The following is a 115343-nucleotide window of genomic DNA, read 5'->3' as shown; positions in this document are numbered from 1 at the left end:
TCGTACGATTCGGCTAACTGCAGGTTCAGCCACAGCCATTGCAATTCCTTGTGAGCCAAGCGGAGGATGGAGCGCAGCAGCTTCTAAAAATATAAGTGTCTATTTGAACAGCGGAACAACCACTTTGCTTTGGGATAATACCAATTCATGGGCTCCTAATCTAGATAAATTTATTTTAACACCTTTGGCGGCAGGAACTAACCAAACCATCGCTTTTGGGAATAACAATAGTATTGTTTATAATTTAACGAATAAAACATATAGTATAAAGTTTAATGGTGCAACTGTAATTAGTAATGCGTCTGCTTATGCAAACAGTGATCAGCAATATGTGAGTAATAATTTTGCTTCGGCTGTTTATAGTTCAGAACCATTTACAGATAATGTAGGAACAGGAACTAAACACATTTTTAGCTTAAGTGGAAATTATACTTTAGGCATGCAGCAAATTTTTTATACTTATACAAATAAGAATTATTTGGCTGTACAAGTGGTCTTGACAGGAAATGGATCAAACTGTTATAAAATGTCTCCTTTAACGAGTAATCAGGTAACACCAAATTTTGGAACGGGAGATACTAGAGCCGTATTTGTCCCTTATGATAATGATGCCTGGATTCGATACAATGCTTATACTTTAAATTCAGCTGACTTTACAGCATCAGAAGTAACTAATATTTATAATAATACCAATCGTAAAGGTTTAGTAATTGGTTCTTTGGAACATACAAAATGGAAAACGGGTGTTACAGTAAGCGGAGGCGGTTCTTCATCAGCTTACGTTTCGGTTGTTGCGGGTTGGACAAAACAAGATGTGACAAGAGACGCAAGAGGCCATGGCTGGGTAAATGTAGGCCAAACAAGCTGTCCTTCTCCAAAAGTAATGATCAATGCTACAGACGATTGGAGAACAGGATTCGAAGAATTTGCACAAGCGAATGCCGCAATGCAGCCAAAATATATTTTTGACTGGACAGCGCCAAAACCAATGGGATGGAACAGCTGGGGAGCTATGCAGACCAATGTTAACTTAACGAAAGCAAAAGCAGTTGTAGATTTTTTTCATAATGATTGTCCTGCATTCAAAACAGAGGATAATACTTTGTTTATTGATCTTGATTCTTATTGGGATAATATGAGCGATGCTGAACTGGCACAATTTGTTACGTATGCAAAAAGTAAAGGTTTTAAGGCTGGAATCTATTGGGCTCCTTTTGTAGATTGGGGAAAATACAATCGTCAGGTTGAAGGCAGTTCATATAATTATAATCAATGTTGGACTATGGTTAACGGAAATCCTTTAGAATTGGATGGAGCTTATGCAATGGATCCAACAAGTCCAGGTACTAAGGCGAGAATTCATTATTTTATAAATCGTTTTAAAACCGCAGGATTCGAAATGATAAAAATTGACTTTTTAACACATGCGAGTATTGAAGCTGACAGTTTTGCAAATAATCAGCTTCATACAGGTATGGAAGCATATCAAGAAGGAATGAAATACTTGATTGATGAAATTGGAGGAACAATGTTGATTCAAGCTGCAATATCTCCTAATTTGGCAACTGGTCCTTTTGCGCACGTAAGACGCATAGCTTGCGATGCTTACACAAACATAAATGAAACAGATTATACTTTAAATAGTACAACTTACGGCTGGTGGCAAAATCAAATCTACGATTATATAGATGCAGATCACGTTGTTTTTGGGAATGCTTCAATCGGACAAAATCGTGCGAGATTATTAAGCAGCGTAGTCACAGGAACGGTAATTGCTGGCGATGATTTTTCTGTTGCTGGTCAATGGAAAACAACTGCACAGAATCTTTTGCAAAATATCGATGTGATGGATGTTGCTCGTAACGAAATGCATTTCCTTCCTGCTGATGGAAATACAGGTTATAATGCAGCCAATATTTTTTCTGCAACACACAACGATGTTACTTATGTAGCTGTTTTTAACTACGGAAATACTTCAACAACAAATAATATCAGTTTAAGTCGTCTTGGCCTTGGATCTGGAAATTATACAGTTAAAGAACTTTATTCGGGAGCCACAACTACAGCTCAAAGTATATTAAGCGTTCAATTGCCACAAGCAGATGCGGCTATTTATGCTATTTACAGCTCAGGAACATTAAGTGCTCCAAGTTATAATTGGCCTACAGCTTCTACTAATTATGTTTTTCCTAATCCAGTATCTAGCAGTTTTAGAATTAAGTTCGATCAGGTAATTAGTGGTCCTGCCGCAATTTCAGTATATGATATAACTGGAAAAGAAGTTTGGAAAACCTCTATGGCTACTGAAGGCACGATTAGCTCAGAAATACCAGTAAACGGACTTTCAAAAGGTGTTTATATGGTAAAAGTAAAAGCAACTGAGTATCCTGTTCAACATTTTAAGTTTGTTAAGAATTAAATAGATTTATAGAAGTTTTTAAAAATCCCGATTTTCACTTTAGGTGAGAATCGGGATTTTTTATTTGATTACTTTAGAATATCAAAACAATAATTTTTGAATTATATTCTTTTTTGAGAGACATATTTTTAGTTGGTTTTTTGAGATTACCCTATAAATATTGTCAAAATGACTATTTTAAGTGGAAAAAATATGACTCTTTTTTAAGTGTTTAATTTGTTGATATACAGATTTTTGAATTTCAATAAGAGAAAAAAGTAACCACTAATTTCTGCATTGTTCTTGCGGGATTAATTTTAATTCGTATCATTGTAGTATAGAATAGTATAATAACCAAAAATAGATTTAATGAAACCACACTATTTTTTAGTAAAAAAACTGTTTTTGCCTGTTATAATGATACTTTTTTTTAGTCATTCAACACAGGGACAAAAAACAATCAAAATGACTTTTGGCAAAAATGGCATTATTACCTATGATGCTAAACAAAAAACAATTGAGGTAAATCAGTTTGGGAAAAAGATTTTTTCTGGAGCCAAAGCTTCTATTGTTGTTAATGGCAAAACAATTTCTCTTAATGATTATGCAGAAGCTGTTTTATCAAAAGAAACTTTCACTGATAATTTAGGAAAAGGAACAAAATATGTTTTTACGTATACCGATAAAAATAATCCAACCCTAGTTCAAAATTTCTTCACATATAATAATCAATCTTATTTTATAACTCAAATTGAAATTCTAGCCAACAAACAATTAATAGAAACCAATTACATTGCACCGCTAGATTTAGGAAAAATTACTTTTGATAAAATAGAAAACCTTCATACAGTTTTTGTTCCTTATGACAATGATGCTTGGATTAGTTATAATTCTAAAAAATTGGATACAATTTCAAATAATACAAGTGCAGAAGTTGGAATAGTATTCAATAATGCCTCTAGAAATGGTTTTATAGTTGGTTCTTTGGAACATACTGTTTGGAAAAGTGCTGTAAAATCAATTAATAAAGATAAAGAGCCTTTATTTTCAGCTTGGTCAGGTTTTTCCGAAAAAGAAATTACACGAGACAGTATTGCACACGGTTTGGTAAAAGGCAATAAAGTATTTTCTCCAAAATTCTTTGTTGGTTATTATTCAGATTGGAGAAATGGAATGGAAGAATACGCCAAAACCAATCGCATTGTAGAAAAACCGTATGTTTTTGAATGGGATAAACCAACTCCAGTTGGATGGAACAGTTGGGGTGTTTTGATGGAAAAAATTAATTACGAAAACACTACTAAAGTTGTAGATTTTTTTTCGAACCAAGTTCCGCAATTTCGAGTAGGAAATACTGCTTATATAGATCTTGATTCTTTTTGGGATAATATGGTCAAAGGTGGTTTTACAGGAGATTTTAGTAAAGTAAAAGAGTTTGCAGATTATTGTAAAAATAAAGGATTAGAACCGGGAGTATATTGGGCGCCTTTTACAGATTGGGGATGGAAAGATGGACCAAACCGTAAAGCAGAAGGAAGTGATTATACTTTTGGCGAAATGTGGACAAAAACCGGAAATACCTATTTTGATTTTGATGGCGCACGCGCAATTGATCCAACACATCCTGGTACGCTGAAACGTGTTGATTATGTAATTAATAAACTCAAAGCGTGCGGCTTCAAAATGATTAAAATTGATTTTCTGGGACACGCAGCAGCCGAATCTTCTTCTTTTTATGATAAAAATATCACAACAGGAATGCAGGCTTACAAAGTTGGAATGGAACATTTGGTAAATGCATTAGATGGACAAATGCTAATTTATGCCGCAATTTCTCCAAGTATGGCAACCTCTCGTTACGTGCATGTGAGACGTATAGCGTGCGATGCATGGAAAACCATCGAACAGACTCAATATACTTTGAATAGTGTCAACTACGGCTGGTGGCAGACCTATTCGTATGATTATATTGATGCAGATCATGTTGTTTTTGCTGATGTCACAGAGGGCGAAAATCGTGCAAGATTAATTTCGTCTGTAATTACAGGAACATTAATCACTGGTGATGATTACAGTAAAGAAGGAATCTGGAGCAAGCGCGCCAAAGAATGGCTTCAAAATAAGGAATTGCTTAAAATTATTTCAAATGGAGTAGCTTTCCGTCCTGTTGAAGGAAATACGGGAAAACAAACGACTGAAGTTTTCGAACAAAAAATAGGCAACGATTGGTATGTGGCGGTTTTAAATTATGGAAATGAAGCAAAAAGTTACGCATTACCATTTGAGAGATTAGATATTCAAAAAGGTAAGTATGAAATGGAAGATATTTTGACTTCTCAAAAGAATGAAATAATAAACAACAGCTTAAATGTGAAGCTGGAGGCCAAAGATGCTCATTTATACAAAATCGTAAAACGCTAATAGATTAAGCATGAAAAAGTATCTTTTAAATAATGTACTATTGGCCGTAATATGTCTAGTTTCGACAATAGCAAATGCAACAGTTTCACTGCCATCTTTTTTTACTGATAATATGGTGCTGCAGCAAAAAAGTGCTGTTCGGTTTTGGGGAGAAAGCAATAAACAATCAGTATCCGTTACAACTTCTTGGGATAAAAAAGTATATAAAACAAATGTTGTAAATGGTAAGTGGGATGTAGTTTTAAAAACTCTTGCTTACGGCGGACCTTTTGCAATTACAATAAATGATGGAGATTTAAAAACATTGCAAAATGTTTTAATTGGAGAAGTTTGGCTTTGTTCAGGACAAAGTAATATGGAAATGCCTTTGGAAGGTTGGGGGAAAATCAATAATTACAAAGAAGAAATCGCAAATGCTGATTATCCGCAAATACGATTATTGCAAGCCGAACATGTTGAAAGCACTTTACCATTAAACACACTAAAAGTACAGCACGACGGATGGAATGTCTGCAACCCTAAAACTATTGCTGATTTTAGTGCGACGGCTTATTTTTTTGCCAGAAAGATTTACGAAGAAAAAAAGATTCCGATAGGGTTGATTCATTCTTCTTGGGGAGGAACTCTTGTAGAAGCTTGGACAAGTTCTGGAGCGTTAAGCACCATTCATGATTTTGATACCGAAATTGAAGCTATGAAATCTGAAACAAGCAGACAAGCTTTGCAACAGAAATATGATGAAGAGCTTGCGGTTTGGGAAAAACATCTTACTAATGCAGATAAAGGATTTGAAGATGGAAAAGCAGTTTGGGCAACGTCTAAAGTTGATGATAGTTCATGGAAAATAATGAAGGTGCCTTCTTTTTTTGACAGCAACGGATTAGGAAATTTTGATGGTATAGTTTGGTTTAGAAAAAAAGTCAATATTTCAGATACTAGTAAAGATTTTACTCTGAGTTATTTTGCTGATGATGACGATCTAATTTGGGTTAACGGAAATTATATTGGAGAAACTAAAGGTTACAATGTAGAACGCCATTATACTATTCCAGCCCAATATTTAAAAAAGGGAGAAAATGTAATTGCGATAAGAGTATTTGATGGCGCAGGGAATGGAGGAATTTACGGGGAAGAAAATATCGCTTTAAAATCAGAAAAAGAAACTATTTCATTAGCAGGAGACTGGAAATACAGTATTGGCGCAGACAGTAAAGATTTACCTGTAAAACCGTATTTAGCTCAAGGTCAAAACCGACCAAGTGCGATATACAACGCCATGATTGCACCTCTGTTAGATTATAAAATAAAGGGAGTAATCTGGTATCAAGGGGAGAGTAATGCTGAAAGAGCACATCAATATCAAAAATTATTTCCGCTTTTGATAAATGATTGGCGGGAAAAATTTAAAGACAAAAATCTTCCGTTTTTCTTTGTGCAGTTAGCCAATTACAAGCAGCAGAAAGAGCAGCCAGGAGATTCTGATTGGGCCGAATTAAGAGAGGCGCAATTTCTGACATTAAAACTTCCAAACACAGAAATGGCAGTTACAACCGATATTGGAAACGGAGAAGATATCCATCCAAAAAACAAACAAGATGTAGGTGGCCGTCTTGCTAACATTGCTTTGGCAAAATTGTATAATATGAAAATTGAGTATTCGGGACCAATTTATAAATCGTATAAAATTGAAAACAATATGATTGTACTAGATTTTGATTTTAATACAGATATTAAATCTAAAGAAGGTATACTGAAAGGATTTTCTATTGCAGGATCAGACCAGAAATTTTATTGGGCAGAAGCCAAAATAGTAAACGGAAAAGTAGTAGTATATGCGCAGAACGTTACAAATCCTGCAGCGGTTCGATACAATTGGGCAGATAATCCAAATGGAAATTTGACCAATGTATCAGGTCTTCCTGCATCGTCATTTAGAACAGATGTTTGGAAAGGAATTACACAAGAAAAAAAATAAAAAAATAACACATAATAAAATGAAAAAACAAAGTATCAATTTAAGGCAGTCTTTTGCGATAGCATTTTTTATTCTCACGAGTTATTGCAGTTCAGTAACAGCACAACAGATCATTGCTGTAAAAACAAAATCTAATGCATTGGTTTTACAGATAAATTCAGGAAAAGAAGTAAGCACTATTTATTTAGGAGAAAAATTGGCAAACGATTCAGATTATGCCAAAATACAAGGTCAGTTTCGTCAGGGAACCGATTATTCAGGTATTTACAATGCTGCTTATACCGCTTCTGGATCTAAAAATTTATTGGAACCAGCCATTGCTGTAACCCATGCTGACGGAAACACTTCGTTAGATTTGTTGTATGTAAGCCACAAAAGCAATACCGTGACTACAGGAGTTTCTCAGACGGAAATTACATTAAAAGATCCTGTTTATCCTGTTGAAGTCCATTTGTTTATTCAAGCGTATTACGATACAGATGTTATAGAACAATGGTCAACTATTCAGCATACCGAAAAAGGAAGTATTACTTTAAACAAATACGCTTCGGCTAATTTGTATTTAAAAGGATATAATAGTTTCTGGCTAAATCAATATCATGGAGAATGGGCAAAAGAAATGCAATCGGAGGAAGCTAAACTTACTCACGGAATCAAAACTTTAGATACTAAATTAGGCTCACGTACCAATTTATTTCAGCCGTCGGTATTTATGGTTTCCTTAGATAAACCAGCATCAGAAGACGAAGGAAAAGTTTTGTTTGCAGGTCTAGAATGGTCAGGAAATTTTAGAACCGATTTAGAATTAGATCCGTTAAATAATCTTCGTGTAATTTCAGGAATTAATAATGCTGCTGCGGCTTATAAATTAGCTAAAAGCGAAGTTTTTACAACACCTAAATTTTGGTACACTTTATCAGCTAAAGGAAAAGGGCATGCAAGCCGTAACCTGCACGACTGGTCTAGAAATTATAAAATCTTAGACGGAAAAGGAGATCGTTTGACATTATTAAACAACTGGGAAGCAACCTATTTTAATTTTGATGAAGATAAATTGAAAGTCCTAATTGCCGATAGTAAAAAATTGGGTGTAGATATATTCTTGTTAGATGACGGATGGTTTGGAAATACATATCCGCGTAACAATGACGATGCGGCTTTAGGAGATTGGGATGTCAATAAAAAGAAATTGCCAAACGGTATTGGAGCTTTAGTAAAAACAGCCAAAGACAACCAGGTAAAATTCGGAATCTGGATTGAGCCAGAAATGGTAAGTCCAGCGAGTGATTTGTACAAAAAACATCCAGAATGGATTGTAAAACAGCCAGGAAGAACAGAACACTATTTCCGCAATCAGTTGGTTTTAGATTTATCTAATCCAAAAGTTCAAGATTTTGTTTATGGGGTTGTGGATAATCTTTTTACTGAAAATCCAGAATTGGCTTATATTAAATGGGATTGCAATGCCGTAATTTACAATGCATATTCTAATTATTTAAAAGACAAACAAAACAACTTTTACACCGATTATGTAACTGGGCTTTATAAAGTATTAGAACGTATTCGTGCAAAATATCCAACGGTACCAATGATGCTTTGCTCTGGTGGAGGAGGAAGAGTTGATTACGGAGCTTTGAAATACTTTACAGAATTTTGGCCAAGTGATAACACAGATCCTTTAGAGCGTGTATATATGCAATATGAATACTCGTATTTTTATCCAGCATTAACTATTGCGGCACACGTTACAGATTGGGGTAAACAGCCTTTAAAATATCGTACAGATGTTGCCATGATGGGAAGATTAGGTTTTGATATTGTAGTAAAAGATCTAAATGAGAAAGATTTGGCTTTTACACAGAAAGCAATAAAAAACTATAACGAGTTGAGCAATACAATTTGGCAGGGAGATCAGTATCGTTTGCAAAATCCGTGGGGTAATGATGCGGCTTCTGTAATGTTTGTCAATAAAAATGGAAATGAAGGAGTGGTTTTTAGCTATTCTGTTAATTCTAGATATGAGGCTGGAACACATCTTCCAATAAAATTAAAAGGATTGCAAGCAGGTCAAAATTATAAAATAGAGGAGATTAACGTATATCCAGATAAAAAACCAGTGGTAGAAACAGCTGTTTATTCGGGCGATTTCTTAATGCAGGTTGGAATTAATCCGAATGTTACAGCATCAAACAGCAGTGTTGTTTTAAAAATTACTAAGGCCTAAAATAAATTATAAACATTAGTATATATTTGTAATACTATATTTTCTAAATAAATACCTATTAAAACGTTTTATGAAGCAAATTATTCAACAGATCAAAAATCTAGAATCTATAAATTCTTTATCTAAACATGAGCAATTGGTTCAGGGAATAATTAATGCCATTGATGAAAAGGTTGTCACAAAAGGCGATTTACTTCCATCTGTTAACACTTTTATAAGCGAATTGGGTTTTGCGAGAGAAACTATTGCCAAAGCATACAAAGAACTCGTACACAGAGGAATTATCGAATCCAAAAATAGATTGGGTTACTTTGTTGCCACCAATGATGTGAAACAGGAATTGAAAGTGGCATTATTGATTTTTGCATTTGATATTTTTCAGGAAACGTTTTATGAGAATTTTAGAAAAGGTCTTGGAAAGAATGTGCAATTGGATATTTTCTTCCATCACAATAATTTTGTCACATTCGAAAACATTGTTCAGAGTATAAAAGGAAAATACGGAATGTTTGTTATAGCTCCGATTCCTAATAAAAAAACACCTGATATCTTAAAACAATTGCCAACAAATAGAGTGTTGTTGGTAGACCGTTTTATAGAAACAGATGAAGATTACAATTATGTTGCACAAGAGTTTGGAGATTCGTCTTACAATGCTTTTGTGCAGCTTAAAGATAAAATTAAAAAATACGATGAGTTGATTTTCTTCTTTAAACCATCTTCTGCAGAACCTAATGAAATTCTAAATTCCTTTAAACGATTCATGAAAGATTATGATATCAAAGGAGTTATAAAAGAAGAATATACAGCGGGTTCTCTTGAAAAAGGGAAAGTCTATTTTACTATTCATAATCTTGAACTTTGGGAAATGCTAAAAGACTCCAAAATTAAAGGTTTGAAAATTGGTAAAGACATTGGTTTTATCTCACACAATGATGATATCGTAAAAGAGATCATTTTTGATGGTGTAACCACATTTTCTACAGATTTCGCAGAAATGGGAAAAAGAGCAGCCGATTTTGTTTTAAACAGAAAAAAAACGCAGGAGATTATTCCAACAGTTCTTATAGATAGAAATTCGTTGTAATTTATGAATGTTTTATCCATTGTTAGTTTTTTACTAATAACAGGTTTGGTTGCCGTTATTTCGGCCATAAAAACTCGAAAGAAAAAGGTACAGACAACAGAAGGACTTTTTTTTGCGGACCGTAACAATAATTTTTTCATTGTTGGAGGAGCCTTACTGCTAAGTAATATTAGTGCCAATCAGTTTATAGGCGAGAACGAATCCATTTATACCAATAATATGAGCGTGATAGCATGGGGCGTAAGTTCTGTGCTAGCCATGCTTTTGGTTGCTGAATTTTTCCTTCCAATTTATTTCCGTACTGGAGCCATGACTATTCCAGATTATCTTGGAAAGCGTTACGATCATTCTACTAAAAGATTGGTTTCGATTATCTTTTTGTGCAGTTACGTTGTCAATTTACTTCCAGCCGTTTTATATGGTGGCGCGGTTGCTCTTACTGGCATGTTTAATTTTCTAGAGCCTTTACAATTAACCTATTGGCAAAACATTTGGTTTATGGTTTGGGTAATCGGACTTACAGGCTGTGCTTATTCTGTTTTAGGCGGTCTGCGTGCGATATCAATTAGCGATACCGTTTTAAGCATCGGATTGTTGACTATTGGAATCGCTTTTCCTTATTTTGGTTTCAAATTTTTAGGAAATGGAGACTGGTTCGAAGGTCTTCATATTTTACTTTCACAACACAAAGAACATTTAAACGCTATTGGAGGACCACACGACGAGATTCCTTTAAGTACCATTTTTACAGGAATGTTTATTATGAACCTGTATTATTGGGGAATGGAGCAGTTTATTGTACAGCAAGCACTTTCGGCTAAAAGTTTGTCACACAGCCAGAAAGGTATGGGGCTAGCTTGTCTAGGAAAGTTACTTTGTCCTTTTATTATTAATATTCCTGGATTAGTTGGAGTGCATCTTTATGATAAACTTGAAAATACAGCAGAAGTTTTTCCGCTTGTTGTAAGAGACACATTGCCAGGAGTTATGATCGGATTAACATCTGCAGTTGTTCTTGGAGCAGCGATTAGCACCTTTAATGCAGGACTTAATAGCAGTAGTACATTGTTTGTTTTAAATCTGTACAAACCATGGTTGGAGAAAAGAAATAAAGAAGTGACCGAAAAACATCTGGTGTATACCGGAAGAAAGTTTGAGATTATTGTCTCGGCCTTAGCGATGTTTTCAGCTCCATTTATAATATTTAGTAAAGCAGGTTTTTATACCTATTTACAGCAATTGGGAGGTATGTTTTGCGTGCCCATTTTCACTATTATTTTAGTTGGTTTTGTATTTAAAAAAGTGCCGCCTCAAGCAGCAAAAATTGGAATGATATTTTTTATTCTGAGTTATATCATTTGTAACTACGTTCTGGATATTCACTTACACTATCTGCATATGTTGGCCATGCTTTTTGTTCTTACTTCTGTGTGCATGTTGCTAGTCTCAAGATTTTATCCTACGTATAGTTATGCTGAAATTAAACTAGAATCTGTGGAATTGACTCCTTGGAAAAACCGATACTGGTATTTTGCCCTTTTATTAATTGGTATGGTGAGTATCTTTATATTGTTTTCAAAGTGGGGTGTAGCTTAGTTTAGAATATAAGTTGCTGAGTTGCTAAGATTCTGAGATTTAAAGTCTTTTGAAGTAGACGCACTTTTGTGCGTCTTTTTTGTTTCAATAGAGGAGTAAAATTTTCCTTTTTTTTTGAGAAATTATAATTATGCTACAAAGTGTCGGATTCATACGGTTTTCCTTGTTTTAAGCAAAATCCTCTTCTTGTTTTGTCTGATATTTCTTTAAATTAAAACATTGTTTATTCTCTTTTTCGTTTTTATTAGTATGTATTAGTAATAAAGACGAAATAAATCACAGAAAAAAATAGCAAATTCTTAAACATAAATTTGGATGTAATAAAAATATTTGTATGTTTGTAATGTTGTAGTATAGTATAGTATAAGTCAATTCGTTTTCTCCTATATGCTCAATAAACAAATAAAAAAACTAACTCTCTAATTTATTAACTAAAAACCAAATTATTATGAGAATTGCAATAAGATACTTATGCTTCTTAGTAGTTATGCTGTGTGCCGGTACACTTTACTCCCAAACCATAACCGGTAAAGTTACAGATAATCTAAATTTACCTTTGCCTGGAGCAACCATTCTGGTAAAAGGTACTCAGAATTCTACAGTAACAGACATTGATGGTAGTTACAAATTATTAAACGTAAAATCTGGCTCCACACTAGAATTTAGTTTTATAGGATTTGATTCGAAGACTGCGGTTGCTAATAAATCTGAAATTAATATTTCTTTAATTCCAAGTACTCAGGAACTGAATGAAGTTGTGATAGTTGGAGCTTCAATAAAAAAAGGAGATTTAACGGGAGCTGTAAGCAGTGTTTCTGGCGACAAGCTTAGAGAAGTTCCTACTCCAAACGTAGTGCAGGCACTGCAAGGACGCGCCTCTGGTGTATATGTACAACAGAATGCTGTACCAGGTCAAACAGGAACAATAAGAATTAGAGGGAACAATTCGCTAAACTTTGGCGGTAACCCAATATTTGTAATCGATGGTTTGGTTACCGATGGCAATTTTGAAAACATTAATCCAGATGATGTTGCGAGCATGGAAGTGCTTAAAGATGCTTCTGCTACGGCATTATATGGTTCAAGAGCTGCAAATGGAGTAATCGTAATTACAACAAAAAAAGGTTCAAGATCGGGAGAAGCAAAAATACAGTATGATACATGGACAGGAGTATCTGAATTTGCGAGAACTCTTCCGTTAATGAATGGCCAGCAGTTATTTGATTTAAGAGTTGATGCCTATGCAAATCGCTATATGGACGAAAATCCTGGAGCTGATCGTGCAGCTTACATTAATCAAATTAAATCAGATGGTTCTACTGTATTCGCACCTTACGAATTGGAGTCTTACAGAACGGGTAAAAGTTACAATTGGTTAGATCAGGTAACACGTTCAGGTTTTCAAACCAATCATAATTTAAGTTTTAGCGGAGGAGGAGAAAAAGGAACTTATTTCGTAAGTTTTAATTATGTTGATCAAAAAGGACTTCTTAAAAACTCTGATTTTAAAAGATATAACGGAAAAATTAACCTAACGCAGGATTTAAAATCATGGTTGCAGTTTGGTACCAATACTACTTTTTCTAGAAGCGAGACTAATTATCAGGAAGGAAGTGCCTTTGGTGTGGCATTGGGAGCAAACCCGTTATTGCCTATAGACCCAAAAGCTACTTATTTGAGATATGGTGAAGTATTTGACCAAAATCTTTACAATCCGATAGTAAGTCTTGATATTATAAATTCAAGCGCACGCAATAGACTTACAAGTAGTAACTTTTTAAGTGCAAAACCAGTAAAGGGACTTGATATCAGAACAAACTTATCTGTAGATATTACAGATCAAGCAAATTTTGATTATGTGCCAAGTTACACAGGACAATCACTTAGAAATTCTATGGATGGGGAAGCGCATCATTATAGATATTCACAATTGAATTATCAGTGGGATAACACTGTAAGTTATAGTAAAGTTTTTGCTGAAAAGCATGACGTAAGTATAATGGGAGGGTTTTCTGTGTTGAGTAATTCTGGTAATACTACAGAGGTTAGAGCCCGCGGATTTGTTAGTGATGATTTGACCTATATGGCATTATCAGGAGCATATCAAAAGGAAAATGCCCAGTTAGACTCGAAGTTTACCGATTATACAAACCAATCTTATTTTGCTAGAGCAAATTATACTTTTGATGGGAAGTATAATATTACCGGTACAATAAGAAGAGATGGTTCTTCTAAATTTGGTCCTAATAACAAATGGGGAACTTTTCCTTCTATAGCAGGAAGCTGGGATATTGTTAAAGAAAATTTCCTTTCAGGATTTGAAAAATTAAGTCAGCTTAAGTTTCGTGTAGGTTATGGTATGGTAGGAAATCAGAATGTAGATGCTTACAGATACTTTGCATTATATAACGCGCAAGTGAGTAATAATTCTGGAACTTACGTATCTGATAATTACATCGATAATTTTGATTTGAAATGGGAAAAACAAAAACAGTTTAATATCGGACTAGATGCTGGTTTCTTCCAAAACAGATTGACTGCAAGCGCGAATTATTTTCATATAAATAATGATGATCTTTTGATGCTGCGTAATATGCCAGTTTCATCAGGATATAAATATAAATTGGATAATATTGGTGCTACAACTAATGAAGGATTTGAATTAGAACTTAGCGGAGACATTATTAAAAACAAAGATCTTAAATGGAATGTTTCTGCCAATATATCATCAGCAAAAAATAAGGTTACAAAACTTTATGGAGATGCCACAGAGATATACAAATTAGGAGGTTATAGTAACAATGAAATCCAACGTACTGGGAACTTTTTCTTAGGAAAATCAGTAAACACAGTTTATGTATTTCAATATGATGGTATAGCGCAACAAGGAGAAGACCTTAGTGGAGTAAATTATGGTAGCCGAACTGTTCAGGCAGGAGATATTAAAATTAAAGACCGTAATGGAGATGGCGTAATAAACGATCAAGACAGATATGTGGTTGGCGATTTGAATCCTGATTATTATGGTGGTTTTTCTACAGATCTTAATTATAAAGGTTTTGGATTAAATGCAGTATTTGCATATTCAATAGGAGGTAAGAGACCAAGTGGTACCTACGAAAGCTATATGAACTCAGGAGGAATGAGTGCAGCACATACAGATCTTTTGGATCGTTGGACTCCAACTAACACGAATACAGATATACCAAGAGCTTATTATGGAGGAGGAAGATATACTTTAGGAGAAACAGATAAGGCAATACAAGATGCTTCTTTCCTAAGATTAAATGCACTTACATTATCGTATACATTACAGGACAAAGTTGCAGAAAGTGTTTTTCTTAAAAATTGCAGGTTTTATGTAACGGGATCTAATCTATTTATTATAACTAAATACAAAGGTTATGACCCTGAAGGAGGAGATTCTTATCCTTTATCTAGAATGGTAGTTCTAGGATTAAATGTATCTCTTTAATCAAATTAATTATAAAAATTATTTTTATGAAAGCAAAAATTATAGCCTTTATGGCCCTAACAATATTATCAGCTTCCTGTTCTTCAGATTTTTTAGATCAAGAGCCTAAAAGTTCACTTACTGCTGAACAGGCTTACGGTAGTTTAGGTAAAATAGAACCAGTTCTTTTGGGAGCTATAACCAATTGGAGAAATATGCAAAAAGACCGTGCGGGGCTTTATACTTCTCTTGGTACAGACGAAGCACAACAAGGAGCTTTGCAGGTAACTGGAGATGCAAACCAGGCGGGACTTGATTTGTACAATGGTTTTCTAAGTCAGGAGAATCAAGCAATTGGACAATTATGGAATGACAGATGGCCGGTAATTGAAGTAGCGGCACAATCTATTAGAGCATTAGGAACAAATACTGAAGACGATAGCGCAAAACGTGATCTTTTAATGGGTGAAGCCAGTTTTTTAAGAGCAACGTTAATGTTTGAGCTTACACAATATTGGGGAGAAATACCGATTAATGATAAAGCAAAATCGGCAGAATATGGGCTAAAACGCCAACCTTTGCCATTGGTTTATTCTTATATAGTTGCCGATTTAGAAAGAGCAGTAGAAAAACTTCCTGTAACACAAAGCAATCCTGCATTTCCTGCAAAAGGAGTAGCTCAGGCACTTTTAGGAAAAGTATATCTATATGCTCCAGAAGCATCAGGATACCGTGATTATAATAAAGCAAAACAATGGTTTGAAGAAGTTATTAAATCTGGAAAGTACAGTTTATTGCCTAATTACGCAGACGTTTTTAGTCCAGATCATGCTAATTCTTCAGAATCTTTGTACGAATGGCAGTATAATAATAACTGGCCAGACAACAACCAGATACAATGGCAGACAGGTTCAAGAGTTTTAGCAAACATAAACCAATATGCTTATTTTGGAGGTTATGATCTTATACTTCCTACTCAATATTGTTATAAAGATAAGACAGATGGAGGAATTTGGGAACCAGGAGATGTACGTAAAGACGCAAGTATTCGTTACGATTTTACTTATAAAGGAGTTAAACCTACGCTTCCTGCTGGGTTTGGAGGCGATGAGTTGGATCCACACATTAAAAAATATGAAGATATTCGTGTAGAAGGGAAACAATCATTCTGGAATTCAGGTAAAAATAAAGCTTATATCAGATACTCAGATGTATTGCTTAACTACGCAGAATGTTTAAATGAATTAGGAAGCACAACAGAAGCTGAAAGTTATGTGAATCAGGTTCGTACAAGAGCTTTTGGAGGAACATTGCCAGCAGGAATGGCTTGGAGCGGACTTTCTCAAACGCAGTTTAGAGATCAGATTCTGGATGAACGTATGCGCGAATTAGCTTTTGAAGGCTGGAGAAGAATGGATCTTATTCGTACAGGAAAATTGGTAGAATTAGTAGGCGCTCGCAACAAATGGGCAAAACAAAATGGTACCATTGCAGCATTTCATAACCTTTATCCTATTCCAATTGGAGAGATCAAGCTTAATGATGAGATTGGTCCAGAGAATCAGAATCCTGGTTATTAATGTTTTTTGAAGAAACTTTAATGTAATTTTTTATTTTTTTGGTTCATGTGGTTCGGTTAATGCCACAGTTTTGATTTGTAATGCCATTTTGGGTATAGGTAGTAACAGTACTGAGATCTTCTGTTCGAAAAAAACTTATTCCAAAATGGCATTCTTATTTCTTATAATTTTCAACATTTTTTAATCATTCAAATAACAATATGAAATTCTATACCTATCAGGTTTATATCTATTTATTTGTTTTAAATGCCATATCATTTAATTTTTATTCTCAGAATAAAGTAAGCCTAAACTCTACTGATATTGTTTGGAAACTCAAACCGCAAGCAGAAATAGGAAAAGACAGCCTTAAAATGTTTACTCCTAATTATGCCGATGCCGACTGGGTAAAAGCAGTAGTTCCCGGTACAATTTTTAATTCTTATGTCGTAAGCGGATTAGAGAAAGATCCCAATTTTGGCGACAATATTTATCAGGTCGATAAATCAAAATACGATCGCAGTTTTTGGTACCGTTCGGAATTTACTATTCCAGAAAATTTTACCAAAGAAATTATCTGGCTTAACTTTGAAGGAATAAATCGTGAAGGAGAAATTTACCTTAACGGAAAAAAAATAGCTGTTTTAAGCGGAATGATGCAGCGCGGTAAATTTGATATTACAAAGCTTGTAAACCGTAAAGCAAAAAATGTCTTAAATATTTTAGTAAGCATTCCGAAACAGCCATTAAATAACTTCGGAAGCCCAACTTATATTTCAAGCGCCGGCTGGGACTGGATGCCTTATGTTCCAGGATTAAATTCTGGAATTACTGACGATGTTTTTTTGACAAACACAGACAAAGTCACCATTGCAGATCCTTGGATTCATACCAATCTGCCAACCAATGCACGCGCAGATTTGGAAGTAAAAGTAGAACTTAAAAACTCATCTTCGCAAAATCAGGAAGGAGTTCTAACGGGTGTAATAATGCCAGGAAATATCACTTTTTCTAAAAAAATAAATCTGGATGCTGACGGAATTACAAATGTAAAACTGACCAAAGAACAGTTTCCTGAACTTTCTATCCAGAATCCTAAATTATGGTGGCCAAATGGTTATGGAGATCCTAATTTATATACTTGTCAGTTTACTTTCAAAATTGGAAATGTAGTTTCAGATAGTCAAAAGATAACTTTCGGAATAAAAAAATATACTTACGATACAGAAGGTGGTGTTTTGCATATTGCTATAAACGGAAAACGTGTTTTCTTAAAAGGAGGAAACTGGGGAATGAGCGAGTATATGCTTCGCTGTAGAGGTGAAGAATACGATTTGAAGGTCAAACTTCACAAAGAAATGAATTACAATATTATTCGCAACTGGCTAGGCTCAACTACAGACGAAGAGTTTTACGAAGCCTGCGATAAATATGGTATTATGGTTTGGGATGATTTTTGGCTCAATGCCAATCCGAATCTGCCATTAGACATTCATGTTTTTAATAACAATGTAATTGAGAAAATAAAACGCGTTAGAAATCACGCCAGTATTGCAATTTGGTGTGGTAATAATGAAGGTCTTCCGCAGCCTCCGCTCAACGGATGGATTGCTGAAAACATCAAAACTTTTGACAACAACGACCGTTATTACCAGCCATGTTCCAACACAGGAAATTTAAGCGGTAGCGGACTTTGGGGCAATAAAGATCCGAGGTTTTATTTTACAAAATACCCAGAACCTTATGCAGGAACTGGCGATGGTCCAAGCTGGGGATTAAGATCTGAAATTGGTACAGCAGTTTTTCCTAATATCGAAAGCTTTAAAAAGTTTATTCCAGAAAAAGACTGGTGGCCAAGAAACGACATGTGGGACAAACATTTCTTTGGACAAAAAGCCTTTAATGCAACTCCCGATTATTATGATAAAAGTATAACAGAACGTTACGGAAAGCCAAATAATCTGGAAGAATATGCTACAAAAGCACAGCTATTAAATATAGAAACCAACAAAGCTATGTATGAAGGATGGCTGGATCATATGTGGGAAGATGCTTCTGGAATTATGATCTGGATGAGTCAGTCTTCCTATCCAAGTATGGTTTGGCAGACTTACGATTATTATTATGATTTAACAGGAGCGTATTGGGGTGTAAAATCGGCTTGTGAGCCTATGCACATTCAATGGAGTCCTGTAGATAATTCGGTTAAAGTAATCAACACAACAGGAACCGATTTTAAAAACTTGAAAGCCGAGGCTGTTATTTATAATTTAGATGGAAAACCGGTAGCGAAGTACAAACAAAATGCGATGGTAGATTCTTATTCTAATACAGCAGTAGAAAGTTTTGTGATTCCGTTTTACGCTAATCAGAAAGATTTGGCTTTTCAAAAAAATGTTACCGCATCCTCTACCGATGGAGGAAATACCAGAGATGTTGCAGACGGAGATTCAAACACGCGATGGGCAAGTAATTCGACAGATAATGAGTGGATTTATGTAGATCTTGAAAAAGATTTTATTATCAATCGTGTCGTTTTAAATTGGGAAAATGCTTATGGTAAAGAATACAAAATCCAAATCAGTGACGACGCTAAAAACTGGACAGATGCAAGCGTGATTAAAGATGGAAAACAAGGACTTCAAACTATTTCATTTGATGAAACAAAAGGGCGTTATGTTAGAATGTTAGGAATAAAACGTGGTTCTGGTTGGGGATATTCTCTATACGATTTCAAAATTTTCGGAGCAGAAACCAATGTTGATACTTCCGATTTAAGTCCAGTGCATTTTATTCGATTAAAATTAAAAGATGCTTCAGATAAATTAATCAGTGAGAATTTTTACTGGAGAGGCACCAATATGAAAGATTTTACAGCAATAAATAAACTGCCAAAAGCAAACGTAAATGTTTCCAGTAAAGTCATAAAACAAAACGGAAAATACATTATAAAATCTAAAGTTTCAAGTCAGTCGGGAATAGCTTTTGGAATTCAGATTCAGGCCTTAGATGAGAAATCGGGAACTCAAATATTACCGGCAATTGTAAGCGACAGTTATTTCACTTTACTAAAAGGAGAAAGCAAAGAAGTGACAATCGAATTTGATGAAGCACTTTTAAAAAATGGAGAAAAGCCAGTTGTAAAGGCGATTCCTTATAATAAATAACAAATTATTCTCAATGTAAACCAGATTTAATACACATCGCAAATCGATTAAATAAATTTACCACAGATAGAAAATTATTCCAATCCCTTTAATCAGTGGCTATAAAAATAACAATATGAACATCAAGAAATACAAAGCATTACTTTTTGTACTATTACCTTTCTTAGGCTATTCGCAAAGTAATTCCTTGGAATTATGGTACACAAAACCAGCTTCTCAATGGGAACAAACGCTTCCATTAGGAAATGGACGTTTAGGAATTATGCCTGATGGCGGAATTGAAACCGAAAAATTAGTTTTAAACGATATTACCTTATGGAGTGGATCTCCACAGGATGCCAATAATTATAAAGCATTTTCTTTTCTACCACAGATACGAGAATTATTATTGGCAAATAAAAACAGTGATGCCGAGAAATTAATCAATGAAAATTTTGTTTGTACTGGCCCAGGCTCAGGAAGCGGGGATGGAGCAAATGTGCAATTTGGATGTTATCAAGTTTTGGGAGATATGACTTTGAAATTTGACTATAAAACCAAATCAAAGGCTATAAATTACAATAGAAACTTAAATATTCAAACGGCGCTTGCGTCTACTCAATTTACAATTGACGGTGTAACTTATAAACGAGAATATTTTGCAGGTTTTGGAGATGATGTTCTTTTTGTAAAATTGACTTCAAGCAAAAAGGGAAAATTGAACTTTACAGTTCAGTTAGACCGACCAGAACATTTTAAAACTGAAATCGGAAATGACAATTCTCTTGTAATGACAGGACAAGTGAACAACGGAATTGACGGAAAAGGAATGAAATACAAAGCTAAAGTTAAAGCTCATGTAAAAGATGGTAATATTTTGTATTTAAATAACTTGATGGAAGTAAAAAATGCAACTGAAGTCATTTTGTATATTTCAGCAGGAACAGATTTTAAAGATAAAAGTTTTGAGTCTTCTGTAGATAAAATTCTAGATGCCGCAATGCAGAAAAAATATGATGATCAGAAGAAAACGCACATTCAAAACTATCAGAAATTGTTTAATCGTGTGGCTTTAAATTTTGGAAAGCCAGTTCAAAAAACACGACCAACAAACGAACGTTTGGATGCGTTTTTAAAAGAACCTGATTCAGATACCCAACTTCCAGTTTTGTTTTACCAATATGGCCGTTACTTAAGCATCAGCAGCACGAGAGTCGGATTACTACCTCCAAATTTACAGGGATTATGGGCGCACCAGGTTCAAACCCCATGGAATGGCGATTATCATCTGGATGTAAATGTTCAGATGAATCACTGGGCATTAGAAACAGGAAATTTATCTGAATTGAATCTTCCTTTAAAAGATTTGGTAAAAGGGATGGTTCCTTATGGAGAAAAAACAGCAAAAGCCTATTACAATGCTGATGGATGGGTGGCACATGTAATTACAAATGTTTGGGGATTTACAGAACCAGGCGAAAGTGCTTCATGGGGAATTGCAAAAGCAGGTTCAGGCTGGTTATGCAACAATTTATGGAATCATTATTTGTATACAAACGATAAGGATTATTTAGCAGAAATCTATCCAATTATAAAAGGTGCCGCTCAGTTTTATAATAGCATGCTGGTAAAAGATCCAGAAACAGGCTGGTTGGTAACTTCACCTTCAGTCTCTCCTGAAAATTCATTTTTCCTGCCCAATGGACAAGATGCTCATGTGTGTATGGGACCAACAATTGACAATCAAATTGTTCGTGAATTATTTAATGATGTAATTACAGCATCTCAAAAATTGGGAATCGATAAAGATTTGAGCAATGATCTGGAACAAAGATTAAAATTATTGCCACCACCGGGAGTTATTAGTCCAGACGGTAGAATTCAGGAATGGTTAAAACCTTATAAAGAACCAGATGCACAACATCGTCACATTTCTCATTTATACGGATTATATCCAGCCTCTTTAATAACTCCTGAAAGCACTCCTGACTTGGCAGAAGCTGCAAAGAAAACTTTAGAGGTTAGAGGAGATGATGGTCCAAGTTGGTCAATTGCTTATAAAATGTTGTTTTGGTCTCGATTAAAAGACGGAAATAGAGCTTATAAATTATTAAAAACCATTTTGAGACCAACATTAGCTACCAATATTAATTACGGAGCAGGTGGAGGAGTTTATCCGAATTTGCTTTCTGCTGGTCCGCCTTTTCAAATTGATGGAAATTTTGGAGCTACAGCAGCAATTGGAGAAATGCTCATACAGAGCCATGCAGGGTTTATCGAATTATTGCCGGCAATGCCGGATGCTTGGTTAAAAGAAGGCGAAGTAAAAGGGATTAAAGCAGAAGGAAATTTTACTATAAACATCAAATGGAAAGATGGAAAAGTAATTCAGTACGAAATAAAATCTCCAGCTCCTAGTAAAGTGAAGATCAAAGTAAGTGGAGAATTAAAAGAAATTACTTCATCTAAATTATAAGTTGGAGTAGTAATCCTGCAAGGTTTTCAAAACCTTGTAGGTTTAATTTTTTATCTCATTTCTAAATATAACACCTACAAGGTTTTGAAAACCTTGAAGGTGTAAAACAGCAATTGAATTGCCTCCAGCTTTAGCTGAAGGTTTATAAGAATCTATTAAACAAAGGGCTTTAGCCAAAATCGTAGTGTTTTGTCTAAAGCCTTATTTGAATCTAATTTGATTAACCTCCAGTAAAAGTTGGGGACAATTCAAAAAAAAAAAAGAATTCATATTTCAAAATCTTTACAAAATGAATCTCAATAAAATAATACTTTGTGGTGCTATATTAAGTTCCATAATTCTTGGAGCACAAACCAAAGAAAAAATCACTTCACATGTAAATCCGTTTATTGGAACAGGCGCAGCACACGGTTCACCGCTTTCTGGAAATAATTACCCTGGAGCGACAGTTCCGTTTGGAATGGTACAGCTAAGTCCAGACACCCGAAACACACCAGATTGGAGTGTTGCGTGTGGTTACAATTATAACGATACCAGTATTGCAGGTTTCAGTCACACACATTTAAGTGGAACCGGAGTAGCCGAATTATTTGATGTTATGCTAATGCCTTTCAGCGGTGCTATTGTAAAAGAAGAAACAGGGCAGAATGCTTATCAATCTAAGTTTACGCATGATAAGGAATCTGCAAAACCGGGCTATTACAGCGTAGAACTTTTAGATTATCAAATAAAAGCAGAATTAACAGCAACAACTCATGCGGGTTTTCACAAATACAGTTTTCCTAAAAATAAAGAAGCGCACATCATTGTTGATTTAGATCATTCGATGAAAAAATCGGATTGGAATACTCGAATTATTGCGTCTCAATTATCATTTCCAAATGATCATACTATTGAAGGATTTCGAATTATTACGGGTTGGGCACCTATGCGAAAAGTATATTTTCATGCCGAATTTTCACAGCCAATAATTCGCAATTATATTACTGACGGAAGTAATGTTTACAATAACGCAAAAGTTGTTAATGGCAATGCAATTAGGGCAATATTAGATTTTGATACGTCAAAACAGCAAGAAGTTTTGGTAAAAGTGGGAATTTCTGCCACAAGTATCGAAAATGCACGTTTGAATGTACAAACCGAAATTCCAGCTTGGGATTTTGACGGCACAATAAATAATGCTAATGCAGTTTGGGAAAAAGAATTAAGCAAGATAAAAATTGACGGGACAGAAGAACAAAAGCAGATTTTTTATACGGCTTTGTACCATACATTTATTCAGCCGAATACATTATCAGATGTGAGCGGAGATTATCCAGCAGCCGATTTTACAGTTAGAAATTCATCCAAGCCTTATTATACGACATTTTCTTTGTGGGATACTTATCGTGGTGCACATCCCTTGTATACTTTGATTCAGCCCGAAAGAACAGCTGATTTTGTAAACAGTATGCTGGCGTATTACAAAGTTTTTGGCTATTTACCAATTTGGCAGTTATGGGGACAGGAAAATTACTGTATGATTGGTAATCACGCTATTCCGGTTATTGTGGATGCTGTACTGAAAAAAATCCCAGGAATCGATGCCGAAGAAGCCTTTGAAGCCGTAAAGAATTCATCGTTACGAGAACATCCTGGATCGCCATTTGGCATTTGGGAAAAGTACGGATACATTCCAGAAAATTTAAAATCACAGTCGGTTTCATTGACTTTAGAAATGGCTTATGACGATTGGTGTGTAGCCGAATTGGCCAAGAAACTAGTTAAAATCGATGATTATAATCATTTTGCAAAACGTTCTCAGTTTTATAAAAATCTGTACGATAAAGAAATAAGTTTTTTCAGAGCAAAAGATGATAAAGGTAATTGGATTGGTCCTTTTGATCCGCTGAAATATGGAGCCAACGGCGGTTATCCGTTTACTGAAGGAAATGGCTGGCAGTACTTTTGGTATGTTCCTCAAGACATAAAAGAACTTATAAATTTGGTTGGAGGTGATAATGCCTTTACCAAAAAACTAGATACTTTTTTCACGCTAGAAGATAAACCAGAAGAAGTAAATGATAATGCTTCGGGTTTTATTGGCCAATATGCACACGGAAACGAGCCAAGTCATCATATTGCTTATTTATACAATTATGCTGGTCAGCCTTGGAAAACTCAAAAATACACTGCAGAAATACTAAAGAAAATGTACAATACAACTTCTTCAGGCTATTCGGGTAATGATGATTGCGGCGAACTTTCGGCTTGGTATATTTTTAGCGCCATGGGATTTTATCCTGTTAACCCAGCAAGCAGTACTTACATCATAGGTTCTCCGCTATTGAAAGAAGCTTCTATTGAATTGAAAAACGGAAAGATTTTTAAAGTTACTGCTAAAAATGTTTCAGATGAAAACATTTATATTCAAAGTGCTACATTGAATGGTAAAACCTATACAAAGACTTTTATTCACCAATCTGACATTGATAATGGTGGTGTTTTAGAATTTGTAATGGGATCAAAATCAAATAAAAATTGGGGAGTTAAAAGAGACGACAGACCGATTCATTAATTTTTTATTTCGGCTTTCCTGAAAGGTTTTCAAAACCTTGTAGGAATACTAAAAACAAGACCCGACAGGTTTTAAAAACCTGTCGGGTCTACTTGCTTAGAATAAAAATACTTACTTAAACTGAAACAGATTCCTCATTTTTTAGTAATGAAAGATGTATCGTCACGCCTGAATGGCTTTTCTCCTCAGACAGAACACTATTAAAAGTCTGTTCAGCTTCGGCTTTTTTATCAAGACCTAGAAGACCTAATCCTTTCATGTATAAGCAGTGAATTTTGTTTCGTTTGTCTAGATCATCTTCCCAAATCATAAGATCCGGAAGTGAAACTGCAAAATAATCAATCGTAACATGATCGTTTACATGTTTTTCGGCGTAAGCAACGAACTTTTCAAAACGTTTATTGGCTTCTGAAGCATTGTTTAATTTTAAGAAAGCCAAACCTTGATAGAAAATTTTATCTGGCTGCTGATCATTGTAGAAAATTGCCGCTGTAGGTTCTTCTAGACCTTGCGTTGCTTTCTGCCACCAGTTTTGAGCTTCTTCCAGATTGTCTTTCTTTTCGTAAGCAACTCCAAGCCAATAATGAATATCATTTTCCTGTGCGCCTGGCAGTTTTCCTTCACCTAAATTATCAGGATAAATTTGTGCCTGTTCCAAAAATGCTATAGCTTTATCATGGTTTCCTTGTGCAATTTCCTGTTTGGCAATTTCAGTCAAAGAAATCAGATATTGTCCGCTTACTTTTCCTTCTCCGCCTTCCCAAGGATGAAAAATTCTATTTTGTAATAATGTTAAGGCTTTATCATGTTTTCCTAGTAAATTGTATAAAGTGACTCTTTCTAAATACACATCATCTCTTTGAATAACCAATTCTAAATGTCTTTCTAAGAAAGCCAGTCTAAAAACCAAATCTCTGTTCAAGCGTTTGTACAACTGATCTAATTCCATTAAAATTCTAGAATCTTCTACATCTAAAGAAAATGCTTTCTCTAAACTAGCCAGTGCTTTTTGTTCATCATTTAATTTATTGTAATAAGCCAATGACAAGTTACGATGCACAGTAGGGAAAGTGTCATCAATAGCAACCGATTTTTCCCAGCAGGAAACAGCTTCATCATAAAATTTCGACGCGTACCAGAAGTTTCCTAAATAATACAAAGCTTTCGCGTCATTAGTTTGTTTTTGAATTACTTGAGAAAGCACTAGAGCAGCTTCAATCTGATTTGGAAAACAATAATCTGGTTTTGCCTGAGAAGCCATTTTGAAGCATTTTTCGGCTTGATCGAAATCATTTAATTTTTCATAAAATGAACCTGCAAAATACCACGCCATCGGATAGGTGTTTTCATCTTTCAGACCTTCATTTAGTAAACTGGCAGCTTCTTCATACAAACCAGCCGCATTGTAATCTAAAGCATATTCAATATAAGTATGAATATTGTTTCGGATTAATACATTTAGGTACGCTAGCTCTTTTTTATCTGTACTTAAAAGATACTTTTCATACAATAACCCAAAATTAAATGAGTCGTTTTGTAAATAAAGGTCTGCAAGCTGAAGCGCTTTTTCTTTTTGATTTAATTTTCTAAGAAAAGCTACTTGCAAATGCAGTGCTTTATGATCTTCGGTATTTTTAGAAATGGCTTTTTGAATGTGTTCTAGAGCCAATTCAAAATCACCATTTAAAGCATCAAGCTGTGCTACATAAAAATAACCTTGATTTTGCCAAGCGGCATTCCAAGTCGATTTGTAAAAAGCATCGTAAGCTTCTTTGTTTTTGTTCTGATATTTTAGACATAATCCTAGATTAAAATAAGCTTCACCATCATACGGGTTCGGATTTCGCTGCGTCAATGTTTTTATGGCTGCTCTAAAATAGGGTTCAGCTTCAGTAAATTTAGCTCTTCTCATGAGCCATAATCCCATTGCATTATTGGAACGAACATCGCCAGAATCACGTTTTAAAGCTTCTTCATAATACGGAATCGGACTGTAAGTGGCGTGTCTGTATTGCTCTAAATGCTGAGCCGTCAGGAATAATTGTTCGTTATTTTCGATGTCTTCTGGAGCAAGTGCAGGTTTTGCAGCTTCAGGAATTTCATCTTCATTTTGTGCTTCGTAAACCCAATCAACTAAAACTTTATCATCTGCATCGGTTACAGAAATCGATAAACCTTCTAAAGACGCGTTATGATTAAAATCGATGGTTTCTTCAAATGAATTGTATGGAGAAGCATCGTACTGTTTTTGAAATAAAACAACGTCATTGTTTTTTAAAGTAACCGTTGTTTTTGGATAAACTCCTGTCGTATACGCTTTAATAACCAGTTTATCGCCGATGTTCTCTAAATTAACCATCGCATTTTTGGTCGCATTTTTTACAACTCCCAAATCACGATAAGGCATAAAATATTGTGTAAATTCCTTTTGCTCACCCGGCATAATCCAAGTAAAATCGGGCTGATTATCGGTATAAACACCACACATCAATTCGATATAAGGGCCATCTTCGTCGGTAAGATTACGATCCCAAGCACGTCCGAAATCGCCGTGTCCCCAAGTCCATTGTTTTTTTCCTGGCGAAACATGATGATTGGCTACGTGCAATAATCCGCCTTTTGAATCATTTTCGTATCCGCCCACAAAATTATATTTGGAAGCAATCGCCATATAAGAAGTTGGAACGGGAATATTTTTGTAGCGAGAAATATCAGTTCCTGGCGAATAATCTACTTTGTAATAGGTTCCTTTTGCAATTGGAAAAGACGAAACGTCACGTTTACCGTGATCAAAAACAGCATTTACATCTGGCGGAAAAACCGACTGATAATCATCATTTACCTTTACAGCAGGATTCGCCCACCATAAAAATGTCTGTGGAAACGATGTTCTGTTGTATAATTGTGCTTTAATTTCAAGATACGCTTTATCAGGATATAATCTAAAACCAGCCATACCTTTGGTTCTAAACATACGTTCTACCTCACTGCACCAAACAGTTGCACTGCCATCTTCATGTTCTTCTATAGTAAAATCAACAGGATCAAAAGTAGTTGGTCTGTGGTGCTGTGGCCAGTTGAATTCGATTCCACCCGATATCCAAGGGCCTGTAAGTCCAACCAAAGCTGGTTTTACCACCTGATTGTAATACACAAAATGGCGATTTTTAGTTTTATCATACGCCATATGAACACGTCCGCCAAGTTCTGGAAGAATCATTGTTTTAACAAATTCATTTTCAAGGTATACAGCCAGATATTCTTTATCGGTTTTCTCGTCAGCGATTTTTTCAATAACTGGATAAGGATATACAGATCCGTTACTTCCTTGATACACTCTTTTCTCAATAAATACAGGATTTTTTTCAGGTTTGCCCACCTCATAAGTTGGCAGGATAATTTTTTCCTTCCAAACATTTACTTTTTGCATGATGTAATGAAATTTAAATTATTGAATATTCTTTGATTCTTTATCAGAAACCATTAGTTTTTCAATCTCTTCGAGACTTTTGTTTTTGGTTTCAGGAAGCTTTTTGAGTACAAACAAGAATCCTAAAGCACAGATAATTCCGTAGATCCAGAAAGTTCCAGATGTGCCTAAGTATTCGTTAAACATTGGAAATGTTTGTACTAAAAGTGCAGATGCAATCCAGAGTGCAAATGTGGCAACAGACATTGCAACGCCTCTGATTCGGTTAGGGAAAATTTCAGATAAAATAACCCAAGTAATAGGAGCAAGAGACATGGCATAAATAGCAATGGCTAATAATACCAGTAATAATAAAGGGAAACCAGTAACATTGGTATAATAAAAATAACCCAATAAAGCATAGATTATAGCAAGTGCTGCTGAACCAAAAAGCATCAGTTTTTTACGTCCAACTTTGTCTACCGTTCCCATAGCAACCAATGTAAAAACAAGGTTAATACTTCCTGTAATTACGATATTCATGAACAAATCATTGATACTATAGCCTGCCGAAACAAAGATTTCTTGAGCATAATTAAAAATGATATTAATACCGCACCATTGCTGGAAAGCAGCCAATACAATTCCGATTAAGAGAATAGGCATCGCTTTTTTATCAAGCAACATTCTCAAATCGGTTTTTTCTGTTTCTTCTGTAAAAGTCTCTTTGATAGTTGTAATTGCTTCTTTGCCGTATGGCAATCCTCCAATTTTAGATAAGATATTCTCGGCTTTATCGTGATTTCCTTTTTTCGCTAGATATCTAGGGCTTTCGGGAATTAAAAACATAAGTATAAAGAAAAGTACTGCTGGGAAAAATCCTGCCCAAAACATCCATCTCCAGCCCGTTTGACCATTCCAAGAAGCCAAAATTTCTGCATGAGAATAATTATGAGGAATAACATCTGTAATTAGCATATTGGTGATCTGTGCGGCAAGAATTCCAATAACCACGGTTAATTGATTGATGGAAACAAATAATCCTCGAGTTTCCTGAGGCGCAATTTCGGCAATATATAAAGGGGAAATTGTAGAGGCAATTCCGATTCCGACTCCTCCAATAATACGCCAGATAATAAATACAGTAAAAGTTTCAGATGCTCCCGTTCCAAGAGCACATAAGGAGAATAATACGGCGGCAACGATTAGAATAGGACGTCTACCATAACTGTCTGCCAGTTTTCCTGCAAAGGCGGCTCCTCCAACACAGCCAACAAGGGCGCTACTCATGGCCCAGCCTTGTAAAGCCGGAGAATCTGTAATGCCAAAATAAAGTTCGTAAAATGGTTTTGCACCACCGATTACAACCCAGTCGTAACCAAAGAGTAATCCACCCAATGCCGCAACTAGACTAATTGATAGTAAAAAGGTATAATTGTAATTTTTCATAAAAAGGTTTTAATAGCTTTTGTAAAATTAGCGGAATCGGAACCTTTGATTTATGGATATTTTTTTTGAATAGATGGATTATAATCTGATTTTTTGCTATTGAATGCTTAAATACGAAAACAATTGCGTTACTGCTTGTATTCGGTGCGATATTGTATAGGTGAAGTACTCATGATTTTTTTGAACAAACGAGAGAAATATAAAGGGTCATTGAACCCTAAATTAAAACTGATTTCTTTTATGCTCATAGTGGTAAAGCTGAGATACTGACAGGCTTTCTGCATTTTTAAATAATTGAAATAGTGTATAGGAGAATACCCTGTCTGTTTCTTAAATAAGGTAAAAAAATGAGACGGAGAATAGTTAAAATAAGCGGCAACATCATTAATTTTTAAGGAAAGATCAAGACGTTTTTTCATATAGTCAATAGCCGACTCAATAGTATTATCCTCTGAAAATTTTCGGTTCTTTTGAATGAAGAATTTTTCATACAAAAAGGTATTTAATAATTGCCATAACGAAAGATTGGCAAATTCGAGATTACTGGCGCTGTAACCGTCTTCCATAACATCCAGAATGTTTTCAAAAAGTTCAATACGTCTTTCTTCGAGTGATAGTTGAGGTGCAGTTTCAGGATGTTCGGCAATGAATTTATCATAAAGAAAAGGTGCTTGCATTCCCGTAAAATGAATCCAGTAGATACTCCACGGATTTTGTTTTAAGGCATAATAATCATGTGCCACTTCAGGAGGTATTATATAAAAGGTATTGGCTTTGAGTGTTATCGTTTTATTTTCTTTGCTAATAATGCCTTCTCCTTTATAGCAATAAATTAAAATGTATTGCTTGCTGCCATGTTTTCGTTTCATGGAGTGATGGCTTGCATTTGGAAAAACACCAATATCGGTAAAATACAAACCAGCTATAAGCGGATTCTTTTTAATAATCGAAAGGATGTTTTTTGGAATTACAATCATTCGCTGTCCTAAAAAACCTTCTTTGACTTTTATCTTTTCTTTTTGTGCTGCATTTTTCATGATCTGGATTGTATTTTTCAAATATCGTAATTTAATCCATGCTTTCGCAAAAAATGTCCATTTTGAGAACAATAATCAAAACTAAATTTGAAATTCTATACTAACATTACCAATTTTAATCTTTTTATAAAACTATATGAACCCTCTCAATAATATTGTTTGTGAGTCTTTTGGCTGGCATGATGGAAAAGAAATTATCAAATTTCAGATCACAAATAGTCATGGCAATTATGTCGAACTTCTTAATTATGGTGCCATAGTAAAATCCATAGTGGTGCCAGATACCGAAGGAAATAAAGAAAATATAGTTTTAGGATTTCCAACTTTAGAAGGATACATAAAAGATCAATCTTACATAGGAGCGACTGTTGGCCGTTTTGCAAATAGAATTCAGAATGCGGCATTTTCTATCGAAAATAAAACATATCATCTCGATAAAAACGATGGTAAAAACAATAATCATAGCGGTTCGGCTGGGGTTAATAACAAAGTGTTTGATTTTGTTGTAGAAGAAGATGCCGTAATTTTTATTCTTAAAAGTAAAAATGGAGAAGGTGGTTTTCCTGGAAATTTGAAGATGAAAGTGAGCTATAAATGGACGGATCAAAACGAACTCAAAATTGATTTTTTGGCAGAAGCCGATGCAGCAACGCCATTAAATTTTACCAATCATTCTTATTTTAATTTATCTGCCTGTAAAGAAAAAATACATCATCATCTGCTTACCGTTCAGGGATCTAAAATTCTAGAAAGCACAGCCGATTATATTCCGACAGGAAAAATTTTGCTTGCCGATGAGTATTTGTTTTTGAAAGACAAACTAAAAGATGTAATGCAAAATAGCGGACTTAATCTCTATTATATTTTTGATAGAAACGCTAAAAATGAAAATTCTGTTTGTGAATTGTATGATGAAAAATCGGGAAGAATAATGCGTGTTTACACCTCTTATCCAGGAGTGCAATTATACACGGGAGATTATTTAAACAGTGATATTATGGGGGTACATGATAAACTATACAGTTCGTTTGATGGACTCTGTTTAGAATGCCAATATTATCCTGACAGTCCGAATCATGAACATTTTCCGAATACGATATTCCAATCTGGGCAAGTTTATAGCGAAACTATTATTTATGCTTTTGATGTAATCCAATAACAAAAAGAACTACCACCTCTAATAATTATATAAATGAAAAAAATGTTTTTTAACCGATCTTTAAGTGCGCTGATACCCGCCGTATTTTTGATGCTGACAAGCTGTGTAGCACAAAACGAAGAACTTTCTCTTAAGTCTAAGGACAATCTAAATAAGATTGAGTTGTCTTTAAGTCAAGATGGAAAGTTGTCTTATAAGGTTACCCGCAAAGACCAAGCGATAATTTTGGATTCTCCACTTGGACTAAATTTTGAAAACAACGATTTTACAACAGGATTATCGGTTGTAAAGGTTTCGCCAATTGAAGAAAAGCGTGAAAAATACGAGCTTAAAGTTGCCAATAATAAAGTTGCAGATCATGTTTTTAAAAGCAAAAGCATCACATTCAAAAATAGCAAAGGCGCTTTAATGACAATAGATTTAATTGCTGGGCAAGAAGGAGTTGCTTTTAGATATAAGTTTACAGAGCAGGAAAAACAGACTAGAGTGCTAAAGAACGAATTGACAGGATTTCATATTGATCAAAAAGCAAAAGGATGGCTCCAGCCGTACAACAAAGCAGGAGATTATACTCCAGGTTATGAAGATTTTTATGTGAATGTAAAACCCGGAGATCCAATAAATGGCGCAAGAGGCGAATCTATTGGCTGGTGTATGCCAGCACTTTTTAATGTAAATGATGCTAAAAATTGGGTTTTGATTGCAGAATCAGGAACAGATGGTTCTTTTCCAGGATGTCATTTAGATCCAGATTCTAAAGACGGAGTTTATACAATTGCTTTTGCTAAAAATGACGAAAAATTTACGTTGCCTTTGCCTGATAAAGAAAATGCTTATCCTGAATCTAATTTACCTTGGACAATGCCATGGAGAGTTATTATGATTGGAGATAAAGCGGGTGATATTTTATTATCTACTATGATTACCGATTTGGCTCCGGCATCTAAAATAAAAGATGTTTCTTGGATTGAATCTGGAAAAGCAGCTTGGTCATGGTGGTCGTATCCCGAAGATTTTACTCCAGAAATGTATAATAAATTCACGGATGTTTCGGCTTCATTTGGTTTCAAATACACACTTTTTGATGCAGGGTGGGAAAAAGCCAACAAAGAAGGTAAAATTGTTGATTATGCATTGTCTAAAGGAGTGCAGCCATTAGTTTGGGGATTTTCAGCAGAATACTTTGATCCAGTAAAAAGAAAAAAAACATTTAAAGAATTGGCAGAAATGGGAATAAAAGGTGTCAAGATAGACTTTTGGTGTTCGGACAGACAAGAAGTTATGGCAGCTTTACAAGGCGTTTTTGAAGATGCAGCAAAAGAACATTTGTTAGTGAACTTACATGGAACAACAGTTCCGAGAGGTTGGCATAGAACATGGCCCAATTTTGTAACAGCAGAAGCTATTTTAGGAACAGAAAGTTATTTCTACGAACCGAGATTTCCAGAAAAAGCAGCAGAACAAAATACAGTTTTGCCTTTTACAAGAAACGTAGCTGGTCCAGCAGATTATACGCCGTTTGCTTTGACTTTTAGAAAATATAAACGTGTAAATACTTCAGTTCATGAACTAGCAATGGCCATGATTTACACATCAGGAATTATTCATTTTGCAGATTCTGAAGAAGTTTTTAATTCATTGCCAAATGAACTTAAGACTTTAATAAAAGAAATGCCCGCAACTTGGGACAAAACCGAGGCTATTGTAGCAGATCCAGGCAAATCAATTGTGTTGTCTCGTAAAAAAGATAACCTTTCTTATATTATCGGAATAAACGGAACGAACTCATCTTTGCCCGTTTCAATTGATTTGGCTAAATATGGAAAAGGCTATTCGAAATTCAAAATCATTACTGAAGGTAAAGATCCATTAATGGATTTTAAAGTTGAAACTTTTCCATTAACCGCTAACTGGCAATATAATATTGCTCCTAAAGGAGGTTTTATTATTGAGTTTATAAAGTAAGAGTTAATGTTAAGTTGAGGTATAAAAAGGTGTTTAAATTTTTAAACACCTTTTTTATTGAATGGTTTTTAACAGAAATTGGAAAGCTTATCTCTCACTTTAATAAGGAATAGAAAATAAAAATTAGCAAGAAATATAGATATTACAGAGAAGCTAATTAAATGTTTATGACAATAAAAAGATTCTTTTTGCTAAATTTATAGAAACAAAATTTAAAATTATAAAAGTATTGTGTCTTTCAAAAACAATGTTTTTTTATAATAAGAAGTGTTATAAGGAATTAGAATCATTAAAATAATTCTGTATAGATTTTGTCTATTCTCTAAGAATTATTTATGATTCACAGTCAGAATTTTCTTTTTCATTAGTTTGTAATTTAGTCAAAAATAAAATTTTTCAACTATGGACAATCAATCAAATGACATCAGCAAATGCCCTTTTCATAATGGGAGCATTGATAAGCAGGCAGCATCGGGAACTAAAAATCTTGACTGGTGGCCCAAACAGTTAAAGGTAAATATCCTGAGACAGAATTCGTTGTTATCAAATCCGCTAGATAAGGATTTTAATTACGCAGAAGCTTTTAAAAGTCTCGACATTGAGGCATTAAAGAAAGATTTGCATGCTCTTATGACTGATTCACAAGATTGGTGGCCTGCAGATTTTGGTCATTATGGAGGCCTTTTCATAAGAATGGCTTGGCATAGTGCAGGTACTTATAGAGTGCATGACGGGCGAGGCGGAGCAGGAGCAGGACAACAGCGATTTGCACCTCTTAACAGCTGGCCAGATAACGTAAGTCTTGATAAAGCGAGAAGATTGCTTTGGCCCATAAAACAAAAATATGGACAAAAGATTTCATGGGCAGATTTATTGATCTTAACAGGAAATGTGGCTTTAGAATCGATGGGCTTTAAAACATTTGGTTTTGCAGGAGGACGTGCCGATGTTTGGGAAGCAGACGAATCTGTTTATTGGGGTTCTGAAACGACATGGTTAGGTGGTGACGAACGTTATAAAGACGGTTCTGAAGGTGTTCCAAAAGATCATGGAGTGGTATCATCTGATGATAATGCCGACGGAAATATCCATAGCAGAAATCTTGAAAAACCGCTTGCAGCAGTGCAAATGGGGCTTATATATGTAAATCCTGAAGGGCCAGATGGAAATCCGGATCCGATTGCGGCAGCTAGAGATATTAGAGACACTTTCGGCCGTATGGCAATGAATGATGAAGAAACTGTAGCCTTAATAGCGGGTGGACACACTTTTGGTAAAACGCACGGTGCTGCATCATCAGATCATGTGGGAGCTGAACCAGAAGCAGCAGGTCTAGAACTGCAAGGGTTAGGATGGCAAAACAGTTTTGGTTCTGGAAAAGGTGGAGATGCTATTACAAGCGGACTTGAAGTTACTTGGACAAAAACACCAACACAATGGAGCAATAACTTTTTTGAGAATTTATTTGGTTTTGAATGGGAACTTTCAAAAAGTCCGGCAGGAGCACATCAATGGGTAGCAAAAAATGCGGAAGCAATTATTCCAGATGCTTTTGATGCTAATAAAAAACACTTGCCAGCGATGCTGACTACAGATTTATCTTTAAGATTAGATCCTGCTTATGAGAAAATATCACGTCGTTTTCTAGAAAATCCAGATGAATTTGCAGATGCTTTTGCTCGTGCATGGTTTAAATTGACGCATCGTGATATGGGGCCTCGTGCTCTTTATCTTGGATCTGAAGTGCCTACAGAAGAACTGCTTTGGCAGGATCCTATTCCAGAAGTAAATCATACTTTAATAAATGACCAAGATATAGAACAGCTTAAAGAGAAGGTATTAAATTCAGGACTAAGCGTGTCTCAATTGGTTGCTACGGCTTGGGCTTCAGCTTCTACTTTTAGAGGATCAGATAAGCGTGGAGGCGCAAACGGTGGACGCATAAGACTTGCACCACAGAAAGATTGGGAAATAAATAATCCAGCTGCACTTAAGGTTGTTTTAGATAAATTAGAAGGTATTCAAAAAGAATTTAATGCTGCAAATGGAGATAAAAAAGTTTCATTGGCCGATTTAATCGTTTTAGGAGGATCTGCAGCTGTAGAAAAAGCAGCTAAAGATGCAGGAGCATCTGCGAAAGTACCTTTTTCACCTGGACGTATGGATGCATCTGCAGAACAGACAGATGTTGAATCGTTTGGATATTTAGAACCAAAATCTGATGGTTTTAGAAATTATAGAAAAACAAAATCGACTGTTTTAACAGAAGAACTTCTTATAGATAAAGCGAATTTGCTAACTCTAACTGCGCCAGAATTAACGGTTCTTTTAGGTGGACTTCGTGTTCTGGATATTAATGCAGACGGAAGTAAAAATGGTGTTTTTACAACGAGACCTGGCCAGCTAACAAATGATTTCTTTGTAAACTTATTGAACATGAATACAGAATGGAAGTCTGTTTCAAATGACAAAGAACTTTATACTGGAAATGACAGAAGTACTGGACAGCCTAAATGGATAGGAACACGTGCAGATCTTGTTTTTGGATCAAATTCAGAATTAAGAGCAATTGCAGAAGTTTATGCAGCTGGTGATGCTCACGAAAAATTTGTAAACGATTTTATTGCCGTATGGACTAAAGTAATGAATCTAGACAGATTTGATTTAAGAAAATAATACTCGCTTATAGCAAAAAGAAAAAGACGCCAATTACGGCGTCTTTTTTTATATGTTTTTAAGAACGTGGTTTAGACAAATTTCGATCATACATAACAATGGTTCCAGCAACGGCGACATTCAAACTTTTTTCTGATTTGAATTTTACTAAATGATGGCATTTTTCCATTACTTTTTTAGATAAGCCATGATCTTCTGCACCCAATATATAAACGCAGCGCCTTGGATGTTCAAAAGTTTCTAAATCAGAGGCTTTTTCAGATAGTTCAACACCAACCAATCGCGCTCCTTTTGGTAAGTTTTCAAAAAAAGCTTCGAAAGTATCATAATGAAAATACGGAATCGCTTTTACCGCATCGTGTGTATCACAAGCTTGTTTGGCATATCGATTTCCGATGGTAAATATAAAAGTAGCGCCCAAGTTTTGAGCCGATCGCCATAAAACACCTAAGTTTTCTGGTGTTTTACCATTTTGGATTCCGATACCAAAGTATTCATTTATAAAATTATCATTCATACCGCAAAAGTACAAACTGTATGTAGATAAATCAATTTTTTATTGGTCTACAGAACAGATTTACTAGGTTAAAAAAGCATCGGTTGTTGTATTTGTTCTTAATTCTGCTAAATGTAAAGTATTATTGCCAGAAACTGGTATATTGGCATAAGTATCCTTACGAACACCATCTCCAGTACCAAACTTTTCGGCAAGGAAATCTGTTTTTGTATTTGTTGTCGGTGTTTCATCATGGTTTTCTAAGCGTTGGGCAACTTTTGTTAGACATGCAATAGCTTCTTCTTCTGCAGCTTTTTTAAGACTAGTAGTATCTTTTACCTTAGTATCGAGTTCTGTATGTGCGTCTCTCATAGCTGTAATACCTTCATTTTCACCTTTAGCTTTTTTTGGTGGGTTGTATGCTGGTATGCTGGTTAAAATGTCTCTTGCGATCTTATCTTTTTCAGTTAATATTATACTTCTTAAATCATCTTGTGCTTGATTATCGCCTTTTACTGCCGCCAACGTAATATTCGGCACATTATCTTTAACCCAGATGCCATGCAAATCTTTAACATGAGAATGTAAATCGCCACTTACCCATGGCTTTCTTATTTTTGCAACTAAAGTCAATGTCGGAATAGCGATAGCATTGGAAATACCTTTTAATAGCAATAATATTGCAGGATCTATTGCAGTTCGTCTTATAGATGTTAACGATTTGTATGTAGCATTATCATGAAAACGTTTAAGAATCTTGTTGTAAAGGTTCTCATGTTCTGTATCTGACCCTGGAGAATTTTCCTGAAACTGTGCAGCTATTTCATGAGGAGTAAGGGCAATATTTAATTGATATCCGATTTGGTTTGTTTTCTCTGCCCATTTATTCCTTGCTCTTGCAACTCTAATTAAGGCACCAGATGCACTCCAGTTCCAAGCAGTTCCTATGTAGTTATTAAATGGTAACGCATTTACACGTGTATTTGTGGATGAATGAGTAGTTCTAAATGTGACTAATTCATTAATGAATAAAGTATGAACCTGTGATATGAATGTTTTATTTATTAATCCATTTGCACCACCTGCTAAAAGTGGAGGAGCGACTAATTCCAACTCTTTTTGAGCGTCTGTCTCTAATATAAAAGAGGTATTAAATAACGGACTTAAAGGAGCAGATTTCCCGACTTCTGTATGTGAAGCAACATCAGGTCCCTTAGGATTTACAAGTTCCCATGTTGCAAATTCAAATTCAAAGCCAAAACTGCGGTGTACAGAAAGTATGGCTGCCATAGGTACTTCGTTATAATGTAAAAAATCTTGCCATTCTTTTTGAGCGTTAAGTAAACTAATTAATCCGCCTCCTGTATTTTGTGATGCTTGATATAATTGTCTAGCCTCAATTTTTATAGTTTCGTCAGTAATGTTTGCGGCTGCTAAAAGTGGGTCAATGATTGGGTCTACATTTTGTGTCAAATGTGTCCAGCCTTCTTGAATCTGAAGAATTAAGTCGGAATTTTCCTTTAAATCATTACTGGCTTTTGTACGTTCTTTAATTGTCAAATCATCACTTTCCACAGTTTCTCCAGTTGCGTGGTTATTTGGATAATAAGTTCCGTTGTCCAGTTTAATACTAACACGTTGATATATCTTTTGGGAGTTTGAAGAATTAAGAGGTTTAATTTGAGTTTGAGAACTGTATTTTACAAACTGAATTGCTTTCATTCCCATGACATCAGCTTCATTCTCCAAACCTTTATCATCATTTACATTTACCTTGCCTTTCATTTGTAAAGTAGGTTTTACGCGTCCTTGTTTTTGTTGCACGACATGCCAAGCTTCATGAGGTAAATGTTTTTCTTGTCCAGATGCTAGATGAATATCGGTTCCCTGCGCATAAGCATGTGCATTAAGTTGTGCAGGTTTGTCTGAGTTATAATGAACTTTTACATCATCCATAGAATGACCAGAAAGGTTTTCTATTCCTGACTTTAAATTTTCAGGCAAACCGGTATTGTTTGCTTTTCTTTGTAAAACAGAAACAGGGCGATTGTCCGTAAGTTCTCTTGCCTTATTTTGAACAATTTTTTCGTCGGAGCTATTTGCCGCAAATTGCGTTTTTGTTTTATCAGTTGAATATTCCATAAATACTAATTTTAAATATTATTAGTTATTTTTAGATCTAAATGCTTTATTTTCTTTTTTTACTTGGTCTGCGCATATAGTTTTTTGGAAGTGTTTTTCTATGCAGAGCATGATATTTTTTAAAACCAGTTGCACCAACATGTGCTCTGTTTCCTCGAGAAGTATTACAGGTTCCACAAAATACCCTGCCATTTCTCATGTTGTTTCTTCCTCCTTTTGAAGCGGGTTGTATATGATCAATGTGAAACTGTCCATCGCCCATTCTTCTGCCTTGAAATGTTGCATAATGTACCTGTGAATGCTGAAATCCGCAGTAATCACAAGTATGAAAGCCGTCGTTTTTCTTTTTATTTGCTGCTAATTTTTTTGCTCTTTGCTTTTTGTCAAATTTTATTAGCTGTACTGTATTAGAATTGAAATTAGCAATAGCCTGATTAGATTTTAATTGTCTAACTGGAATATTATTATTTCTTAGAGTTGAAGTTGAAACGCGATTATCAATTAGCTGATAAGTATTTTTGGTACTGTTGCTATTTGTCAGATGGCTTGCTGCATCCTGAAAATCATTTTCTGTCGAAACTTTGCTATAAGTATTCATGATTCTTTTTTTATACGTTTATGCTTTCTATTAAATAGCCTTTATAATCTTTCGCAAAAAAGCAAAATTTCTAACCTCGAAAAGGCGTAACCTCAACAGGGCCAACACCGCCCAAATAATTAATCGCTGAACAAAAGGGATGGTTGTGAATCCTATTTTTAAAATGCTCTAAATCTCGATCAAAGTAGGGTAGCTCCACTTTTTCTCCGGTAATTAGCTTTACCAGATGATCATTTTCTAAAGGATAAATTTTAAATAACGGTTTTCTTGCGGCGTAGAAAAGATTTTCGTCATCAGCTATTATAGAAACCTCGCCACGGTTTTCTTTTAGTTTTTGAGGATTCGTTTTTAATAAGTTAACGATCTGATTTTCAATTTTAGTAACCATTTCTTCTACACTTTTTTCGGTAGTTTGTACAACCAAATAAAGATTTTGGCTTGTAATAAGATATCCGTTAATATAAAAGAAAATCTTGTCGTGGAAATCATTCAAAGCCAATGCAATTATGGTATTCACATAGTTGAAATCAAAATGTTTTTTCCAGTTTCCAATTTTAAGTTTCACTTTATGACGGTGTAATTGAGGCGCGGCAATGGCAACTTTTTTTATGTTTTCATTCTTTTTCATAACGTCAATTCATTTGAGTAACCACAAGTGTTTTGTTCTCTTTTTTAAATTCACGTCTAATCCCTTCCAATAAATCGTGCTGACTGACAACTGTTTCATTTCTCTGAATGGCAGCCAGAGCGCAAAATCGCAATACATTAATAATTGCTCCACCAGCAAGTTCATACTCTTCGGCAATGCTTTCTATGTCAATATCTGGACTTAGTTTACATTTTCCTGAAAATGCTTTTTCCCATAAAAGAATCCTTTCCTCTGCGGTTGGCATCGTAAAATGAATCATGGATTGAAATCTTCTGGAGAAAGCTTCATCCATATTTTCTTTTAAATTGGATGCTAGAATAACCACTCCTGGAAAATCTTCAATTCTTTGCAGTAAATATCCCGTTTGCTGATTGGCGTGCCGATCGTTTGAAGAAGAAGCATTTGTCCTTTTTCCGAAAAGCGCATCGGCTTCGTCAAAAAATAAAATCCAGTCCTTGTGTTGTGCAACATCAAATATTTTAGACAGATTTTTTTCTGTTTCACCAATATATTTAGAAACAATCATAGAAAGATCAACCCTGAAAACTTCTCTGTTGGTACTTTTTCCAAGTAAAGTTGCAGTAAGCGTTTTACCAGTGCCTGGAGGTCCGTAAAAAAGGGTTCGATATCCAGGTTTTATTTTATTCTCCAAACCCCATTCTGTCATAAGAGTATCACCATGATTTAGCCAAGCGTTAATCTCCATAACCTGATTCATGACATGTTCTTCTAGAACCAAATCGTCCCAGTTTAATTTGGTCGAAATTTGTTGTGCAGGAAACGAAACGCTATGCTCCAATTTAGGCAAAATGCCAGTTATAAAAAAGTTGAGCCAACGTTCGTTAATCGAAAGTACGTGATTCAAAATAGGAACATTAGATTCGTTATTTTCTAAAATCAAAACCTGTTCTTTTGAAAGTATATTTGAAGTATTCAGAATTTGAAGTACTTCTATTCTTAATTCAGGATTTACAGCGGTAATTAAAAAAGATAGGGTTTGTCCTGTAGGCAAAAAACCGCTATGATTTTTATTGATAACTCCGCCAAATTCAGTAAATCCACGATCGTACATCGCATTTTTACTAAAGAAAATATCCAGAACTTCGGGTTTAATCTGAGGTGCGAGAATTAGGGCAAGACAAAGCCTTTCGTAAAGATTCAAATCCCATTCGGTTATTTTTTTATAATAAACACTATTTTCAGTTTCTGCATCAGTTTCTGGTAGCGGAATATCCTGCCAGCGGTTTTCATGTCCATCCTGAAGCAGATAACTGCAAATAACCTGATCGATTACCTTTTGCAGCCAATCCATTTCATTATACAAAGAGACAATATTGGGATTAGTTTCCATAAACTCCAAATAATTTTTCTACATCGTCCAGATTTGCGTCAGCCCATTTAAAATAAAGCAAAGCCGTATTAGGATTCAGCTCATTGCATTGCAGCATATCCAAATAAAAACCTTGTGCATTTTGCATGATCATTTGTGTGTTATAATCAACATCATTATGAAAACTCGAATCAAAAAAAGAATCTGCCCATTCGCTTGTATTGTTCTCTTTGGCAATAAAATCGGTAATGAAATAAGACAATTTTTCGTCTTGCACGACCAATTTTTTGGCTTTGAAATAAGCAGGTTTTCTCTTAGTTTCTCGGTGGTAATATTCGATATCTTTAGACTGAATGGTTTTAGTATTTTCATGTCCGAAAATATCAGACAATCCAAAATTTTCAGCCTCACAAGCCAATTCTAGTTCGGCATTTGCTTCGCCAGCTATGGCCAGAGTTGTATTTTTTGCGGTTGCACTTTCTGTTACAACATAAAGTTCCCTAAAGGAGTATAAGGTTTGTGTGAGCTTTATAATTAATTGCTGCTGTATTTCATTCCAATTATTAATTTTTACAGATTCAGGTTCTTCGGCTTTAAAAATGAAGCTTCCTTTATTAGCAAAAGCCAATATTTGTTTGCTAAATTCAAAATTGCCGTCAATAGAACCATGCGCGTGTGATCGTCCTGAATAAGGTTTTGAAATTCCATCACTAAAATTCCAATTGGCATCATTTAAGGCAATTACTCCGCTTATATCAGCATCGTGACGCGATATAATGCCATTGCGATAAATGTTTCCAAGAAGAATAATTTCGCCGTTTTTAATCTGAAAATAATCGCCAGGAAAAAGACTTTTATTTAACGGTTTGGTGGGCAGAAATCCTCCAGTTTTGAGATAAAAATGCCTATAAAAATTCTTATTAGTATGATCCATAACCTTAAAAATTATTGATTAAAGTCCACTGAATGCAGTAAGCAAACAGTGGACAATTTAATTGATCTTAAGATGCATAAGCAGCAGCAGTTGCCGCAGCTAAGCTAGATTGAAGTGATTGCAGTTTGATTTGCGCTTTGTTTAAATTGGCAGTTGCAATGCTCAATTGTCTTCCCGTTTCGTCATTTGCAGTATTGGCTTTATCATAAGAAATCTGAGCGTTTTTATACGCATTGTATATTAAGGCTCTTATAGAAGTCTTGTCTGAAGGCTGAACTGATAAAGGCGCGTCTAAAGATTTTTCATCTGTTAAAGTCAGATACAATTTTGTTGCTTGTTTGCTTTCTAAAGTAATTGCCGCTTCAGATTCCAGAACAGAAGCTTCTGCAGCCAATGTAGATTTTAAGGCAACTAGCGTAAGAGCAACCGCATTATTGGCGTCTGTACCTGCGCTGTTTATTCTTGCGATTAAATCATCAGAAATTAACGGATTAAGTGCTTTTTTGCGAATAACTAGAATAGACAGTTTATTAATTATTTCTACAGAATAAATTAATTTGCTAATCAAGTCACTGATGCTTTTGCTAACTGTTGTTGAGTCTTCTGTTGCATAGGCTGTTTTTGAAAAAGCAACTCTTGAATTGAGAGCTAAGTCGTAAGCATTTTGAATAACTTGATCGATCAAGTTTTTGTTGCTTAATGCATGCGTACGATTGCTTTCAGAAACTAATAAATAACCTTGATATCGGGTTGCTTTTTCATTCAGCGAATTTACAATTGTCTGTTGCTGCTGTACAATTGCTGTTGCATCAACTACTTGATTTTTTAGCAAGTCTAATTCAGCTTTTTTCTTTTCTGTAATTCCGTATTTCTGTAAACTTGGTCTTAACGGAGTTAATGATATAGTATCCATATAGTTGCGGTATTAATTAGTTTGTGATTTCAGATTTTGGTTTTGTAGAATAAGGTATTGGCGGTGTGTTTTGCCAATCAGAAAGACTATTTTTATATCTGGTTTTTAAAATCTCAGTGCCTTTGTAATAAGACAAAATAACAGGAATGTAATTTTTATCTTCAATTAGCGGATTTCCGAAGTTATCTGTAGTGGTGCCATCAATATGCACGTCAAATTCTTGACCAGAAGCTGCTTTTTGTTTGGCACTTGTAAAGTTTCCTGCCGGAATGTTTTCTGCTAAATTTAAATTGAAGAAGAAGGCGTTGCTGTTTTTAACCGGTTTAGGAGATTTCTCTTTAACTTCTTTCAGTTTAGCGTTCAAATCTGTCAATTGCGCTTTTGCAAGGCGTAATTTCTCTTTAGCATCAGCCAATGCACTTTTCAGACTATTATTTTTCTGTTTGTCTTGATCAGGATCTTTACTGTTTTTGGCTGTTTCGGCACTTGTTTGAGCAGAACTATTTAAGATCTCGATCTCTTCGGTAAGCGCTTTAACTTCAGCATCAACAGTTTTAATTTCCTCATCTAACTCCATGGTTTCAATTTTGGATTCCAAAGTCTGTAAATCCTCATTTGTAGAAAGATTATCGGTGTAAGGCAAGAAGAAACATCTGTAATCAATTTCACTTGCTTTTAATTCTTCTTTCTCAACATTAAAAGTAATTTTAGATAAATCTTCAGAATGTTTTCTAGAAGTGCCAATATCTTTCGCACTTTTTAAAGTATAGACTAACGAAAATATTTCAGAAGGTGCAGATAGATATTCATCAAACGTATTGATTTCTTTCTTGTAAGATTCAGTAAACATTATTAAAAGAAAAGCAACATAATTTTCGCCAAGCACTAGAGGTTCATTATCTGCATCTCTCAAAGATTTATAAGCTATAGATGTGCTGTATTTTCCTTTATCATCTGGTTTTTGCGTCGCAGGAATACTTTTGCATTGATCGGGATTGCCCACCAAATCTTCTGCCGTAGAAGCATTAAAGAATGATTTCTTACTGTCTTTTACCAAAATGATATTGTAGCTTAAAACTGGATTTGCTAATCCTTTATTTTGCGTTGCAGGATCTCTATCTTCGGGAGAAAAAGGACTTTTGTAAGCATCAAATGAAACAGTAAAACTGCCTGCTGAAGGATCAAAATTTGTAGGAACCTCAACAATCAAAGCCTGATTAAATTGTTCGTTGTTATACGTATAGGCTTTCTTTGAAGCATTATATTCTACCTCACAACATTTTATGGCTCCTTCTGCAGCTCTTGTAGCAATACTTGCTTTTGCTCTCGTATCGTTATCTACGGTTAGTACTGCGGTAGTTGCTGTTAAATCTGAAGTGGTTACCTGCAATAAATTATTGACAGAAGAGTTGGTTAGCTTAGCTCCATCTGCCACAACAGAAGTTGAAACTTCAGAAATCGATGCTGTAGCTTCCATAGCATATTGCGAAGTAAGCTCTGCATTATAGGCTGTTTTATTAATCAGATTATAAGCTTCAAGCGTTTGCTGATAAATTTGAGTTCCATAATCGGCAGCATTTACAATACTGTAAATACTTCCAATATCGCTAGCCAAACGCACAATAGAATTTGAAGCAATTTGTATATTCGACGCGCAAACCGCCATATTGGTAACGGCTTGTGTTACATACGTTTTTTGCTGATTGGCAGATAGTAATAAGTTGTCTGCCATATTCTTATTCGTAACCACAACATTATTTATATGTTGCTGTTCTTTGTACAATTTTGCTGTTGCATCGAGTTTTTCCTGCGCAACAATCTCAGCTCCTTCAGCATAATAAAGAGTAAACATTGAAGTGCTCAATTGTGAACTCAATTGTTTTTTGGTCATTTCCTGACTTTCTAATGAAGACAATACACTAGAATGCAGATTTTCATTGTAACTGTTCATAATAGTTCTTTTAGTTGATTAATTTATATTTCAATATTGTATTCAAGGTTCTTATTTGGATAATTGGTTTTTAGAATACTTTTTTAATAAGGCCAAATGACATGCAAAGGCTTATCCATCCAATGGTATTTCATAATCGAAAAAGCAAAAGGAGATCTGTTAATCAATATATCATAAGCTCTTCTCTCTACCGTGAGTTCCCATTTATCTTCTAGTTCTACCAGAATTCCGTCGCGTACAAGCCAGTTGCCGCGAAAACCGTCTACGGAGCAATCTCCAATTTCTGGCCAATGCGAAATCGCCGCTTGTATCAAACCCTTTATCAATTGTTTTTCCTGATCAGTGATATCAATAAAATCAGGCACAGTATCGGCTAAAGGCAAACCGCACAAAACTTTGTTTAGCGGCAAATAAACCTCTTCCGTTTCCTGCATTCCTGTAATTAGATATTGCAAGTATTGTACAGCTCTAACTTGATGTTCGTTGCTTATAAATTTTCTTTCAGAAGTTAGGCTCAATCGTTCAAACAGCATCGCGATATAATCGTTTAAGAGTACAATTCCTGCGTTTCTAACAGGAATTCCTTGTTTAGGGCTGTTTTTTGGGTTTTCTTTAGTTTTATTATGTTCCATTTTCGAAATTATTTCAGTTTGTTTTAAGACGGTTGAGGTTTGCTTTTCGGCTCTTAGAATTTCTTTGAAACCGAGCTGTAAAGCGGGAGGAAATTGATAGATATATTTTTTCATATCGGCCAAAAAGCTTTTTTTTGAGATTCCTTTTTTGGTTACAACTTCCCAGATTAATTCATTCCAGATTTTGTCTATTGCAATAAGTCTCCAATTGTCGTTGGTTACAGCCTTTAAGAGCTTTCGCAATAAGAGATGTTGCATTTCTTTAGCAGCCAATCCTTTTATTTTAACATTGCCCAAAACTTGATTGAATTTTTCCAAAATCCGTAAAGACAATTCTTTGTTTTTATCCAATTGACTAACCGCATTGCATAAATGATGAAAGTTAATATTTCGGCAAAGCCAATCAATTTGAGCTTCAGGAATAAATTCTTTTTTTATTATTCTAAAGAAAATCTTTGGCTCTTTTACCATAATGGCGTTCAGAATGTCTTTAATCTCAATGGTTTTAGAAATGCTGAAAGCAGATGAAACTTGTCTTTCTATAAGGATTGATGAAATCCATTTGTATTTCTCTTTTTCAGATAAACTCTCGATTTCAAAAAGCAAATCTGCGCTAATTGATTCTGCAGTTTCATTAGAAACTATAGAATCAGAAATGCCATTGTTTTCTAAAAAAGACATAAAATCTGGTGCTGAATTGGCATATTCAAAAGATTTTGTTTCGTTTTGAAGCTGTATTTTTTCCTTCGCGACATTCTTTTTTAAATACAATTTGAGTTCTTTCTGAAGCAGTTTATCAAATAAAACTTCATTGCCTTTGTAAGCAGAATATTTTAAAATCGTGTTCCAGAAAAGTTCATTTAATGCTGCACTAATTTTAGTTTCTGAAACTGATTTTATATTTCGAATTAGGACAGAAGCAGTTTTCTGAATCCAGTTCTTCTTCAGCGCAACTGCATTTGTCAAGAAATAAAGCAATATGTTTTCACTTTCTTTTTTGTCTTGTTTTCGGAGTAAAACAAATCCTGCATCATTAAAATTAGCACTCAATAATTGTGCTAATTCCTGCTGATCTTGCTTTGACGTGTTTTGAATGAGCAAGGCAAGCGCAACGGGATCTATAGATTTTGTGTTTTTTAACTGGTTTAAAAAGGTCTTTTTAATAGCCACTCCAAAAGATTTAATTCGTTTGGACTGAATCAGTTTTGCGATAAACTGAAAATAATCATCGCGTCTCGTCTCAGTCACTTTTTTGGATAACTGCACAATAATAGTTTCCATAAACAAAGAGGAGTTATGCTCTGGATGTAACAATATTTCCTGCATTCCAAGAAGCAACAAATCATCGGTAATTAATTCTTCAGGAAAATCATATTGATCTTTTTCATTTAAAATCTCATACACAACCTGTATCGTTTGTACAAGTTTTGTTTTTTTATAATTGGCTGTTTTGACCAATAATTGAAGCATTTCTCGATTCAAAACCAACGGAAGTATTTTCTTAAGAATGTCTTTATTTCCGTATGAAAGCATGGCTTCAAAAGCCATTTTAGGATGCAGTAAAATAGTTCTAGTCAGCGATCTTTGTAAGTCAATAAAAAAGACACTTTTGGTACTGTTTTTCTGTAATTCGAGTTCTAGTTTTGCGACAAGATTTTTGAAATGAACAGCGGGATAATTAGAATTATTACGGCTTATTTCTTTGCAATAGATAGCATTTAGATCCGTAAAAATAACCGCAGCATTATTGCTTTTTATCGCCGCAGGAATTTTAGCATTGGTAAACAGGGCCAATAAATGCTCATGGCTCAGATTATTTTTTTTGCTTAATTCTTTAATGCAAAATAGCAGAAAAGCAGTATTGTCTGTATTTTTATTTTGGATGAGAAATAGAATTCCAATTTGCCATAAAGCCTTACGGTTTGTTTTTAGTTTAAAAGTCTGGCTCAATTGGTTTAGATAAATAATAGATTCTGTATGAAGCTGCGATGGAGTAGTATCCAGTTTTGAATACAGTATTTTTATCGAAGTTTCATTTAAATCAAGGAGCAGCGAAACAAGCAAACTCTCATCTTTAAAAATGGGCTGAAGCAGCGTATTAAATTTTGTTTTATTCTCGCTATTCAATACCATTATCAATTCGTTTAAATTGTCTTTGTCGGCTTTAAATCTTCTATTGCCTTTATTTTTCAATAATTGCTCTAATAGACTCCAATAATTTGTAGCAGTTTCAAGCTTATAATTCTCGCTTTTTTGGGTTTCATATTCCTGCGTTAGTATTTTAAGACAAGCAATAAAATCGTTGTTCTGCGATGTTTTATCAGAGAGTTTTACAATCGTATTTTCGATTAGAATAATAAGTTCGGCATAAGCAATATTGTAATGATTGGCCATTTGCAGAATACTGCTTTTCATGAAAGCCAGTTTATTAAAAAGCGTTCCGCGTTCGAGCAGCAAAAAGTTCAGAATAAAGAACCATAGATTCTTTTTGAAACTTGCCGTACTCGTTTGGATAATCGTTTCTTTAACCTGAATATTAACCATCGTTGCGCTAAACTCAATAATAGAACTACTATTATTAGGTTCGAGCGAGGCGATTATTTTAGTGATGTTTTTTTCGTCAAACTGCCATGCAATTCGTTTTCTCACTTCCTCATGAGACATTCCCGTTTTTTTAATAATCGCAATAACCTCAGCGAGATTGTTCTGAAGCAATTCTGCCATAATCTGGTTGACAGAACCTTCTTTATTTTGATAATTCCATGGTAAATAACCTTCTAGCAAAAAGACCGTAAGATTTTCTAGAATTGATTTTTCTTTATTGTAAACCGCAATTCCGTTTTGCTTCTGATTGTTTTGATACAGAATTAATTCGGCTATTTTCTCTCTTAATAGATTTTGTATTTTTCGGCTAAGATCAAACTCTAGATCACCATAATCGCAGGCGCCAAGATCAAGTTCAAGCAATTCAATTCTCCAGCTTTGTTCCTGCGGGCATAATTCGTCAAAAATAGAGGTAACTTCTCTAGGCAACGAAATTTTGCTCCAAGCACTTAAACGCTCCTGAAGTCTGTAACCTTCTTTCTTTTGGTCAAAAGTGGTGTCCCATTTTAGACTCGATACAATATGGCTATTTATTTCTTCCATTTTTTGCTTCTAAAATTGAGGTTAGACTATGAATTAAATTTACAGCGTACTGCTCCGGATTTGAACTTGCTTCTGTTTCAGTATAGTGTGTATCTAGTGTATTTTTGAAGCGTAAACTGTCATGCCAGCTATAGTAATTCGATGTAAAATTTTCAAGTTCGTGAAACTGAACAGACAGATATTCACATTGTATATTTGTTGGAAGACTAACCGCAAGAAACTGTTCTAAACGTCTTTCGAATTGAGGAGTTTGCAATTCAGAAATAAAATCTGGAAATAACAGAATCGCATTTTTCTTAAAAAGTGCATCGTTGATTGTTATGGTTCCGTTTCCAGAAGAAACGGTAATACGAAATGAATAATCAGAGAATTTACTTTTGGTATAATCTATAGATGTTCCAGTTTGAGAATTATCAGTACTAAAAGCATATTTTTCATTAGAAAATTCCAACTGACCTTTTAAAAACTGAGAATCCAAAACGGTTTGACTTTCCGTATTTAAAAGATAATTTATATTGGCAATGGTTTGGAAATCTGTATTTTGTATTTCGTAAAAAGAATTATCACTTTGTTTTACAATTTCAAGATTATATTTTAATTGACTTAAGAGAATAGAGGTTTCAATAAAAAAACTACCTTTTCTATTTTCTTTAAGCCAATATACTTTTTGTATGGTTTTATTGCTGTTCAATTGATCTTCGATAGAAGTTTGTGAAGCTTCAAATTGTGTTGTAATAAAATTGGTATATATGTTTTTTAATCCGAAAAGTAAATTCAGTTTTAATTCTAAACCAGAAAAATTATTGAAATCTGTTTTGCTTAGTTTTTCTTTTTTATTGATTTTATTAGATTGAAAAACAAAATCTGACGTGTTTTCGCTAATATGCTCAAAATGCTCCTTTTTAATGTTTAGCAAATGAGCTTCTGCGGTTTGATTAATTTTTGAAGCCGTTAGAATATTATAACCTTTAAAACGGTTGTAGGATAATAAATCGAGATTCTGCAAATACAAACTCTTTATAATGATCTGATCTTTTTTCTTGTTTCCGGTATAGATAGTATCATGAATGATAGCATCAATTACTTTTGGCGATTCGCCGTGTCTGGCAAGCAAATGATCTAGTATTTTGTTTCGTCTTTCGAAGTTAACATCTTCTTCTTCCATGATTTTCATCATTCCAAAGATGTAGGCATTATAAGGATCTTGCTGATATTCTCGCCAGCTTTTTTCTTTCAGTTCCTTTTTAGTTTCAATTCCATTGCTGTATTCAAAAATGGCATTATTTTTCAATAAAGGTTTGATATGAGGAATACTATACAAAGATTGATAGAAATAGCTAGGAGAGAACATTTTGTACGGAACAGGATATTCCAAATGCTTTTTCTCGTATGTATCTTTTAGTGCATAAAAAGCGTCGTTGTCTGATGGCGCTCCGCATACCGAATTGGTGAAAGAAAATAGTTTGGGAACATTGGCTAATTGCGAAAACTGATTGGCCAAAACCTGATCAAATAAAGTCAAATAGCCTTTTAACTGACGCGATTGTGCCACTTGAACGGGTAAAGAATCGTCTTCGATTTTATCGTCGCCAATGCCATATTGCTGCGGAAATGTATTTTGAATGGAGTAATAACTATTGATATCTCTAAAACTGCTTTTGGGCAACTTTATAGTCGGTTTGTTGTTTAAGCTTGTTACATTATCCTGATATTGGCCAATATTGATTTGCAACGGACCAAAGACATCTGCAGCTATTTGTTTTCCGTTAACGTTTAGTGTTAGTTTTTTCTCTTTATAAGAATTTATAATATCAACAAACAATAATTGGCTTTCTGTTGCTTGCAATGTTTGAACATTATCCGTATTCTGATAAAGCTGGATTCCCGAAACCGAAATGACACCGGTTACAGACTCCATTACAGGAATTAAATTAATAGCTTTTATTGTATCTTTTTTATCGTATAAAGAATCGTCAGAAATCCAACCGTTTTTAAGATATGGGCCGTCATATATTGTAGCAGCATCATATCCGTCTTCTTTCATAGTATCATAATTCACCTGATCTATTTTCGGAAATATATAATTGCGAATTTTATTTTGAAGTTCTAATAAAACAGCATGTTCATCTACACTTTTCTCGAGTTCTATATTTCCGCCAATCCAGCAATTTTGCAGTTGCAATGCAATTGGCATATTAAAAAGTTCGCCAATATTTCGACTCTGATTGAGGTAATAATAGACTGATTTGCAAATGTTATTGCATTTAGTATCATCGGTAATATCAGGATTGATATAAAGATAAATTTGATAGACTCTGCTAAATGCCAAAAGATTCTGACTGTAAGGTGCGATTACAACATTGTAAACCTCTTCGATGCCGTCTATAATGTATTTTTTGTAATCGTTAATGGTGTATGGCGCCGTAGTCAGAATTTTATAAGGCATATAAAACTGATTTTCAATTTCCATTTTTCCTGTAGAATCGGTTAAAATATCGGGAATCGAAAAATCGGTACAATAACCTAATTCGGTCATGGCATAACAAACCTGATCTAGAATTGTCATTCCAGGATCGCTCGGGTTAAAGTTGGTCCATTCATTGCCAATGTGATTTTGGATATAATCAATAGCTTCGTCTTTCAGGAAGTTAAAGTCCTGATGCGGCGGAAGCTGAATTTTTGTTATTTGATTATTAGTATCCATTTCTATTTGGTTATGAAATATTATGATGGGGTGCCGAAACTAAAAGTGTCATCGAATCGTTTGGCATTAAGTTTTCCTCTTCGCTTTTTAAAACAGTTTGCAAGCCCGTAACCGGATCAATGTTGTAGCTCGAAAAAGTTACTTTCTCTACCGTAAGAACTCCTTTTATATTTTGCACAAATGTTTTCACTTTGGCATCTATAAGCGGTTTGCCAATTTCTATTTCAGAAGGGCAGTTCGTAATCCAAGGCGATAAATACTTTTTTAGAGCAAGATTTACATTCTTTGTTACCAAGGTGGTCTGGTAGTTTGGATCTACTTGAATATTGATGTTAATGGTAACGTATTCTAGATCAAAATTGGAAACGTTTAGTTGGGTAAATGGAGATGAATTGGCGCTTAAAAACTTTTGCACCTCAATTTCGAGAGCATTTGTCACCAAAGGTGTAAAGGCATTTGAATCGCTATCTGATGCTATTTTTTTTACCAAATAAACATTGGTGATGTTATTGCTTTCGTCAGTCACTACTTTTGAATAATAGACCGTATCAAACTTTTCGGCAATGAGCGTATAATAATCGGATGCTGTGCTGGCTCTATTTTTGGTTTTTATGCTATTGCTTACTCTTTTATTTCGATCTATTTTGTCTTCGGCAGCTTTTCCTCCAAAAGAAGCAAAAGGCTGTATGATAGTACCTATTTCTGGAATCTTAATTTCTGGTTTAGTAATTACATTGGCATCAATTTTCGGACTTTGCGTATCGGTTAGAAACGTCGTTCCAGTTCTTTGCACGATAAAACCATTGGTCTGCATAAAGGTAGTTTTAGAAAATGATTTAAGGTTGCCAACAGCCGCAATAGAAATCCAGTTTTTGTTTCCTGGCATTATACTGCTATTGTTATTGCAATCTGCAGGAATCGGAATTTCTACAATTCCAGAACATCTAAATTGGCTGGTTTGATCCGATAATGGTTTTATATTTTTCCAGCCCAAATCGCTTAAATAGTAATACATAATCTTATTTTGATCGGTAAGCGCGGTTGAATTTCTAGCCAATTCAAAATAGAGGTTTAAAGTGCTGTTGCAAATCAAATTATCGAGTTCTATAAATAAGGCTCCGTTATGGTCAAAAGACGGATAAAGCGGAAAACCTTTTACTGCATCGCTTTCAGAACTTCCAATGATTTCGGTGTTGAATACATTCGTTTCAGTTTTGTCTGCCGTTTCACTATCAAAAACGGTATAGTTTGAAAATGGAGCATAAATAAAATATTGAAACGGATAATCTCCCGCTGTACCATCAAGATTGTAGGTTACGCTTGCATCATATTGAGCAGAAAAAGTCTGTATTTTTGGAACAAATGGAAGATTGGCTGCAGGAATAAAATCATCTTGTTTGTGTGCAACTTTATACCCGTTTTGCAAGGCGATGCTAGCGACAACATTGGCATACAATTCGGAACCAAAACCATATTGTGGACTTTTTAAAGTCATTTTTATAAATCCTGATGTGCTTTCTTCAGAATATTTTAAAGGCTCTTTTTGAATGTTTGGATTGGGATGCCATAATTTTACATCAGGTTTAGTCGAAACAGGTTTAGAATATATATAATCACTGTTAGAGGTGCTAAGAACATTATTAGGAGGAACTACGGGCAAAGTGTCGAATAAATTAACCGGTTGCGAAACTTCATCAGTTGGAATGAAAACTTGGTCATTTTTGGTTCTCAAAATTTTAGTCATTTTTATGCCTTGCCATGATTTGTCTTGCATAATGTTGAAGCATACCATAAAATTGGCATTGGAGAATTCTTTAACGAATGCAATATTTTGATGTTTACGAGGAAAAGCGATTCGATACGCTTTTACAACCGAATTGTCTCCTTTTTTTGGAGGATGTAAATAATCATTATATTCTTTGTAATAAATTTCAAAATTGGCAGGTCTTTTATCCCAATCGATCTGTATTGTGAAACTGTCCAAAGGTTTGCTCAAGATTTCATTATTTCCGATGATAAAGTTGGCATTAACCAACGGAATTGGTCCAAAAGGAGGGAAGGGACTTTTCGTGCTTAATTCCCCATAATCATTATACAATTGAAAAGTTTTGACTCCTTCTACTTTTAAGGCAATAGTGATCGATGTCACTTTAGGAGGATCCTGCGGATTAGGAACATTTTGAAACAACACTTTCATCATAGGCCAATCGCTTTTTAATCCGTCTGGATTAACCAGAAACGGCTCGATTGCAACTACACTTGGATCAAGGATTATAGCAATTGCAATTGCGTTTTGTTTCGTAGCATCGATTGTAAAATTGGAAGGAGCTAAATTCAGTTGTAGCCAATTCTTTTGTGTGCTCAAAAAATAATTGGCTTCTTGGAGGATTTTTAAATCGATCTGAGAAGCAAATTCTAATGTTACCGTTAGGGTTCTTGTCCCTTCGCGCAATAATAGCATGGGCGAAGCAAAGGCAACTCCAATTAAAGACGGATTTAGAGAATCGTCGTCTGAGCCAAAAGTCTCCCAACTGATGGCTTTATTTTCTGGATCTAATTGAATTTCGGTTGGTTTTACAATGGTTTGCAAATTGTAAGACGCATTGTTTTTATCCTGATACGAAAGCTTATGAACACTTGCAATTGTAGCTGGATTGAGATTTACATTTTTTTTACAAGCAAATAAAATAGGATTCTTCTGGGCATCGACTCCCGCATTAAATAAAGTCCCCGCAGGCAGAGTATAAACAGATGTTGGTTTTGTTAGTGTTGCACACAAAAACGCCTGATCTGCAACTGCTGGCAATTTGGTTTGTTTCAGGATATTTTTATAATAAAAATCAAGATGCTTCTCAGAAAGTCCGTTTAATTGATCTTGCTGAATTTTGAGGATATTTACAAATGAGCGCAACAAAACAGTATCTGGAAAATGCCCTTTTTTGAGGTTTAATTTCTGGTATTCTTTTGCGGCGTGATGAATGATGGTTTCTAAAAACTGAAATAATTTATCGCCAATTTTGGTTAGAATAGCTAAGCTTGCCTTTAGTACAGCCCTTATTTCATCCAAAATAGGATGTTCTTTTTCAAAACCAAAAACCTGCCAAAATGGGATTTTATCTTTATTGATATACCAAACATTCTTATCAAAAGATTTAAACTCGTCCCAAGGAACAGAAGTGAGAATTAAATTCTTAATAGATAGTCTTAACAGATATTGTCTATAAGATTGAATAGCCCAAAAATCTATGCTTAGTCTGTTTTTTACTTCTTGCAGTATATACGTTTTGAGATCATATACCTCGCTGTTTTTTAGCATATGATGCGTCCAGCGTTCTACAATTTGATAAATAGCCGTAATGCGATCAAACAAGTTGTTTAAAGCTCGTGTATTGGATATTATGCTGTTTTTGTTTTCAAGCAATCGTTGAATTTCTAAACAACCATTTTTATAATCTGCAAACAGTTTTTTGTAATTTGTTTTCGAAATGGAAGCCATCAGAAAAACGGGATCTTTCAGTAAAAACGGACTCCAGTTTCCTTCTATAGCATTACTGTCATTATAGAAATTGATCAATTTGCTAAATTCTGTCAAAAAGTACAGCCAATCCTGCTCGGTTCTTCCGTCTATTAAATACGGATTCGGAACGAGTGCTTCGTTGAGAGAATTTATAGCGCTATTTTGATCAATTAAAATCATTTTTTTCGATCTAAGTTGGTTCCTTCTTTTAAATAAAATGGGAACACATAATTGTGTCTTGTATTGGTTTTAGAATAGATGTAACTAATCAGTATTTCGATTGTTCCGTTTACGATATCTGTTGATGCGACTCTCACGTCTTGAACCAATATTCTGGGTTCATATCGTAATAAAGCAAACTTGATCGTTTCTATGATTTCGCCTTTAAGCGTACTATCAATTTTTTTAAACATAAATTGCTGTATTCCAGAACCAAATTCGGCTTCAAGCGTACGCTCGCCTTTGCGTGTGTTTAGAATGACATTGATAGACTCGTTAATGTTGGTTTCATTTGCAGACAAATTCAGCTGGTGATTATCTGCAGAGAATGAAACAGGAAACGCCCATCCTGAACCTAAAAAAGCGGAATCATTATGTGCTATATTATCCACCGATCATCACATTAAATGCTCCAAGAACAATTGATCCTCCATGAGCGGTTGAATCTCCCATTCTTGCGGCGGGCATACCACATATCATAACCGTTGCAGATCCTTTTACAATAGAATCTGGAGGCCCTACACAAACTAGCATGTCGCCAACTCTGGCAGCTGGTAATCCTGCTATTAAAACTGTTGGTGCACCTGGCCCAACTATTGGTCCTCCTACATGCGGAATTGGTGGCACTCCCGGAGTAACCATCGGGCATTGATGAAAATCTGTAAGTCTTGCTGCTGGTGGCATATCTTTTTGTTTAATCGGTTAATTATTTATTTGTTTAATTGTTTTACTCTTGATTCGTTTAATCGTGATTATCGCTTCTTGCTTCTATTCTCTTTCCTCTATTCTCTATTTTCTATTCTCTATCATCTCACAATAAACAATCAATTAATCATTACCATTGCGCCTTTCAGCGTCAATTGCATTCCTCCGGAGACTTGTGCCATTTGACCGCCTTGGGCGCTGTATTGCATATCTGCATTTTCTTTGATGTTGAGACCTTTTATTGAGACATCTCCGCCACTTGACTGTATGTTAACACCTTGATTTCCTTTGATGGTCACATTTTGATTGGCTGAGATATTGATGTTTTTCTGACTCGATAAATCGATACCACTGCTTGACATTACGATGCTATTATTGTTTTCGTCCTGAATCGTAATTTTCTTGTCTTTATCGCTAATAATGATCGTGTTTTTGTTGGGTGTTGCAACAGTCCAAACTTTGTTTTCATCATTAAACTGTACCGAAATTCCCGATTTAGAAACAATGGCTTTTACCGAATTTTTCTGATTGGGGTCCAAACCCGTAAAAGGTTTTATGCTTGTACTGCTGTAGATACTTCCGAGAATTATGGGATATCGTGGATCTTCATTTATAAAACCCAAAATAACTTCATCTCCAACTTCGGGCATAAAGAAAGCTCCGGCTCCGCTTGTTGAATAGAAATTGGTTAGCCTTGCCCAGATTCCTTCGCCTTTTGGGTCTAGCAAAGGAACATCGACTAAAACTCGGTATTGAGAATCGGGATCTTCATCCATCTTTTTTACGGTTGCGTTAAAAAGCCCCTTTGCACCTGGAACAAGCCCCGAAGCGGGTGGTGCCATAACATCTGGTTCTTCGGTAAACCAAAATGGAGAAAGTCCGAGTGTAACTTCTGAAACCCAATTTCCTTGAGACAAATCATGCACAACTCCGCCAATGAGGTAGTCGCCATTAAAACGATCTCCAATACCGGCAAAAGTCATGTACTTTCCAGGATCAATTAAATTGGTTCCTTGAAATTTAGCTTCGCCCATTATTTTAGCATATTCGCTTTTAATAATTTGCGCTTTAGACCAATTGGTTAAATCAGCACTTTCTAGTGGGGCAGAAGTCTGCAATTGATACGTCGAGAGTCCAATAGCTTCCGATAATTTTTTTGTGGTCAAATTTCCAGCTCCGCTAACATTTGGCGCTGCATTACCGTTTACAACCGCTTGAGTTTTAAAATTCCAGCTATTGGCAGCTACGTTTCCTAATTGTGTCACAGCATTTAATTTGGCATTAAATTCAAGAAGATTATCGCCATAAGTTACCGTAAGCACAGATGTGGTGCTTTTATCAGGAGGAAAAACAGAAACTTTCCCGTTTAAAGTGGTTACGATTAAACCATTTGCCTCGGCTAGAGCCAAAATATAATCCCAATCGGTAGCATAAAATTGCACTTGTTCTGGCCAAACCGTAGTTGTGGCAGTAACATCTGCGCTTAAACCGGAATAGCTTCCAATTATAGAAGATATAATATCGCTGTCTTTCTGTTTAGAAAACGTGAGACTTTTTCTGCCTACAATCATTTTTATGGCATTATCGCGACATTCAATTTCTAGAGCAGATCCTACTAAATTATCAATGCGAATGGTCTGGCTCATGATTAAACCAGAAAAAATAACAGCGTTATTATTGTCATATCCTGCTTCTATGCTAATTGTTGCGCCAGGCACAAAAGTAGAAGAGGAGCTGGCATCAAATTTACCCGTGTTTGGTTCTCCGTCTAGGATTATGATTTTTGCAGATGCAATTCGGTTTACTTTTTTTTCGATGTGAATAGAAAGCACGCTAAGTTCATCGGCTATTGCCGATCCGTTAACTTTAACTGCGAATGTTGCGATTCCGCCACTTTTTATTTCGGTTGAAGCACTCATTAGTTTGAAGGGATTATGGGTGGAAAAATTAATTTGTCGACACCGTTGAGATTTCTGAATTTGTTAAGTTTATTATGTTCTGCAACTTGTATATAAAAGGAATCGTCATTCCAGATTTTCTGGCACAATTGCGGTAAAGACATGCCTTCAGAAACGCTTACAATATGAGTAAGGTCTGGAGATTCTGGAGCATCTGCTCTGGTTACCGTTTTCGGAGAAATATAGCGACTGAACGATAATGATATCTTGGCTCTAAGCGGACTTCCATCTGGTTTAAAAAGAGTGTAAGAGATGTCAATAGAATCGAGAACTCCGTTGAATGTAATATTCTGTCCCCATTGCACTTTTACAAAATTAGGGCGATGTATTTTACCGTTATAAGTATAAATAATCGTTTCTAAAGCGGTTATTTCTTTAGACATATCGGTACGTTTGGCATCTATGATTCCCGTACAGTCTATTACCATTTCAAAACTCAGTTTATCGCTTGGAGTGCTTTTGTATTTTTGCGAAGCCGAACTTGTTGCTGGAGCCTGCTGTTCGTTGTATTCGATGCTTTTTTGTATTTTGATATTATCAGGATTAATCATGAAAGCATATGGATTTCCGGAGAATCTATTCTGAAATTCCTCGTCTGTATATCCCGTAATTTTCATTAATTCTAAACTTGCCATTTGTGTCTTATTTTAAGTTTAAATTTTTTTAAATCCTGGTTGGTCTTTGAAATATTTTCTCTCGCAGATTTTGCAGATCGTGCGGATTTTTTAATACTTTATGCGATAGATGTCGGGAGTGGTTTAACGTTTATAACTATTCTCCTGATTTTTTTCTGCAATTAATCTTTTACATTCTTCCAGCAGCTGTTTTCTCAGAATAGACATTTCTCGTTCTTTGGTTAGCGCCGAATTTTTAGTGTTGTTTGTTACGATTTCTGTTTTAATGACAAGTTCTCTTATTTCGATTGGCATAATGGTTTAGGTAAAAAGTTTATCAAATTTGGTATCCTTAGAAATGTCAAAATAGGTGTAGGCCAGCTCAATAGATTCTATCGCAATATTGCTTTCCTGAGAGTTTAAGTCAGAAACGGCATATTTTACTGGGTAGGCATTGTTAAACGTCCATTGCATGCAGACTACGCCCGAAGCATTAAGCAGTTTTAAGATCACATTTTTGGGCTGTATTGGGTTTGATAATCCTTGATCGATGCAGTTGGCACACCAATTGACCAACTGAGATCCTGCAGGCACCATAGCTCTTTTAAGCACTAAGTTTTGACTGTTAGAAATGGTTGGGAGGCGATATTTAAATCTATTTTCGCCTCCGCAAACAATTTCTTCTACGCTTAATTCTTTAGAAATTCCAGATACCTCTTTGAAAGCCGCATCTACACCTGCAAATGAAAGTGTAAAATAAAAGCTAACGGGATAATCGTTACTTACCGCCATTTTTAATGATCAGTTGTTCGTGTGCAATTTCTATCGTGTCTACTGCAACTTCGTTACCGTCAGACTTCAAATCGGTGCTTGTAATTTTGGTTGGCCAAGCATTGTTTAGTGTCCATTGCATGGTTACGCCGCCTTTTTCATCCAATAATTTGATCAGAACGGTTCTTCTTTTAATCGTGTTCATTACGACTTGCTGATGCCAATCCCAAAAAGTATTATCATTTACAAAAATGCCACGTTTCATAGTTACGTTTCCGTATTTGGTAATTCCAGGCATTTTCTCCACAGAAAAAAGCGGACTGTTACTTTTGCGATATTCTATAATTTGATTTTCGACATCCATTCCCGTAACTTCCTGAAAAGCTACTTTGGTTAATTCTGTTCCAAGATCTACTTCGAATCTAAACTTTGGCATGGGCCATGTTGCGCCTTGTGCGCTTCCGTCATCTGTTGCCATATTATTTTATATTTAAATTAAAAATTTACTTAAGTGAGTTTTTGTTTGATTAACTAGAAGTTGCCATTTGCTGTTGAAATGTCAAGACAATGAATTCAGCCGGATGAACAACTGCAACTTTTACCGTTACATTCATGAAACCATTTAATAGATCATCTGCCGTCATTGTAGAACCCAATCCGCAGGCTACAGAAAAGGCATCAGAAGCGCTGGCTCCCTGCAGACCTCCTTGTTTCCAGATCGAACTAAGAAAACTACTGATCATAGAAATTACAGCTTCCCAAGTATTTTTATCATTAGGCTGGAAAACATAAGCTTGAGCGGCCAGTTTACAAGATTGCTCCAAGAATATCATAGTTCTGCGTACTGGAATATATCTCCAATCTTGACTGTTTCCGTCTAATGTTCTAGATCCCCAGATTAAAATTCCTAAACCATTAAATGTTCTAATGGCATTGATCGATTTACCCGAAACGGCATCAACGTTTAAATTGGCTTGCTGACTTTCAGAAATGGAAATTGGCAATGATGCCGCACCTACAATAGAAGTATTAGCAGGAGCTTCCCAAGGGCCAACAGCATTGTCTACCGTTGTAATAACGCCTGCCATAGCACCGCTTGGAGGAAGAATATTAGCATCTGCCACAATGTGTTTTATCATTAAGGAATACGTCTGACTTGCAATAAGCAAAGCATTGTGATTTTGGGTTACAGTCAAAGTGCTCGATGGATTCTGAATATTGGCAATAATAGCGGCAACGGCTGGGTTAGGAGCACTAGGCGGATTAAGAACGGCTTCTAGTTGTTTTACATCTCCACCATATAAATTAGTGTAATCAATATCAGAATTTTGCATTATTGTAGTTCCTATAAACGGGTAATACGCCATTCCGTAGTTTAATCCAACAGAACCGGTGTTCATTCTGAAGTTTGTAATGTCTTCCGTATACAAAATAGGATCTGGGGCGTCGCCACCAATAATGTCAAATAAGCACATTGCCGTTTGCATTTGCGTCGACTGAAGAAGCATAGCCTGCATTAGAGTCCCGTTGTTTTCTACGCTTAATAAAGTAGCTTCGGGACAAATATACATAGTTGGTTCCTGCTCGTTTAGCAATAGAGAAAGACCCTTTGTCAAATCATTCAATTGCACATTCGGGTTTACAACTGGAATTCCCGGAGTTCCTGGTTTTTGCGACGCAGGTCCATAAGAACCAACAGAAACAATATAAGCATCTCCACCGCCATTTTCATAAAAAAGCTTTACGCTATTGTATAAATAATAAACCGTGTTCGGATCTGGAACTATCGAGTAATACGTTCCTGCAATTAGCATGTAGTCTCCTTTTAAAGGTTGACTTTTTTCTGCTACTAAGTAGTATTCAGGTTTGTACTGTTTAGACGGACTTGCAGGAGCAGGTGGATCTGGCAAACAGAAAAAAGCCTGAAAATCAGCAAAAGATGTGATTTTTACTGGCACATTCGTATACGATTTTCCTTCGTAAGAGGCCTGTGGTGTGTACCCTATAAATGCTGGTATAGCTGTAGCTACTCCAACAACAGAATTGGGAAAAGCATTTAGTTCTTGAATGTAAACACCAGGAGTTTGAATGGTAGATAAATTCATTGATTTTAGTTTTTAATGTTCATTTTTAATAGTTTTTTATAAATAGATATACATTGGCGATGCGACATGATTTGGGTCGCTATTCTCGATTATTCCTATTCTAGAGACATCTGGATTAGGCAGTCCTTTTATAATTACTTTGGGCTTGGTATTGTTTTGATTTGCAGATGATGAATTGCTTATTAAATCAAATTTATATTTAGGCTTTTCGCTGAGCGTGATATAGGTTTTGTTTGAGGTAAACAGTAATGCCGATTCTCCTGTTTGGATCGTTACATTTTGCGGACCGTCAAATTGTATGTTTTCTTTTTCTGTAATCGAAGGATTGTTTAACTGCACCGCATTTCTATTGATAAAATAGTATTGCCATTGTGTGGCTCTTGCAGTAAAATTGATTTCAAAAAGCGCAGCATTATCAGAAGGCTTTTCTTTTAATATATCTTCAAAATAAATTTTTAAATGACCAAAATGAGTCGATACAGGTTTATTTTCTAAAGTTTGGTTAAGGACTATTTTACCCTCATTGTTAAGGTTTTTAGGATCTTGACTAGAGTAAGTAACCGCTCCAATCCAATTAATGGGTAATGTTGTAAAGAGAATAAAATTAGGATTAGAGCATTTTATATCAAACTCAAAGTAGTTTTGCTGTGTGGTTTGCGCTATATAATTGAATAACTCTGATAATGATGATTTTGTATTCGAATATAAATCGAGTCCGTTAGAAATATGATTTATTTTAAAGCCAAATTTTTTGAATATCTTATCTGTATTATGATTGGGAACAAAGTGAAGACAATTACATTTTCCGCTATCAAAAAAAGTATGATAGGCTGCAATACCAAAGGTTTTTATGTAATTGCTCTGTATCATTTGGAAATGGTGTTATTCGTGTTTTTTACAGAAGGTATGATCTCCATAATTTCATGACTCTGAACTTTTATCAGCTTCATTTTGTAAATAATAGAAGGCTGATATTTTGCTGCCATCGCTGTCCACAAACTGTGCATTTGATGGTAAGAGATCTTTTCGTACTCAAATTCTAATCGGCTTAAGCCATCTGGAATAGAAGAAGAGGACGACGCATCGATATAATTATTAATCTGAAAGAAGGCGATTATGGCGTCTAAAAACTTTAAAGATTCGGAATAATCATCAAAGTTGCTGCTAATCAATAAGTCAATGTTGTATCTTTCTGTCGGATTGAAATTAGAATAGTTTCCGCTTTCTAATTTCTGGTTTCTAATATAAAAAGGCTGATTGGTTTCTTTTTCAATATTTATTAGAGATAAAACGACTTTGTTCTGGTTTACTTTTGGTAAAGTTCCACTTGGTTCAATAAGATAGTTCACAACGGTTTTGTCTTCGGTTAAAGCAAAACGATTTTTTAAAAACTGTCCCAATAATTTATTCGTAAATTGAAGCGATTGATGTATCATCGTATTTAACTCTTAAATTAATTCAGTGCTAATAGCGCATCGATTGGCTATTTGTATTTGTAAAAGTAACTGACAATTAGATTTGTACGAGAATTTTGCAATATACTTTTCATAGACAGGGACAAAAGATGTTTAGCATTTTTGTAGACAAAATATAGACAGAAAAAACTTTGTCTACGCTTTGTCTCAAATAGAGGTATAAACGGCTGAAATGTAGAGAAAAGTTTTAGCAATATGGAAAAGGCACCTTTAAAAAAAGTACGGATTAAAATGTTTTATGGAAAATTTAAAAGAGTGTAATGCAAACGAAGAAAATCATAAAATGGATAGCATAAAACGATCTTTTGTACTGCTAGAATAGAATAAGCATTACAATGGCAGGAGATATAAATAAGAGAAAAGATAATTTACGAAACTGTTCTGAGGTACGAAATGATATCATCTTCTTTTTTAAGCGTTAGTTTCTTTTTAAGACGATATTTATGAGTTCTAACACTTTCTTGATTAATGCCAAGAAGATTGGTAATGTCATTGTTGCTCATATTCATTTTAATATAGCAGCAGTATTTTAAATCTCGAGAACTTAAAGACGGATGTTTTTTGGCAAGAGCCAGAAGAAAATTTGGATTTGATTGTTCAAAATAGATTTTAAAGTCGTCCCAGAGTTTATTGTCGTTCGCGACTGTCTTTATCGAATTTACAATAGACATTAGTTCAATTCTGGTGGCATCGTCTACGTTTGGATAGAGATAAGAGATACGTTCTTTTACTTTTAAAAGCACTTCAACCTTTTGATCCAGTTCCATTACGTAATGGCTTAATTTATTGGAGTTATTCTTCTGAAAAGCGGCTTCTGCAAACGTCGCTGCTGGTTTGATTTGCGGTTCTGTTTTTTTAAGAAGAAAGATAGATTGAATTCGATAAATTAAAAAATCGGTATTCTTAATCTGATTGTACGGATAAGTAAAAACAATGTTTTGTTTTGTCCAGCATAATGATTCGCATTCATAATTTTGGGTCAAGTATAAAATGGGAATATTTCTTTTATCAGAATTGAAATTGGTATCATTTAAAACGAGCTGGTTTTGTTTGAATCCTAAAATCACTAAATCAGGATTTAAAGAGTTTATCGCATTTTTCAAATCTAATCCTGTTGATACAGAAACGGTAGAAAACGTATAAGCAGATACTATTGATATAGCATTTAATATCATAGTCAGTATCGTGACATCGTCACATCCAATTACTATAGATTTTTTTTCGAGCATTTTTGGGGTAGTTTATTGCTTTTGTATGCAGTACTAATTTCTAATACTGTATATGAATGAAAAATAGATAATAACATTTTCGTCGTTATAAACGGCTCTAACCATCAGATCGAGTTTAATCAATGGATAAACTCAAATCTCCCACCAACATTAATAACTTGATTTAATAAAATAGAATAGATATTTTGATTATTTGTGGCTTGTAAATTAAAGGGATGTAAATTTATTTAATATATAGGAATATTACTATAAGTACTATTACGTGTTTTTATATCTATTTGTGTTAATTAACAATTTTATGACTTTAAGTTTTAAAAAATCTACAAAAAGGCCTTTCAATAGTCTCTGAAGCATTCTTGATCTAGGTGAATTATAATATTGATTTATGATAAGGCGACAAGCACCTTTTTGATATTGGCAGCAATACGTCGCTAACCGCAGAATTTCTAACCATGATGATGAGGTGTGGATTGAGGTGCATGATGTAAAAAACACCTGATTTTACCATTGTTGCATTTTAACGGTTCAAGGTTCATTTTACTATTTCTGGTTTCAGATTATAATCTGAAACCATTTCAAGCGGTTCAAACAGAAAGATTCAAATTTTTCATTTTAACTTTAAGTATTGTTTCAATCCAGTTTTTTTAAATGATAGAAGAAGAGCTGATTTTAATTGAGTGTGTAATGAACTTATAAGGTAAAATAAAGTATTAATTTAAATACAACTAGACCTATGGCCGCTATTCCTGACGAATTGTACAATGTTAAATTTGCAGCGTATTTTGATTCCATGAAAGAATTGTATATTCTCGATCAAAAATTTAAAGTAATATGTGATGCTTACTGTGCAAGCACTGCAAAAACGGAACTTTATAAGGATAGAAGTGAAAAAAATTATCGTCGTAAGATGAAGTTTGAAAATCTTTCTAGGGAATTGGAAGAAGAAATACTGTTCTATATTATGAGAAATAGATAATTACTTTTTTTAGTCTATTTTGAAAGTGCTATTTCGGATACCGTTTTCCATTGTGCTATTTTTTTCTCTTTCGTTAAACCTGCATTTAATCCGCTAGTTGAAGGCAGGGTTATATAAGTGATTCCTTCTTGCGGAGCTGTATGTTTTAAAAAATACTTTGCAGCGGCTTTGCTTTCAAAAAAGACATATTTTATATTAGGATACTGTTTATGCAAACCTTCAAAATCATTAATTGTTTCTTCGGTAATAGAGGCATCGCTGCTTCCTTCTCTTTTACAGCTTTGTAAAACATTCCAAAGACCAATGTTGTACTTTTTTACTAGTGCTTTTCGATCTTCATAAGAGGCGCTAAATTCTTCCTCAAAAATAGCAAACAAAATTTTCCAGAAAAGATTTCCTCGGTTTGCATAATATTGTTGCTTCGCAATAGACTGCTCACCCGCCATTGTACCCATAATTAGAATAATTGTAGAATGGTCAATTAAGGGATCAAGGGCTTTTTTTAGCATTTGTTTGTTTTTTTGCAAAATTACCGATTATTTAATAAAGTATAAACAAGATAAAAATCCTTTAGAATTCAATTATTTCTGAGCTTTTTCAAACTTTCTATTTGTAGTGAAATATTTATTTAACATATTTTGTAGTATTTATATTGCAATATTGTAAATAATTCTTTTATATTCGTAAATTCTAATTGTAGGATTTTTACTATATTTAAATGAATTATTAACCAACCAATGTAAATGATTATGAGAAAAATTAGTAAGTATTCCGTCTGTTTTTTTGTTGCACTTTTTTTATTGTCGTGTAGCAATGATGAATTAGAAACAAATCAAGAAACAGTAAAAGATGTTAAGTCCAAATTAGAATTAGCAAAATTTTCAAATCCCAATATTGCCCAAAATGTTGAAGCCGATTTTGAAAATGCCAACGAAATTGAAAAAGATAATTTTAAAATTTCTGAATTTTCAGCCAAAGAAAAAGTTGTAAATTATTTTGAGTCTGATCTGCTGCAAAATCAATTGAAATATCAAGGTGTTACAATTGAAAATGATGGCAAAACGCATTCTTATTTTTTAGAGGTTTATACGTTTAAAAAAAGCGCCACTTATCCGGAGAGTATCACAAAGTTTAAAGACTTTTCAGGAGGATTGAATGTGTATTCGTTTGAAGGGGAAAATTTGGGTTCAGTTGGAGTTATAAACGGTAAGGCAAAAAATATTTCTGGAAAGGAAGAGTTGGATATTTTGACAGAAGCAATAAATTTGTTTTATGTTCCTTCGGATATTACAAGCAAAATACCTTTGTGCGACGCAACATATACACAAACTGTATGGCTAACTCAAGACGTTTGGCGAATAATTAGTAACGGTCCGAAGATTTTAGAGGTTATCTATGTCGGCGAAAAGGTTACAAAAAGTACTACTATCTTGCCTTATCCTTGTGATGGTTCAGGAGATGTAGAAGCTATAAAGTTACAGCGAATGGCACATTATTCGCATTATAGCGAAAATGGACAATATATTGGGGAGAGTTCCATTCCAGAATCTGCTTTAGCCGATTACTATATTCTTATAAATAAAAACAGATTATGTGGAACATACAATTTCAAAGCGGTAGGTAACGCCTATGTTGCAAACATATCAGGACTTGGGTTTTCAGCATCTAGTCCTAGTGGAGATAAAGTATTTACAAATTTACCAACAGTCTGTGTAACAATTCCCAATTATAATATGAAATTAGCACAATCTTCTGTCCAATTCAACACTGCTTGGGCAAATACGATGAATGAATTGATGACTTATTTAAATAATACTTCAGGAATTATAAATCCAACTCCATGGAAGCTTCGAGAACTAACATTGGAGTTTTTAACTGCCAATTTAAATTATTCAGCAGGTTTGAATTCAGGCGTTTCTATTATTACTGGAACATGTTCGGGTGTTCCTTCTTCAACAGCTATTTATTGTAAATAAAATCTTTTTCTTATGAATGACAAATTTTTAAACATTAGCATTGATGATCTTTCTGATAGCTTTTCAGAGATAAGTAATTGTATTAAGAAATATTATCCAATAGGGCTAACAAGAGAAGATGAAAATTACTTTTCGTATTCAGGAATAGTTGCATTGAATGAAATAATTAAGAAAAACGATGAAAAAGAATGGAATATTGGGCTTTTGGAAAAGTTAAAATTAGATTTTCATGACATATCTGAGACAACCGCAGGATTAGTTCCTAATTTCTCTGGAGTTATAAAATTAAACAACACTTTTGAGGGTAGGACAGAATTACATTTTTATAAAAGCTTGATAGGGAATTATTTTACTATTGAAGTCTTAGAAAATATCCATCTTAAGGAAATTTCTCATCCTGTTTTTGGCAAACGAAAAACTTGGGCTATTGAGAATATAGTTGTTTCGCCTGTTGGAGAATATGAAGAAGTTTTTCTGAAAGTATATCAATCAATTGTTGAAAAATATAAGGGAGTAAAATTTCTTCCTTATATTTTTGATTTATATAATATAAACAATTTAGATGTGCCTTACAAATCGAATAATGAGGTAGTAACTATCGCTGGAGCATTTTTTCAAAAATTTTCATCTTATGAAAAATCAATCACAATAATTGGAGATATTAATTATCAAATTGATCGATTAAAAAAGGATGGCGACAATGGAAAGCTAGCACAAACGTCCCACTCGTGAAAGAAAAATACGAATGCTTCACATGAGATGATGAGTACAAAATACTTAGATGTCATGTATCCATTTTTAAAAAGAAGTGGCGAAAAGTGAGTCCCAAATGCTTTCGGCATTGCGCAGCACTAATGAAGAATACTTTATGGAAAAGTATTAATTACTAAAAAAATAATTTTATGATAGAACAACTTCTAAAAAAAACCAACGATAAAAAGTTTTATAATGATTGCGATTTAAAACTTGAATCTTACAGGTTTCAAACTTCAGATCACACTTTAGAAATGATATTTTCAATTAATCAGAACAGCTATGACATTCCTATTGAATATGAAGAATGGAAAATTACTTGTTTAAAAACAGAAAAATTCGACGGATTCTTTTGGAGTTTAACTTTGCCTTACGTAAAGATGAAAATCTTGGAGCATCATCCATTATTACTAATTTTTCATGAAAACATAATCGAATGTGAAATCCAAGGTAAACCTTTGAACGTAAATGAATTTATAGGTGAAATAAGTAATATTCTGGAGAAAGAGACTGGAAATTGGATTACTGTAAATGAATACTTATGGAATAATGAAGAATTCTACCAAAAATATTCAAAGCGAGCAATTACGATACCTAAGTCTCTAGGTAACTCTATAATGCAAGTTTGTAAAAAGCATGACATGGATTTTCAAATAAAAAATGAAGTTATTGGTGAAAAGAAAGGTTATAAAGATAAATCAAATGTTAAAATTCTAATATTTGGTAATGAAGATGTTAGCCCAAACGATTTTAATCTTTGTCAGCCCTATATAATTGCAGAAGAATTTATCGCAGAAAGAATTAAATAATGCGAATAGATATAGTTGAATAGTAAATTTTCTAGAACTAGAGGAGATTTAAAAATATTCTTGCTCCTTGAAGAGTTCCAAAACTGAATTGAAAAAAATGCGCAAATGTCTCTTTTAAGACTTTTGCGCATTTTTTTTATATTAGAAAGATATCAGCTTTTTAAACCACAGAACAAGCACTTTTATTCTCTTTCACCAAAGGTTTAAGTCCAAGATTTTGAAACATTTGCATGTCTTCAGAAAGACCTGGATTTGGTGTTACCAATAAAGTTTCGCGTTCTCCTGTAAAAATAGAATTGGCTCCAGCCATAAAACACCAAGCTTGTTCTTCTTCGGTCATTTCGATGCGTCCTGCACTTAAGCGTACAACAGCAGCAGGCATAATGATACGCGCAGTCGCAATCATTCGAACCATATCCCAAAGAGGCACTTTTGGGTTGTTTTCTAAAGGTGTTCCTTTTACTCTTGCCAAAGCATTTACAGGAACAGATTCTGGATGAACGGGCATAGTAGCCAAAGTTGCCAGCATAGAAACGCGATCTGCAGGAGTTTCTCCTAAACCGATTATTCCACCAGAACAAACTGTGATTCCTGCTTTTCTGACATTATTAATGGTATCAAGACGCTGATCAAACTTACGTGTACTGATGATTTCGTCATAATAACTTTCAGAAGTGTCCAAATTATGATTGTAGGCATACAAACCCGCTTCTTGCAGACGTATAGCTTGTTCTTCGGTAAGCATTCCTAGCGTACAGCAAACTTCTAGTCCAAGATCGTTAACGCCTTTTACCATTTCAATAACGCGGTCAAAATCTTTGTTATCACGAACTTCACGCCAAGCGGCAGCCATACAAAAACGAGAGGAACCGCCATCTTTTGCTTTTTGTGCGTGTTCCAATACTTTTTCGGTTGGCAATAAAGCTTGAACTTTAATATCGGTATGGTAACGTGCTGCTTGTCCGCAATAAGAACAATCTTCAGGACAGCCGCCTGTTTTTACAGAAAGCAAGGTGCAAACCTGTATTTCTGAAGGTTTATGCCAATTGCGGTGTACAGTTGCAGCCTCATAAACTAATTCTAATAAAGGCTTATCGTATATAGCTTGAATTTCTTCTCTGCTCCAGTCGTTTCTTATTTGTCCGTTCATTTTTTCTTTTGATGCTTTATGATTTTTAGCCAAAAGTATTGTTTTGCTGTATCATCAAAATGTACCACTTTTTATATTTTGAGTAGTCCGGTTTATAAGTGCAAGTTCGAAGCGTTTAGAATCGCAGTGCTTAATTATTCATAAAAACTAAATATATTGTTGATACATTATTAAAAGGAAATAAAAACAACTGTAAGAACAACGATAACAAATATTACAGATTAAGCTTTCTGTATTGCAAAGGAGAAATCTGTTTTAGTTCTTTAAACTTTCGATTGAAATTAGAGATATTATTAAAACCGCATAATTCTGCAATTTCCAAAACGGAAAGTTCTTGATTGTTCGATAATAATTTTGCAGCTCTTTCAATACGCACTTCGATAAGAAATTGAAAAAAAGATTTGTTGGTACGAACTTTAAAATACCGACAGAAAGCATTTTTAGTCATGCTAGCGATCGAAGCTATTTCATTTAGTGTTATATTTTTGTGGAAATTCGTCATTACATACTCAAACACAATCTGCATTCTTTTGCCTTCATTATCCGTTATTTTCTTTTGATACAAATAATTAGAAAGCGGAGTAGTTTCTGATGTTGAAAGCCATTTTAGAATATCTAGAAATAGTATAAAGCGCGTGTAGTTATCAGCATTCTTCAATTTCTTAAAATACTTGACCACTTTTTTTGGTGCGTTATGAATAATAAATCCATTCTTGCTGCTTTCTAGAATGGGTTGGATATTTCGAAAAGTAGACAATTCAAAAAAATCTTTCCCAAAAGAATTGAAAGTAAAGAATAAAGTCCGCATTACCGAAACCTCATTTTCCTGAACATCGCTTCTAAAAACATGAGGCAAATTACTTCCAATTACGAGTATATCGCCCTCACGATATTGCGAGATTGTATCGCCAGCAAAAACGTCACCTTCTCCTTTTTCGATAAAACTAATCTGAATTTCTTCGTGCTGATGTAATTTATCATAAAACGATACTTCTATATCTTCCTGATAAATAAGGGGATCCTCTCCAGATTTTGGAATTTTAAAGGGGAAAACTTTCATATAGTGGTTAGTTAGTTACTATCAAATATATTGTATTTGATCAAAAAATGATGCTATAATGCTCTATTTTTTAAGTTTTGTAACTGTACAGGGTAATATAGTATTGTTTTGTGGTAATTTTTGAAAGGCTAACTCTCTTGTTTCTAGATAATTTTGGCTTATATAAAAAATTAAAATTATGAGTATTCAATGGAATGGCGTTATGCCAGCGGTAACTACAAAATTTACTGCAGATGATAAATTAGACTTCAAAATGTTTGAAGTTAATATGAAAGCGCAATTAGATGCTGGAGTGTCAGGGATTATTTTAGGAGGCACTTTAGGCGAAGCCAGCACACTTTTAGAAGACGAAAAAAGAGAATTAGTAAAACATACTGTTTTGCTTACCGAAAATAAAGTGCCTGTAATTATGAATATTGCAGAGCAAACTACAAAAGGAGCCATTTTGGCAGCCAATAAAGCAGAACAAGATGGAGCAAAAGGATTAATGATGTTGCCTCCAATGCGTTACAAAGCATCAGATTTTGAAACGGTGGCTTTTTATAGTGAAGTAGCTAAGAATACAACACTTCCTATAATGGTTTACAACAATCCTATTGATTATAAAATCGATGTTACTCTAGACATGTTCGAAGAGTTATTGAAATTCGATAACATTCAGGCTGTAAAAGAATCTACAAGAGATATTTCGAACGTGACTAGAATGATTAATCGTTTTGGAGATCGCTTAAAAATATTATCGGGAGTTGACACATTGGCTTTAGAAAGTCTATTAATGGGGTCAGACGGTTGGGTTTCTGGATTGGGCTGTGCTTTCCCTGCTGAAACGGTAGCCATTTACAAATTAGCCAAAGCAGGAAGAAAAGAAGAAGCTTTGAAAATCTACAGATGGTTTTTGCCTTTATTAGAATTGGATATTAATTCATTCTTGGTTCAGAATATCAAATTGGCTGAAGTTGCAACAGGAATTGGTTCAGAACATGTTCGTGCACCGAGATTGCCATTGCAAGGAGCAGAAAAAGAAAGAGTTCTAGCAATTATCGCTGAAGGAATACGTACAAGACCAACTTTGCCAGAGTATAAAAATTTATAAAAGCATTTTGCAGATTGGCTTTTAGTTATCAATCTCGGTCCCAGCGCCAGTCTCAGTCATAATGTTAGGGGAGATTTTTACTGAGACTGCGACCGAAAACTGCGGCTAGAAAATATTCATTTATAGCATAAAAACATGATTACAGGAAAAAATTATATAGGAAGCCAGCTTAAAGCCAGCGGTTCAAAAGTCTTGAAAACGTTCAACCCATTATTGAACAAAGAAAATCCTTGGGTTTTTATAGAGGCAACTCAGGATGAAATTGAAGAGGCGGTTACTTTGGCCAACCAAGCATTTGCGATTTATAGAAAGAAATCAGGTCTTGAAAAAGCTAAATTCTTAAACACAATTGCTGATGAAATTTTAGCTTTAGGTGATGTTCTCTTAGAGCAATACTGCATCGAATCGGGTTATCTGAAAGGGAGAGCAGAAGGGGAACGCGGACGGATGATAGGTCAGTTGCGAGCTTTCGCCGAAATGCTTACAGAAGGAAGTTGGGTTCAAGCAACGATTGATACTGCAATAGTCGACAGACAACCTGCACCAAGAGAAGATTTGCGCAAAATGTTAGTTCCTCTAGGGCCCATAGTGGTTTTTGGATCAAGCAACTTTCCTTTTGCATTCTCTACAAGCGGTGGAGATACAGCTTCGGCTTTGGCGTCGGGCTGTCCGGTTATTGTAAAAAGCCATTCCATGCATATCGGAACAGGCGAAATGGTAGCTTCAGCTATTATAAAAGCAGCTGAGAAAACTAATATGCCAGAAGGTGTCTTTTCTAATCTTGTAGGCGACGGTAGAACTCTTGGAACAAGTTTGGTAAAGCATCCGTTGGTAAAAGGGGTAGGTTTTACGGGAAGCATTAAAGGAGGTCGTGCTTTGTGCGATTTAGCGGCTCAACGTCCAGAACCAATTCCGGTATTTGCTGAAATGGGAAGCATCAATCCTGTGGTGCTTTTGCCTCAAGCGTTGAAAAAAAATAGTCAAAAATGGGCGACAGCTTATGCAGGTTCTATCACTTTAGGAGCAGGGCAGTTTTGTACCAATCCAGGATTATTATTAGCTTTAAAAGGCGAAGAATTGAATGAGTTTGAAGAAAACCTTAATCAAGCTATCGAAAAAATTCAGCCTGGCTGCATGTTGCATCCTTCTATTTATGCTGATTTCAATAGCGGAATTGCAAAAATTGAAGCACAGAACGGAGTCTCTAAAATTGCTCAGTTTAAAGGAGAGACAATTCCAAATCATGGTACTCCTACAGTTTTAAAGGTTGACGGAAAAGAATTTTTAGAGAATAAAATATTACATAACGAAGTGTTTGGTCCATTTTCTATTTTAATTGAATGCGAAAAGGAGACTGAACTAATAGAAGTGATCTCTAAACTAGAAGGGCAGCTAACGGGAACAATCATAAGCGAAGAGAACGAAATAGAAACGCATAAAGAGATTATTTCTGCTTTGCAAAATCGTGTGGGGCGCTTGATTTTTAATGGTGTGCCTACGGGAGTTGAGGTTTGCGCTTCGATGATTCACGGCGGACCTTATCCGGCATCGTCAGATTCACGCTATACTGCCGTAGGGATTCACGCAGTTTACAGATGGGTTAGACCCTTAAGCTATCAGAATTGGCCAAATGATTTGTTGCCTGCTGAATTGCAAAACGAGAATCCGTTGCAAATTGTTCGTACAATAAATAATAAACTAACACTATCTCAAATATAAAATGGTAAAGAAAACTTTTTTTTGCGTAGATGCTCATACCTGCGGGAATCCAGTTCGGGTTGTTGCCGGTGGCGGACCAAATCTGCAAGGTGATTCAATGAGTGAAAAACGGCAGCATTTCTTAAAAGAATACGACTGGATTCGTAAAGGCTTAATGTTTGAACCAAGAGGACATGATATGATGAGTGGCAGTATTTTGTATCCACCAAGCGATCCTAAAAACGATGTTGGTATCTTATTTATAGAAACTTCGGGCTGTTTGCCAATGTGCGGACACGGAACAATAGGAACTATTACAATTGCTGTCGAAGAAGGTTTGGTCACTCCAAAAGTTCCCGGAATTATCAAAATGGAAGCTCCTGCAGGTTTAGTGCATATCGAATATCAGCAAACGGGCAAAAAGGTAGATTGGGTACGTCTGACCAACGTAAAATCGTATCTAGCAGCGGAAGGTCTTACCATTGATTGTGAAGAATTGGGTGAGATTGTTTTTGATGTGGCTTATGGAGGAAATTATTATGCTATCGTCGATCCGCAAAAGAATTTTTCTGGTGTTCAGAATTTTACGGCAAGCAAAATTATTCAGTATAGTCAGGAACTTCGCAAAATGATTAATGAAAAATACCCAAATTATTTCATTCATCCAGAAAATGATACTATTCGAGATGTATCACATCTGTTATGGACAGGAGCGCCTATAGATTCTACTTCGTCTGGAAGGAATGCTGTTTTTTATGGCGATAAAGCAATTGACCGTTCACCATGCGGAACAGGAACATCAGCCCGAATGGCACAATTGTATGCTAAAGGAAAACTAAAAAAAGGAGAGGAGTTTATTCACGAAAGTTATATCGGAAGTAAGTTTATTGGAAAAGTGGTAGAAGAAACTTCTATAGGAGATATTCCCGCAATTGTTCCAAGCATACAAGGCTGGGCAAAAGTATATGGATACAATACTATTATAATTGATGAAAGCGATGATCCTTATGCTTTTGGATTTCAGGTTATTTAAGAAAATCAATTAGTAGTAGTCTCAAAAAAAAACGAATTAAAATTTATGAAAAAAGTTGCTGTTATTGGCGGTGGAATCATCGGCCTATGTTCTGCTTATTATCTCGCAAAGGAAGGTTACGAGGTGAGCGTATTTGATGAATCTGATAGGAACAATGGCTGTTCATACGGAAATGCAGGTATGATTGTGCCATCACATATTATTCCGCTCGCGCAGCCTGGCATGATTGCACAAGGAATAAAATGGATGTTTGACAGCCGTAGTCCATTTTATGTAAAACCGCGCTTAAACAGAGATTTAATAAACTGGGGAATGCAGTTCTATAAACATGCCAATTTGAATCATGTTGAAAAAGCAATGCCCGCTTTACGAGATCTTTCTTTGTTAAGTAAAGAATTGTATCAGGATTTTGCCAAGGAGAATAATTCTTTTTTTTATGAAGAAAAAGGACTTTTGATGCTTTATAAAAGTGATAAAGTGGCAGAAGAAATGCATCATGAAGGTAAAGAAGCAGAACGTTTGGGGCTTGAAGTAGATTATCTCTCAAAATCTGAAGTAGCGCTTTTAGAAAAAGGAACCACTACAAATGTTATTGGTGGAGTTCATTATAAGAGTGATGCGCATTTGTATCCGCAAAAATTTATGGCCTTTATAAAAGAAGAATTGTCTCGTTTAAAAGTCGAAATTTATTCGCAAACTAGCGTTAAAGATTTTGTTTTAGAAAGAAATAAAATAGAAAAAATTGTAACCAATAAAGGGCTTTTTAAAGCTGACGAAGTAGTTTTGGCATCAGGATCTTGGAGTCCTTCTTTGGCTAAAAAATTAAACATTTCTATTTCTATTTTACCTGGAAAAGGATACAGTTTTACTTTAAAGGATAAAAACCAAAAGCCTAGTATTCCTTCTATTTTATGCGAAGGAAAAGTAGCCGTAACTCCAATGGCCAATGATATAAGATTTGGAGGCACTATGGAAATTACACATACAAAAGACAATAAAATAAATGCAAACAGGCTTCAGGGAATTATAAATAGCATTAATGGTTTTTATCCCGATTTGAAAGTCGAAATGCCAAAGAATGAAGATACTTGGTTTGGGTTTAGACCCTGTACGCCAAGCGGTATGCCGATTATTGCCAGAGACAAAAAAATCGTAAATTTGACCTTAGCAACAGGACATGCCATGATGGGATTAAGTCTGGCACCGGCGACAGGAAAAATCGTGACAGAGATTATTTCTGGCAAACCTGCTTCTGTGGCTATTGACCGATTCCAAATATAAATTATGAGATACAATGCGATTCCGGTTTCTTTGTTTGTAGAAAACCGAAAAAGATTTACCGAAAAAATGAAGCCGAATAGTTTGGCTATTTTAACTTCAAACGACGTAATGCCAAATAACGCAGATGATGTTATGGGCTTTTCACAAAACAATGATTTGTTTTATCTGTCTGGAATTGATCAGGACGAAACCATTCTAGTGCTTTATCCAGATGCTTTTAAAGAGGAAAACAAAGCCATACTTTTTGTAAAAGAAGCAAATGAACATACGCTAATTTGGGATGGTAATTTTTTAACTAAAGAACAAGCTACGGCAATTTCTGGAATACAGAATATCAAATGGATTCATGAGTTTGAAAAGACTTTACAGCTTTTTGCTTTTGAGGCCGATACTTTTTATTTAGGGCATAACGAGCATATCAAAAGAGTCACTGCTGAAATGGAAACCCGACAAGATCGTATGATAAAATGGTGCAAAGAAAAATATCCATTGCATCAATACGAACGTGTGGCAAAAATAACGCGTGAATTGCGTCCAATTAAATCAGACGAAGAAATTGATTTAATCAAAAAAGCAACGGCACTAAGTGTTGAAGGTTTTCATAGAGTTTTAGGTGCAATTCGCCCCAATATAAAAGAATACGAATTGGAAGCCGAATTGCTGTACGCTACCGTTAAAAATGGCGGAACGAGACAAGCATTTAAATCAATTATAGCATCTGGAGGAAATGCGTGCTCACTTCATTATAATTCCAATGATGATGTTTGTAAAGAAAACGACATGGTGTTGCTTGATTTTGGAAGCTGTTATGGCAATTATAATTCAGATACAACAAGATGCATTCCGGTTGACGGAACTTTTAGTGCGAGACAAAAAGAGGTTTACGAATCGGTTTTACATTGCTTGAAAGAAGGTTCAAAATTATTGAAACCAGGAGTTTTATCGAAAGATTACGAACTTCAAATGGCAAAATTAATTGAAACTGAATTGGTCAAATTAGGTTTGATTACAGAAGACGAAATTAAGAATCAAGATCCAGATAAACCTGCTTACAAGAAATACTTTATGCATGGAACAGCACATCACTTAGGATTGGATGTTCATGATGTGGGATTGTATTCTAGACCTTTTGAAAAAGGAATGGTGCTGACTTGCGAACCTGGAATTTACATTAGAGAAGAAGGAATAGGCTGTCGTTTAGAAAATGATTATCTGATAACAGAAAATGGAAACATTAATTTGAGTGAAGCCATGCCAATCGAAATTGCAGAAATTGAAAATTTAATTAAAAATAAAAAATAAGATGAAAAAGTGTTTGTTGTTTTTTCTGTTTGTATGTACATCTGTTTTCGCACAGCAGGATATTGATATTAACGATCTAAATTGGCTGCCAAATTCTCATTCGTTTTGGGTAAACAAAGACAATAGCGTGGTGGTTTATGATGTTGATAAACTAGATAAGCAAAGTACAATTTTGTCTAAATCGCAATTAGCAACAGCGGGATTTACGGGAGAAATCGAGAAGTTGGTGTGGAATGACTCAAAAACAAAAGTTTTGGTCTATACCAATTCAAAAAAAGTATGGAGAGAAAATACCAAAGGCGATTATTGGTTTTTTGATTTGACTACAGGAAAAGGAAAAAAATTAGGTAAAAACCTTGATGCATCATCATTAATGTTTGCTAAATTTTCGAGCGATAATGAAAATGTTGCCTATGTTTCCAAACATAATATTTATGTGGAAAATCTAAATACAGGAAAAATTACTCCTTTAACCACAGACGGTACAGATAAAATCATCAACGGAACTTTTGATTGGGTTTATGAAGAAGAGTTGGCTGCCCGTGACGGATTCAGATGGAGCCCAGACGGAAAAAGTATTGCTTTTTGGAGAGTAGATGCCACTTCTACTAAATTTCATTTCATGATCAATAATACCGATTCGCTTTATCCAGTTATTGTTCCAGTTGAGTATCCAAAGGCAGGAGAAAAACCTTCTTCGGTAAAAATCGGAATTGTAAATATTGATTCGGTGCAAACCAATTGGCTAAATATTCCAGGAGAGCCTGATAATAATTACTTAGTTCGTATGAAATGGCTTAACAACGAGTCTGTTATGGTGATTCAGTTGAACCGAAATCAGAACCAAGTTACTATGTATGATTGCAATGCAAAATCGGGATCTGCTAGAGTTATTTACAAAGAAGAATCGACTTCGTGGATCGATGTTTTTGATATTTCTGCAGGAGAATATGATACTTTTCCTTGCCAGTTTGTTGATAATGGAAAAGCCTTTTTATGGAGTTCTGATGCAGACGGATGGATGCATATTTATAAAATAAGCCTTGACGGAAAATCAAAAGAATTGGTGACCAAAACTAATTTTGATGCTTATTTTAAAGCCTACAATGAAAAGACAAAAACAATATATTTTATTGCAAGTCCTACAGATGCTACACAGCGCTATTTATATGAAACGAATTTAAGTTCAAAGAAAACAAAAAGAGTAACTCCAGAAGCTTTTGAAGGTACAAATGCTTACGTTTTTTCGACAGATGCATCATATGCCAAACATACTAATTCAAACATTAAAAGAGACTACAATACAAGATTAGTGGCGCTTTCGGGACATAAAAAAATATTGCCGAAAGAAGCAGATGTTTTTGATAATCCGAAACTTAATTATTCGTTAGAAAAATTTAAAGTAAAAACTAGCGACGGTATTGATATTGATGGAATTATGGCAAAACCATTAGATTTTGATCCTTCAAAAAAATACCCTGTGTTCTTTTATGTATATGGAGAGCCGATGGCTTCAGTAGCAAACGATGAGCCTTATTTTAATTATTTTATTGCAAAATTAATTCCAAAAGGATACATCGGAATTGCGATGGATAATAGAGGAACTCCTGTAATGAAGGGAACAGAATGGAGAAAATCTATTTATAAAAACATCGGAATTATCAATACTCGCGATCAGGCAATGGCTGCCAAAGAAGTTTTAAAATGGAATTTTATTGATTCTGATCGTGTAGCCATTCATGGATGGAGTGGTGGTGGTGCTGTAACTTTAAATTTAATGTTTCAATATCCAGATATATACAAAACCGGAATCGCGATTGCAGCGGTAACAGACCAACATTTTTATGACAACATCTACACAGAACGTTACATGGGATTGCCAGAAGGAAATGAAGCGAATTACAGTAAAGCTTCGCCGGTTACTCATGCAAAAAATCTAAAAGGAAATTTATTGTATATTCATGGAACAGGCGATGATAATGTGCATTATAAAAATGCTGAGGTTTTAATAAATGAATTAGTTAAGTATGATAAAATGTTCGATTTAATGATTTATCCAAATCGTTCTCATGATATTTCTGAAGGGGAAGGAACAGTGAAACATTTAACGGATACTTTTATTCGATACATAGAAAAAAATTGTCCGCCAGGAGCAAAATAGAAAATAGTGCATTTATAGAAAAAGGAGAATTTCATTCATTTGAAATTCTCCTTTTTTTTGCGTTAAAAAATATTGGGATTTGGAATTTTAAAATTTGATTTTTTTAAGTTAAAATATGATAATTATGTATTAATTCTGAGTAAAATACTATCAGAAAGGTAAAAGTATGTAAGGTAATTTTGATATATACTAATTAAAAAACCTAAATAGATGAAATTAAAATTACTAATCTGCTTTCTGATTTTCAGTGGATTGAAAGTTAGTGCTCAAGTTTTACCCTGTAGAACAAGCGAAGAAAATGCTAAAGTGTATCGGAATAATCCAAATGCACTAGAAGAGAAAAAGAACTTTGATGTTTTTAGTAAAAATTTTGCAGCACAACGTAAATCTAAAACTTCAAAAACGGCAGTTGTTACCTATACAATTCCAGTAGTGTTTCATATTTATGGAGATGTACAGGGAGGAAAAACGGTTACTTACGAAAAAATTGTAAACCATCTCGCGCAGCTCAATGATGATTTTAATGGACGTAATGCAGACTACCTAACGGTTGAGCCCTTTTTTCAGCCTCGACGCGGAACGATGAATATTGAATTTAAGTTAGCAAAAAAAGATCCAAATGGCGGTTGTACAACGGGAGTTATATTCCATCCAACCAAAAACGGATTTGGAAATGGCGGAGGATATGATGATCAAATTGCTGCCGACGCTTGGGATAATACCAAATATATGAATGTTTATATTCAGAATGATTTGTACAACGACGGAGCTACCAATAATTCTGGAGTTGCTTGGTATCCCAATTCAGACATGACGGCAAATAATACAGCTCGTGTTGTTTTTAATGGAGCTTATTTATATGACAACTCGTATAGTAAAGAATTCTCAGCCACCTTAACGCATGAGTTTGGTCACTTCCTAAACTTGATTCATACTTTTGAAGGAGGATGCACAGGAACTGATGAAGTTGCTGATACGCCAGCAGAAGATGGAAATCACACTTTAGGGTGCACTCCGGGAACAAATTGCAGTGGAGATAAGGTAAATTTTGAAAACTACATGGGCTATAATGGCGCACAAGGTTGTTATAAAATGTACACACAAGGCCAGATTGATAGAATGTTGGCTGCCTTGGAGCATCCAGCCCGAAAATCTTTATGGCAACCGCAAAACTTAATTGATACAGGCGTTAATGCTACAGGAAGTGCTCTGGTTGCTTCAGCAGTAACTTTCAAAGAAGCGGTTATCAACGATGGTTCTTTTGATACTTCTTCCATCATAAAATTAAACGGAGGTAAAACCTTTGCTTTGTCTTCTGGAACTTTAGTAGCAGGAACCCATTTCACGCATACTTTCCCAGCTGGAATTACGCCAGTACTTACTGTAAACTCCAACAATCAAATCACGATTACGTTAACTGGAAAAGCAACGAATCATGCATTAAGTAATAATGCATCAGGCGGCATTAATTTTTTATCCGCAGCTTTTACAGGAGGAACAGCTGATTTGTCTTGTACTTCTTTATTTTTCAATTTTAAATTTTCAGATCCGTACGGAATCTTTTTTGTAGATATGCCAGATGTAACAGTTTCGTCGGCATTAACTTGGAAATATTTTGAAATTGCTAAAGGAGATGATCCTGCTTTTGGAGGTTGGCGTTATGCTGCAAATGCTTTAAAAATCGAGACTTATTCTAAAAGATTGGTTTGCGAAGCAGGCACTAGAAATATTTCGCTCTTAAATGCAAATACAGCCATTGGGCCATCTAGCAATTTGACCGCTCCAAGCGCCTATCCAAATCAGCTTGATTTGCGAACGTCCAGTTACACAGCTTGGGATGGCAAAACAGCTTACGTAGGATTTGATTATTTAATAGACGGTCTTACCTGTTATGGATGGTTTAAAGTAAAAGTAAATGCAGATGGTGATGGTTACACTATTTTGGAGTATGCTTATAATACCAAACCCAATACTCCAATTTATACAGGAATGAGCGATAAAACCGCTACCGTTTTATCTGCAGATACTTTATATGAAGCAGAAATAAATGATGGAAGTATTACAACAAATACGGCAATTTCATTAGCTACCAATAATGGAACATTTACAAAAAGCAGCGGAACTTTTACAGCAGGAACAGATTATACAATTACAGGAGTTCCAACTGGCTTAACGGCAATTTTGACATTAGAAAGCAATAAAAAAACAGTTGTAACTTTTACAGGAAAAGCCACCGCGCATAATGCAACAGATGATGCTACTGTTGTCATTACTTTTAAAGACGCAGCCATTACAGGAGGTGTTGGCACATTAGATATGGCTTCGAAAACCATTAATTTGAAGTTCGACTCGCCTTATGGAATCGTTTATGTAAATAATCCAGATTATACAGCCAATGCGGCATCGACTTGGCAATATTTCAATTTAGGTATTGGAGACAATACAGAGTATGGCGCATGGCAATATGCAGCCGCAGCTTTAAAAATGGAAACGTATGGAAAAAGACTAGTGGCCCAATCTGGAACCAGAAATATATCCTTTTTATCGCAAGGCACTTCTATTGGAGCTTCAAGTAATTTTGCGACTCCAGGAAACTATCCTAATCAGCTAGATTTACGAACAGCTACGTATACAACATGGGATAATAAAACAGGATATGTTGGTTTTGAATATACTAGTAGAGGACGTACTTGTTACGGATGGATGCAGATAAAAGTAGAAGCGGGTGGAGTAGGTTATACCGTTTTGGATTTTGCTTATAATACCAAACCCAATGAGCCAATTCTAGCTGGAGCACAAACAACAAATCCAACAACTTTGCCAGCACCAACAAATATTTCAAATGCAGGAGTTTATGCATCTGGATTTTATGCTTCGTGGGCAACATTTCCTGAGGCAACATCTTATGAAGTGCAATTAAATTCTTCATCTGGATGGGTAACTGCTGGAACTTCTACCACTTATTATTTATGGATTCCGAAACAAGGAACTCAAACCATATATGAATTTAGAGTCAGAGCAAAAAACGGAACTGCTTCTAGCGAATGGAGCGTTTCTCATACAATAAACCTACAATCTGGAAATTTAGGTTTGTCAGGATCTGATAACGCGAAATCTTTTACCATGTATCCAAATCCCGCTACAGATGTCGTGAATTTTAATTTTGAAAATTTAGATGCAAGCAAAGTTAGAATATCGATCTACAATAGTGTGGGTATGTTGGTAGATACGCTACAGAATACAACTGTGTATGCTCTTACATATTTAAACAAAGGAATTTACATTGTAGTAGCAACAGATGGAAATTTTACAGAGAAGAAAAAATTATTGGTTGAATAATAAGTTGATTTAGTTAAATGAATAGGGCTGTCTGCGAAAAAGATAGCCTTATTTTTTTTATTCTTTATAAAGGATTTAATATTTCGCTCCTCCGGAGCTCTTTCTTTTGGAGAGATACTATATTGCTATAAATATTTCATCCCTCTGGGATTTTTAAAAACAATATTAAAGCTTTGGAAGAGCGTTATATTTATAGTAAATCCAATTTACCAAGATCAAAAAGCTTCGGAGAAGTAGAATATTTATAGAAATTGTAATCGCCAAAGATCAAAAAGCTTCAGAGAAGCAAAATATTTATAGAAATTCAATTCTCAAAGATCAAAAAAGCTCCGGCGGAGCGACATATCTATAAAAAAAGAGCCATCTTCAATATAGACTGCACCCAAAAGTTTAGACAAATTAATAATTAAGTTTTATAATAATGAGCTCGATATTGTATCGGGCTCATTCCTTTTAGATTAAGTTTAATTCTGTCATTATTATAATAATTTATATACTCGATAATCTCTTTTTTCAATTGATTAATGGAAGTGTATTTTTTAAGATAAAACAACTCTGATTTTAATATTCCAAAGAAGTTTTCAATTATTGCATTATCAAGACAATTACCTTTTCTGGACATGCTTTGCATAATTCCTTTTTTCTTTAATAAATGCTGATATTGTGTCATTTGATACTGCCATCCTTGGTCAGAATGCAGAGTCAGATTAGTATTGTCCGGTATTTTTTTAAATGCTTTTTCAAGCATATTTAAAACTTGATTAAACACTGGTCTTTGCGATAAGTCATAGCTGATTATCTCTCCATTAAACAGATCGATTATCGGCGATAAGTATAATTTATTGCCAGAAACATTAAATTCAGTGACATCGGTTGCCCATTTCTGGTTAGGTATATCAGCCTTAAAATTGCGCTGTAGCAGATTAGGGGCTATCTTTCCCTGCTCTCCTTTATACGATCTGTACTTCTTGATTCTGATTAGACTTTTTAATCCTAAAAATTTCATCAATCGAAGCACTGTTTTGTGATTAATTAAAATCCCCTCTTTTTTGAGTAATAGAGTAATACGTCTATATCCTAATCTGCCCTTATGATAATTGTAAATCTGTTTAATTAAATCTTTTATCTCTTGATATTTATCGATTACCTGACCTTTCTTTTCATAGTAATAATACGTGCTTCTAACCATGTTCATACAATTTAGTAAAAGATCTAAATCATACTTATGCCTTAATTCCATTATGGTTTGAGCTTTTTGTTTTGATTGGCTTGCTCGGCTTGAACTAAGGCGTTGAACTTTTTTAGAATTTCGTTCTCAGCGCGCAGGTACTCTAACTCCTTTAAGAGTTCCTCTTCCCTGGTTAAAGGTTTGTCTGTTTTTCGTTGCTTTCTCTTAAAATTCATAACTGCTGGTCTGCCACGTGATTTAAGTTCTAAGCCTGCCAAATCATCTTTTGCATATTTTCTTTGCCAGCTTATTATGGTTGACTGCGCTGGAATTTTGAAAATCAAGCAGGCTTCATCCAAAGATAATGACTTATTTTGAATGGTTTGTATCACTTTTAATTTAAAGTCTACAGTATAAACTTTATTTTTCTGCCTTGGTAAAAGACCTTCAATTCCAAATTCATTATAGCGGCTAATCCAGCATGTAAGGTTGCTTTCAGCTATCTTGTTTGCTCTAGCTGTGCCTTTAACCGAGTTATGCCTTTTCATAACTTCTTCTACACAACGAAGTTTAAATTCACAATTGTACTTGACTTTTCTTTCCATAAAAATGCCCCCAAATAGTGTCTAACTTTTTGGGGGCAGTTCAATAGACAGCTCTTTTCTAAATTTTAAATTTAAATTATTTTTAAACCTATAACCCAAAAGGATTATCGATACTCTGCATTGGTTCAGTAAACCATTTAGGCCCATCTGCAGTCATATAAAAATGATCTTCATGACGAATACCAAATTGTCCAGGCATACAAATCATAGGTTCGTTACTCACTACCATTCCTTCTTTTAAAACGGTTTGATTGCCTCTAACCAAATAAGGATATTCATGAATGTCTAATCCTGTGCCGTGTCCAACGCGATGTGGCAAGCCTGGAATTTCATAATCACCGCTTAATCCCGCTTGCGCTAAGACTTTTCGCGCGGCATCATCAACAGAACCACATGTAGCTCCAATTTGTGCCGCATCAAAGGCTGCTTTTTGAGTTGCTTTTTCAAGGTTCCAGATTTTTCTGTGCTCCTCATTTGGAGTTCCGTAAACATAGGTTCTAGTAATGTCAGACAAATAACCTTCCAATCGGCATCCAGTATCAATCAGTACAACATCATTGTCCACTAAATTTTGAGGAGCCGTAACACCATGCGGATATTGCGAATCTTCTCCAAATAGAACAATACAGAAATAAGAGCCCGATGCAATACCAGCCTTAATGTGCGCTTTGTGTATAAAATCGACAACAGTGCTTACTTCAATTCCTGGATATAAAATACTCGCTGCTGCTTTTTGAACAGTCATTGTAATATTTTTTGCTTTTTGAATAATAGCAATTTCATTAGCCGATTTATGCATTCTACAACCTGCTGTTATGGGCTGTGCATTTACAAAACTAAAGTTCGAATTTGCTTTTGAAACGCCATCAATAAGAAAAAAAGAAGCTGATTCATCTAGCGAAATAATGCCATCAATGATGTTTTTACTTTTTAGGATATTTCCAAATAACTCATACGGACTTTCATGTTCTTCCCAGAAATTTAGATTTCCTTCAACTTTCATAAAAGTCTTGAAAGTGCCTTCTTCAAATTTCGGAACAAAATATTCAATAGTTTCGTCTTCAAAAATGATTGCGCCAACCATACGTTCAGAAGCATTCCATTTTGTTCCTGTAAAATAATACAGATTAGTTCCAGCATTCACATATAATGCTTTACAATTATGTTCTTTCATTAAAACAGCTGCTTTTTTTACACGCTGTTGGTACTCCGATAAAGCAATGGGTACGACATCAAGTGTCATATTTTGTATTTTGCCTAATTCAATATCTATAGTTGATCCGCCAACTCCAATTGTCATTTTTTTATTTTTTAGTTATTATTTAAATGGGTTAAACTCTAGCAAAGTTCAATTTTTCAATAAAATTAAAAGTATTATTTCGATTTTGTCCTATGTTGATGCAAACTAGATAAAATATTATATTTTCGAGGTAATATAGTATCGGTTTATACTTAATAGGGCACTTACTTTTAGAAACTCAAAATAACAAGATTAAAATGAATTCAAAAACCTTTTTTACTGCGTTGCTCTTTTTTTGTTTGAATTATTTTGCAGTAGCTGCACAAGAACTTCAAGAAACATCATCAAATCTGCAACAAAGACTGAATGAATTATTCCCAAAAGCCATTATAACTCGAATTGAAAATTTAGAGCACTATACCGAAACCTATCAGCTTATTTTAGATGAGCCTTTAGATCACAAACACCCAGAAGAGGGCACGTTTCAGCATTATATTTATCTTTCTCATCTCGGTTTTGACAGGCCAACTGTAATAGAAACGCATGGTTATAATACTGAAAACGTAAAAAGCGAAGTAAGTAGTTTGTTGCAAGCAAATCAAGTTGCAGTTGAGTATCGTTTTTATGGAAAATCAAGACCAAATCCGATTCAATGGAAATATTTAACTAACGATCAAGCGATTGAAGATTATCATGATATTGTAACGAAATTAAAAAAGATATATTCAGGAAAATGGATTTCAACTGGAATAAGTAAAGGTGGAGAAACAGCTCTGATTTATAAATCTAAATATCCAAATGATGTGGATGTTGCCATGCCTTATGTCGCTCCCTTAATTAATACTTGCGAAGATCCAAGAACAATACAGCATACTAGAACAGTTGGAACATTAGAATGCAGAGAAAAGATAACGGCATTTCAGAGAGCTATTTTAAAAAATAGAGAAGCAGTTTTAGCTGTTTTTCAAGAATATGCTACAGAAAAAAAAATGCAATTTACAGAAGTTCCTTTGAACGAAGCCTTAGAATATGCCGTTTTGGAATTTCCTTTTTCATTTTGGCAGTGGGGAGGAAAATGCGAAGAAATACCATCTTTAAATGCCTCTGCAAAAGATCTATTCGATTATTTGAATAAGATTGTTGGAGTGAGAACTTATAATGATAAAATGTTTTTTGTCTATTTGCCTTCGTATTATCAGCATTTAAGCGAGTTAGGTTATTACGGGTTTGATCTTGAGCCTGTTGCTGATTTATTGACAATAGTAAAAAGTAGTTCTAATGCACGATTTGCACCGAAAGATGTGGTCATTAAATACAATCCAAAATACATAAAAAAAGTACGCAAATATGTGGAAAATAGGGGAGATCATATTTTATATATCTACGGAGGTTATGATACTTGGTTCTCTTGTTCACCAACTCCTAATCCTGGTGTTAATGCTCTTAAAATGGTACTTCCACAAGGAAGCCACTCCACGAGAGTTAAGGATTTTGCCGAAAATGACCAGAAATTGATTATGGATACTTTAGGAAAATGGCTTAATTAAAAGCAGGTAAATAAGTTTAATTTATTATTGCTTTTAGGTTTCCTATAATTTTTGTCAAGTGAGTTTTTCACTTGGCAGCAATTATTTTATTGGACTATTATTAATAAAGAAAAAAATAAAAGTCAGAAAAGAAATAATATTAACACTAGATGTAGCGTTTCAACATTAAATCAGGTATTTTAATCGAAAATTAACATATAATGTTGTTGTTTTCAGATATTTATAATATCTTTAACTTATGATATGGGAATTGTATAAGATTTGTGTATAATTTTGCAACTGAAAATTAACAATTGACCCCCAAGTCATAACTATTAACTTAACATTTGCCGGATATGAGAGTATTTTTATTGGCACTGCTATTTTCCTTAAGCTCGTTTACCTCATTAAGTATGTGGGACGAAGATGAAATTTTAAACGAAGTCGAATTTGCAAGGCTCAATGAGCATGTAAATGAGATTAAGTCTTTTACAGCGTCAAATCGCAAGTATAGCAATAAAATCGCTTTCCTTGTTGATATGAAAATCAAATCAGGAAGAAATCGTTTCTTTGTTTACGATCTAGAAAACAATCAAATTTTGGATCAAGGCTTAGTAGCCCATGGAAAAGGTTCTGAAACTGGAATAAAAGGAGATATTTTACAATTTAGTAATTCTCCAGAATCTAACTGCACTTCATTAGGAAGATATTCAGTAGAAAAACCATATAAAGGTATATTTGGTAAAGCTTTCAGACTTGCTGGATTAGATGAAACCAATAATAATGCAATGAAACGTGCTATTGTATTGCATTCTTACAAAGAAGTACCATCTGATGAAAAAGAATACTATATCATCAATAGCCACGGCTGCCCAATGGTTAGTCAAGAATTCTTAACTAGACTTTCAAAATATATAGAAAGTACAAATTCTAAAATCTTATTGTCTGTTTATTACTAAATAAAAGACATTAAAATATAAATGAAAAAGAGAGCCAACGCTCTCTTTTTTTATGCCATTAATCTAAAATTTAATCATTCTTCCCTTGTTCCGAAACAGGGACACTTTCTCTTAAAACCTCATTATTAGTAATAAATTAGGATAAACTTAACTCGTTTAATAAAGTAGATAGCAAATACAAGTCGTAAATTAGTAGAATAGTAATCAAAAGTTTATTTTATGAAAGCAGTACGTTTTTTTGGACACAAAGATGTCCGTGTTGTTAATGATCTTGAAAAACCGGTTCCTAAAGGTGATGAAGTTTTATTAAAAATTGGCGGTGCTGGTGTTTGTCACTCAGACCTGCATATTATAGACGAGGGAACTGTTGTGGGAACAGTTTTTACTCTAGGACACGAAAATGCTGGATGGATCGAAGAAATTGGCGAAAATGTTGAAGGCTATAAAAAAGGTGATGCCGTTTTAGTTTATGGTCCGTGGGGTTGCGGTCATTGCAAACCCTGTCAGCAATCGAAAGAAAATTATTGTGATCATCAATCTGAGCAAGCGTATGGCGGCGGATTAGGATTAGACGGCGGAATGTCCGAATACATGCTGGTGCCATCTTCTAGACTTTTAGTGCCAATATTTGACTTAGATCCTGTTATTGCCGCTCCATTGACAGATGCGGCACTTACACCTTATTCTGCTATAAAACGTTCGCTTCCTAAATTAATGGCCGACGAATATGTTGTGGTAATTGGAGTTGGAGGATTAGGCCACGTTGCGTTACAGATATTAAGAGAAATAAGCGGAGCCGAAATTATTGCTTGCGATGTTACCGAAGATAAATTGGCTTTCGCAAAAGAATTGGGTGCAGCTTTTACAATTAATTCTAAAGATGCTGATGCCGCAGAGCAGATTCAGAAAATTACAGGAATCAAGAAGGCAAAAGTAGTGCTTGATTTTGTTGGAGCAACTTCTACAATAGATTTAGGAACAAAAATAGTGAGCCTTGATGGAGATCTTACCATTGTCGGACTTGGAGGCGGACATTATCAGTACAGCATGAACGGATTGCCATTTGGGGTGAGTATGACCAATCCGTATTGGGGATCAAGAACAGAACTGATGGAAGTTGTAGGTTTGGCAAGGCAAAAGAAAATTCATATAGAAATCGAAAAGCATAAACTAGACGATGCCAACGAAGTATACGAAAGAATGAGACAAGGAAAAATAAAAGGTAGAGCCGTTTTAATACCTTAAAAATCAAAATAGAGAAATCCGTCACAATAGAGACGGATTTTTTGTTTGTAATAATAATGTTTGCAGATTAAAAAATATCGATATATTTGCTCATCAAATCAAACAAATGAAAAACACAATTAACATTACTGTAATTATCGCGATTATCATTAGATAGTGGTGCAGGGATGTTATATAAATAAGTAAAAGATACAATTTAGAAAACCTCCCCGCAACGGGAGGTTTTTTTGTTTACAGCAATTATGAAAAATTCAATTCAGAATAGCATTAGTATTTCAATTATCATTATTCGTATTCCATGACGAGTTAGGATTCTATTGTCTATTCATAAAGCCTTTCTCAGTCAAATGTGAAAGGCTTTTTTATTTCTCAGTAACCCATTCAAAAAAAGAAGTACAAATAAAAATTTAAAATGAAAAACGAATTTACTCTAACGATCTACTCTGAAGATCAGATACGATTAATCACTAAATTATCTAGCCTATTTTTAAGAAAGCAAATAGCTATTTTGAGTCTTAATATCTCTATTTGCGAAATAGAGAATATGTACAGACATACCATTGTAGTAAATGAAAGTTTAGATACAGTTATAAATTTAGCGGCACAGATAGAGAAGATTATAGAAGTTTTTAAATGTTATTATTCTTCAAATGATGAAATTGTTTCTAAACAGATGGTATTGTTTAAAATGGCAACAGAAGTATTTCTTACTAACGCGAATATGGAAAGTTTGCTTCGTGAAAACGATCTCAAAGTTTCTGAAATTGAAAGAGAGTATGTTATACTTCAAACTGTTGGAAGAGATGAAGAAATGAAGCAATTGACTGAAAAATTAAAAGGATTTGGATTAATTGAATTTGTAATGAGTTCTAGAATAGCCCTTTTGAAATCTAGTGAAGGTTTTTGTGTGGAAATTTAAAAAAAGCAACATAAACAAGTTGTTATTCTGCTATATTTCTTATTTTTAATAGTCTAAGTTACTAAAGCTAAAAAATATGATTTTAGGTACTAAACGTTTATTTCATTTTTTACTGGTGATTTCAGTATTAATTATAACTCCTTGTAAACTAGAAGCACAGCTTTTAGGCGGAGCAAAAACTACGACTGAAGAACCTGTAAAAACTCCTGACGATTCTTTAGGAAGAAGAACCCCTCAAGGAACGGTCAACGGATTCATAAAAGCAATCGGCGATCAGAATTATCTGCGTGCGAGCCAGTATCTTGTGTTAAGTAAACGTTCTTATCGTAAAACGGCCGAAAGAATACGAATAGCAAAAACTTTTCAGCAGCTGTTGGATCAGGGAGGTAATTTCTCTCCGTCATCAATTCTAAGCAATAAAGAATTAGGACGTCTAGACGATAATTTGACAACGGGCATAGATTTGGTTGGAAATATTTCTACAGATAAAATAAATATACCGCTTTACTTAGAAAATCAGGCAGATGATAGCGAGCCCGCTTTATGGCTTTTTTCTGCTGAGACCATAGAAGCAATTCTTGCAGCGGATATTAGTGGAGAAAAAACTTTTTTAGATAGGGTTTTACCCAAGTTTCTGAAAGAAAGAAAATTAGGAAATGTTCCAATTGGTCATTGGGGAGTAGTAGTGGTGATGGCAGTGGTTACTTATTTATTGTCGAGACTTCTTATTTTCGTACTCATTTTTCTGATTCAAAAGATATGGAAAAAAGCAGATAGTGAAAAAGGAACTGCGATTATAGATGCCTTTACGCTTCCAGTTCAAATGTATCTTACGGTGATTTTATTCATCGCATCAACACAACGAATGGGAATTTCGATAATAGTTCGCCAGCGATTTAGCATTATCATAATTACAATCGGGATTTTAGCTTTTCTAATCCTACTTTGGAGAATGACCGACTTCGTGAGTATGTATACCAGAAGCAGAATGAACAGTAGTGGTAGAGCTTCTGCGGTATCTGCGGTATTGTTTTTAAGCCGTACCATGAAAGCTGCAATTGTGGTCATTGGAATTATTGCAATCTTAGGAATTATTGGAGTTGATGTTACAGCTGGACTTGCGGCACTGGGTATTGGGGGGATTGCATTGGCCCTAGGAGCACAAAAAACAATAGAGAATTTTGTAGGTAGTGTTAGCCTTATTGCAGATCAGCCATTGCGAGTTGGTGATTATTGCCGAGTTGACGATATAAAAGGAACTGTAGAAGCAATCGGAATGCGTTCTACTACACTTCGTACTGCAGCTCGTACTATTGTAACAATCCCAAATGGGCAGCTATCGGCTAGTAAAATAGAAAATTATGCACATCGCGATCGTTTTATATTTAATCCGATTTTTGGCTTTAGGATGGAAACTACTCCAGACCAGATGCGCTATCTGCTGGTTGAATTAAGATCTTTGCTTTACGCACATCCAGCGGTTTTAAATACGCCGCCAATAGTTCGTTTTACTGGAATTACAGCCGATGCTTTAAAAGTTGAAATTACGGCTTATATTGAAGCTATAAATGTAGAGACATCTCAAGAAGTTCAAGAAGATCTTTTATTGCGAATGATGGATATTATAGAAAAAAGCGGTACTTCTCTAGCTTATCCGTCACAAACATTATACATGGCGCGTGATACTCCTTTTTCTAAAGAAAAGGCAGATGAAATTTCCGAAACCGTTAAAAAGTGGAAAGAAAATAACGAACTGCAATTGCCTAAGTTTGATCCAAAACGAGTAGAAGAATTAAAGGATAGCATTAAATATCCAGATAAAGGAAGTTTTGATCCTAATCGGGATAATACTATGTTTTAAACTGAAAGAGCTGTCAATTTTGATAGCTTTTTTTGTCTAAAATTGATATTGAAAAGACTATTCTTTGCCTTTTTTCTGTCTTCAAAATATATTAAAATTAAAAAATAAATCGGTTTTTTCCTATAATGGATTCTATGTCAAGGAATTAAGAATTTTCATACTTTTTCTTGTTAGTATATTTATTTTGCAGGAAAAAACATATATTTGAATCCAACTATTTTACCTGCCTAATGCTTTATATTCCAGAATCTTCATATGAAGATTATTTAACCTACAAGATTAAAAAAGGAGATACTCTACTTAGTGTCGCTCAAGATTTGGGCGTTGAACCTTATCTTCTCAGAAGTTATCATAACCGATATGTTCCATCTACAAAAGACTTAATCGAAGCAGATTTTCCTCATCATCAAGAATATCTTATTCTGGAACCTCAAAAGGTTGCATTTAGTGATGAAGAAAAAGAACAAAACCGAACAAAAACCAATACTTCAGGTTCCTTTAAACTTTCTCTTGACAATTCGCACATCAACAATTCATACTCCGTTCTTTACTCTATTGAAAAGGGACCAAATGTATATCATATAAAACAAGAATTCAATGTAAGATGGAGAGCTAGAAATGAAGATGGCTATTCTTTTTTTGAAGTAGACCGAATTGGACATCTTTATATAAATGACACACAAACTTCAACAATGGCCGATGAAATTGCAGAAAAAGCTTCTGCGGCCTTATATCCTTTATTGGTAGTTGTTGATCAATCTGGAAAATGGGTTTACATTAATAACTTTAATCAAATTGAAGAACGTTGGATTGAAGCCAAAAAAACAGATCAAAAAATATTACAAAGGCGAGCTGGTCGAAAAATATATCTCTATTTATGACCGAAATTTAGAAGACAGCGATTCCTTGTATATTTCACTTTCAAAAGACTGGTTTCTTAATGCCTTTTTCAACGAAGTTCATATTGAATATCCTGCCTCTTTGAGCATTCAAAAAGAGCAAGAATTTCCATTCATGGCTAAAAGTGACAATCTTAATTTTAAGGTTGAGCAAAAAGTAGATGAATACTTAGACATAGATAATTTTTTAGTGATTGACATTAACGGACAATTAAATGATCAGCGTACTAAGACTGATCTTGAAAAAGAATTAGGCCTGCCCGTAAAAGAATATTCCGAAGAAAAAGCTACAGGAAATTACAGAGCAAAATATTTTCTAAATCCACAAAAGCATATGCCCGAAGTGATTTTTATAAGCTGTGATCTAGCATTCGAAACACCTCAAAAATTTTCGGTCACCATATCCAACAAAGACGATCAAAAAGAAATGAGCGCAAAACCTGAACCACAATTATTTGTTGAAGAAGTCGAACCTAAAAAGAAGTGGTGGCAATTTTAAAAATCAAACTATGAGCGAAAAACATTTTGTAGTACAAGGCGCCACTTGCAAATGCAAGTTTAGCGAAGATCCTTCTAAAACAGATAAAATTAAAGTCAAATCGCAAAATAAACATTTTGGAAATGATAGAGAAGGTTCAGAAAAGCTTTTGGCTACCTCGAAAGAAATTGGTCAGACTTTAGAAAAAAACACATTTGGCAAATGCAAAAAACAACCTGTAGGAAACAGTTTTATGGTCTGCCAGGCTACAATCACCAAATGGAGTGGTTTTTATGAAAAAGTGACCCTTAGCAATGAAGGCAAAATATTATTGGAAGACAGCAAAGCAACCTGCCCGATGGGAGCGCCGGATTGTATCGAAATTACAGATCACGGACAAACCGCAGAACCTGGCGAACAGAATTTTAAAAATACAGATCCTATGGTACACAATCTTATAAACCCGATGGTAGATGTGAGAGATATGTATACAAAGGAAGCGAAGCATGAGGGAATAAGCGATGCATAATTGATTAAAAAATATTTTTATAATGGCAAAAGGTGTTAAAAAAATAAAATGGACAGGGCAGGGAATTGTAAAAAAAGATTTATCAATTCCGAATAAAAAAGTAGTTATTGCACCAGATCAGCATGTGTTTTTTGAAGTTGATCAATGGTACGATGGAACTCCTGAAACAGATAAAAAAAAGAGTATAACTTGGATTTTTCAGGATCGTAAAGTAAAAACTATTGTTTTGCAAAAAACTTTACCTTCCAATAATCGATATGGCATAAAGCTTCCAAAAGCTTTATGCGGTCCGTTTGAATATTATCTTGAAGCTAGTCTTTCTGGTAAAAGAGATGTGATTAACCAAACTGGTTTATTGATTAGCGGCTCTTGCCCAGCAAAAATAGTAAGCAGCAAATGGTGCACTACAAACGATGGAAAAGATGTTCGAAAAGAACACGTATTTAGCTATGGTGAAACGGTTTACTTAAATCTAAAAACTGAAGGGCTCAATGGCAATTTAAACCTAAGTGTTGACGTTTTTAGAAATTCTGGAGATGGCAAAACAGCTTTATTCAGATATACAAGTGTCGATGTGATTGATGGCGAAATAAATCTCGAAATTAAAAATACTTTTTCTTGGTTTCCGCTTATAAAAGGTATAAAAGAAACAGAGGAATTTTATATAAAAATATTTGATCCAGCTATCAAGCATTATATTCCAAATGGTCAAAACGAGACCAAACATGCCAGTTTTTTAAAAATCAATAAAAAAATTGTTTCGCAAACTGCAAAACCACCAACAAACTTATCTCCTTTAAAAACTGGAGAACCAGATAAAAATGCCACACGATTTGAACCTTGCAAGTTTGAAACCATTACTATTATTGAAGACAAAAAAGAAGATGGAAAAACGACAAAAGTCAAAGCCTTAGTCTTCGACAATGGTAAAAACCTAATAAATAAAGTTCCTAAAAGAGAACCCATCAAAAAGTCAATTCTCTTTGAATTCGATAAATATGACATTACAGCAGAAGCAAAAACAGTACTTAACAACACACTACAATTTTTACTGGAACACCAATTTTCAAGCATAAAAATCGATGGGCACGCCTGTGTAATAGGAAAAGAAAATTATAACCAAAAATTATCACAGCAACGAAGCGATGCTGTTAAAAAATTATTTGTCGATGGCGGTTTAGATGCTAAACGCATCACCTCTATTGGTCACGGCGAAGTAAACCCAACAGACGATAAACAAGGCCGTGACAATTTAAAATATAGTGACGAAAAAGAATACAAAGAAAACCGACGTGTAGATATTTCGTTTGATTATTATGGACATGATGCCCAAACGATAGTTTATGAAACTATTGCGCCAAGCCAAGACAAAAACATTACCATTGATATTACCGAATATCAAAACAAAGCCTGTTTTAGAGAAAAAGGAAAACACACAAAGAACATTAAAGTTAGCTCTCCTGAATACAACAAAGCAATCGATCAGGTTACCAATAAATTAGACTTTCCTATAAAGTCCAATTTAAGCCAATTCAATCTTTTTCCTTTAAAATATATTTGGCCGAAAGTTTTTGCCAATGAATATAATATTGATGTACACTCTTGCCGTTATTTTTCTAATGATACAAATTCTACGGTTAAGATTATGGCCTATCCTGATATTAAATGGGAATTAGCTTTAGAGTTTTTAGTAAATGTTTCAAATTATAAAGCCGCAAATATGCCCGCTGGTAATATTTTTGCAAAACATCAAGAAAAAGCAAGAGAGGCAGGCTATAAAAGATGGCTAATGAATAAGCAGGGCGAGATTCCAATTGAAATTGGAGTTGGCTTATCTGCCGAATGGGATGATAGTCGTCATAAAAGAAGCTACACTCAATTATTTGAAAAAAAAGTAGAAGATATTGCAAAAGTTATTGCGAAATCAACAGATCTGTTGCAAAACGCCGTCAATTTTGCACAAAGCGCAGCTAAAGGAACTGGAATACCCGTAGCCTTCGATGTAAGATACCCAAAATTTGCTATCGTAGCCAAATGGTATCTCGAAAGACCTGAAAACTCAACAATTGTTGATGTAAAAGGGGAAGTTGGTTTTGGTTTCAGTCCTTTAATCGGTGCAGAAGTTATCATTGATATTATAGGTTCGGCAATTGCACTTGCGTCAAATGTTGGAACAGGAAATCCTGCAGCCGCAAAAATAATAGAACGTTTTAGAGATCGAATAGAAGAACTTGGAGGCAAAGTCACTCTTACAGCAACTTTTTATGGAGAATTATCTGTAATGGTTGAAGATTTAAAAATTAGTGCCCTTTATGGAATTGGAAGTCCTGGAAAGTTAGTTATTGGAGGCAAATTTGGTGTAACAATTAAATTTGAAATGAAACTTGAAATTGGAAAAATAAAAGGGAAAAAATCAAAACCAATTGCCAAATTCAAAGCAGAAGCTAAATTAGATGGATACTTTGGAGGAGACGTTGTTATAGATAGTGATGAAAAGGGAGTTTTCATAGAACCGGTAGTAAAATTTTCAGGTATCATGTTCATTGCTGAAATTGAAGGAGAAGTAGCATGGTGGAAAAGTAGTTTCAAAGTTGAAGAAAAAATAATTTCTGACGAAACCAAAAAATTAGATAAAAAATATATAAACTAAGAGATAATGAATAAATTAGAAAGACCCTTATATACCATTGACCCTCATATATATTGTTCAGGTACAATTTTGGTAAACGACATTCCAGTTATAGACTGGTATGGAAATCAAACAGAAGATGGAGGTTATCTTGGTGCATTAGATATAAATCATGTTCTATTACAAAGTGGCCAATGCAGAGTCGTTGGCAAAATGTTTCCAAGAAAAGGGCAAAAAACATTGACAGAAGAAGAGGCAATGCTTATAGATTTTTATTGCGCTGATGCAGATCCAAAAATATGGAAATCCTCTATATACAAATTCCATCCTAAAATAGAATCTCCATGGAGTGGCTTAAGTGAAAACATTAATTATCCTTACTTTGAAATAGCTACAGAAATAGAAGTTGAATTACCTTTTGTTTTAGATGGATGGCAAAATTCTGTCGATTTATCTAAATTGGACAAAAATGTTTTAAAAGAAAAAGTTCTGGAATACTACAGACAAATTCATGCTGTGCTTAAAGAGCATAATGCTGGTAAGTTTTTAGAATTATCAAGAGAAAAACAGAAATTACAGGAACAAGCTTTTTACTTTAATGAAGAAAGAAGACAAAGTTTTAAAGAAGGGCTTACAGCATTATTTAATCAAAACCTTGAATTGGAGCCTTTGAATGAAAACGAACTAAAATTAGAGTTTTTAGGATATGGAAAACTAGTGAGATTAATGAAACTAGACGGCTCTCAACCTCTTCAATTTAAAAGTCCAAATCCTAAAGAACAGAGCAACATAGAATTAGAAATTAAATTACACGTCCGAAATGCTGAAAAAGGATTAAGCATTATTTAAAATCACATTATGAAAAAAACAATTCTTTTTTTAGCACTTATTATATTATATAGCTGTAATAACACACTGGATTTATCAACAGTTGAATTAGGAAACAAAGCTGATCAATATGATTTAGAAAGCAATAAAAATCTTGAACACAATACTCTTAAAGGCCATTATGAATGGAAAACTACAGATGGAAAAAATACACTTGTAACAATAGATAATGGAGAAATAATAACCAACTACCATGAAATTAATAAAATAAAAAATCAATTCAACTATTCAGGAATTCCTATTGATTCAACATGGGATGTGAAGATTGTCATCTACAAAGGAGAAATTGCCGAAGTCAATGCTCGTTTTGCAAAAGAAAATGCGTTTTTGTTTTTAGGAAAAATATTAAAAAAACTTGGAAATCCTTCAAAAATCAATTTTGATACTGCGACCATAAATAATAAATCTGATCGAGAGATTTATTTAAAATTACAAAAGTTTTTTCCAAAAGAAACAAAACTTTATAAACCAGAAGGAATTGTAGAGGAGGATTTCACTTATCCCAGAGATATTATATGGGATAAAGATAAAGTCTTATACATTGTAAATATTATTATGGATAGCGAAAATTTTAGTGTTAACTACAGACCAATGACTAAGAAAGCATGTAAAGATCGAGTACTCTATCCTCCGCCTTTACCAGAACAAAAAGATAACATTCCTTTTTATGAATATTTAAAGTAAAAAAATGTCAATAGGAAGTACGATAAATAATCCTTTCTACGAATTATATCCTAACCTAAATTGTTCAGGAATAGTTTTAATTAATGACGTTCCTGTATTTAGCTTTCTTGGTAAAGACACTAAAGACGGAATATTAGATGGCTCTGTTCCTATAAATCATGTGGTTTTGCAAAGCGGAAAATACAACGTTGTTGGAAAAATATTCCCTAGGTTTGGGCAAAAAACTTTAACAGAAAATGATGGAATGGAAATCAGTTTTAATGTATCCGATATTGATAACTGGAAAGAAACAAAACAAAGCTTTTTCCCTCAATTAAGTACACCTGAAGCTTCATTTGATAGAAACAACAAAGTTACGAGTCCATTAAAAGGTCTCCCTTATTTTGAAATTAAAACAGAAATTGAGATTGAATTACCTTTTGTCTTAGATGGATGGCAAAATTCTATCGACTTAACAAAACTAGATGAAACTGTTTTGAAACAAAAAGTTATAGAATATTATACTCAACTTCATGCTATTTTAAAAGAACATAACGCATCTAAATTTCTAGAGCTATCAAGAGAAAAAGAAGAGTTACAAACTAAAGCATTTTATTTCAATTCGATTAGAAAACAAGAAATACGAGATAGTATTATAAATTTATTTAATAAAAACTTAGAAGTACTTCCTTTGAATCCGGACGAATTGAAATTAGAAATTTTTGGTTATGGTAAATTAGTTTCATTGCTTCGAATTGATGGGGGGGTCAGCACTTCAGTTTAAACGAAATATTGCAGAAGGAGAAAGAAATATCGAGTTAGAGGTTAAGCTTCATGTTAGAACTTTAGAAAAAGGATTTAGTATAATCTAATATAGTTTTATGAATAGACGAAAATTTATAATAAATACAGGATTAGGAGGATTAGGTTTATACTTTATCCCTTCATTAGTAAGTTGCTCTAATAAAAAAGTAAACCTGAATACTATTTTGGGACAATCAAATTCCTTGTTAGATACATTTGAATTTTTAAATAAAGAAGGAAATAAGAATTTTGGCTATTACCACTTTGCAAAAGATGATTTGATAATAGAAAACTATGAAGGGAAAGAAGCATTTATTTTTTATAAAAACGGAAAAGTTATTGGGTACACTTTACAAATTGAAGGGAACGATTTTTATGAGGAGAATATAGGCTTAATTTCAAAATCATTAGGAAAATTTAAAATCAATTTTAAAAATGATTTTGGGCAAGAAGTACAGTGGAATAGCTCTGGAAAAATAATAAAATTAAATGTCAATAATTTTAAAGATATTCCTAAGCTATCTTTTTACAGTGAGTTTATAGATAATAATTCAGAATTAATTATTTAATGAAAAATGTTATCAAATTACACGTTCTATTCATTTTACTACATAGTTGCACTTCGAAAGAAATGAAACCTGATGATATAAAAAACATTCAGGAAATATTTAAAATTAAAGGCAATGTAAAAGAAATTCAAGAAAAAATAGTTACTGAAAATTTTTATTATTTTTCAACAACAACTTTTGACAGAAATGGAAATCCTATCGAAACAATACAATATGACAAAAACGGAAAGATAAAAAGTAGCGATCCATGGATTAAATTAACAGATGAAGAATTGAAACAGATAAAAGTTAAAAAAGAGTATGATAATCAGCAAAGACTAGTAAAACAAATAGAGTATAGTAATTCTGGAACAATTGAAACAGAATTTAGATATAATTCAGCTGGTAAAAAATCAGAAGAAATTAGAAAATTTGGCGATAGGAAAATTCAATCATTATTTGATTCAAATGGTTTTTTAAAAGAATTTATAATATCAATTTTAGAAGACAATAAATTTTATGAACAAGGTAGAGAAAAGTATATATACAATAAAGGATATTTAATTGAAAAACATAGTTATAACAATCAAAATGAAAATAAAATTTCCAGTAAAGAATTATATCAATATGATAATGTTGGAAGTCTAATTAAAACAACAACTTATTATCATGACAGCAATTTACCAGAAATAAAAAACCGCAAAATTATATACTATTAGATGTTCTAATTATTTAAACGATAATTCAGAGCAAAAATTAAAATCTTATGCAAAAAACAAGTATGCTTTTAATGATATTGTTTTTCATATCCTGTCACAAAGATCAGCCAAAAAAAGATTTGGCAAAAATTACTTTTACTGAAAAGTACGATACTTTTTTTGGGAACATCCCCAATGAATATAAAGAAAATAATTCTTTTATAGATTATAATCTATTTGATGTTTACAACACAGAATCAGACGATTTACTTTGTTTTAATGGTGTAGACTTAAGCGGATACCGTGATAAAAAAGGAGAGTTTGGTACTAACTCTGTAACTTTTGAATTTTCAAAAAAAGATCATGTATTAAATTATTATCATGTAACATTATTTTATAATAAAAATGTAAATAAGTTAATAGACGTTTTAAATAATACTATTGGAAAACCATCATATGTTGATATACTTTTTTCAAAACCTAAAACTCCAGACGCTTTATTATGGGAAGATAAATCAAATTACTATACATTGACAGGAGCAACTCAAAATACAGCAATTTTTAGAGTTTTTAAAAAAACAAATCTAATAATTCGAAAACAAATCTTTTCTCCTGGTCCTTTTCAATATTATGGTAATTATTTAGATTACTTAGAAGAAAAAAATAAGGATAAAAAACAAATTTCCTATTATCAATATGCAAAAATTCTGGAGAGTGAAGGGGATGATTATAAGATAAAAAGTTATGTAAAACCTTGATAATGTTAAAAAAAATAATCACATCAACAATTATTTGCATTTTAATGCAAAGTTGCAACTCACAGAAAAAAGATTTAGCTCAAATTAAATTACCAACAAGTAAAAGTACTTTAATCAATAATGAAATAGATCAAAAAAAACATCCATTTATCTATGACCCTAATCTTACTGCTTATGAGTATAAAGATTCTGAAATGTTAACTTACGATAATAATGATTTATCAAACTCAATAGACGAAGATGTTTCAGCAACTTACAGCGGAAAAAACTACCTCAATCTATTAGTCAATGAAAAGACAAAAAAAATAGAAGGATATCAATTTCATACCTATACAAAACAAGAAAGTGAAAAATTATTTAATTCTCTTAATAAAAAATTGGGGTTACCTAATTATGATGATAAAGATAAAATTGATCGTCATGTTGTTTGGGAGTACGAAAATGAAATTTATGTTTTTAATATTGGTTATAATGCTATAATACAAAATATAAAAACTGATGAAGTTAATTTAATTGTGCTAAATAATCAACTGGACAATTTAATAATGTATATAAACAGTACAACTTATTATGAAGCTTATCTTAAAGAAAGAAAAAAGAAAAATTTAAATGTAAAAAATTACAGTTATTCGGTTTTTGCAAAAGAAGAAAGCAATAAGGGAAATAAATATTATTTAAAAGGAATTTAAGAATTATAATAATGAGGAAAACAACACTTTCAAATGATCGCCGTATTAACTATATTTATCATAATCATAAAAAAAAGCCCTGAATAATCAGGGCTTTGTTCTTTTTGCATATTCGGTAAACTATCTTCCTTTCAATAATTTTTCCAAATATTCTACTTTATCTTTTTCAGCTTGTACCAACCTTTCATACAACTCAACAACTTTATCAAGCGGATTAAATGTTGGCTGATACTGAATATTTGAATTCATAGATGCATTATCATTATTATTAATTGTATTTCCAATAATATTAAATATAGCTTCTTCCGAAAAATTCTTAATCGCTTCCACACTTACACCAAGTGCTTTTGCAACTTGGATTAATTTTTCTTCATCAATATTTTCACTATTCTCCATAGCTGAGATTGTCTGTTGATTTGTTCCCAAAGCTTGTGCAAGGGCTTCTTGTTTCATGTCTTTTAATTCACGAATACGGCTTATTTTTCGCCCGATATGATTTGGTTTTAGTAATGTACTCATAGCTCAAAGATAATAATTAAGAATAAAAAAATAGAAAATGTATCCTACATTTTGGTGCTGTAAAATACCAAATCACCTTTTTGTCTGACTTAACAAAAATACAATTTTTCAGACAGAAAAAAAGCCCTGATTATTCAGGTCTTTATTCATTTTGCATATTCAATAAATTATTTTCCTTTTAAAAATTTTTCTAAATATTCTATTTTCTTACGCGAGGGAGGGGAAGCAGAAGAAATCTCCGAAACCGTTAAAAAGTGGAAAGAATAACGAACTGCAATTGCCTAAGTTTGATCCAAAACGAGTAGAAGAATTAAAGGATAATTTTTAATTATTTAAAACTTGTAAGTGTTTAATTATGAAAAAAAAAGAATCTAATTTAATGGATTTGTTTAAATTAGATTCTTTGAGTTTTACAATAATTATGATTCTTTATGAACCTTCAGTATAAGCTTCATTCCATAGCGAATTTGGTTTCAAGTAAACTTTATTTTCCTGAAAATCCAAAATGGTATTAAATCTTTTTAAAACTTCGCTACCAAGAATATGGGTTTTAAATCGTGCCGGATTGTTTGCTGTTAGTAATTGTACGGGAACATCATTCAGGCATAAATTGCCTAAGTAAAGTTTTTCGTTTTTCACGGTCAGAACTGGAACTTCTTCGCCTTGACCATTTTTTAAAATTACTTTTTTAAGAACAGGTAAACTTTCTGTTGGATATTGCTGTTCTTGTACCATTTCTTGATCAAGCATTACGGTACGCTGATAGCCATTATCAAAAAGAAAACGGCCTTTATAAGCTGTATTTTTTATTTGAAGTTGTCCTTGAACGCAAAACAAAGTATGCGTAAATTCCATATCCAATTTTGTGTACTCTTTGTTTCGTTTGGACAACGTAGAATGAATTATAAAAAGCTTTTTGTCATAATCGATTTCTACAATTTTGCCATCAAATAGATTCCAGCCAAAGCGCCCCACAGTTCCTTGTCCAGATAATTCTACAGGATAAATCTGCTGATCTTTCCAGATTTGATTTCCAAGTTGGAAACTATGTCCTTTTAAACTGCTTAATTTTAGCTGACTGATCATATCATTCGTTAAAAGAAAATCACTAGTTCCCGAATCAAATTTTAAATCGAGTGTTTCTTTGTCGTTTAATTTAACCTTGAAAATAATGTTGTTAAACTCTGAAAGAACAAAAGGAATTGTATCGTGTATTTCAGGTTTGAGTTTTGAAAAGTTTTGTAAAGACGGACATTCAATACGTGTATAACAGTTGTCGGTATTATTTAAAATAACGGCAAAATCAAACTTTTTTCCAGGCTTTAGTTTTATGAAGATGGAATCTTCATTGGTATAAAAAGTAACCGTTTTCTCTTTCGGAGTTTTATTGGTTACGTATAAATCTGGTTTTGCTTTTGAATCTAAATACCATTTCGTTTTTTCTTCATTATCTTCTTTTATATAACAGATTTTAGAAGAAGCTTTGATTACAGGATTTTTTACTTGGGCCTGAGAAACCGTTACGGCAGCCATCATTGAAATAAGATAAATCTTCATTGGTTATAATTTCTATTTTTTGGACTAAAGTTGTGGAGGAAGCAAATTGTCTAAATCTGAAAGTTTATAGAATTTAAGATCATTCAGTTTCATGTATTTGCAGATAAATTCTAAAGTTTCGATTTTCACCTGATAATTTTCTGTGATTTCTTTTACCGGTTTATGACCGCATAAAAGTAGAATTTTATTGTTCTTTTTGGCATAATCTAATAATTCTAATACATACGGAATACTAAAATGAATGTGGCTGTTATCGATATCAAAGGCAAATACAATTTTTGAATTATTAAAATAACTGTCTTGCTTTTCTGGAATTTCGCCTCCAAATGCTCTTCCTCTAATAATTTTGAAAAGAGGAGATAGTGCTTTGTCCAGCGAATCTGATCTTTCGCCATATGGATAAGCAAAGGAAGTAACGTTGAAAGACTTTTTTTTCATAGAAATAATCATCGGATCGATTTCCTGTTTTAGATATTCTTTGACGCTATATTTTTGAGTGAACTTAACGGCATTGTAATGATGATAACCATGTCCGGCAATCTCATGACCGTATTTTTGCATTTCGAGTAGTTTTTTGATTTCAGGAGCTCCAATCGAATCAATTCTGCAGACGTTAAAAGTGGCTTTCCAAGAATATTTTCGCAAAACTTGATCGGCTTCCGACCATTCATCGACATAAGCATCATCAAAAGATAAAATTACACCCGCTTTATAGGCAGGTTTTGCGACTGGTTTTGGTTTTTTATTTTCACAAGAAAATAAGGTTAAGAAAAGTAAAAGCAATACTGTTTTTGTAAAAAGTATTTTCATAGATTTTTGCTTTCTGGTGAATATGAATTGAACATATAAAGAATCAAATATAAAGAATATTCTGGGCAACTAAAACCTGATTTTTTTGGAATGAAACCACTAGGTGTTTGATAAATTAATTTTGTATCATAATCCTCTTTTCAAAACGCCCATGATGACTAATTGAAATATCTTGAAGCGCATTGGAAGAAATTTTCAAATACGGAATACCGTTTTCGTCTTTTACAATTTCTTTATTTTCAACTTCAATAACATTTTTTAGATCTTTAAAATTGGTAACAGCAACCGTATGAATACTTTCTAGAGACAAAATAGTTTTAGTGTGATAAATATTTTTATCGCAAACTACTTTCCCGCATGAATTATTTATGTCTAATGCTTCTATAAAACAAACAAGCTTTTTGGGACTAAACTCACGAATTTTGGTCTGACGATTATAGATTTTATACGCAGCTTCTTTCATGCTCCATAAAAGCCAAACCATGATTTCTGGTTCATCATACTTTTTTATAAGCTGTTGCTCCTCGGCCGTGAAAAGCTTTTCTAGGAAACCTTTCCGTTGCCAATTGCTTTCTTTACGGGATAGAGCGAGATCTATAATGTCATTGCCAATCATTTTGCAGCTAGTTTGGTTTCGATGATTTCCAAAGCAGTTTTAACATCTAGCATTCGTTCCATATCGGCATTGTCAATTACGATGTCGAATTCTTCTTCAATATCCAGCACGATATCCACCAAATTAGCCGAGTTTATATTGAGGTCTTTAATGAAGTCTGTTTCTTCAGTTAAATTGTCATAAGCTTCTGTATTGGTTGCAAAAGGTTTTATAATTACTTTTAATCTTTCGGTTAGTTCTTTTCTGTCCATTTTAATTTTCGAATTTTTTAAATATTACGCATGCGTTTACATCGCCAAAACCAAAACTGGCTTTTGCAATTATTTTTGGGTTAGTTTTAATCGTTTCTATAAGTGCTTTTGAAGGATCAATCAATGCCGCAATTTCAGGATGAAGATCAGAGCAGTTTTTATTTCCAAATAAAAAACCTTCGTGAAGCTGTAATACCGCGGCAACACTTTCGATACTTCCAGAAGCACTTAAACAATGTCCTGTTAAGCTTTTCAGCGAATTAATATACGGAAAATCAGAACCGCTTCGTTCCAAGGCTTTTGTCCAGTTTTCAATCTCCAGACTGTCTTTTGTTGTTGCTGTTAAATGCCCGTTTATAGCATCAATTTCATTGGGATGGATTCCGGCATTTGCAATAGCAGTTTTAATACATCTTTGCACAGCTATACTGTTTGGAGCAGTCATGCTTCCGCCGTCGCGCTGTCCGCCCGAATTGACATTTCCACCCAATATTTCGGCATAAATAGTAGCGTTGCGTTCTAAAGCGCTTTCCAAATCTTCAATTACAAAAGCTCCTGCACCGCTTCCAGGAACAAATCCGGCAGCGGAAGCACTCATTGGTCTTGAACCTTCTTCGGGATTGTCATTATATTTAGAAGAACAGACACGAAGCGCGTCAAATCCACCCCAAATATAGGGACCGCTGTCAGAAGTGCTTCCCGCTAATATTCGTTTTGCTTGTCCAGATTGTATGCGGTCGTAAGCCATTAATATGGATTCAGTTCCTGTTGTGCAAGCCGATGAATTGGTCGTTACCTGATTTCCCAATCCGATTTTACCTCCAAGATAAGCGCTTACACCGCTGTTCATCGTTTGTGCAACAACTGTACTTCCTAATCTTCTGACTTGCAGTTCATCAATTTTATAAATGCTTTCACGAAATTTATCAATTCCAGAAGTTCCAGCTCCAAAGATGGCACCGCTATTCCAATCTGGATTTTCGTTAATAGGCAATCCTGCGTTGTTCCAAGCTTCCATACCCGCAATAACGCCGTATAAAATTCCTGTGCTGTTAAACCCGCGAAGTTCGAGTTCTGTAAAATACTGCGCTTTCAACTCTTCAGATATTTGAGGCTGACCCACAATCTGACAAGAAAATTGCAACTCTTCTAACTGAGAGTCATGACGAATGCCCGAAATGCCATTTTGCAGTGCATGAGTAAACGCCGAAATTCCAACACCATTTGGCGCTGCAACTCCAAGACCTGTTATAACGACTCGTTTTTTCATAATCTTTTTGTTATCATTCCTGCCAGAACGCCTCTGCAAACTTCTTGTCCAGCTTCATTTTTCATGACCGCATTGCATTTTAATTTTCCAAAGCGAAAGAACAATTTCTCTGAAGTTACCGTTACTTTTTCATTTGGATACACGGGTTTTAAAAATTCCATATCGGCAGATGTGAAGGCAATCACAGTATTTTCTCCCAATTCATTTCCCAACAAAAATATTCCCAAGCAAACCATTCCAATCTGAGCCATTGTTTCAGTTAGAATAACGCCTGGAGTAACCGGATTGTCTTTGAAATGGCCTTTGTAAAAATCAAGATTTTCTTTGAAGGTATACGTTCCAGTTACACCATTTTCATCTGCTTGGAGCAATTCATCTACAAATAAAAACGGTTCGCTGTACGGTAGCTGTTTTATAATATCATTTAATTCCATAAGCTTTTAAATTACCATTGCAATAAAACTCTTTGTGCCGAAAATCCCGGCCCAAAACTCAGCATTAAACCTTTTTCGCCTTTTTTTGGATTTCGGTTCATAATGTTTTCTAAAACATACAAAACCGTTGCGCTAGACATATTGCCGTATTCTTTGAGTATTTCTTTAGTATCGTCTATATTTTTTTCCAATCCAGCAAAAAGCGATTCAACCGTTGTTACGATTTTTTTTCCTCCGGGATGAAAAATCATGTGGTCAATATCTTTAATTTCAAGATTATTCTGTTTTAGAAAAGGATGAATAATGTCACCAAAATGAGAAGCAATGGTATCTGGAACTTCAATATCGAGAACCATTTGCAGTCCGCCGTTGGTTAATTTGAAGCCCATCATATGTTCTGCATCATAAAAATGATACATCTGTTCGTCGAGAATTTCAGGACCAGCATCTTCTTCTTTTGAAGACAATAAACAGCAAGCCGCTCCATCTCCAAAAATTGCAGCGCTTACAATATTTGGCATGGAGAAATCATCGAGCTGAAAAGTGGCAGTTGGCGATTCTACTGCTATTACCGCAGCACGTTTTCCAGGATTCGATTTTAGAAAATTCTTTGCATAAATAATTCCAGAAATTCCTGCTGCACAGCCCATTTCGGTTACAGGAAGACGAACAATATCTTGTCTTAATTTCATTTTATTAATCAGATAAGCGTCAAGTGAAGGAATCATAATTCCGGTACAGCTTACCGTAATAATATAGTCTAAACTCTGCGGATCCCAGCCTGTTTTTTCTAATGCTTTTTCGAGAACTTGATGTCCTAGAACAATCATTTCGCGGCTATAAATATCATTTTTTTCTTCAAATGAAGTAGCGTTAAAAACTTCAGAAGGTTCCATGATAGAATAGCGCTTGTCTACAGAAGCGCCTTCGAATATCTTTTTTACTTTTTTGATAAAACGCTCTTCCTGACCTTCAAGCCATACGTCTACAAGCGGAAGTATTTCTTCGGTCGTTCGAGAATATTGCGGAAGCTGTTTAACAGCCGTGATTATCTTTACACTCATATTTTAGTAATTATCCACTGGTAGCGAAAGGCCCATTTCCAGTTTATGGAGTAGTTTTTTAGATTTAGTTTTTTGGAGAAATGCTCCAATTCGTTTTTTTTGAATCCTTTCAAAATAGAAATCAAACCATCGTTGCGCGACATTGTATTGAGATTGAACACAACGCTTATGAGCTCAAACAATCGATACGCAATTTTACTTCTATGAAGATCGTTTACCACAATTCCAATCGAGGCATTTTGGTTTAAAGTTTTCATTACTTCAGCAATTTGACTGGTGGTAAAATGATGCAGTGTTAGCGTGCACAAAACAATATCGTATTTTAACTGGTTGAAATCTTTGCTAAAAATATCCATACAGCTATATGCTATGTTTGGAAAATCTTTTGACAGTTTCTTGGCATATTCAATGGTAAAAGCGTTGGCATCGATTCCAATTAATTGGAACTGAAGATTTTGCTTTTTTCCATATTTGGCAAGCATTCTCAGCATATCTCCATTTCCGCATCCAATATCGGCGATGGTAATGGTTTGAGAAGTATCCGTCTTTTTTAAAAGTTCTTTTATGCCATGAAGCGTGAGTTTATTTCCGCCAAGCAATTGATTAATAGAAGCAATTTGATCTAACGCGCCAATAAGCTCTTCGCTTTGAAGCGAAAAATCATCCATTATTTCAATTTCTTCTGTTCTATATTTAGTGTTTACACCCATTTATTCAATTGTTATTGGTCGGCCGTGCGTTTGTTTTATAATGAACGATAGTAATGCAGGAATTGATGCTGCGACAGTTGTCATGATATGAGTCAGGTTTTTGTGTGTCAGCGCTTTGGCTAAAATTCTACCAAAGAATAATCTTTTGCTAAAATGCTTTTTCCATTCTTTAATGTATTCTTTTTCAAATTCGCTTCTCGATTCTATCTTTCCATAATAAAAATCAAGTACGAGCTCAGAAGCTATTTTAGCGCTATGAATTGCCATTGCCATTCCGTTGCCGCACATGGGATGAATTAATCCGGCAGTATCTCCAATCATTAAAATGTGATTTTCGACAGGTTCTTTTTTATGGAATGAAATCTGACTGATTGTTAAGGGTTTTTCGAATAGGGAAGTGCTGTTTTCAAAAATCCCTTTCAATTTTTTATTTTTATAAAGCACCGATTTTTGGTACTCTTCGATGTTTTTGTATTTTTTGAAAGTATCAAAATCGGCTAAATAGCAAATATTGATAACGTCGTTTTCAACTTTTGAAACGCCGCAATAGCCGCCTTGAAAATTGTACAAAGCCACAAGACTTTCGTCAAAATTTCCTTTGTAATGTCCTTTTACGGCTAGCCAAGGTGATTTTTTAGCAATAAAATCTCTTGACAAAACCTGATCTATATTCGATCTTTTGCCGTAAGCGCCTAAAACTATTTTTGATGAAAGAATTTCTTCAGAAGTAGTTACAGTAAAAATGTCATTTTCAAAAGAAATATGAGAGACGTGATCGGTTATAATGGTACAGCCATTTTCGGTTGCTTTTTCAAACAAGAAATTATCCAATGCATAACGGCTGATTCCGAAACCGCCCAGTGGGAGTTTAGTTTTTGCCGTTGTTCCATTTTGGGCTGTAAATTCAAAGTTAGAAATACTGGTTGGCTGAAGTTCCCTAACATCTAATTCCAACCAAAATAAATATGGCAGGATTTCATTTGAGATATATTCTCCGCAGACTTTATGTTTTGGATAGGTGTTTTTTTCGATAAGAATCACCTTCAATCCTTTTTTGGATAAGTGTAAAGCACTTGCCAGACCAGCAAGACCGCCTCCAATAATAAGTACGTCAGGATTTGTTCTCATACAACCAATTTAATCATAAAAACTCAAATGATCTTACTTAATTTCATAAGAAATTAACAAAATTTCAACTTTTATTTTAAAATTTTACAATGAGTTATTATTAGAAAAAAATGGTAGAAAATTGATTTAAAAGATAATTTTTACTTTTGCAAAAAAATAGCGCATTAAATAAATGACAATACAAGATTTAGTAGGCACTTATTCCATTTCTGGAAGCAATCAGGACGAAAGTAATGAGATAACATACAAAGGTGTTTTGACGCTGACGTTAGATCAAAACAACCGCATAAAAGCAGATTGGATTATCAACTCGCACAAACAAAAAGGAACGGGTTTCTTTAAAGATAATATTCTGGTAATTAATTTCAGTTATAAAGGAGATGACCATAAAACCTATAAAGGAGTTGCGGTTTATAGATGCATTACAAAAGATGTTTTAGACGGATTTTGGTCTGAGAAACACGGAGATCCTTTGTATTTAGGAAGTGAACATTGTTTGAGAATGGAAACTACAGAACGATTAAATTAAGGGAGAATAATTTTTAAGTTTTAAACTATGGGTGTAAAGAACTTCGAGGAAAGATAAATTATAAAGTTGGTTTTCACATTTTTGTCATTTCGACCGAAGGGAGAAATCTCCGTTAGTAGCTCGACAAAGATTGGATTTTCGTTGCGGAGCTACTTGTGGAGATTTCTCCCTTCGGTCGAAATGACAATGATTGGGGTTATTTTATTGAAGATAAAGGTTCATTGAAGTCAAAGTTTAGGGTTTAAAGTCTATGTTGGATTTACTACAGTTTTATATTTTCTGTTATAAAGAATAATAAAACCAACCCATATTACTAATAACACAACGATTAAAGTAAGCTCTGTTTCATGCAAGCCATTACGGAAGAAATTGTTTAGTGAATGCACTCCTGCAACTGCCAATAACGATCCTGTAGAAGTATATACTTTTCCGATTCCCCAGCTTCCGAAGAAAATGATTCCGAAGAAAATCATATTGCTTGGTGTTATTTCGAAGTTTAAATGCCATGCAAACCAAAGTATCGCAATAATCAAGATAGAAGTAAATTTAGGAAGCGATTTTAATTGTTCTTGTAAAAATCCGCGCCAACCGATTTCTTCTAAAAGTCCGTAAGCCAAAACCGTAAACATTAATAAAATTGGGAATTTACCAATTGTAAAGTAATAAACACTTGCAATTAAAACCGCTGGAAGAATCCAATAAACGGCAAACGGAACTAGAGCATTTTTATAAATCCCTTTTAATGACATCGGATTATGAAGCGAGAATATTTTTATTACAGCCCAAGCTCCTAAAGCAGGACCAACACCGCGCAGCAAAATGGCTAAATACGGATTTTCTATTCCAGATAATAAATTGGTTTTAACAGCTGCATATCTGCAGATTACAGCAATTACATAATAAACTATAATAGCGCCAAAGTTGATTTTATTTTTCATCGTTTTAAATTTGTTTGGTTTAGTGAAGCAAACTTAGGGCACGAAAATGAAAATAAAATTGACTTTGGGTAAGAAATCATTTTTCCATAACTCTTTTTCGAATTCGGCTTAAACTTTCGGCCGTTAATCCCAAATAGGAAGCAATGATTTTAAGTGGCGTTCTTTGAAAAATTTCTGGACGTCCTTCTATAAGTTTTAAATAACGTTCTTGTGGCGAAAGTGTCAAAAGGTTTATTTGTTCTTGCTGTTTACGAACATAAAGCATTTCAGAAATAGCTTTTCCGATTCGCAAACCCGTTTCCGATCTTTGGTACAATTCATTTAAATCTTGATTAGAAATAGACCAAAGCGTTACATCTTCTAAAGCTTCGGTTTTAATAACAGACGGCTGCTGATTTAAGAAAGACATATAATCGCTAATAAAACTATTTTCGTAAAGAAGATTAATGCAAATATCTCTTTTGCCATCCCAAACAAATAGTCCAGCCGATCCTTTAATAATGATGTTAAGATATTTTTCGACACCGTGATAATCTTTTATAATTTCAGATTTGTCAAATTCACGAACTCTAATTTTTTCCGAAAATCCCGTCCAGATATTCATATCGGCAGTAAAATAATTTTCGAAAATTCTCTTTACATCTTCTGGAGAAGGACTATGTGGCATTTTTTAGAATTATCAGTTTGGAATGCCAATATAGGTTTTATCTTTCAAAATAAAAACAGCTTTATTATCCTGTTTACTTATATTTTTTGAGAAGACTGGTAAGACAACTTTGTCAAAGTTCTAAACTTTGACAAAGTTTAAGACGGCAAAAATCTACTTTAAACAAGGCAATTGTAACACATTTGCATTCAATGGCTGTTCTATTTTTCTTTCTAGTTTTTCAGGATTCACTGTGATATAAATTTCCATAGAACCCGTTCCTACTTTCAGTCCAAGAATATGACCGCCGTAAGCATCAAATTTATCATCGGTTGCAACTCCGTGCATATGTATTGAAGGTTTGTCGCCGCTCCAAGCAATAGATCCCGTAATGCTTCCCATTTCTACTTTATTGAAAGTTTTGGGGTGAAATTTCTTTTGGTTGAAATCATAAAATCCAAAAGTGGCATCTTGTGCAAAACCTATTCCAGTAAAATTTGCTGACGGAATATTTTGCTCTTTGGCTAATTTTTCAATTAGTTCCAAAACATTATCGCCTTCGCGAAGAACCATCAGATAACCTTGAGGTGTTTTGGTATAACGGCATTTTTCAGCATCTTTCTGTTGGGCATTAGCAAAATTAAGAGACATTAAAAGTATCAATGCCATACCGATTTTAAGGGGTTGTATATTCATAAGTATTTAAATTAGAGAATTGGGTTGTAATTCATTATCATATTTTTCAGGATCAGAAGCTGCGTATTCGTTTTCTGGTTCTGGAATGACATGAATTTTAGAATCGCTTATCGAAATTACAGCCGAACAGACATAGATTCCGACTTTTCCTTCGTTGTATTTAAAATCCAATAAAGTTAGTTTTACAATGTCATTTATCGAAAGTTCATAATAATTTCCGTAGCGGATAATTTTAAAAGAAATCTGTTTTTCGTCACTAATTTCAAACTGATTGGTTTGGATGTTTTCAAAGATAAAATTATTCTTCACATCCTTTTCATTAAATCCCCAAGCTCTAAACTGCACGAAGCCATTCATAAAATCAATCGAAATATAATAGCCCGTTCCTTCTTTATCACATTCAATTACAAAGCCCGTTTTTCCCATTCCTTCAACAGACAATGTTCCTTCCCAAACAAAATCATTTGATGGCTTTTCGAAACCATAAATTTCGTAACCGCTTCGGCATCCAAATCGCCATTTGTTTTCGTTTTCCAAAACAAATTCTGCTGTCGGATTTCCTAAAATAGGTAAGGGAAGGGGCAGATCTTTTTGAAGTATGGTTTTCTGATACAGTTTTTGCCAATAATAATAGCTTTTCAAAAGAAGTCTTCCGCTCTTATCGACATCCAATTCTTTCGGTGGCGGAATCACACGATGCGTATTGACGTTTCCGTCTGCGAAATAGAAATTGTAAACCAAGAAATGTTTTCCATCTTTAACCACTCTGGCGGCATAGTTTCCTTGTGGCATTAGTACATTGTTGTGAAATGCAGAATACTCTGCCCTAAATTCTGGCGAAGACCAATAACGGATTTTAATATCTTCTCTAATGGATCCCAAAAGATAATGCGTTCCCTTTATCTCGAAAACGCACGGACATTCTACATCATCGTACACATACGGAATATGAAGCGGTTTCTGCAGCACATAACCTTCTTTTTCTCTTTTAGCCACACCAATGCAGCCTCTTCTGTATGTTGGTCCAGAGGCGCTTCGGGCGCAGATTAACAAATAATCTTCTCCTTTATATTGGTATTTGAAAGGATCACGAAAGCTAATCCATTGGCGCGGATTATTATTCTTTCCCTCATAATGTGGCGCTTCACTTTTAAACGGAAGTCCGTATAGATTTTCCTTTTTCCAAGTGAGCAAATCGGAAGAAATTGCACGTCCTACTTTTTGCTCGATTCCTTTATCCTGACGTTTGAGTCCTGTATAATACATTTCATAACCCTCGCCATCCGATTTTTTGCTGATATGCATTGTCCATAACATATCATCGTCCCATTCTCCTGGATCGCCAACAAATAAGGCATTTTTTACTCGTTTCCACGAAAGACCATCTTTAGAAACGGCATGAGCGATATAATCGTGATTGGGAATGATTAGATGAAATAAATGATGAATTCCTTTTTCATCTATAAATACATCAACATCTCCAATTTCCCAGTTGCTAAATCCTGAACCTGAATACATTTTATTATTTATTTTAAACTGTTAGTATATTTTTAATTTTTTAAACACAAAGAATCATAGTTTTACTTTGAGTTAAAAAAGGCATTTTATTTAGTTAAAATGAACATAGATCTTTTAACCGTTAAACTTTGTCAAAGTTTTGAAAGCAAGAGTGTAAGGAACTTTAGTATTACACAGTAACCACAATCTTTGTCATTTCGACCGAAGGGAGAAATCTCCGCAAGTAACTCCGTAACGAAAATC

At 34.3% G+C, this 115343-nt stretch carries 86 protein-coding genes (1 of these 86 running past the window's edge); 42 read left to right on the top strand and 44 right to left on the bottom strand.

Annotated elements, in window-relative coordinates:
- The 11 genes from QLQ95_RS22515 to QLQ95_RS22465 all read left to right on the top strand — a co-directional run.
- Positions 1–2419, top strand: partial view of a T9SS type A sorting domain-containing protein gene (locus QLQ95_RS22515; protein WP_482501790.1) — the 3' portion only. 263 nt of this gene lie to the left of the window's left edge; only the last 2419 of its 2682 coding nucleotides appear in the window; the start codon falls outside the window, past its left edge; the stop codon is at positions 2417–2419.
- A gap of 444 nt (positions 2420–2863) precedes the next feature.
- Entirely contained in the window at positions 2864–4819 is a 1956-nt protein-coding gene (locus tag QLQ95_RS22510) for an alpha-galactosidase (RefSeq protein WP_482501788.1), read from the top strand.
- Positions 4820–4829: 10 nt separating this feature from the next.
- Positions 4830–6794, top strand: a complete 1965-nt coding sequence (locus QLQ95_RS22505; RefSeq protein ID WP_482501787.1) for a sialate O-acetylesterase — start codon at positions 4830–4832, stop codon at positions 6792–6794.
- Between the two features lie 19 nt (positions 6795–6813).
- Positions 6814–9018, top strand: coding sequence for an alpha-galactosidase (locus QLQ95_RS22500; protein WP_482501786.1), 2205 nt, complete (start codon positions 6814–6816; stop codon positions 9016–9018).
- Positions 9019–9088: 70 nt separating this feature from the next.
- Entirely contained in the window at positions 9089–10105 is a 1017-nt protein-coding gene (locus QLQ95_RS22495; RefSeq protein ID WP_095930151.1) for a GntR family transcriptional regulator, read from the top strand.
- A gap of 3 nt (positions 10106–10108) precedes the next feature.
- Positions 10109–11701: a solute:sodium symporter family transporter gene (locus QLQ95_RS22490; protein WP_482501784.1), complete on the top strand. Its 1593-nt coding sequence runs from the start codon at positions 10109–10111 to the stop codon at positions 11699–11701.
- A gap of 448 nt (positions 11702–12149) precedes the next feature.
- Positions 12150–15176 (top strand): SusC/RagA family TonB-linked outer membrane protein, encoded by a 3027-nt coding sequence (locus QLQ95_RS22485; RefSeq protein WP_482501782.1) that lies wholly within the window; start codon positions 12150–12152, stop codon positions 15174–15176.
- A gap of 26 nt (positions 15177–15202) precedes the next feature.
- The gene (locus QLQ95_RS22480) at positions 15203–16735 is read left to right on the top strand and encodes a RagB/SusD family nutrient uptake outer membrane protein (protein WP_482501781.1); all 1533 of its coding nucleotides are present in this window, start codon (positions 15203–15205) and stop codon (positions 16733–16735) included.
- Positions 16736–16935: 200 nt separating this feature from the next.
- Positions 16936–19881 carry a discoidin domain-containing protein gene (locus QLQ95_RS22475; RefSeq protein WP_320494855.1) on the top strand — a complete coding sequence of 982 codons (2946 nt, stop codon included), beginning with the start codon at positions 16936–16938 and terminating at the stop codon, positions 19879–19881.
- A 115-nt stretch (positions 19882–19996) separates the two neighbouring features.
- Positions 19997–22336, top strand: coding sequence for a glycoside hydrolase family 95 protein (locus QLQ95_RS22470; RefSeq protein ID WP_482501779.1), 2340 nt, complete (start codon positions 19997–19999; stop codon positions 22334–22336).
- Positions 22337–22625: 289 nt separating this feature from the next.
- The gene (locus QLQ95_RS22465; RefSeq protein ID WP_482501777.1) at positions 22626–24893 is read left to right on the top strand and encodes a GH92 family glycosyl hydrolase; all 2268 of its coding nucleotides are present in this window, start codon (positions 22626–22628) and stop codon (positions 24891–24893) included.
- 115 nt (positions 24894–25008) lie between these two features.
- On the opposite strand, the gene QLQ95_RS22460 is transcribed toward QLQ95_RS22465, so the two are convergent.
- From QLQ95_RS22460 to QLQ95_RS22450, 3 genes are all read right to left on the bottom strand, one after another.
- Entirely contained in the window at positions 25009–28323 is a 3315-nt protein-coding gene (locus QLQ95_RS22460; protein ID WP_482501775.1) for a DUF5107 domain-containing protein, read from the bottom strand.
- 18 nt (positions 28324–28341) lie between these two features.
- On the bottom strand, positions 28342–29751 hold the full coding sequence (locus QLQ95_RS22455) for a sugar porter family MFS transporter (protein ID WP_482501773.1): 1410 nt from the start codon (positions 29749–29751) through the stop codon (positions 28342–28344).
- Positions 29752–29879: 128 nt separating this feature from the next.
- The gene (locus QLQ95_RS22450) at positions 29880–30809 is read right to left on the bottom strand and encodes an AraC family transcriptional regulator (protein ID WP_482501771.1); all 930 of its coding nucleotides are present in this window, start codon (positions 30807–30809) and stop codon (positions 29880–29882) included.
- Between the two features lie 115 nt (positions 30810–30924).
- Between QLQ95_RS22450 and QLQ95_RS22445 the strand changes: the two genes are divergently transcribed.
- The 3 genes from QLQ95_RS22445 to katG all read left to right on the top strand — a co-directional run bounded on the left by QLQ95_RS22445 (position 30925) and on the right by katG (position 36588).
- Positions 30925–31947 (top strand): aldose epimerase family protein, encoded by a 1023-nt coding sequence (locus QLQ95_RS22445; protein WP_482501769.1) that lies wholly within the window; start codon positions 30925–30927, stop codon positions 31945–31947.
- A gap of 33 nt (positions 31948–31980) precedes the next feature.
- Positions 31981–33912 (top strand): glycoside hydrolase family 97 protein, encoded by a 1932-nt coding sequence (locus tag QLQ95_RS22440; protein WP_482501767.1) that lies wholly within the window; start codon positions 31981–31983, stop codon positions 33910–33912.
- Positions 33913–34314: 402 nt separating this feature from the next.
- Positions 34315–36588, top strand: a complete 2274-nt coding sequence (gene katG / locus QLQ95_RS22435) for a catalase/peroxidase HPI (RefSeq protein WP_482501766.1) — start codon at positions 34315–34317, stop codon at positions 36586–36588.
- Positions 36589–36646: 58 nt separating this feature from the next.
- Here katG and QLQ95_RS22430 read toward each other — a convergent pair whose 3' ends face one another.
- The 22 genes from QLQ95_RS22430 to QLQ95_RS22325 form a co-directional block, all read right to left on the bottom strand.
- Entirely contained in the window at positions 36647–37105 is a 459-nt protein-coding gene (locus QLQ95_RS22430) for an RNA methyltransferase (RefSeq protein ID WP_320495003.1), read from the bottom strand.
- Positions 37106–37168: 63 nt separating this feature from the next.
- The gene (locus tag QLQ95_RS22425; protein ID WP_482501764.1) at positions 37169–39226 is read right to left on the bottom strand and encodes an eCIS core domain-containing protein; all 2058 of its coding nucleotides are present in this window, start codon (positions 39224–39226) and stop codon (positions 37169–37171) included.
- A 46-nt stretch (positions 39227–39272) separates the two neighbouring features.
- Positions 39273–39824, bottom strand: a complete 552-nt coding sequence (locus QLQ95_RS22420) for an HNH endonuclease (protein ID WP_095930136.1) — start codon at positions 39822–39824, stop codon at positions 39273–39275.
- A 70-nt stretch (positions 39825–39894) separates the two neighbouring features.
- Positions 39895–40452 carry a hypothetical protein gene (locus QLQ95_RS22415; RefSeq protein WP_482501762.1) on the bottom strand — a complete coding sequence of 186 codons (558 nt, stop codon included), beginning with the start codon at positions 40450–40452 and terminating at the stop codon, positions 39895–39897.
- 4 nt (positions 40453–40456) lie between these two features.
- Positions 40457–41824, bottom strand: coding sequence for an ATP-binding protein (locus QLQ95_RS22410; protein WP_482501760.1), 1368 nt, complete (start codon positions 41822–41824; stop codon positions 40457–40459).
- Positions 41814–42737: a hypothetical protein gene (locus tag QLQ95_RS22405; RefSeq protein ID WP_428239248.1), complete on the bottom strand. Its 924-nt coding sequence runs from the start codon at positions 42735–42737 to the stop codon at positions 41814–41816. The genes QLQ95_RS22410 and QLQ95_RS22405 overlap by 11 nt, the downstream gene beginning before the upstream one ends.
- A gap of 67 nt (positions 42738–42804) precedes the next feature.
- Positions 42805–43650: a hypothetical protein gene (locus QLQ95_RS22400; RefSeq protein WP_095930132.1), complete on the bottom strand. Its 846-nt coding sequence runs from the start codon at positions 43648–43650 to the stop codon at positions 42805–42807.
- A 16-nt stretch (positions 43651–43666) separates the two neighbouring features.
- Positions 43667–45601, bottom strand: coding sequence for a hypothetical protein (locus QLQ95_RS22395; RefSeq protein WP_482501758.1), 1935 nt, complete (start codon positions 45599–45601; stop codon positions 43667–43669).
- An 83-nt stretch (positions 45602–45684) separates the two neighbouring features.
- Positions 45685–49380 (bottom strand): contractile injection system tape measure protein, encoded by a 3696-nt coding sequence (locus QLQ95_RS22390; protein ID WP_482501757.1) that lies wholly within the window; start codon positions 49378–49380, stop codon positions 45685–45687.
- Positions 49364–52084 carry a hypothetical protein gene (locus QLQ95_RS22385; RefSeq protein ID WP_482501755.1) on the bottom strand — a complete coding sequence of 907 codons (2721 nt, stop codon included), beginning with the start codon at positions 52082–52084 and terminating at the stop codon, positions 49364–49366. The genes QLQ95_RS22390 and QLQ95_RS22385 overlap by 17 nt, the downstream gene beginning before the upstream one ends.
- A 10-nt stretch (positions 52085–52094) precedes the next feature.
- Positions 52095–55781 carry a hypothetical protein gene (locus QLQ95_RS22380; protein WP_482501753.1) on the bottom strand — a complete coding sequence of 1229 codons (3687 nt, stop codon included), beginning with the start codon at positions 55779–55781 and terminating at the stop codon, positions 52095–52097.
- Positions 55778–56212, bottom strand: coding sequence for a GPW/gp25 family protein (locus QLQ95_RS22375; RefSeq protein ID WP_482501752.1), 435 nt, complete (start codon positions 56210–56212; stop codon positions 55778–55780). The genes QLQ95_RS22380 and QLQ95_RS22375 overlap by 4 nt, the downstream gene beginning before the upstream one ends.
- On the bottom strand, positions 56205–56504 hold the full coding sequence (locus QLQ95_RS22370) for a PAAR domain-containing protein (RefSeq protein ID WP_095930126.1): 300 nt from the start codon (positions 56502–56504) through the stop codon (positions 56205–56207). The genes QLQ95_RS22375 and QLQ95_RS22370 overlap by 8 nt, the downstream gene beginning before the upstream one ends.
- A 140-nt stretch (positions 56505–56644) precedes the next feature.
- On the bottom strand, positions 56645–58444 hold the full coding sequence (vgrG, locus tag QLQ95_RS22365) for a type VI secretion system tip protein VgrG (RefSeq protein ID WP_482501750.1): 1800 nt from the start codon (positions 58442–58444) through the stop codon (positions 56645–56647).
- Positions 58444–59118, bottom strand: a complete 675-nt coding sequence (locus tag QLQ95_RS22360; RefSeq protein WP_095930124.1) for a CIS tube protein — start codon at positions 59116–59118, stop codon at positions 58444–58446. The genes vgrG and QLQ95_RS22360 overlap by 1 nt, the downstream gene beginning before the upstream one ends.
- A gap of 123 nt (positions 59119–59241) precedes the next feature.
- Positions 59242–59412 carry a DUF5908 family protein gene (locus tag QLQ95_RS22355; RefSeq protein WP_172426911.1) on the bottom strand — a complete coding sequence of 57 codons (171 nt, stop codon included), beginning with the start codon at positions 59410–59412 and terminating at the stop codon, positions 59242–59244.
- Between the two features lie 6 nt (positions 59413–59418).
- On the bottom strand, positions 59419–59889 hold the full coding sequence (locus QLQ95_RS22350; RefSeq protein WP_250837618.1) for a phage tail protein: 471 nt from the start codon (positions 59887–59889) through the stop codon (positions 59419–59421).
- The gene (locus QLQ95_RS22345; RefSeq protein ID WP_095930122.1) at positions 59876–60346 is read right to left on the bottom strand and encodes a phage tail protein; all 471 of its coding nucleotides are present in this window, start codon (positions 60344–60346) and stop codon (positions 59876–59878) included. Before QLQ95_RS22345 ends, QLQ95_RS22350 begins: the two co-directional genes overlap by 14 nt.
- Before the next feature lie 49 nt (positions 60347–60395).
- Positions 60396–61973, bottom strand: a complete 1578-nt coding sequence (locus QLQ95_RS22340; protein ID WP_482501747.1) for a phage tail sheath family protein — start codon at positions 61971–61973, stop codon at positions 60396–60398.
- 36 nt (positions 61974–62009) lie between these two features.
- Positions 62010–62843 (bottom strand): hypothetical protein, encoded by an 834-nt coding sequence (locus QLQ95_RS22335; RefSeq protein WP_320494882.1) that lies wholly within the window; start codon positions 62841–62843, stop codon positions 62010–62012.
- Complete coding sequence (locus tag QLQ95_RS22330) at positions 62840–63409, bottom strand: Pvc16 family protein (protein ID WP_320494883.1); 570 nt, start codon at positions 63407–63409, stop codon at positions 62840–62842. Before QLQ95_RS22330 ends, QLQ95_RS22335 begins: the two co-directional genes overlap by 4 nt.
- Positions 63410–63816: 407 nt before the next feature.
- Positions 63817–64677 (bottom strand): helix-turn-helix transcriptional regulator, encoded by an 861-nt coding sequence (locus QLQ95_RS22325; RefSeq protein WP_482501744.1) that lies wholly within the window; start codon positions 64675–64677, stop codon positions 63817–63819.
- 733 nt (positions 64678–65410) lie between these two features.
- On the opposite strand from QLQ95_RS22325, the gene QLQ95_RS22320 reads away from it, so the two are divergent.
- Positions 65411–65653 (top strand): hypothetical protein, encoded by a 243-nt coding sequence (locus QLQ95_RS22320; protein ID WP_095930117.1) that lies wholly within the window; start codon positions 65411–65413, stop codon positions 65651–65653.
- A 14-nt stretch (positions 65654–65667) separates the two neighbouring features.
- On the opposite strand, the gene QLQ95_RS22315 is transcribed toward QLQ95_RS22320, so the two are convergent.
- Positions 65668–66162 (bottom strand): DNA-deoxyinosine glycosylase, encoded by a 495-nt coding sequence (locus QLQ95_RS22315; protein WP_320494885.1) that lies wholly within the window; start codon positions 66160–66162, stop codon positions 65668–65670.
- A 240-nt stretch (positions 66163–66402) separates the two neighbouring features.
- Here QLQ95_RS22315 and QLQ95_RS22310 point away from each other — a divergent pair, with 240 nt between their 5' ends.
- The 3 genes from QLQ95_RS22310 to QLQ95_RS22300 all read left to right on the top strand — a co-directional run bounded on the left by QLQ95_RS22310 (position 66403) and on the right by QLQ95_RS22300 (position 69191).
- Positions 66403–67629, top strand: a complete 1227-nt coding sequence (locus QLQ95_RS22310; protein WP_482501741.1) for a hypothetical protein — start codon at positions 66403–66405, stop codon at positions 67627–67629.
- Between the two features lie 12 nt (positions 67630–67641).
- Complete coding sequence (locus QLQ95_RS22305) at positions 67642–68361, top strand: hypothetical protein (protein WP_320494887.1); 720 nt, start codon at positions 67642–67644, stop codon at positions 68359–68361.
- Positions 68362–68531: 170 nt separating this feature from the next.
- Entirely contained in the window at positions 68532–69191 is a 660-nt protein-coding gene (locus QLQ95_RS22300; protein ID WP_320494888.1) for a hypothetical protein, read from the top strand.
- 160 nt (positions 69192–69351) lie between these two features.
- On the opposite strand, the gene bioB is transcribed toward QLQ95_RS22300, so the two are convergent.
- The gene (gene bioB / locus QLQ95_RS22295) at positions 69352–70341 is read right to left on the bottom strand and encodes a biotin synthase BioB (protein WP_320495004.1); all 990 of its coding nucleotides are present in this window, start codon (positions 70339–70341) and stop codon (positions 69352–69354) included.
- A 214-nt stretch (positions 70342–70555) separates the two neighbouring features.
- Entirely contained in the window at positions 70556–71401 is an 846-nt protein-coding gene (locus tag QLQ95_RS22290; RefSeq protein WP_095930111.1) for an AraC family transcriptional regulator, read from the bottom strand.
- A gap of 178 nt (positions 71402–71579) precedes the next feature.
- Between QLQ95_RS22290 and QLQ95_RS22285 the strand changes: the two genes are divergently transcribed.
- The 7 genes from QLQ95_RS22285 (at position 71580) to QLQ95_RS22255 (ending at position 83308) form a co-directional block, all read left to right on the top strand.
- A complete protein-coding gene (locus QLQ95_RS22285) occupies positions 71580–72494 on the top strand; it encodes a dihydrodipicolinate synthase family protein (protein WP_320494890.1) in 915 nt (304 codons plus the stop codon).
- Between the two features lie 135 nt (positions 72495–72629).
- A complete protein-coding gene (locus QLQ95_RS22280) occupies positions 72630–74213 on the top strand; it encodes an aldehyde dehydrogenase (NADP(+)) (protein ID WP_482501738.1) in 1584 nt (527 codons plus the stop codon).
- 1 nt (position 74214) lies between these two features.
- The gene (locus tag QLQ95_RS22275; protein ID WP_482501737.1) at positions 74215–75225 is read left to right on the top strand and encodes a 4-hydroxyproline epimerase; all 1011 of its coding nucleotides are present in this window, start codon (positions 74215–74217) and stop codon (positions 75223–75225) included.
- 45 nt (positions 75226–75270) lie between these two features.
- On the top strand, positions 75271–76506 hold the full coding sequence (locus QLQ95_RS22270; protein ID WP_482501735.1) for an NAD(P)/FAD-dependent oxidoreductase: 1236 nt from the start codon (positions 75271–75273) through the stop codon (positions 76504–76506).
- Between the two features lie 3 nt (positions 76507–76509).
- Positions 76510–77808: a Xaa-Pro aminopeptidase gene (locus QLQ95_RS22265; RefSeq protein ID WP_320494894.1), complete on the top strand. Its 1299-nt coding sequence runs from the start codon at positions 76510–76512 to the stop codon at positions 77806–77808.
- 1 nt (position 77809) lies between these two features.
- Positions 77810–79969, top strand: coding sequence for a S9 family peptidase (locus QLQ95_RS22260; RefSeq protein WP_095930105.1), 2160 nt, complete (start codon positions 77810–77812; stop codon positions 79967–79969).
- 210 nt (positions 79970–80179) lie between these two features.
- Complete coding sequence (locus QLQ95_RS22255) at positions 80180–83308, top strand: M43 family zinc metalloprotease (protein ID WP_482501733.1); 3129 nt, start codon at positions 80180–80182, stop codon at positions 83306–83308.
- 406 nt (positions 83309–83714) lie between these two features.
- Here QLQ95_RS22255 and QLQ95_RS22250 read toward each other — a convergent pair.
- Positions 83715–85081 (bottom strand): IS3 family transposase gene (locus tag QLQ95_RS22250; RefSeq protein WP_414655674.1). Its coding sequence is split into 2 segments (ribosomal slippage): positions 83715–84613 and positions 84613–85081, totalling 1368 coding nucleotides; the frame shifts between segments, so codons are not numbered across the junction.
- Positions 85082–85169: 88 nt separating this feature from the next.
- The gene (locus QLQ95_RS22245; RefSeq protein WP_482501731.1) at positions 85170–86381 is read right to left on the bottom strand and encodes a M24 family metallopeptidase; all 1212 of its coding nucleotides are present in this window, start codon (positions 86379–86381) and stop codon (positions 85170–85172) included.
- Between the two features lie 197 nt (positions 86382–86578).
- Here QLQ95_RS22245 and QLQ95_RS22240 point away from each other — a divergent pair, with 197 nt between their 5' ends.
- From QLQ95_RS22240 to QLQ95_RS22165, 16 genes are all read left to right on the top strand, one after another.
- Positions 86579–87868 (top strand): S28 family serine protease, encoded by a 1290-nt coding sequence (locus QLQ95_RS22240; protein WP_482501729.1) that lies wholly within the window; start codon positions 86579–86581, stop codon positions 87866–87868.
- A gap of 335 nt (positions 87869–88203) precedes the next feature.
- Positions 88204–88806 (top strand): murein L,D-transpeptidase catalytic domain-containing protein, encoded by a 603-nt coding sequence (locus tag QLQ95_RS22235; protein WP_320494898.1) that lies wholly within the window; start codon positions 88204–88206, stop codon positions 88804–88806.
- Between the two features lie 219 nt (positions 88807–89025).
- A complete protein-coding gene (locus QLQ95_RS22230) occupies positions 89026–90051 on the top strand; it encodes an NAD(P)-dependent alcohol dehydrogenase (RefSeq protein WP_095930100.1) in 1026 nt (341 codons plus the stop codon).
- A 412-nt stretch (positions 90052–90463) separates the two neighbouring features.
- Positions 90464–90970 carry an acetolactate synthase small subunit gene (locus tag QLQ95_RS22225; RefSeq protein WP_482501727.1) on the top strand — a complete coding sequence of 169 codons (507 nt, stop codon included), beginning with the start codon at positions 90464–90466 and terminating at the stop codon, positions 90968–90970.
- 76 nt (positions 90971–91046) lie between these two features.
- Positions 91047–92831 carry a mechanosensitive ion channel family protein gene (locus QLQ95_RS22220; protein ID WP_095930098.1) on the top strand — a complete coding sequence of 595 codons (1785 nt, stop codon included), beginning with the start codon at positions 91047–91049 and terminating at the stop codon, positions 92829–92831.
- A gap of 230 nt (positions 92832–93061) precedes the next feature.
- Positions 93062–93712, top strand: coding sequence for a hypothetical protein (locus QLQ95_RS22215; RefSeq protein WP_482501725.1), 651 nt, complete (start codon positions 93062–93064; stop codon positions 93710–93712).
- Positions 93642–94229 carry a hypothetical protein gene (locus tag QLQ95_RS22210; RefSeq protein WP_482501723.1) on the top strand — a complete coding sequence of 196 codons (588 nt, stop codon included), beginning with the start codon at positions 93642–93644 and terminating at the stop codon, positions 94227–94229. The genes QLQ95_RS22215 and QLQ95_RS22210 overlap by 71 nt, the downstream gene beginning before the upstream one ends.
- 10 nt (positions 94230–94239) lie before the next feature.
- Positions 94240–94737 carry a DUF4280 domain-containing protein gene (locus tag QLQ95_RS22205; RefSeq protein ID WP_482501722.1) on the top strand — a complete coding sequence of 166 codons (498 nt, stop codon included), beginning with the start codon at positions 94240–94242 and terminating at the stop codon, positions 94735–94737.
- Positions 94738–94759: 22 nt separating this feature from the next.
- Positions 94760–97387 (top strand): OmpA family protein, encoded by a 2628-nt coding sequence (locus QLQ95_RS22200; RefSeq protein WP_482501720.1) that lies wholly within the window; start codon positions 94760–94762, stop codon positions 97385–97387.
- Between the two features lie 6 nt (positions 97388–97393).
- Positions 97394–98215, top strand: a complete 822-nt coding sequence (locus tag QLQ95_RS22195; RefSeq protein ID WP_095930094.1) for a hypothetical protein — start codon at positions 97394–97396, stop codon at positions 98213–98215.
- Between the two features lie 9 nt (positions 98216–98224).
- Complete coding sequence (locus QLQ95_RS22190) at positions 98225–98938, top strand: hypothetical protein (protein WP_095930093.1); 714 nt, start codon at positions 98225–98227, stop codon at positions 98936–98938.
- Between the two features lie 4 nt (positions 98939–98942).
- Positions 98943–99701 (top strand): hypothetical protein, encoded by a 759-nt coding sequence (locus QLQ95_RS22185; protein ID WP_095930092.1) that lies wholly within the window; start codon positions 98943–98945, stop codon positions 99699–99701.
- 97 nt (positions 99702–99798) lie between these two features.
- Positions 99799–100290, top strand: a complete 492-nt coding sequence (locus QLQ95_RS22180) for a hypothetical protein (RefSeq protein WP_095930091.1) — start codon at positions 99799–99801, stop codon at positions 100288–100290.
- Between the two features lie 62 nt (positions 100291–100352).
- Positions 100353–100988 (top strand): hypothetical protein, encoded by a 636-nt coding sequence (locus tag QLQ95_RS22175; RefSeq protein WP_141248149.1) that lies wholly within the window; start codon positions 100353–100355, stop codon positions 100986–100988.
- A gap of 47 nt (positions 100989–101035) precedes the next feature.
- Complete coding sequence (locus tag QLQ95_RS22170) at positions 101036–101725, top strand: hypothetical protein (protein ID WP_482501718.1); 690 nt, start codon at positions 101036–101038, stop codon at positions 101723–101725.
- A gap of 2 nt (positions 101726–101727) precedes the next feature.
- The gene (locus tag QLQ95_RS22165; protein ID WP_482501716.1) at positions 101728–102414 is read left to right on the top strand and encodes a hypothetical protein; all 687 of its coding nucleotides are present in this window, start codon (positions 101728–101730) and stop codon (positions 102412–102414) included.
- 120 nt (positions 102415–102534) lie between these two features.
- On the opposite strand, the gene QLQ95_RS22160 is transcribed toward QLQ95_RS22165, so the two are convergent.
- The 10 genes from QLQ95_RS22160 to QLQ95_RS22115 all read right to left on the bottom strand — a co-directional run bounded on the left by QLQ95_RS22160 (position 102535) and on the right by QLQ95_RS22115 (position 110773).
- A complete protein-coding gene (locus QLQ95_RS22160) occupies positions 102535–102933 on the bottom strand; it encodes a helix-turn-helix domain-containing protein (RefSeq protein ID WP_482501715.1) in 399 nt (132 codons plus the stop codon).
- A gap of 429 nt (positions 102934–103362) precedes the next feature.
- Positions 103363–104490, bottom strand: coding sequence for a hypothetical protein (locus tag QLQ95_RS22155; RefSeq protein ID WP_482501713.1), 1128 nt, complete (start codon positions 104488–104490; stop codon positions 103363–103365).
- A gap of 24 nt (positions 104491–104514) precedes the next feature.
- Entirely contained in the window at positions 104515–105300 is a 786-nt protein-coding gene (locus QLQ95_RS22150) for a polysaccharide deacetylase family protein (RefSeq protein ID WP_250837598.1), read from the bottom strand.
- A 115-nt stretch (positions 105301–105415) separates the two neighbouring features.
- Positions 105416–105916 (bottom strand): 4'-phosphopantetheinyl transferase superfamily protein, encoded by a 501-nt coding sequence (locus QLQ95_RS22145; protein WP_482501711.1) that lies wholly within the window; start codon positions 105914–105916, stop codon positions 105416–105418.
- Entirely contained in the window at positions 105913–106167 is a 255-nt protein-coding gene (locus QLQ95_RS22140; RefSeq protein WP_095930083.1) for a phosphopantetheine-binding protein, read from the bottom strand. Before QLQ95_RS22140 ends, QLQ95_RS22145 begins: the two co-directional genes overlap by 4 nt.
- Before the next feature lies 1 nt (position 106168).
- Entirely contained in the window at positions 106169–107437 is a 1269-nt protein-coding gene (locus tag QLQ95_RS22135; protein ID WP_482501709.1) for a beta-ketoacyl-[acyl-carrier-protein] synthase family protein, read from the bottom strand.
- On the bottom strand, positions 107434–107871 hold the full coding sequence (locus QLQ95_RS22130) for a 3-hydroxyacyl-ACP dehydratase FabZ family protein (protein ID WP_482501707.1): 438 nt from the start codon (positions 107869–107871) through the stop codon (positions 107434–107436). Before QLQ95_RS22130 ends, QLQ95_RS22135 begins: the two co-directional genes overlap by 4 nt.
- A gap of 11 nt (positions 107872–107882) precedes the next feature.
- The gene (locus QLQ95_RS22125) at positions 107883–108935 is read right to left on the bottom strand and encodes a type III polyketide synthase (protein ID WP_482501705.1); all 1053 of its coding nucleotides are present in this window, start codon (positions 108933–108935) and stop codon (positions 107883–107885) included.
- On the bottom strand, positions 108932–109645 hold the full coding sequence (locus QLQ95_RS22120; RefSeq protein ID WP_482501703.1) for a methyltransferase domain-containing protein: 714 nt from the start codon (positions 109643–109645) through the stop codon (positions 108932–108934). The genes QLQ95_RS22125 and QLQ95_RS22120 overlap by 4 nt, the downstream gene beginning before the upstream one ends.
- Positions 109646–110773 carry an NAD(P)/FAD-dependent oxidoreductase gene (locus QLQ95_RS22115; protein WP_482501701.1) on the bottom strand — a complete coding sequence of 376 codons (1128 nt, stop codon included), beginning with the start codon at positions 110771–110773 and terminating at the stop codon, positions 109646–109648.
- A gap of 172 nt (positions 110774–110945) precedes the next feature.
- On the opposite strand from QLQ95_RS22115, the gene QLQ95_RS22110 reads away from it, so the two are divergent.
- A complete protein-coding gene (locus QLQ95_RS22110; protein WP_320494913.1) occupies positions 110946–111302 on the top strand; it encodes a hypothetical protein in 357 nt (118 codons plus the stop codon).
- A gap of 248 nt (positions 111303–111550) precedes the next feature.
- Here QLQ95_RS22110 and QLQ95_RS22105 read toward each other — a convergent pair whose 3' ends face one another.
- From QLQ95_RS22105 to QLQ95_RS22090, 4 genes are all read right to left on the bottom strand, one after another.
- On the bottom strand, positions 111551–112240 hold the full coding sequence (locus tag QLQ95_RS22105; RefSeq protein ID WP_320494914.1) for a CPBP family intramembrane glutamic endopeptidase: 690 nt from the start codon (positions 112238–112240) through the stop codon (positions 111551–111553).
- A 76-nt stretch (positions 112241–112316) separates the two neighbouring features.
- Complete coding sequence (locus tag QLQ95_RS22100) at positions 112317–112907, bottom strand: Crp/Fnr family transcriptional regulator (RefSeq protein ID WP_095930075.1); 591 nt, start codon at positions 112905–112907, stop codon at positions 112317–112319.
- Between the two features lie 153 nt (positions 112908–113060).
- The gene (locus QLQ95_RS22095; RefSeq protein ID WP_216359046.1) at positions 113061–113582 is read right to left on the bottom strand and encodes a PPC domain-containing DNA-binding protein; all 522 of its coding nucleotides are present in this window, start codon (positions 113580–113582) and stop codon (positions 113061–113063) included.
- A gap of 6 nt (positions 113583–113588) precedes the next feature.
- On the bottom strand, positions 113589–115100 hold the full coding sequence (locus tag QLQ95_RS22090) for a glycoside hydrolase family protein (protein WP_482501698.1): 1512 nt from the start codon (positions 115098–115100) through the stop codon (positions 113589–113591).
- Between the last annotated feature and the right edge of the window lie 243 nt (positions 115101–115343).

It is taken from the genome of Flavobacterium sp. B330r, from assembly GCF_056824325.1.
This window is presented reverse-complemented; position numbering and strand designations above follow the sequence as displayed.

Coding starts and splice junctions, on each gene's coding strand:
- QLQ95_RS22510 (WP_482501788.1), top strand. CDS start 2,864: ATGACTTTTGGCAAAAATGGCATTATTACCTATGATGCTAAACAAAAA.
- QLQ95_RS22505 (WP_482501787.1), top strand. CDS start 4,830: ATGAAAAAGTATCTTTTAAATAATGTACTATTGGCCGTAATATGTCTA.
- QLQ95_RS22500 (WP_482501786.1), top strand. CDS start 6,814: ATGAAAAAACAAAGTATCAATTTAAGGCAGTCTTTTGCGATAGCATTT.
- QLQ95_RS22495 (WP_095930151.1), top strand. CDS start 9,089: ATGAAGCAAATTATTCAACAGATCAAAAATCTAGAATCTATAAATTCT.
- QLQ95_RS22490 (WP_482501784.1), top strand. CDS start 10,109: ATGAATGTTTTATCCATTGTTAGTTTTTTACTAATAACAGGTTTGGTT.
- QLQ95_RS22485 (WP_482501782.1), top strand. CDS start 12,150: ATGAGAATTGCAATAAGATACTTATGCTTCTTAGTAGTTATGCTGTGT.
- QLQ95_RS22480 (WP_482501781.1), top strand. CDS start 15,203: ATGAAAGCAAAAATTATAGCCTTTATGGCCCTAACAATATTATCAGCT.
- QLQ95_RS22475 (WP_320494855.1), top strand. CDS start 16,936: ATGAAATTCTATACCTATCAGGTTTATATCTATTTATTTGTTTTAAAT.
- QLQ95_RS22470 (WP_482501779.1), top strand. CDS start 19,997: ATGAACATCAAGAAATACAAAGCATTACTTTTTGTACTATTACCTTTC.
- QLQ95_RS22465 (WP_482501777.1), top strand. CDS start 22,626: ATGAATCTCAATAAAATAATACTTTGTGGTGCTATATTAAGTTCCATA.
- QLQ95_RS22460 (WP_482501775.1), bottom strand. CDS start 28,323: ATGCAAAAAGTAAATGTTTGGAAGGAAAAAATTATCCTGCCAACTTAT.
- QLQ95_RS22455 (WP_482501773.1), bottom strand. CDS start 29,751: ATGAAAAATTACAATTATACCTTTTTACTATCAATTAGTCTAGTTGCG.
- QLQ95_RS22445 (WP_482501769.1), top strand. CDS start 30,925: ATGAACCCTCTCAATAATATTGTTTGTGAGTCTTTTGGCTGGCATGAT.
- QLQ95_RS22440 (WP_482501767.1), top strand. CDS start 31,981: ATGAAAAAAATGTTTTTTAACCGATCTTTAAGTGCGCTGATACCCGCC.
- katG (WP_482501766.1), top strand. CDS start 34,315: ATGGACAATCAATCAAATGACATCAGCAAATGCCCTTTTCATAATGGG.
- QLQ95_RS22430 (WP_320495003.1), bottom strand. CDS start 37,105: ATGAATGATAATTTTATAAATGAATACTTTGGTATCGGAATCCAAAAT.
- QLQ95_RS22425 (WP_482501764.1), bottom strand. CDS start 39,226: ATGGAATATTCAACTGATAAAACAAAAACGCAATTTGCGGCAAATAGC.
- QLQ95_RS22420 (WP_095930136.1), bottom strand. CDS start 39,824: ATGAATACTTATAGCAAAGTTTCGACAGAAAATGATTTTCAGGATGCA.
- QLQ95_RS22415 (WP_482501762.1), bottom strand. CDS start 40,452: ATGAAAAAGAATGAAAACATAAAAAAAGTTGCCATTGCCGCGCCTCAA.
- QLQ95_RS22410 (WP_482501760.1), bottom strand. CDS start 41,824: ATGGAAACTAATCCCAATATTGTCTCTTTGTATAATGAAATGGATTGG.
- QLQ95_RS22405 (WP_428239248.1), bottom strand. CDS start 42,737: ATGGATCATACTAATAAGAATTTTTATAGGCATTTTTATCTCAAAACT.
- QLQ95_RS22400 (WP_095930132.1), bottom strand. CDS start 43,650: ATGGATACTATATCATTAACTCCGTTAAGACCAAGTTTACAGAAATAC.
- QLQ95_RS22395 (WP_482501758.1), bottom strand. CDS start 45,601: ATGAACAGTTACAATGAAAATCTGCATTCTAGTGTATTGTCTTCATTA.
- QLQ95_RS22390 (WP_482501757.1), bottom strand. CDS start 49,380: ATGGAAGAAATAAATAGCCATATTGTATCGAGTCTAAAATGGGACACC.
- QLQ95_RS22385 (WP_482501755.1), bottom strand. CDS start 52,084: ATGGATACTAATAATCAAATAACAAAAATTCAGCTTCCGCCGCATCAG.
- QLQ95_RS22380 (WP_482501753.1), bottom strand. CDS start 55,781: ATGATTTTAATTGATCAAAATAGCGCTATAAATTCTCTCAACGAAGCA.
- QLQ95_RS22370 (WP_095930126.1), bottom strand. CDS start 56,504: ATGCCACCAGCAGCAAGACTTACAGATTTTCATCAATGCCCGATGGTT.
- vgrG (WP_482501750.1), bottom strand. CDS start 58,444: ATGAGTGCTTCAACCGAAATAAAAAGTGGCGGAATCGCAACATTCGCA.
- QLQ95_RS22360 (WP_095930124.1), bottom strand. CDS start 59,118: ATGGCAAGTTTAGAATTAATGAAAATTACGGGATATACAGACGAGGAA.
- QLQ95_RS22355 (WP_172426911.1), bottom strand. CDS start 59,412: ATGCCAATCGAAATAAGAGAACTTGTCATTAAAACAGAAATCGTAACA.
- QLQ95_RS22350 (WP_250837618.1), bottom strand. CDS start 59,889: ATGGCGGTAAGTAACGATTATCCCGTTAGCTTTTATTTTACACTTTCA.
- QLQ95_RS22345 (WP_095930122.1), bottom strand. CDS start 60,346: ATGGCAACAGATGACGGAAGCGCACAAGGCGCAACATGGCCCATGCCA.
- QLQ95_RS22340 (WP_482501747.1), bottom strand. CDS start 61,973: ATGAATTTATCTACCATTCAAACTCCTGGTGTTTACATTCAAGAACTA.
- QLQ95_RS22335 (WP_320494882.1), bottom strand. CDS start 62,843: ATGATACAGAGCAATTACATAAAAACCTTTGGTATTGCAGCCTATCAT.
- QLQ95_RS22330 (WP_320494883.1), bottom strand. CDS start 63,409: ATGATACATCAATCGCTTCAATTTACGAATAAATTATTGGGACAGTTT.
- QLQ95_RS22325 (WP_482501744.1), bottom strand. CDS start 64,677: ATGCTCGAAAAAAAATCTATAGTAATTGGATGTGACGATGTCACGATA.
- QLQ95_RS22320 (WP_095930117.1), top strand. CDS start 65,411: ATGGCCGCTATTCCTGACGAATTGTACAATGTTAAATTTGCAGCGTAT.
- QLQ95_RS22315 (WP_320494885.1), bottom strand. CDS start 66,162: ATGCTAAAAAAAGCCCTTGATCCCTTAATTGACCATTCTACAATTATT.
- QLQ95_RS22310 (WP_482501741.1), top strand. CDS start 66,403: ATGAGAAAAATTAGTAAGTATTCCGTCTGTTTTTTTGTTGCACTTTTT.
- QLQ95_RS22305 (WP_320494887.1), top strand. CDS start 67,642: ATGAATGACAAATTTTTAAACATTAGCATTGATGATCTTTCTGATAGC.
- QLQ95_RS22300 (WP_320494888.1), top strand. CDS start 68,532: ATGATAGAACAACTTCTAAAAAAAACCAACGATAAAAAGTTTTATAAT.
- bioB (WP_320495004.1), bottom strand. CDS start 70,341: ATGAACGGACAAATAAGAAACGACTGGAGCAGAGAAGAAATTCAAGCT.
- QLQ95_RS22290 (WP_095930111.1), bottom strand. CDS start 71,401: ATGAAAGTTTTCCCCTTTAAAATTCCAAAATCTGGAGAGGATCCCCTT.
- QLQ95_RS22285 (WP_320494890.1), top strand. CDS start 71,580: ATGAGTATTCAATGGAATGGCGTTATGCCAGCGGTAACTACAAAATTT.
- QLQ95_RS22280 (WP_482501738.1), top strand. CDS start 72,630: ATGATTACAGGAAAAAATTATATAGGAAGCCAGCTTAAAGCCAGCGGT.
- QLQ95_RS22275 (WP_482501737.1), top strand. CDS start 74,215: ATGGTAAAGAAAACTTTTTTTTGCGTAGATGCTCATACCTGCGGGAAT.
- QLQ95_RS22270 (WP_482501735.1), top strand. CDS start 75,271: ATGAAAAAAGTTGCTGTTATTGGCGGTGGAATCATCGGCCTATGTTCT.
- QLQ95_RS22265 (WP_320494894.1), top strand. CDS start 76,510: ATGAGATACAATGCGATTCCGGTTTCTTTGTTTGTAGAAAACCGAAAA.
- QLQ95_RS22260 (WP_095930105.1), top strand. CDS start 77,810: ATGAAAAAGTGTTTGTTGTTTTTTCTGTTTGTATGTACATCTGTTTTC.
- QLQ95_RS22255 (WP_482501733.1), top strand. CDS start 80,180: ATGAAATTAAAATTACTAATCTGCTTTCTGATTTTCAGTGGATTGAAA.
- QLQ95_RS22245 (WP_482501731.1), bottom strand. CDS start 86,381: ATGACAATTGGAGTTGGCGGATCAACTATAGATATTGAATTAGGCAAA.
- QLQ95_RS22240 (WP_482501729.1), top strand. CDS start 86,579: ATGAATTCAAAAACCTTTTTTACTGCGTTGCTCTTTTTTTGTTTGAAT.
- QLQ95_RS22235 (WP_320494898.1), top strand. CDS start 88,204: ATGAGAGTATTTTTATTGGCACTGCTATTTTCCTTAAGCTCGTTTACC.
- QLQ95_RS22230 (WP_095930100.1), top strand. CDS start 89,026: ATGAAAGCAGTACGTTTTTTTGGACACAAAGATGTCCGTGTTGTTAAT.
- QLQ95_RS22225 (WP_482501727.1), top strand. CDS start 90,464: ATGAAAAACGAATTTACTCTAACGATCTACTCTGAAGATCAGATACGA.
- QLQ95_RS22220 (WP_095930098.1), top strand. CDS start 91,047: ATGATTTTAGGTACTAAACGTTTATTTCATTTTTTACTGGTGATTTCA.
- QLQ95_RS22215 (WP_482501725.1), top strand. CDS start 93,062: ATGCTTTATATTCCAGAATCTTCATATGAAGATTATTTAACCTACAAG.
- QLQ95_RS22205 (WP_482501722.1), top strand. CDS start 94,240: ATGAGCGAAAAACATTTTGTAGTACAAGGCGCCACTTGCAAATGCAAG.
- QLQ95_RS22200 (WP_482501720.1), top strand. CDS start 94,760: ATGGCAAAAGGTGTTAAAAAAATAAAATGGACAGGGCAGGGAATTGTA.
- QLQ95_RS22195 (WP_095930094.1), top strand. CDS start 97,394: ATGAATAAATTAGAAAGACCCTTATATACCATTGACCCTCATATATAT.
- QLQ95_RS22190 (WP_095930093.1), top strand. CDS start 98,225: ATGAAAAAAACAATTCTTTTTTTAGCACTTATTATATTATATAGCTGT.
- QLQ95_RS22185 (WP_095930092.1), top strand. CDS start 98,943: ATGTCAATAGGAAGTACGATAAATAATCCTTTCTACGAATTATATCCT.
- QLQ95_RS22180 (WP_095930091.1), top strand. CDS start 99,799: ATGAATAGACGAAAATTTATAATAAATACAGGATTAGGAGGATTAGGT.
- QLQ95_RS22175 (WP_141248149.1), top strand. CDS start 100,353: ATGAAACCTGATGATATAAAAAACATTCAGGAAATATTTAAAATTAAA.
- QLQ95_RS22170 (WP_482501718.1), top strand. CDS start 101,036: ATGCAAAAAACAAGTATGCTTTTAATGATATTGTTTTTCATATCCTGT.
- QLQ95_RS22165 (WP_482501716.1), top strand. CDS start 101,728: ATGTTAAAAAAAATAATCACATCAACAATTATTTGCATTTTAATGCAA.
- QLQ95_RS22160 (WP_482501715.1), bottom strand. CDS start 102,933: ATGAGTACATTACTAAAACCAAATCATATCGGGCGAAAAATAAGCCGT.
- QLQ95_RS22155 (WP_482501713.1), bottom strand. CDS start 104,490: ATGAAGATTTATCTTATTTCAATGATGGCTGCCGTAACGGTTTCTCAG.
- QLQ95_RS22150 (WP_250837598.1), bottom strand. CDS start 105,300: ATGAAAATACTTTTTACAAAAACAGTATTGCTTTTACTTTTCTTAACC.
- QLQ95_RS22145 (WP_482501711.1), bottom strand. CDS start 105,916: ATGATTGGCAATGACATTATAGATCTCGCTCTATCCCGTAAAGAAAGC.
- QLQ95_RS22140 (WP_095930083.1), bottom strand. CDS start 106,167: ATGGACAGAAAAGAACTAACCGAAAGATTAAAAGTAATTATAAAACCT.
- QLQ95_RS22135 (WP_482501709.1), bottom strand. CDS start 107,437: ATGAAAAAACGAGTCGTTATAACAGGTCTTGGAGTTGCAGCGCCAAAT.
- QLQ95_RS22130 (WP_482501707.1), bottom strand. CDS start 107,871: ATGGAATTAAATGATATTATAAAACAGCTACCGTACAGCGAACCGTTT.
- QLQ95_RS22125 (WP_482501705.1), bottom strand. CDS start 108,935: ATGAGTGTAAAGATAATCACGGCTGTTAAACAGCTTCCGCAATATTCT.
- QLQ95_RS22120 (WP_482501703.1), bottom strand. CDS start 109,645: ATGGGTGTAAACACTAAATATAGAACAGAAGAAATTGAAATAATGGAT.
- QLQ95_RS22115 (WP_482501701.1), bottom strand. CDS start 110,773: ATGAGAACAAATCCTGACGTACTTATTATTGGAGGCGGTCTTGCTGGT.
- QLQ95_RS22110 (WP_320494913.1), top strand. CDS start 110,946: ATGACAATACAAGATTTAGTAGGCACTTATTCCATTTCTGGAAGCAAT.
- QLQ95_RS22105 (WP_320494914.1), bottom strand. CDS start 112,240: ATGAAAAATAAAATCAACTTTGGCGCTATTATAGTTTATTATGTAATT.
- QLQ95_RS22100 (WP_095930075.1), bottom strand. CDS start 112,907: ATGCCACATAGTCCTTCTCCAGAAGATGTAAAGAGAATTTTCGAAAAT.
- QLQ95_RS22095 (WP_216359046.1), bottom strand. CDS start 113,582: ATGAATATACAACCCCTTAAAATCGGTATGGCATTGATACTTTTAATG.
- QLQ95_RS22090 (WP_482501698.1), bottom strand. CDS start 115,100: ATGTATTCAGGTTCAGGATTTAGCAACTGGGAAATTGGAGATGTTGAT.